94 protein-coding genes, 1 tRNA gene and 2 pseudogenes (1 of these 97 cut by a window edge) are annotated in these 99,552 nt (G+C 40.4%); 47 read left to right on the top strand and 50 right to left on the bottom strand.

Going from position 1 to position 99,552, the window contains the following annotated elements:
* Nucleotides 1-91 precede the first annotated feature (91 nt).
* The 3 genes from H6G08_RS10625 to H6G08_RS10615 all read right to left on the bottom strand — a co-directional run bounded on the left by H6G08_RS10625 (nucleotide 92) and on the right by H6G08_RS10615 (nucleotide 3,410).
* Nucleotides 92-403: a papain fold toxin domain-containing protein gene (locus H6G08_RS10625; protein ID WP_190541451.1), complete on the bottom strand. Its 312-nt coding sequence runs from the start codon at nucleotides 401-403 to the stop codon at nucleotides 92-94.
* Between the two features lie 196 nt (nucleotides 404-599).
* A complete protein-coding gene (locus H6G08_RS10620; protein WP_199322473.1) occupies nucleotides 600-2,642 on the bottom strand; it encodes an eCIS core domain-containing protein in 2,043 nt (680 codons plus the stop codon).
* Nucleotides 2,643-2,921: 279 nt separating this feature from the next.
* Nucleotides 2,922-3,410, bottom strand: a complete 489-nt coding sequence (locus H6G08_RS10615) for a hypothetical protein (RefSeq protein WP_190541449.1) — start codon at nucleotides 3,408-3,410, stop codon at nucleotides 2,922-2,924.
* A 222-nt stretch (nucleotides 3,411-3,632) separates the two neighbouring features.
* On the opposite strand from H6G08_RS10615, the gene H6G08_RS10610 reads away from it, so the two are divergent.
* Complete coding sequence (locus tag H6G08_RS10610; RefSeq protein WP_190541447.1) at nucleotides 3,633-3,845, top strand: helix-turn-helix domain-containing protein; 213 nt, start codon at nucleotides 3,633-3,635, stop codon at nucleotides 3,843-3,845.
* A 23-nt stretch (nucleotides 3,846-3,868) separates the two neighbouring features.
* Here H6G08_RS10610 and H6G08_RS10605 read toward each other — a convergent pair whose 3' ends face one another.
* The 3 genes from H6G08_RS10605 to H6G08_RS10595 form a co-directional block, all read right to left on the bottom strand.
* Nucleotides 3,869-4,321 (bottom strand): type II toxin-antitoxin system VapC family toxin, encoded by a 453-nt coding sequence (locus tag H6G08_RS10605; RefSeq protein ID WP_190541445.1) that lies wholly within the window; start codon nucleotides 4,319-4,321, stop codon nucleotides 3,869-3,871.
* The gene (locus H6G08_RS10600; protein ID WP_190541443.1) at nucleotides 4,318-4,584 is read right to left on the bottom strand and encodes a FitA-like ribbon-helix-helix domain-containing protein; all 267 of its coding nucleotides are present in this window, start codon (nucleotides 4,582-4,584) and stop codon (nucleotides 4,318-4,320) included. Before H6G08_RS10600 ends, H6G08_RS10605 begins: the two co-directional genes overlap by 4 nt.
* A 68-nt stretch (nucleotides 4,585-4,652) precedes the next feature.
* Nucleotides 4,653-5,684, bottom strand: a complete 1,032-nt coding sequence (locus H6G08_RS10595) for a serine/threonine-protein kinase (protein ID WP_190541441.1) — start codon at nucleotides 5,682-5,684, stop codon at nucleotides 4,653-4,655.
* A 261-nt stretch (nucleotides 5,685-5,945) separates the two neighbouring features.
* Here H6G08_RS10595 and H6G08_RS10590 point away from each other — a divergent pair, with 261 nt between their 5' ends.
* From H6G08_RS10590 to H6G08_RS38515, 3 genes are all read left to right on the top strand, one after another.
* On the top strand, nucleotides 5,946-7,352 hold the full coding sequence (locus H6G08_RS10590) for a hypothetical protein (RefSeq protein ID WP_190541439.1): 1,407 nt from the start codon (nucleotides 5,946-5,948) through the stop codon (nucleotides 7,350-7,352).
* A 25-nt stretch (nucleotides 7,353-7,377) separates the two neighbouring features.
* Entirely contained in the window at nucleotides 7,378-8,091 is a 714-nt protein-coding gene (locus H6G08_RS10585) for a flagellar motor protein (protein ID WP_190541437.1), read from the top strand.
* A 208-nt stretch (nucleotides 8,092-8,299) separates the two neighbouring features.
* Nucleotides 8,300-11,293: an RNA-directed DNA polymerase gene (locus tag H6G08_RS38515; protein WP_190541435.1), complete on the top strand. Its 2,994-nt coding sequence runs from the start codon at nucleotides 8,300-8,302 to the stop codon at nucleotides 11,291-11,293.
* Nucleotides 11,294-11,385: 92 nt separating this feature from the next.
* Here the strand turns inward: H6G08_RS38515 and H6G08_RS10575 are convergent.
* Nucleotides 11,386-11,472 (bottom strand) — tRNA-Ser (locus tag H6G08_RS10575).
* A gap of 88 nt (nucleotides 11,473-11,560) precedes the next feature.
* Entirely contained in the window at nucleotides 11,561-12,490 is a 930-nt protein-coding gene (locus H6G08_RS10570; RefSeq protein WP_190541470.1) for a TIGR04168 family protein, read from the bottom strand.
* 525 nt (nucleotides 12,491-13,015) lie between these two features.
* Between H6G08_RS10570 and nadA the strand changes: the two genes are divergently transcribed.
* Nucleotides 13,016-13,990 carry a quinolinate synthase NadA gene (gene nadA / locus H6G08_RS10565; RefSeq protein WP_190541433.1) on the top strand — a complete coding sequence of 325 codons (975 nt, stop codon included), beginning with the start codon at nucleotides 13,016-13,018 and terminating at the stop codon, nucleotides 13,988-13,990.
* Nucleotides 13,991-14,409: 419 nt separating this feature from the next.
* Nucleotides 14,410-15,099 (top strand): SAM-dependent methyltransferase, encoded by a 690-nt coding sequence (locus H6G08_RS10560; protein ID WP_190541431.1) that lies wholly within the window; start codon nucleotides 14,410-14,412, stop codon nucleotides 15,097-15,099.
* Between the two features lie 183 nt (nucleotides 15,100-15,282).
* On the opposite strand, the gene H6G08_RS10555 is transcribed toward H6G08_RS10560, so the two are convergent.
* From H6G08_RS10555 to H6G08_RS10540, 4 genes and pseudogenes are all read right to left on the bottom strand, one after another.
* A complete protein-coding gene (locus H6G08_RS10555; RefSeq protein ID WP_313941759.1) occupies nucleotides 15,283-16,494 on the bottom strand; it encodes a hypothetical protein in 1,212 nt (403 codons plus the stop codon).
* A gap of 442 nt (nucleotides 16,495-16,936) precedes the next feature.
* The gene (locus H6G08_RS10550) at nucleotides 16,937-18,007 is read right to left on the bottom strand and encodes an LOG family protein (protein ID WP_190541429.1); all 1,071 of its coding nucleotides are present in this window, start codon (nucleotides 18,005-18,007) and stop codon (nucleotides 16,937-16,939) included.
* A gap of 683 nt (nucleotides 18,008-18,690) precedes the next feature.
* A pseudogene (trxA, locus tag H6G08_RS10545) lies at nucleotides 18,691-19,050 on the bottom strand (thioredoxin); the annotation flags it as partial.
* A gap of 368 nt (nucleotides 19,051-19,418) precedes the next feature.
* Nucleotides 19,419-20,582 (bottom strand): GuaB3 family IMP dehydrogenase-related protein, encoded by a 1,164-nt coding sequence (locus H6G08_RS10540; RefSeq protein WP_190541425.1) that lies wholly within the window; start codon nucleotides 20,580-20,582, stop codon nucleotides 19,419-19,421.
* 423 nt (nucleotides 20,583-21,005) lie between these two features.
* Here H6G08_RS10540 and H6G08_RS10535 point away from each other — a divergent pair, with 423 nt between their 5' ends.
* From H6G08_RS10535 to H6G08_RS10515, 6 genes are all read left to right on the top strand, one after another.
* Nucleotides 21,006-21,281, top strand: coding sequence for a BrnT family toxin (locus H6G08_RS10535; RefSeq protein WP_190541423.1), 276 nt, complete (start codon nucleotides 21,006-21,008; stop codon nucleotides 21,279-21,281).
* Nucleotides 21,265-21,510, top strand: coding sequence for a hypothetical protein (locus H6G08_RS10530; protein ID WP_190541421.1), 246 nt, complete (start codon nucleotides 21,265-21,267; stop codon nucleotides 21,508-21,510). The genes H6G08_RS10535 and H6G08_RS10530 overlap by 17 nt, the downstream gene beginning before the upstream one ends.
* A gap of 141 nt (nucleotides 21,511-21,651) precedes the next feature.
* Nucleotides 21,652-24,072, top strand: coding sequence for an endonuclease MutS2 (locus tag H6G08_RS10525; RefSeq protein WP_190541468.1), 2,421 nt, complete (start codon nucleotides 21,652-21,654; stop codon nucleotides 24,070-24,072).
* 141 nt (nucleotides 24,073-24,213) lie between these two features.
* Nucleotides 24,214-24,336, top strand: a complete 123-nt coding sequence (locus tag H6G08_RS38115; protein WP_277877813.1) for a hypothetical protein — start codon at nucleotides 24,214-24,216, stop codon at nucleotides 24,334-24,336.
* 84 nt (nucleotides 24,337-24,420) lie between these two features.
* Complete coding sequence (locus tag H6G08_RS10520; RefSeq protein ID WP_096644885.1) at nucleotides 24,421-25,026, top strand: DUF3038 domain-containing protein; 606 nt, start codon at nucleotides 24,421-24,423, stop codon at nucleotides 25,024-25,026.
* A gap of 73 nt (nucleotides 25,027-25,099) precedes the next feature.
* Nucleotides 25,100-26,737 (top strand): DUF4335 domain-containing protein, encoded by a 1,638-nt coding sequence (locus H6G08_RS10515; RefSeq protein ID WP_190541419.1) that lies wholly within the window; start codon nucleotides 25,100-25,102, stop codon nucleotides 26,735-26,737.
* A gap of 642 nt (nucleotides 26,738-27,379) precedes the next feature.
* On the opposite strand, the gene H6G08_RS10510 is transcribed toward H6G08_RS10515, so the two are convergent.
* From H6G08_RS10510 to H6G08_RS10480, 7 genes are all read right to left on the bottom strand, one after another.
* A complete protein-coding gene (locus H6G08_RS10510; RefSeq protein WP_190541417.1) occupies nucleotides 27,380-27,841 on the bottom strand; it encodes a ferredoxin in 462 nt (153 codons plus the stop codon).
* The gene (locus H6G08_RS10505; protein WP_190541415.1) at nucleotides 27,841-28,227 is read right to left on the bottom strand and encodes a DUF1257 domain-containing protein; all 387 of its coding nucleotides are present in this window, start codon (nucleotides 28,225-28,227) and stop codon (nucleotides 27,841-27,843) included. Before H6G08_RS10505 ends, H6G08_RS10510 begins: the two co-directional genes overlap by 1 nt.
* 39 nt (nucleotides 28,228-28,266) lie before the next feature.
* Nucleotides 28,267-28,476, bottom strand: coding sequence for a DUF2997 domain-containing protein (locus tag H6G08_RS10500; protein WP_096644982.1), 210 nt, complete (start codon nucleotides 28,474-28,476; stop codon nucleotides 28,267-28,269).
* Between the two features lie 503 nt (nucleotides 28,477-28,979).
* Nucleotides 28,980-29,447, bottom strand: a complete 468-nt coding sequence (locus tag H6G08_RS10495) for a GNAT family N-acetyltransferase (RefSeq protein WP_190541413.1) — start codon at nucleotides 29,445-29,447, stop codon at nucleotides 28,980-28,982.
* 51 nt (nucleotides 29,448-29,498) lie between these two features.
* On the bottom strand, nucleotides 29,499-29,774 hold the full coding sequence (locus H6G08_RS10490) for a GIY-YIG nuclease family protein (protein WP_277877812.1): 276 nt from the start codon (nucleotides 29,772-29,774) through the stop codon (nucleotides 29,499-29,501).
* A gap of 221 nt (nucleotides 29,775-29,995) precedes the next feature.
* Nucleotides 29,996-30,469 carry a TspO/MBR family protein gene (locus H6G08_RS10485; RefSeq protein ID WP_190541410.1) on the bottom strand — a complete coding sequence of 158 codons (474 nt, stop codon included), beginning with the start codon at nucleotides 30,467-30,469 and terminating at the stop codon, nucleotides 29,996-29,998.
* Between the two features lie 220 nt (nucleotides 30,470-30,689).
* Nucleotides 30,690-31,973 (bottom strand): ankyrin repeat domain-containing protein, encoded by a 1,284-nt coding sequence (locus H6G08_RS10480; RefSeq protein ID WP_190541408.1) that lies wholly within the window; start codon nucleotides 31,971-31,973, stop codon nucleotides 30,690-30,692.
* 344 nt (nucleotides 31,974-32,317) lie between these two features.
* Here H6G08_RS10480 and H6G08_RS10475 point away from each other — a divergent pair, with 344 nt between their 5' ends.
* On the top strand, nucleotides 32,318-32,788 hold the full coding sequence (locus tag H6G08_RS10475; protein WP_190541405.1) for a DUF4079 domain-containing protein: 471 nt from the start codon (nucleotides 32,318-32,320) through the stop codon (nucleotides 32,786-32,788).
* 80 nt (nucleotides 32,789-32,868) lie between these two features.
* On the opposite strand, the gene H6G08_RS10470 is transcribed toward H6G08_RS10475, so the two are convergent.
* The gene (locus tag H6G08_RS10470; protein WP_190541401.1) at nucleotides 32,869-33,546 is read right to left on the bottom strand and encodes a DUF1997 domain-containing protein; all 678 of its coding nucleotides are present in this window, start codon (nucleotides 33,544-33,546) and stop codon (nucleotides 32,869-32,871) included.
* A gap of 178 nt (nucleotides 33,547-33,724) precedes the next feature.
* On the opposite strand from H6G08_RS10470, the gene H6G08_RS10465 reads away from it, so the two are divergent.
* Nucleotides 33,725-34,384 (top strand): SDR family oxidoreductase, encoded by a 660-nt coding sequence (locus H6G08_RS10465; RefSeq protein WP_096644994.1) that lies wholly within the window; start codon nucleotides 33,725-33,727, stop codon nucleotides 34,382-34,384.
* 173 nt (nucleotides 34,385-34,557) lie between these two features.
* A pseudogene (locus H6G08_RS10460) lies at nucleotides 34,558-35,232 on the top strand (glycoside hydrolase family 24 protein); the annotation flags it as partial.
* A gap of 289 nt (nucleotides 35,233-35,521) precedes the next feature.
* On the opposite strand, the gene H6G08_RS10455 reads toward H6G08_RS10460, so the two are convergent.
* From H6G08_RS10455 to H6G08_RS10435, 5 genes are all read right to left on the bottom strand, one after another.
* Nucleotides 35,522-36,355 (bottom strand): SDR family NAD(P)-dependent oxidoreductase, encoded by an 834-nt coding sequence (locus H6G08_RS10455; RefSeq protein WP_190541396.1) that lies wholly within the window; start codon nucleotides 36,353-36,355, stop codon nucleotides 35,522-35,524.
* 221 nt (nucleotides 36,356-36,576) lie between these two features.
* Nucleotides 36,577-36,777, bottom strand: coding sequence for a hypothetical protein (locus H6G08_RS10450; RefSeq protein ID WP_190541394.1), 201 nt, complete (start codon nucleotides 36,775-36,777; stop codon nucleotides 36,577-36,579).
* A gap of 565 nt (nucleotides 36,778-37,342) precedes the next feature.
* Nucleotides 37,343-40,507, bottom strand: a complete 3,165-nt coding sequence (locus H6G08_RS10445) for a PAS domain S-box protein (RefSeq protein WP_190541391.1) — start codon at nucleotides 40,505-40,507, stop codon at nucleotides 37,343-37,345.
* Between the two features lie 9 nt (nucleotides 40,508-40,516).
* A complete protein-coding gene (locus H6G08_RS10440) occupies nucleotides 40,517-41,560 on the bottom strand; it encodes a BMP family protein (protein WP_190541388.1) in 1,044 nt (347 codons plus the stop codon).
* Nucleotides 41,561-41,850: 290 nt separating this feature from the next.
* Nucleotides 41,851-42,462 carry a class I SAM-dependent methyltransferase gene (locus tag H6G08_RS10435; protein ID WP_190541386.1) on the bottom strand — a complete coding sequence of 204 codons (612 nt, stop codon included), beginning with the start codon at nucleotides 42,460-42,462 and terminating at the stop codon, nucleotides 41,851-41,853.
* Between the two features lie 209 nt (nucleotides 42,463-42,671).
* Here H6G08_RS10435 and H6G08_RS10430 point away from each other — a divergent pair, with 209 nt between their 5' ends.
* Nucleotides 42,672-43,208, top strand: coding sequence for a GNAT family N-acetyltransferase (locus H6G08_RS10430; RefSeq protein WP_190541383.1), 537 nt, complete (start codon nucleotides 42,672-42,674; stop codon nucleotides 43,206-43,208).
* A gap of 81 nt (nucleotides 43,209-43,289) precedes the next feature.
* On the opposite strand, the gene H6G08_RS10425 is transcribed toward H6G08_RS10430, so the two are convergent.
* The 4 genes from H6G08_RS10425 to H6G08_RS10410 all read right to left on the bottom strand — a co-directional run bounded on the left by H6G08_RS10425 (nucleotide 43,290) and on the right by H6G08_RS10410 (nucleotide 47,179).
* Entirely contained in the window at nucleotides 43,290-44,528 is a 1,239-nt protein-coding gene (locus H6G08_RS10425; RefSeq protein WP_190541380.1) for a DUF8738 domain-containing protein, read from the bottom strand.
* Nucleotides 44,529-44,788: 260 nt separating this feature from the next.
* On the bottom strand, nucleotides 44,789-45,529 hold the full coding sequence (locus tag H6G08_RS10420; RefSeq protein ID WP_190541377.1) for a phycobilisome rod-core linker polypeptide: 741 nt from the start codon (nucleotides 45,527-45,529) through the stop codon (nucleotides 44,789-44,791).
* 464 nt (nucleotides 45,530-45,993) lie between these two features.
* The gene (locus H6G08_RS10415) at nucleotides 45,994-46,593 is read right to left on the bottom strand and encodes a hypothetical protein (RefSeq protein WP_199322472.1); all 600 of its coding nucleotides are present in this window, start codon (nucleotides 46,591-46,593) and stop codon (nucleotides 45,994-45,996) included.
* Complete coding sequence (locus tag H6G08_RS10410) at nucleotides 46,550-47,179, bottom strand: phycobiliprotein lyase (RefSeq protein WP_190541374.1); 630 nt, start codon at nucleotides 47,177-47,179, stop codon at nucleotides 46,550-46,552. The genes H6G08_RS10415 and H6G08_RS10410 overlap by 44 nt, the downstream gene beginning before the upstream one ends.
* A gap of 266 nt (nucleotides 47,180-47,445) precedes the next feature.
* On the opposite strand from H6G08_RS10410, the gene H6G08_RS10405 reads away from it, so the two are divergent.
* Nucleotides 47,446-47,613, top strand: coding sequence for an NblA/ycf18 family protein (locus H6G08_RS10405; RefSeq protein ID WP_096647804.1), 168 nt, complete (start codon nucleotides 47,446-47,448; stop codon nucleotides 47,611-47,613).
* 264 nt (nucleotides 47,614-47,877) lie between these two features.
* Nucleotides 47,878-48,036, top strand: a complete 159-nt coding sequence (locus tag H6G08_RS10400; protein ID WP_521165942.1) for a DUF8639 family protein — start codon at nucleotides 47,878-47,880, stop codon at nucleotides 48,034-48,036.
* A 175-nt stretch (nucleotides 48,037-48,211) separates the two neighbouring features.
* Here the strand turns inward: H6G08_RS10400 and H6G08_RS10395 are convergent, their stop codons facing one another.
* On the bottom strand, nucleotides 48,212-48,559 hold the full coding sequence (locus H6G08_RS10395) for a winged helix-turn-helix transcriptional regulator (protein WP_190541367.1): 348 nt from the start codon (nucleotides 48,557-48,559) through the stop codon (nucleotides 48,212-48,214).
* A gap of 87 nt (nucleotides 48,560-48,646) precedes the next feature.
* Between H6G08_RS10395 and H6G08_RS10390 the strand changes: the two genes are divergently transcribed.
* Nucleotides 48,647-49,138 carry a cupin domain-containing protein gene (locus H6G08_RS10390; protein ID WP_242046118.1) on the top strand — a complete coding sequence of 164 codons (492 nt, stop codon included), beginning with the start codon at nucleotides 48,647-48,649 and terminating at the stop codon, nucleotides 49,136-49,138.
* A gap of 9 nt (nucleotides 49,139-49,147) precedes the next feature.
* Here H6G08_RS10390 and H6G08_RS10385 read toward each other — a convergent pair whose 3' ends face one another.
* The 4 genes from H6G08_RS10385 to H6G08_RS10370 all read right to left on the bottom strand — a co-directional run bounded on the left by H6G08_RS10385 (nucleotide 49,148) and on the right by H6G08_RS10370 (nucleotide 52,279).
* A complete protein-coding gene (locus H6G08_RS10385) occupies nucleotides 49,148-49,537 on the bottom strand; it encodes a nuclear transport factor 2 family protein (RefSeq protein ID WP_190541364.1) in 390 nt (129 codons plus the stop codon).
* 139 nt (nucleotides 49,538-49,676) lie between these two features.
* On the bottom strand, nucleotides 49,677-50,297 hold the full coding sequence (gene mreD / locus H6G08_RS10380) for a rod shape-determining protein MreD (RefSeq protein WP_190541360.1): 621 nt from the start codon (nucleotides 50,295-50,297) through the stop codon (nucleotides 49,677-49,679).
* Nucleotides 50,298-50,321: 24 nt separating this feature from the next.
* Nucleotides 50,322-51,140 carry a rod shape-determining protein MreC gene (gene mreC / locus H6G08_RS10375; RefSeq protein WP_190541357.1) on the bottom strand — a complete coding sequence of 273 codons (819 nt, stop codon included), beginning with the start codon at nucleotides 51,138-51,140 and terminating at the stop codon, nucleotides 50,322-50,324.
* A gap of 131 nt (nucleotides 51,141-51,271) precedes the next feature.
* On the bottom strand, nucleotides 51,272-52,279 hold the full coding sequence (locus H6G08_RS10370; RefSeq protein ID WP_096645016.1) for a rod shape-determining protein: 1,008 nt from the start codon (nucleotides 52,277-52,279) through the stop codon (nucleotides 51,272-51,274).
* 368 nt (nucleotides 52,280-52,647) lie between these two features.
* Between H6G08_RS10370 and H6G08_RS10365 the strand changes: the two genes are divergently transcribed.
* On the top strand, nucleotides 52,648-53,010 hold the full coding sequence (locus H6G08_RS10365; RefSeq protein ID WP_096645017.1) for a single-stranded DNA-binding protein: 363 nt from the start codon (nucleotides 52,648-52,650) through the stop codon (nucleotides 53,008-53,010).
* 93 nt (nucleotides 53,011-53,103) lie between these two features.
* Here H6G08_RS10365 and H6G08_RS10360 read toward each other — a convergent pair whose 3' ends face one another.
* The gene (locus H6G08_RS10360; RefSeq protein ID WP_190541354.1) at nucleotides 53,104-53,853 is read right to left on the bottom strand and encodes an SIMPL domain-containing protein; all 750 of its coding nucleotides are present in this window, start codon (nucleotides 53,851-53,853) and stop codon (nucleotides 53,104-53,106) included.
* Nucleotides 53,854-53,950: 97 nt separating this feature from the next.
* Nucleotides 53,951-54,079 (bottom strand): hypothetical protein, encoded by a 129-nt coding sequence (locus tag H6G08_RS38110; protein ID WP_277877811.1) that lies wholly within the window; start codon nucleotides 54,077-54,079, stop codon nucleotides 53,951-53,953.
* A gap of 185 nt (nucleotides 54,080-54,264) precedes the next feature.
* Here H6G08_RS38110 and H6G08_RS10355 point away from each other — a divergent pair, with 185 nt between their 5' ends.
* From H6G08_RS10355 to murI, 5 genes are all read left to right on the top strand, one after another.
* Entirely contained in the window at nucleotides 54,265-55,707 is a 1,443-nt protein-coding gene (locus tag H6G08_RS10355; protein WP_190541351.1) for a cation:proton antiporter, read from the top strand.
* A 604-nt stretch (nucleotides 55,708-56,311) separates the two neighbouring features.
* Nucleotides 56,312-58,153 (top strand): N-acetylmuramoyl-L-alanine amidase, encoded by a 1,842-nt coding sequence (locus tag H6G08_RS10350; protein ID WP_190541348.1) that lies wholly within the window; start codon nucleotides 56,312-56,314, stop codon nucleotides 58,151-58,153.
* A gap of 719 nt (nucleotides 58,154-58,872) precedes the next feature.
* Entirely contained in the window at nucleotides 58,873-60,810 is a 1,938-nt protein-coding gene (locus H6G08_RS10345) for an N-acetylmuramoyl-L-alanine amidase (RefSeq protein ID WP_190541345.1), read from the top strand.
* A gap of 176 nt (nucleotides 60,811-60,986) precedes the next feature.
* Entirely contained in the window at nucleotides 60,987-62,210 is a 1,224-nt protein-coding gene (locus H6G08_RS10340; RefSeq protein WP_190541342.1) for an RNA-guided endonuclease InsQ/TnpB family protein, read from the top strand.
* Nucleotides 62,211-62,299: 89 nt separating this feature from the next.
* Complete coding sequence (gene murI / locus H6G08_RS10335) at nucleotides 62,300-63,163, top strand: glutamate racemase (protein WP_190541339.1); 864 nt, start codon at nucleotides 62,300-62,302, stop codon at nucleotides 63,161-63,163.
* A gap of 93 nt (nucleotides 63,164-63,256) precedes the next feature.
* Here the strand turns inward: murI and H6G08_RS10330 are convergent, their stop codons facing one another.
* A complete protein-coding gene (locus tag H6G08_RS10330) occupies nucleotides 63,257-63,454 on the bottom strand; it encodes a hypothetical protein (protein ID WP_190541335.1) in 198 nt (65 codons plus the stop codon).
* A gap of 1,126 nt (nucleotides 63,455-64,580) precedes the next feature.
* On the opposite strand from H6G08_RS10330, the gene sds reads away from it, so the two are divergent.
* Nucleotides 64,581-65,552 (top strand): solanesyl diphosphate synthase, encoded by a 972-nt coding sequence (gene sds / locus H6G08_RS10325; protein WP_190541332.1) that lies wholly within the window; start codon nucleotides 64,581-64,583, stop codon nucleotides 65,550-65,552.
* A 151-nt stretch (nucleotides 65,553-65,703) separates the two neighbouring features.
* On the opposite strand, the gene H6G08_RS10320 is transcribed toward sds, so the two are convergent.
* The gene (locus tag H6G08_RS10320; protein ID WP_190541328.1) at nucleotides 65,704-66,177 is read right to left on the bottom strand and encodes a hypothetical protein; all 474 of its coding nucleotides are present in this window, start codon (nucleotides 66,175-66,177) and stop codon (nucleotides 65,704-65,706) included.
* A 205-nt stretch (nucleotides 66,178-66,382) separates the two neighbouring features.
* Between H6G08_RS10320 and hetZ the strand changes: the two genes are divergently transcribed.
* From hetZ to H6G08_RS10305, 3 genes are all read left to right on the top strand, one after another.
* Nucleotides 66,383-67,573, top strand: a complete 1,191-nt coding sequence (hetZ, locus tag H6G08_RS10315) for a heterocyst differentiation protein HetZ (protein WP_096645028.1) — start codon at nucleotides 66,383-66,385, stop codon at nucleotides 67,571-67,573.
* On the top strand, nucleotides 67,566-68,546 hold the full coding sequence (locus H6G08_RS10310) for a PatU (protein WP_190541326.1): 981 nt from the start codon (nucleotides 67,566-67,568) through the stop codon (nucleotides 68,544-68,546). The genes hetZ and H6G08_RS10310 overlap by 8 nt, the downstream gene beginning before the upstream one ends.
* Before the next feature lie 318 nt (nucleotides 68,547-68,864).
* Nucleotides 68,865-71,192, top strand: coding sequence for a transglutaminase TgpA family protein (locus tag H6G08_RS10305; protein WP_190541324.1), 2,328 nt, complete (start codon nucleotides 68,865-68,867; stop codon nucleotides 71,190-71,192).
* 712 nt (nucleotides 71,193-71,904) lie between these two features.
* Here H6G08_RS10305 and H6G08_RS10295 read toward each other — a convergent pair.
* Nucleotides 71,905-72,372 (bottom strand): hypothetical protein, encoded by a 468-nt coding sequence (locus H6G08_RS10295; RefSeq protein WP_199322470.1) that lies wholly within the window; start codon nucleotides 72,370-72,372, stop codon nucleotides 71,905-71,907.
* Between the two features lie 571 nt (nucleotides 72,373-72,943).
* Complete coding sequence (locus H6G08_RS10290) at nucleotides 72,944-73,114, bottom strand: hypothetical protein (protein ID WP_190541476.1); 171 nt, start codon at nucleotides 73,112-73,114, stop codon at nucleotides 72,944-72,946.
* Between H6G08_RS10290 and H6G08_RS10285 the strand changes: the two genes are divergently transcribed.
* From H6G08_RS10285 to H6G08_RS10270, 4 genes are all read left to right on the top strand, one after another.
* Nucleotides 73,056-73,310, top strand: a complete 255-nt coding sequence (locus tag H6G08_RS10285) for an SWEET family sugar transporter (protein WP_190541319.1) — start codon at nucleotides 73,056-73,058, stop codon at nucleotides 73,308-73,310. The two genes, H6G08_RS10290 and H6G08_RS10285, sit on opposite strands and share 59 nt — an antisense overlap.
* Nucleotides 73,311-73,496: 186 nt before the next feature.
* Nucleotides 73,497-75,143 (top strand): B12-binding domain-containing radical SAM protein, encoded by a 1,647-nt coding sequence (locus tag H6G08_RS10280; protein ID WP_190541316.1) that lies wholly within the window; start codon nucleotides 73,497-73,499, stop codon nucleotides 75,141-75,143.
* A gap of 11 nt (nucleotides 75,144-75,154) precedes the next feature.
* On the top strand, nucleotides 75,155-75,343 hold the full coding sequence (locus H6G08_RS10275; RefSeq protein WP_190541313.1) for a CPXCG motif-containing cysteine-rich protein: 189 nt from the start codon (nucleotides 75,155-75,157) through the stop codon (nucleotides 75,341-75,343).
* A gap of 146 nt (nucleotides 75,344-75,489) precedes the next feature.
* A complete protein-coding gene (locus tag H6G08_RS10270) occupies nucleotides 75,490-75,954 on the top strand; it encodes an SRPBCC family protein (protein WP_190541310.1) in 465 nt (154 codons plus the stop codon).
* A 147-nt stretch (nucleotides 75,955-76,101) separates the two neighbouring features.
* On the opposite strand, the gene menH is transcribed toward H6G08_RS10270, so the two are convergent.
* Nucleotides 76,102-76,911 (bottom strand): 2-succinyl-6-hydroxy-2,4-cyclohexadiene-1-carboxylate synthase, encoded by an 810-nt coding sequence (gene menH, locus H6G08_RS10265; protein ID WP_190541307.1) that lies wholly within the window; start codon nucleotides 76,909-76,911, stop codon nucleotides 76,102-76,104.
* Between the two features lie 87 nt (nucleotides 76,912-76,998).
* Complete coding sequence (locus tag H6G08_RS10260; protein ID WP_190541304.1) at nucleotides 76,999-77,394, bottom strand: metal-sensing transcriptional repressor; 396 nt, start codon at nucleotides 77,392-77,394, stop codon at nucleotides 76,999-77,001.
* Between the two features lie 426 nt (nucleotides 77,395-77,820).
* On the opposite strand from H6G08_RS10260, the gene H6G08_RS10255 reads away from it, so the two are divergent.
* Together H6G08_RS10255 and H6G08_RS10250 are read left to right on the top strand one after the other, a co-directional pair.
* Entirely contained in the window at nucleotides 77,821-79,035 is a 1,215-nt protein-coding gene (locus H6G08_RS10255; protein ID WP_190541301.1) for an HhoA/HhoB/HtrA family serine endopeptidase, read from the top strand.
* Between the two features lie 269 nt (nucleotides 79,036-79,304).
* Nucleotides 79,305-79,499 carry a hypothetical protein gene (locus tag H6G08_RS10250; RefSeq protein ID WP_190541298.1) on the top strand — a complete coding sequence of 65 codons (195 nt, stop codon included), beginning with the start codon at nucleotides 79,305-79,307 and terminating at the stop codon, nucleotides 79,497-79,499.
* Between the two features lie 3 nt (nucleotides 79,500-79,502).
* Here the strand turns inward: H6G08_RS10250 and H6G08_RS10245 are convergent, their stop codons facing one another.
* The gene (locus H6G08_RS10245; RefSeq protein WP_190541295.1) at nucleotides 79,503-80,435 is read right to left on the bottom strand and encodes an ion channel; all 933 of its coding nucleotides are present in this window, start codon (nucleotides 80,433-80,435) and stop codon (nucleotides 79,503-79,505) included.
* Nucleotides 80,436-80,488: 53 nt separating this feature from the next.
* Between H6G08_RS10245 and H6G08_RS10240 the strand changes: the two genes are divergently transcribed.
* Nucleotides 80,489-81,667, top strand: coding sequence for an MFS transporter (locus H6G08_RS10240; protein ID WP_190541293.1), 1,179 nt, complete (start codon nucleotides 80,489-80,491; stop codon nucleotides 81,665-81,667).
* 83 nt (nucleotides 81,668-81,750) lie between these two features.
* Here H6G08_RS10240 and H6G08_RS10235 read toward each other — a convergent pair whose 3' ends face one another.
* The 3 genes from H6G08_RS10235 to H6G08_RS10225 all read right to left on the bottom strand — a co-directional run bounded on the left by H6G08_RS10235 (nucleotide 81,751) and on the right by H6G08_RS10225 (nucleotide 85,134).
* Nucleotides 81,751-82,665 carry a YsnF/AvaK domain-containing protein gene (locus H6G08_RS10235; RefSeq protein WP_190541290.1) on the bottom strand — a complete coding sequence of 305 codons (915 nt, stop codon included), beginning with the start codon at nucleotides 82,663-82,665 and terminating at the stop codon, nucleotides 81,751-81,753.
* Nucleotides 82,666-82,867: 202 nt separating this feature from the next.
* Nucleotides 82,868-83,752, bottom strand: coding sequence for a DUF2382 domain-containing protein (locus H6G08_RS10230; protein WP_190541287.1), 885 nt, complete (start codon nucleotides 83,750-83,752; stop codon nucleotides 82,868-82,870).
* Nucleotides 83,753-84,297: 545 nt separating this feature from the next.
* On the bottom strand, nucleotides 84,298-85,134 hold the full coding sequence (locus H6G08_RS10225) for a DUF2382 domain-containing protein (protein ID WP_190541284.1): 837 nt from the start codon (nucleotides 85,132-85,134) through the stop codon (nucleotides 84,298-84,300).
* Between the two features lie 364 nt (nucleotides 85,135-85,498).
* On the opposite strand from H6G08_RS10225, the gene H6G08_RS10220 reads away from it, so the two are divergent.
* Both H6G08_RS10220 and H6G08_RS10215 read left to right on the top strand, forming a co-directional pair.
* Nucleotides 85,499-85,699 (top strand): hypothetical protein, encoded by a 201-nt coding sequence (locus H6G08_RS10220; protein WP_190541280.1) that lies wholly within the window; start codon nucleotides 85,499-85,501, stop codon nucleotides 85,697-85,699.
* Between the two features lie 110 nt (nucleotides 85,700-85,809).
* A complete protein-coding gene (locus H6G08_RS10215; RefSeq protein WP_190541277.1) occupies nucleotides 85,810-86,007 on the top strand; it encodes a hypothetical protein in 198 nt (65 codons plus the stop codon).
* A 539-nt stretch (nucleotides 86,008-86,546) separates the two neighbouring features.
* On the opposite strand, the gene H6G08_RS10210 is transcribed toward H6G08_RS10215, so the two are convergent.
* Both H6G08_RS10210 and uvsE read right to left on the bottom strand, forming a co-directional pair.
* Nucleotides 86,547-88,145, bottom strand: a complete 1,599-nt coding sequence (locus H6G08_RS10210; RefSeq protein WP_190541274.1) for an Hsp70 family protein — start codon at nucleotides 88,143-88,145, stop codon at nucleotides 86,547-86,549.
* Between the two features lie 70 nt (nucleotides 88,146-88,215).
* Nucleotides 88,216-89,169 (bottom strand): UV DNA damage repair endonuclease UvsE, encoded by a 954-nt coding sequence (gene uvsE / locus H6G08_RS10205; RefSeq protein WP_190541460.1) that lies wholly within the window; start codon nucleotides 89,167-89,169, stop codon nucleotides 88,216-88,218.
* A gap of 647 nt (nucleotides 89,170-89,816) precedes the next feature.
* On the opposite strand from uvsE, the gene H6G08_RS10200 reads away from it, so the two are divergent.
* From H6G08_RS10200 to H6G08_RS10190, 3 genes are all read left to right on the top strand, one after another.
* The gene (locus H6G08_RS10200; protein WP_190541271.1) at nucleotides 89,817-90,035 is read left to right on the top strand and encodes a hypothetical protein; all 219 of its coding nucleotides are present in this window, start codon (nucleotides 89,817-89,819) and stop codon (nucleotides 90,033-90,035) included.
* A gap of 508 nt (nucleotides 90,036-90,543) precedes the next feature.
* Nucleotides 90,544-91,938: a hypothetical protein gene (locus tag H6G08_RS10195; RefSeq protein ID WP_190541267.1), complete on the top strand. Its 1,395-nt coding sequence runs from the start codon at nucleotides 90,544-90,546 to the stop codon at nucleotides 91,936-91,938.
* A gap of 112 nt (nucleotides 91,939-92,050) precedes the next feature.
* Nucleotides 92,051-93,289 (top strand): hypothetical protein, encoded by a 1,239-nt coding sequence (locus H6G08_RS10190; RefSeq protein ID WP_190541265.1) that lies wholly within the window; start codon nucleotides 92,051-92,053, stop codon nucleotides 93,287-93,289.
* A 168-nt stretch (nucleotides 93,290-93,457) separates the two neighbouring features.
* Here H6G08_RS10190 and rsmG read toward each other — a convergent pair whose 3' ends face one another.
* A complete protein-coding gene (gene rsmG, locus H6G08_RS10185) occupies nucleotides 93,458-94,189 on the bottom strand; it encodes a 16S rRNA (guanine(527)-N(7))-methyltransferase RsmG (RefSeq protein ID WP_190541262.1) in 732 nt (243 codons plus the stop codon).
* A 74-nt stretch (nucleotides 94,190-94,263) separates the two neighbouring features.
* Complete coding sequence (locus H6G08_RS10180) at nucleotides 94,264-94,938, bottom strand: ABC transporter ATP-binding protein (RefSeq protein WP_190541258.1); 675 nt, start codon at nucleotides 94,936-94,938, stop codon at nucleotides 94,264-94,266.
* A 583-nt stretch (nucleotides 94,939-95,521) separates the two neighbouring features.
* On the opposite strand from H6G08_RS10180, the gene H6G08_RS10175 reads away from it, so the two are divergent.
* The 6 genes from H6G08_RS10175 to H6G08_RS10150 all read left to right on the top strand — a co-directional run.
* Nucleotides 95,522-96,454, top strand: coding sequence for a Sll0314/Alr1548 family TPR repeat-containing protein (locus tag H6G08_RS10175; protein WP_190541255.1), 933 nt, complete (start codon nucleotides 95,522-95,524; stop codon nucleotides 96,452-96,454).
* A gap of 143 nt (nucleotides 96,455-96,597) precedes the next feature.
* Entirely contained in the window at nucleotides 96,598-97,050 is a 453-nt protein-coding gene (locus H6G08_RS10170) for a DUF3531 family protein (RefSeq protein ID WP_190541252.1), read from the top strand.
* A 17-nt stretch (nucleotides 97,051-97,067) separates the two neighbouring features.
* Nucleotides 97,068-97,499 (top strand): NUDIX hydrolase, encoded by a 432-nt coding sequence (locus H6G08_RS10165; protein WP_190541249.1) that lies wholly within the window; start codon nucleotides 97,068-97,070, stop codon nucleotides 97,497-97,499.
* Between the two features lie 713 nt (nucleotides 97,500-98,212).
* Nucleotides 98,213-98,545 carry a Mo-dependent nitrogenase C-terminal domain-containing protein gene (locus H6G08_RS10160; protein ID WP_190541246.1) on the top strand — a complete coding sequence of 111 codons (333 nt, stop codon included), beginning with the start codon at nucleotides 98,213-98,215 and terminating at the stop codon, nucleotides 98,543-98,545.
* Between the two features lie 18 nt (nucleotides 98,546-98,563).
* A complete protein-coding gene (locus H6G08_RS10155) occupies nucleotides 98,564-98,836 on the top strand; it encodes a cupin domain-containing protein (protein WP_190541243.1) in 273 nt (90 codons plus the stop codon).
* Nucleotides 98,837-99,250: 414 nt separating this feature from the next.
* Nucleotides 99,251-99,552: the 5' end (the start) of a creatininase family protein gene (locus tag H6G08_RS10150; RefSeq protein ID WP_190541240.1), read on the top strand. 445 nt of this gene lie beyond the right edge of the window; 302 of the gene's 747 nt are visible here — the first part of the coding sequence; the start codon lies at nucleotides 99,251-99,253; its stop codon lies beyond the right edge, outside the window.

The following is a 99,552-nucleotide window of genomic DNA, read 5'->3' as shown; positions in this document are numbered from 1 at the left end:
AAGGGTGGGGCTAGAAATACGAAGCCTGCCTTCGCAGGCTATCAAACTTTTAGCCTGCGAAGGCAGGCTTTGTTGGTATAGCAATACCCTTCTAGGGTATTGCGTCAAAATTGGGATGCTCCCTTTTTCCATAGACTTCAACACCGTAGTGAACACCATTTTCAGTAATGCTTTCAAAGCAACCCTGTTGTTCAAGGCGATCGCTCAGGATAAAATCTTCATGGTCGTATCGGGTAGAAATTCGCCAAAGTTTTCCCGGTACTCCACGTTGTTTTAGCCATTTTTTGAGGGTGCTGGCACATTCTTGACAGTGAAGTAGGGGAAATCGGATAACAATATTGCCGATGGTTTCGTAAAGTTCTGCGATCGCTGCATCGTCTACAGGTTCTGTCAGGTAAAGCACCTCCTGAACAAAAAGTTGGTTTTATTGTAGCGTCTGTGCGATTTATGAGCGATCGCCTTGTTTACAAAAACACTTCGGGGCGATCGCATTTTTGGTGATTATGGAGAGAGCGATCAAATTACAAGATCTGCGATCGCACTACAATAACAAAGCTCGCCCAAGCACAGCTAACGCACTGCCGCTACGACGCATCATGTCATGTTGATCCCAAGTTCATAAACTTATCAAACACGCCATCCTTCGCATGATGTTGACGTTCCACATGCATAGCTTCAAACAACGTTATTACCTGCTGCTGGTATGCCTGTGGTGTTATAGCTGACTCAGGTAAGTCGAGTGCACATGAATTTGCAATATCAGTAAACACATCCGCCGTATCCACCACGTTGACTTTCCCGTCGTTGTTAGCAACGGACTGTAACAAATCGGTTGTAACCCCTATAATCAAATCCCATGCCGTTTGAAAGTCTTTCCATGCAGGAAATGTCGGTTTCGCCTTGTCATTCATGACACGAAATACATTTTGTAAGTCAACATTTCCGTATGTGTCTGCCATATTCACAATGGAATCCGAGATGCCAAACATAGTGCTTTGAATAAAGCCTATTGCACTATTCGTCCCACCTTTACCTACCCAAAGGTTATGCAAATTATTGTGAAGAATATTGTAACTGTTATTTCGTGCGTCATGTTCCGAATCAGACGATTGCCCGCCCCATCGTTCATTGAAATCATTGATATCATTAAGCGGACTCGTGCTCATCGCCGCCGCCTGACCCAATGTATGCGAGGGGATCACATGTCGGCGATGCTCTTCTTCTCCCACAAGCAAATCCTGTTGCACCCGGGTTGTGAACTTAGCTCGTCCCAACGGGTTGGTCGTCCAATGGCTATTTGCTCCCCTGCGTCTGGTGCTTCCGACCTGCGTCAATTGCTGTCCGTAAGACTCAACAACATATTGCAAAAACGCCGAATCAGAATCAAAGATGTGGTTGCGCTCGTCGGTCACCATGCCTTTTATTTTTTCCATGACATCATCGGGTGCTCGTTTCCCAAACATCATCTCTAGAGATCGACCCAATCGAAACTTTAAACGTCGTCCACCCCGTTCGCTCTCATACTTGTCCGATCCTATGGTTACTTTGCACTGAACAATCGTGCCTGGTGTCGAAGAAGTTGCAGTGGAGAAGCTCATCTTCTGTTGCTGGATGGTTGCTTTTATACTTGGCTCTGCTCTATACAAATGTAGCGTTGTATCCTTTTGCAACTGCGATCGCATCACTGCCCCACCATTCTGCTGTACCACATGAGTCAACTCATGGGCAATCAACTCCTGCCCCCCGCGACTCCCTGGGTTATATTCCCCCTGCCGAAAGAACACATCCTGCCCCGTTGTAAACGCTTTCGCCTGAACCGAGCGATTCAACTGGTCAGCTTGAGCATCCGTATGCACCTTCACCCCACTAAAATCCGCCCCCATAGCCTGCCCCATTGACTGTTGCAGACCCGCATCTAAAGGCTGTCCATTTCCCCTGGCAGTATTAATGGTTGATTCCAAATTTGTTGAAGCTTCGCCGCCTCCCTGGGCACCCCGTCTTTGTAAGATTGACTTAGCTTGTAATTCTTCATCTTCAGGCATCGCTTCTAACTGTACCTGGGTTGGTAAAGGCGATCGCTGGAGGACAGAAATACTCGGTTTCGTCTCTAGTTCTTCGTCTGGTTCTTCCTGACGCTGTACCGACTGTCCTTGAGTTGACTGTGCCGCAGATGGTGTATTTATCTGTTGTACTACCTGGGATGCTACCCGATCTGCTTCCTGCTCATACTTGTCTCCAGGCTCCCCAATCGTCAATTTTGCCTGGAAAGGTGGTAGATGAGGCTGTATCGGTGCTGATACTTGTTTATCTGGAGCATGAATGGGAATATTCGCAAAGTTGTGACCTAAGTGCGATCGCTTTTCCCATCTCTGCACCCAGAAGTCATCCATCTTGGCTTGCAAAAGGCCTAATCTTTCTTGTTCTTCAGGAGCGATCGCGCCATACTTTTCCTTAAGTTGCAGTCCAAAGGCTTCCTGCTTGTCTTGGTTGAAAGCTTCGTTCTCTATTTCTTCCTGTGTAGGAGGTTTTTGGGAATTCTGTTTTGCTTGGATATTATTCGGGCGCAAAGCTAACTGCGAAATACTTCCTTCCTGAGTTGCGGGTTTCCTGGAAGAGGATTTGTGGATTTTTTCATGCTTCATAATAACGCCTTGTTTGGGCTACTTGGCGACTTATGTCTTGTGTAATAATCCCGTCATCTTGGTACTGGTCGCCATAAATATTGATTATACATACAGTATTATATTTAACTGTTAATTATTTTTGCGTATCAGAAATTAAAACTGAATTATCAGCTAGGCCATCGCCTGGGTTAACAACGCTATCACAGCATGAATAGAGATAATCCTATCCATTAACAATTTCATTACATAACTGCAAATATTTTTTATCAATTACTCCTGTCCAAAGCTTTAGGTGTTTTAGCTCCGCAAAAGCAATTTTTCTTGTTGATAGCGATTTCTCAATTCTGCTAACTTTTCTGCATTAAAAGCAAATTGAATCGACTCAACTAGTTCTAGCCAACGATGTAACATAGCCTCTGATTGTGCTTGACAGAATTCATCAATAAAAAATTCTCCCCACCAATGAGGCGCTTGCTTGTGGCGATGGGGTTCATGTTGCTTGCGCCAGCGTCTACGCCATTTTGCAACATCGCTTTGCGTCGGTGCTTTTACACCCAAAATCGGCGGAAAATCAGCATAGCTCACAAATTTACTCACGCCTTTACCATGAACGTAAATTATGTAGCGCCAACATTCGACTGTATATATATCTTCACGATTAATTTGGAATCTTAAACAAATAGCTTCTTCGGTAACAAATCGCGCTAACGGATGAACGATCGCTGATTTATGAACAATTTTTGATTCACGGATGACAAGCGCTTTGGGCTTGAGGGATGATAACATAAGACTAAATTTCTGTTTAAAAAGAATGGGATTTCTGCTTAAAGGGAATGCCTTCTGTTTAAAGGAAATGCGTACTGTTCTCACACAGAACATCTCTGTAAACAGAATGTACGCGATCAACTTCAACACAATCGCCCTTTAGTTTTCCAGGCCAGAGGGCGATTGTTATTATTTAAGCTATAATTATTAAACGACTCATATAAGTCATTTGTCAAGTAAATTATGGGAATGGTTCGGTTAAAGATTAGAGAATTTGCTGCGGAGAGGGGTTGGACGCTGAAAGAGGTATCTGACCGTTCTGGTGTGGTGTATAGTACTCTCAGAACCTACGCGCGATCGCCTGGACTGGCAACTGTAGATTTTACCGCAATCCAGAAGTTAGCACGCACTTTTGACGTAATGATTGAGGAATTAGTTGAGGTCGTGCAGGAATAATTGATGCTGAAATAAGCCTAATATTAAGGTAAGGGTGGTACATCAAAATCATTAAACAAGCAAATATCGAAAGATGAAGTACTTAATGCTCTGACTAGTTTACCGTCGAGAGTCAGCAAAGTAGCACCTACTTGTTGTGAAAGCGCAACATAAGAAGCATCATAGGCTGAAATGCCATAATTTAAAGCAATAGTAACTGCATCTGCCATCAATTCGGCTGTGGAGACAACATGTAACGGGAAAGCTTTAAGAGTAGCTAAATCTGCTTGTACCTCACTAGCAGTATACATCTTAGCACGGACGTATTTCCACAAAGCGTTGGCACACTCGATGTAAAATAGGTCTGGGATATAGATTTCAGTCTGTGGATTAGCGAGATGTCCAAAAAGTTGATTAATTTTAGCAGTTAGTGGGTCAGCAATAAAATACTTGATGCACACACTAGTATCTACCACACATCTGAGAGTATTTGTCATCTATCGCGATCTTCTCGAATCAGTTCAGTACTATCAGGTAATCCAAAGTCTGCTGGATTTAAGCGACGACGACTACTACTTTCCTCTAAAAGTTTTAGGACGTTTTTTCGTCTTTCTTCTTCTGTTTGCTGTGTCTTTGTTTCCAAAGCATTCTGTAATATTGTAATGACTTGATCGTCAATTGAGCGATGTTCAGCTTGAGCTAACTCTTGCAATCGTTCATATAAATCATCGGGTATATGTAGAAGATTTAGAGTAGCCATTGTTCTACCTCACAAAGGGATTTATCAGTAATAATAGCATGATTTAATTTAGCAGCGTATTGCTGTATCTAAACATCAGAAATTAAAGTTGTTTCTAGTAATAAAGCTTGTTGTCTCTTCGGCTGAGTATTTCTTGTTCCTGGTAGTAATCCAGCCGCATACAGAATTGCTCCGATCGATAACACACCCATGATTGTATAAAGAATCATATTACTTGTGGATTCATTGCTTGTTTGATATATATTAATCGATGGTGCGATCGCTTGTGTTGGTACTAAGTTTGTTACAGATTGATTTGGATTTAAATCTCGTTTTATCTCGATAACTGTTTGATATCTAGTACTAAATTCATAGCGAACCATTTTTGATAATATATTTGCTAACCAATCGCTAACTTCTGCTTTATCTCTCCAGACAATTTCTCCGTAAATATCCAAGGTTAAAGCTTGAGGTTCTAAACCTGTGAGTGCTTCAATTGCTGTCATTCCTAGCGCGTAAATATCACTATTAAATCGGGGATATCCTCGCATTTGTTCTATTGGTGCATAGCCTTGGGTATATATTTGTGTTCCTGGTTTTTGTAGCTGAGTATTTTGAGCAATAAATTCTTTGACAGCACCAAAGTCAATTAAAAATAAATTATCGTCTTTATCTATAATTATATTATCTGGCTTAATATCTCGATGAATAATATTATTTTCATGGACAAATTCGAGAATATTAATTACTTTATGTATCATTTCGATAACTTCAGACTCTGCGAGATTTTGCCGAGATTGGATTTTTTCAGTTAAAGTATTTCCCTGGATATATTGTTGAATTAAATAGAATTCTTGATTTTCTTCTACATATTCAAAGAAACTCGGTATATTCGGATGTCCGTTTAATTTTTGCAGAATATTTACTTCTCGTTGAAAGAGATTTTTAGCTGTAGTAACCGCACTTGGTTTAGTACTAGAAAACGTAAAATGCTTAACTGCATAATGCATTCCAGATTGTAACAAGTCATTCGCTAGGTAAGTTTTGCTAAAACCACCTTCCCCAAGTAATGCAACAATCTCATAACGTCCACCGATAATTTTAGATATCCCTGTATTCATCTGACAGTACCCTAGCAGAGATTGTCCCTAAGTAATTTCATGAAAAAAATACTTACTTTGTCTGCCGCATCAGCAAATATATTTCACTACTGCACCCTAACTATCTATAGTTAGCATGGCTAAAAGTCTACTGATACAAGCATTGAGTCAAGTATGTAACATATTTTATACTACAAAATACATGTTATGATGAATTTTACACACTGAGAAGTTTTATTACATATAGGTCATCTACTAATATACTTTTAAAGTTGCTAAATTATGAATCAACTTTCAATTCGCTCTGGTGTATTAATAATTGGTGCAGTTTTATTATTACTTTACTTAATTAAGCCTTCATCTATACCTTGGTTTCCTTATTTAATAGTTTTGGGTTTTGTGACTTTAACTATTAAATCTACGATTGATGGTGTCAGACTGAAGAAAAATTTACTTCAACAAGTAGATACAATCGAACAAAAAATTCAGGCTGAATTAGTCCAGAAAGTTCAAGGTATTAGCAAATACCAATTAGAGAAAATTAATAAAGTAGCTTTAATAGAAAAAAGATGTAGTGAAAACCCAGAATTAAAAATTTGGGAAAGACATAAGCGTTCCTATCAGTTACTTCCTAACTCTCTTTTAGCTCTCGGTTTACTAGGGACATTCTTGGGAATTACAATGAATTTATTCTTAATCGGTAGAAATACTGGCGGCGAACTGCAATTACAACAAGCCTTACCAGATATTATCGGTTCAATGGCGATCGCATTTGTGAGTAGTCTTGCAGCTTTAGCAGGAAGCGTGTTTTTGACGAAATTTCATCCGACTTATGATTTAGATTTAGAGAAAGATAAACTGCTGATTTCTTTAGAAGATTACCTAGATAACGATTTTTTGTTATCGCAAAATCAGCCAACTGTAGTAGAAAAAATAGAAGTTTTAATCAAGTCTATCGATAAATATTCCCAAAGCTTAAATAGTTTTATCACCACTTTACCAAAAAGCACTCAAGATTTTCAAAATGCTGTGACAGCAGCATCAAATACACTTAATACATCTGCGAATAACTTCCAAGCTGTAGCGAATCAATCTTCGCAGTCGATGCAAACAGGCGCTAATGTTTTAAGTAGTGCAACTAACAACTTAGCAAAGTTAACTAACACTTTCTCCGATATCACAAATTCTCTACGTAAATCGACTAATTCTTTTGATAACGCCATAGATAAATTACAAGACTATGCAGATAATCTAGAAGCTATTGGTCAGACTTTGGTTAATAATTCTTTACAAATCCAAAACTTAATTCAAACTAATCAACAAAACCTCACGCAAGTAAGCGATCGCCTGGTGCAAAATGCCAATACACTGTCAACAAGCAGCCAATTTTTCAACACTAATGTATCCCAACTAACAACATCTTTAACGCACCACACTGGCGAAGTTGGTACACACAATAATCGCTTGCAAAGTTTGGTAGGAGTTATTGAAAATACTACACAAGCTTCTCAGACGAATACAACGCAATTAGTCTCAGCATTAAATCAAAATGCATCGCTATTAAATAATCAAATTAATCAATTACAAAAAATTACTGAAAAATTTGAGCAAAATAATCAAGCTATGCAGCATATTCAAACTAATATGACTAATTTAGTAACTGCATTAGCAAGATTACAACAATCTTGAGTTAAACCTCAAGGGAGAACATAATATGCCAAGAAGAACAAGAACTGTACCGATGAATGATACTTTTAGTATCTGGACTTCTTTTACTGATTTAATGTCTAATGCTTTTATGATTATGACGTTGCTGCTATTATTAGTAATAGCCAGAAATTCAAAAAATAATGATGCCCAGATAGGAACTGGTGCTGATGAAAAGCCAACAATTATTGAACTACCATCGGCAAAATATGAATTTCCTTCGGGTAGCGCAGTATTACCACGTAATTTAAAAACCGATATCGGTCAAAATGGCATAATTTTAAAAGAAATTGAAAATAATATTAAGCAAATTGAAAATAGTAATAAAAAAGTTGATGTTATTGAAGTTATTGGTCATACAGATGGTGAAGAAGTTGGTTATTTAAAATGTAGTAATCAAAACGGTGGGAATTTAGATACAAAATTAGAAGAAGTTGCTACTCGTAATCGCGATGTTTCGATTTTATGTCCAGGTTCTAATGCTGATTTAGGCTTAATGAGAGCCTTAGCAGTAGTTAAAGAACTGCAAAATGTGCAACGTCAACAAAAATCAGGACTTTTCAAGCAGCTAAAATTTCGAGCCTATTCTGCGGCGCAATTGCTATTACCAGATGATAGAGGATTTGCGCCACCAGACAGAAGCGATAATCCCAAGCGTCGGCGGATTGAAATTCGCTTCGCTCAGTTGGGACAGTATAAGACTATAGGTAATAAACGCTAATACTGATGATTTCGTGCAAAAATTCTAAATCTTGGGAGAGAAAGTGGCGATCGCTTTCATTACACACGTAACATGAAAAACGGCAATTCGGAATATAAAAAAACCGAAAATATCAAGAATATCTTGAAGTGAGTAATATTATGCGTATAATCACTCCCTTAAGTTATTATTTATTAAATTCTTAGTTAAAAATTGAATCATTAGTAGAGTGCAACATTATCTATCATTTCATCCTTACATTGCAAGTGCATATACTGCTGTACATGATTGGCTAGAAACAAAGTCAGAGGCAGATGGGTATAAAAAGATTCATTTTAAAGATATTACTCGTTCCTTGAGTCAAAATACTCTCAAAAGTGCAGCAGCTCAGTATTATGCCTTGTTTCCAGCGCACTATTTCAAACTTACCCATACCTTAAGAGAGATTATTGGCTTAGAACAGTTATTAGAATGGATAAAATATAACCCACATATTTGCCTTATTGATGTTGGATGTGGCGCAGGTGCAGCTTCTGTTTCCTTTATAGAAACAATCCTTTACCTACAGGAAATAGGTAATTTCAATCATTCACCAAATATTTTTTGTTTAGGTGTAGATATTAATCCCGGGGCTGTTGCTTTGTACAGTCAATTGATGGAACAAGTCAAGGCTAAGGTTGTTTCATCAAAAATCAACTTGGAGTATGAAATAGTACCTTATGGTATACCAGATGCTATGTCTAGAGTGATTAGACGTTGCAAGCAAAAGTGTGATTATTGGCAACAACCTTGTCTAGCCCATGTTTTGATCATGCAGGTTAATGTAGTGTCTCTACTGAGTAGCAATCATGAAGATTGCAAGCAACTCTACAGCAATCTTAAGGCTCTAGGCGTTAGCTCAGATGTTTTAGTGGATGATTATGAGGAGTTTGGGCATGTAGAGGCACTCGCATACAAACAATTATTTGAAGAAGTGCCAATAGATCATATGCATGTGATTACAATTGGCACTGACTATTCCTTACTTCAAAACCGTGTTAGAGAGATGGGAAATGCTTTAAAAAACGTTTTCAGTCGTAGCCTCCACACTGTAAAGCAAATAGGTGAAGGTACTTATAGAGTTGACTATGCAAATCCTGATAGTAGCTATTGGATAGAAAAGCATCAGCAACAATATTATTATTCAGAATTTCATGTTGATATCAGCACTATCAATAGTGCTGGATTAAAATCTGACCAAGACTGGATTGATGTTACAAGCTTAGAAAATCTTAAACTGGCTTGGGTAAGGGCACGTCATAACTTCTTTACAGAATCGCTATTCGATGAGATAGAAATTCGTCTATTTGAGAAAAATCTGGATGCAAACCTAAATAGGCTACAACAGCAATTAATTGCCTACACTGAGGATGTAGCCCATACTCATGAGCAGATATCATACAAATTTATAAAACAACATTCATCTGGTCGTTTAAAAATATTATCGCGGATGGAAGAAGAAATATTATCAGTAGCAATTATTCAGAAACTAGGAGATAAAGCAGATAGTTTGCAAAGTAGTAATGCTTATCGTCTAGCTCGAAGAAATGGAAACCAAGAAACAGAATATTTATATGAACCTTGGTTCAATGCATATTATGATAGTTTTCTTGCTGAGGCTCGTAGGAGTGCAGAAAAGCATGAAAATGCTTTGGTTCTAAAGGTTGATATTAAATCTTATTATACAAAAATTATACAAGACCATCTAATTGAGTTAGCGATGGATGAATTACGTACTGAAAGTGAACGTATTAGATGGTTGCTACGAATATTACTTTCACAAAAGTTAGATGAACATGAAATTGGTCGAGGTATAACTCAAGGGGGTAGTGCTTCAGGATTCTATGCAAATATTTATTTAACATCTATTGATGCTAAATTTAGAGCAAATAATGCATGGGATGTTGAGTATCATCGTTATCTAGATGACATTATTTTAATTATTCCTAATCCACAATATTTTCAGAATGTCTTAGATACTCTTCAAGAAGAGTTATTCAAACTTGGTCTGAGTTTAAATGAGGAAAAAACTCAGATATATGAAGTTACTGAATTTATTCAACAAACTCAAGATGATAATGTTTTAAACAAAATTAATACGAAATTTAATAATTTAATGACTCATGTATGGGTTATGAATGAGCAGTATAGAACTGAATTTAGAAACTATTATGATTCAGATGAAAAGTGGTGGTACTTTTTAGAGCAATATCGAATTTGTTTAGAAAGTATTGGTATCTATATCACTGCACCTGAACTAAGCCGAAAAATATATAAGTATATCTTCAAACACAAGCGCGAAGTAAACCTTGAATCTTGTTTAGTTTTAACAAGCCTACCAGATAACAGTACTCCAGAAAATATTCACTACTGGAGGTTGATGTTTAATTCTCTTAACCTAGATTGGACAGAGACAAAATATAACTTACATTTGCAACTAGTAGATTTATTTTATGAAGTTCAAGAGCAATTAAAATATTTGAGTGATATTAATCCAGAAAGAGAAATAGCAGAAAGACGAATACGTTTTGTAATTAACAAGTTAATTTATTTAGGATTTGCATCAATCAGCAGAGAACTTATTAAAATTTTATGTGATTATCCTTGGCTGATTCGCAAACCTTTACCAATCGTAGAAAGTTTAGCACGTCAGGGGCATAGATCTGAAGTGATGAAGTTGTTAGAATATTATACTAACTGCACAGCACCAACTGCTGAATATATGCGCTCTATTACTCTGCGTGCAATACGCTTCTTGCCTAGTATTGACGCACATGATTGGAATACACTAGTTTATTTTGCCACAAAAAGTAATTCTACTGTAGAAAAAATTATGGCAACGGAGACTTGGTTGTACCTCATTAATTATTTCCCTAATTTAATCACTCAACTTGTACAAGAACAGCACATAAGTTCTGTAGTAAAAGCTTTAAATAGCAACCCAGCACCTGTTAATAGATTAAAGAAAAACTATTTGTTAATACTAGGACAATATAAGCGAGAAGATATTATTTATGAAGTGTTAGAAAATGAGACTGACTATATACTTGATGAAGCAAGTAATATGGCATTAGAAGGTGGGTTAGAAAATTTATTTCAACAAGAGGAACCTTCAATTATTCGCCATAAATACTATAGTGGCAAACGCCAGTCTAGTTGGAATAGTGAAAATAATGGATACTAAAAATTAACACGATTGTTATTTAAGGCTATTTGTAAATAAGCTCAAAAGTCTTAACTAACAATCGCACAATGTTTAAATCACCAATTTTCCAACGGAGAGGGGGAGATTCGAACTCCCGGAACCCTTGCGGGTTCATCTGATTTCAAGTCAGACGCAATCGACCACTCTGCCACCTCTCCAGTAAACTGTCTAGCATTTTGTGTATCTGCTATGCACAGGCTTTCATAGATTAGCACAAAAGCTGACAGATAATACTATATCTCACATCTACGCAGATTGCACTACTGGACGCGATCGCTCGTAAAAAATTTCCTCGGACACTATCTGGTAATCGTCGCCTACCCAAACTAGGGAGGCTTGGGACACCACACCCGCCTCTAGGGTAACTAAAGAGAAATTACGCCGCTTTTTGCCTTGAATTTCCACTATCCTGGGTACGCTAGCCGCATTTAAGTAAATTGTTCCTTCTGGACTTTTTAGCAAAGGCTTGCGTAACTCCTTTTTCGTGTGCCGCAGATTATGGTGCATGTGTCCAAATGTCACCAGAGGAATGGTTTTACCAGCGTTGAGAGTCTGGGAAATTGCTTCGCCCAAATCTGGATCGCCAAAATCGCCGCCAAGCGGGAGCCAGTCCTTACCACAGGGATCTTCGGGGCGATCGCCTAAGCCACTAGGCCCGTTGTGTCCCAGAAAAATAATCGTATCGTATGCCGCACTTTTGACCGCAGCCACAATTTTATTTGCTGATTCTTCCAAATCCGTTACACCGTAACGTTCTTTGCAGATGTCAGCATATCTCCATTCTGGCCCGCCCCAACTAAAAGGACGACCGCCAACTACAGTTAAATTCCATTGGGGAAAATCCAACTTACCATAACCGACATGGGCGGAACCTAATAAATCGAGCTGTTCTTGAACCCAGTCTTCCTTGGTGCGGTCGTAGGGACATTTTTTCCGTCCCCATTCTGTGGCAGTGTACCATGCATCGTGGTTGCCCATTACAGCAGCTTTGGGAATATCAATAGAAGCGATCGCTCTCACCACTTCCACCGACTCATTACCAAAATCCCCCACAAACAGCACTAAGTCCACACCCAAATGCTTGAGTGCAATTCCATCGTCATCTTCCCATTGGTCGTGAACGTCGCCAACTACAGCTATTTTCAGGTTTGTTGATTTTGTTATCTCACTGGTCATGCCACTGTCCTTGCTGTCTACTTTTAGGATAGGCAACTCAGCAGGATTTGCACACATATTGGGGCATGGGGCATGGGGCATTGGGCATTGGTAGTTTGTTGACTATGCCCCTAGTTATTAAATTAAGCTAAAAGCCTTGGAAAATCCAGTTTCTTGCCTCTTGCTAAAAATCAGCATAGGCAGAACGTGGAATAAGAGTTGTATTTTCAGTTTAGGGACTTCCAAATAAAAAAATATTCCAATCATTAACTTACCAAACCCGCAACTCGTAGGGGCGGGGTAACCCCGCCCCTACAATTTGGCATAATTTATTTTTTGGAGTTCCCTTACACCAATGCCCTATCCCCTATGCCCCATGCCCAAAGCGGCGGAGCGACTATCTCTGTTTCCCCAAGCAAAGATAAAGTTCTCCGCCGCTTCCATAAAGCTTCTAGGATTTTTGGTGAAAACCACTATATTTTTTGGTAAAAACTACTATAATTAATCCACAGCACAAATACTTGCAACCTTAAGTAACCCCTAACTGTGTTTAAAACTGCACTTGTCGATCGAGAAACAACCCATCCGGGTGTACTACCACTGGATTTATTTGCGGCGATTGAAAGCCTCAAAAAAGAACTCAACGCAGTGATATTAGCCCATTACTATCAAGAGCCAGATATCCAGGATATTGCAGATTTTATTGGGGATTCATTACAACTAGCTAAAGCCGCAGCTAATACCAATGCAGATGCGATCGTTTTTGCTGGCGTTCACTTCATGGCAGAAACAGCAAAAATACTCAATCCTGATAAATTGGTACTGCTACCAGACTTGAATGCTGGTTGTTCTTTAGCCGATAGTTGTCCGGCGGAAGCCTTTGCAGCCTTTAAAGCTGCCCATCCCGATCACCTAGTGGTTTCTTATATTAATTGCTCTGCGGATATTAAAGCCATGAGCGATATTATCTGCACCAGTTCCAATGCTGTGAAAATTGTCCAGCAAATCCCGAAAGATCAGCCGATTATTTTTGCTCCCGATCGCAATTTGGGACGGTACGTCATGGAGCAAACCGGACGAGATATGCTGCTATGGGATGGTAGCTGCATTGTCCATGAAACCTTCTCGGAAAAGAAAATAGTCCAGTTAAAAATAGCCCATCCCGAAGCAGAAGCGATCGCTCACCCAGAATGCGAAACTAGCATTTTGCGCCACGCCAACTATATTGGCTCTACAGCAGCTTTACTCACCTATTGTCAAAACAGCGCTGCACAGGAATTTATCGTAGCTACAGAGCCAGGTATCATTCACCAAATGCAAAAACTGGCTCCTCAAAAGCGGTTTATTCCTGCGCCACCAATGAATAATTGCAATTGCAATGAATGTCCGTTTATGCGGTTAAATACTTTAGAAAAAGTGTATTGGGCGATGAAAAATCGTACTCCGGAAATCACCATGTCTGAAGATATTAGATTAGCGGCTTTGCGTCCAATGCAACGGATGTTAGAGATGAGTGTTTAGGTAAATTCATCAATTAAGTTTTCATATTATGTAGAGACATAATTCTCTTGTGTCTCTACATACAGCATATTTGCAGTAAATAAGGTACGCGCTTCGGGGCATGGCAGTGCCAGTGCCCCTACAATAAACGATAATCTGTACCTCACTAACTGGCAATCTGCTGTATTTTTTTGCTTTGAAATAGTTGGATTATAAGCATCAGTCTTGTGTTTATACCAATTTGAAAAAAGAATGCGACAGTAGGGGCATGGCAATGCCATGCCCTCCAAAATATATGGATAAACTTTGGCGAGAATATAGGTTCTGAAGTCAAATGTAGTGTGTTTTGTCTCACAGAGTAACGCACCAACAACAATTCAACCTGCCATACCAAAGAGCGATAATACAAGCTACAGGCTGGTAATTTATGGTAAGTATCTATGAAATTAGATAATGTTGTCCCTTGGGGTAGAACTCTTGAAGAGTACAAGCTGATGTTTGCTTTATCAGATGCAGATCTGAATAAATCGATTCTTGGGTGTGGTGATGGCCCTGCAAGCTTCAATGCTGAAATGACAGAACTCGGATATTCAGTTGTTTCGATTGATCCTATCTATGAATTTGCTGCTCAACAAATCAAACAACGAGTTCAAGAAACTTATGAGTCAGTAATAACACAAGTTAAACAAAATTCAAATAACTACATTTGGAAGAACTTTCGCAATGCAGATGAACTTGGTTATGCTCGTTTGGCTGCAATGGAGAAATTTTTATCGGACTATGAAACTGGTAGAAAAGAAGGGCGCTACTTACCCCTATCTTTACCACATCTAGAACTAGCCAACAATCAATTTGAGTTATGTGTGTGTTCCCATTTACTCTTTCTTTATTCTGAGCAACTATCGTTAGATTTTCACCTTGCATCTATTGATTCTCTCTTGAAAATCTCTCCAGAGGTGCGGATTTTTCCCTTGTTGAAACTTAATTGTGAAATATCACCCTATCTTAAGCCAGTGATTCAAAGGTTTTCCAATCAAGGATTTGATGTTCAGGTTCAGCCTGTTGCTTACGAATTTCAAAAAGGGGGTAACCAGATGTTAATTATTAGAAAAAAAATTAAGGTGCGTTAGCCTACGGCATAACACACCCTACGAAAATTGATATTTTTCATCGCAATTTTTTTTACTTTATTTATCTAGCCACAGCAATCTCAAATTAATTATTAACTCCATATTTTCTCTGCGCCTCTGCGTCCTCTGCGGTGCAATTTTAAAAGATGGGGAGGTAAATTTCCCCATCTTGAGATAATTCCATTACTGACCTTTTTGCGCTTTCGATTGAGCCGCCTCACTAAATTGCTGGTATAACTTAACACGGCTTTGCGCTTCTGGATAACGGCTATGGCTGGATGATACCTGACTCATGAAATCCGAAGCTTGTTGCCATTGTGCAGCTAAAGCTGACCATTGTTCGGGAGTTGTCGCTGTTTTCCCAGATGCAGAAGCTTGATTAGCAATCCGCACTGCGACTGCAAATGGATCGTCTGCGGGAATGGTAACAGTTTTGCTGACATTTGGATTTGCTGCTGGTGCTGCTTTTTTATTCGCTATGTTTTGAGAAGCATCTGCATATTTTTTATATAGCTGAACGCGGGTTTGTGCTTCTTGAAAGCGACTGTGGCTAGGTGACACCTGATTCATTAAATTAGAAGCTTCTCGCCACTTACTAGCTAATTCTGAATGCTGCTGTGAAGTTGTGGCTGTTTTCCCCAATGCAGAAGCTTGATTTGCAATCCGCACTGCGTCTTTGAAGGGGTCTTTTGCAGAAAGAGTAGTATTTTTGGGATTGGAAACAGTTGCGCCTTGGAGTTTAACAGATGAGGGTTGAGAAGTTTGTGCAGAAATAGAGCTTTCCTGTTTTCCTTCTAACCAACTGTAAGCACCCCAAACTAGCAACAGCAGTGGTAAGCATAAGCCAGAGACTTTTAATACCTCAATTGGCAAAGAGCGCTTTGGTATATTTTTACTCAAAAATCTATTTTGGCTTCTGCGGCGATGTCTTCTTTTAAAGATGACAAATCGCAAAGAATTTGGCTTCGGTAAGCTGACTTGAGCTAGTTCACTCTTAGTCTCTTTGAGGTTTTGAAAATCATTAATTAGTTGCTGAATTAGACCTGGTTGTGGTAATGTAATTTCCTCTGACCAAAGCAATTGACCATCGCGATCGCGATAAATTTCCGTCAACCAAAGTAATTGTTGTTCCCTGACAATCCGACTATTAATATTCACCCGGCGAATATTACGCGGTGCAATAGACTCAAGAATTTGCCGAATTTTTTGCACTACAGTAGATTGTTCTAGTTGATCGACTGTTTGAGCCTCACACAGCAGTTGTAAGACCCCATCTGAGAAAATAGCTCTGGTTCGCACGCCAGAAGCAACTAGTTTTTCGTTCAATATTTGAATGATCGCCGCAACGCTACCTTGGTGTGCTTGCCAAGCGATATCGTTTATTCGATCTGCCATTTTTAATTTAGTGATAAATTTTCCACCCTGATTTGTTAAGGAACTCATTTAATTTATTTAGGCTAGTATGTTTATGCAAAACATCGCCTTATTTTTGATTTTATGAGTAAAGCTACAAGGTTGACACATAAAATCTTTAAAATAAGGTCGAATTTCTATCTTTAGGCAGAAGGCTGAATCTGCACCAGTTAGTTTAGTCCTCATTTTAGGTAATTGTCCACCTGTTGATGATGAAATATTACCTGTTTTAGGACATCTATTTGCTGCTTATCATACAGCTAAAAATTGATTTCTGGCTTGTTCTTAGGGTACGTAATTATACTAATTTTTTATGTAGATAAATATAGATAAAACTAAAAATTATCCGCATCAATACTGATAATTTTTGGTACTATTCATGTACTAGTTAAATTTAAAGGGTGGTAAACCCACCCCCTCTGCTTTACTTACGTTCTGGATGACCTGTTTCTTCGACTGTATGCACGCCCATTTGGTTAATTGCAGCAATCATCTGATATAAGCGTCCCAAATCCCGTTGATTGAAATAGAGAACAAGACGAGGTAATCCTAATGTTTCATCCTGTCCTTCTTGGGATAACGCCTGACTTTTCTCGATTTTATCTTTCACGAGAATATCGCTAAAGTCAGCATTGAGTTTTTCTACTTCCGCTTCCGATAGATCTGTTGTCAGACGAATGACCAAGCGATCGCCTACATAGCGGCTAGAGTGATAAACCTGGTAAAATCTGGTAATTGCCTCGCAAGCTACATCTACACTATCTGTAATCGTGTAAAGACTAGGATCTTCAGGACTGACAAGACCTTTTTGTACTAGCTGTTCATCGATATATTCACTCCAAGAACGCCAGTAATCGCCGCCAGGACGATCTATTAACACAAGAGGAACAGGGCCAAATTTACCTGTTTGGCTTAATGTCATGCATTCAAAAGCTTCGTCTTGGGTGCCAAAACCGCCAGGAAATAAGGCTACAGCATCGCTTTCTTTTAATAGAAATAATTTGCGCGTGAAAAAATATTTAAAGTGAATCAGCTTAGAATCGCCTTCAATAAAAGGATTCGCTTGCTGCTCAAAAGGTAATTGAATATTTAAGCCAAAGGAATTTTCTCGTCCTGCACCTTCATGGCCTGCTTGCATAATACCGCCGCCACCGCCGGTCATGACCATAAATCCCAGCTTGGTAACAGCCTGCGCAAACTGCATAGCCATGTGATACTCTGGGGTTTCTGGCGCTAGGCGAGCCGAACCAAAAATAGTTACTTTACGGATGTGTCGGTAGGCATAAAAGAGTTGAAAACCCCGTTCCATGTCTGCTAAAGCAGCCGACAATATTTTCCAATCCAGACGCTCAATATCACTATCAGCTAGACGCACTATGGTAGCCAGTGCCTGTTTGATGAGTTGCTGATTTTTTAACGTCGGTAACCGATCGATTAATTCAGCGATGTCCGCTTGGAGAGACTCTAATGTATCAAACGACGCAGATGAAGCCATGATAACCGCTGCCACAATGGTACTATATTTTATCTAATTTTGGAGCGCTATGTATCAACTGTTGCCAGGTTTGTTGATGAATAACAGTTTTGATATACCGCACTAAAAAGCACCTGTGGTTAAGGATTAACCAAGGCGCTAGTAACGCTTCTCTATGAGATGCTTGGCGATCGCTAAAATCAAAATTCCTCTGGGCAAATTTTGATTGTAGAAATCTCGCCAGGGACTTTCAGCAAAATAAACAATTAAAAAGCTGGTTAAGTAGCTTTATGAACTGCGTACACCAGAATACATAAAAAATTCATTAATCTCCCTCGATCTCCTGCTTTTTTAACCTTTCTTAGCCCCTAACCTAAGCGCTCCTATTTTCCAGCTAGTCAATCATGAGAAAATCTCACAACCAAATATGAAAATCTCTCTTTCCTAGCTCCTAGCCTCTAACTACTAGCCCTTATTTCCAAGCTAGGTAGGCGTTTCATCTCTTTTCAATGCTAGCTAGGCGATCGCAAAAGGCATTAATGTTTCCGCTAGTTCTGCTCAGGATAGGTTCAAAAACAGCAATAATTACGTTAAACAGTTTGATAGAGACGCGAAATTTCGCGCCTCGCAAACTTGTTTACAAAAATTGACCTAAAAATTAGAACCAAGGGAAAAATCAACAGGATTTTACTACCAATTGAGATTCAAGAGGAGGGACGAAGATACTTTTCCAATGTGCTAGCTAATGTACTTTTAGGCACGGCACCAACGACCATATCAACTTTTTGCCCCTCTTTAAAAATCATTAATGTGGGAATGCTGCGGATGCCATACTGACTAGCAACATTAGGATTTTCGTCAGTGTTGACTTTAACGACTTTTATCTGACCTTTGTACTGCTCGGCGATTTCATCCACTACAGGAGCTACCATCCTGCATGGGCCACACCAAGGTGCCCAAAAATCAACTAAAACAGGTACTTCACTGTCGAGTACTTCTTGCTTAAACGTAGAATCTGTGACTTGTGCGGCTGCTGACATGCCTAAAAACCTTTGCCAATTATATTTCTGAGTTTCGTGAAAATTCTACCATAGCAAAAACAGCTGCTTAAAAGCGAAGGATGTACATTTGCAAAGAAGCTATGGAATTTTATTTATAAAAACATAAGGAACCGCCCGAACATAGTCCGGGCGGAGTGTGGTGTGAGGAGTGAACGGAAACATGCGTCTCCGCTATCTCTATTGTAGGCGACATATGTAATTTTTCCAGTAATTGTTTAAAATGCTGGAAAAATTTCCTGAAGGATTTGGATATTAAGTTTGGACTTTTTTAAGAATTAAGAGTCAAGAGTCAAGAGTCAATGGTCAATGGTCAATGGTTGTTTGTCAACAGTGATTTTTTCCATATCCCTAGTCCCTAGCCCCTAGTCCCTTTATTTGCCCATACCTAGTTGTTGGGCTTTTTGGTAGACTTTGCCTTCAGTCAGTAAAGAAGGAGCAATCACAACTTCAACTTGTTGCATTTCTTTGATATTTTTGGCTCCTAAGGTGCCCATACTGGTTTTTAAGGCTCCTAAAAGATTATGAGTACCATCATCTAATCCGGCAGGGCCGATGAGAATTTGCTCTAGAGTACCAGTAGTAGCAACGCGAATCCGGGTACCACGAGGTAAGACAGGGCTAGGAGTAGCCATTCCCCAATGATAACCCCGTCCTGGAGCTTCGGCGGCTCTAGCGAAGGGAGAACCAATCATTACACCATCAGCACCGCAAGCAATGCATTTGCAAATGTCTCCGCCAGTGATTAAACCACCATCTGCAATTACAGGAATGTAGTTACCAGTTTCTTGATAGTAATCATCCCTTGCGGCGGCACAATCGGCGATCGCAGTTGCTTGAGGTACGCCTACACCCAACACGCCACGGGAGGTACAAGCCGCACCAGGGCCAATTCCTACCAGTACGCCAGCCGCTCCGGCTTTTAATAGATTTAATGTCACTTCGTAAGTTACACAATTGCCCAAAATTACGGGAATAGGCATTTTTTGGCAGAATTCTGCCAAATCTAAGGGCGCAATCGACTCTGGTGAGAGGTGTGCTGTAGAAACTACTGTAGCTTGTACAAAAAATAAATCGGCTCCAGCTTTGGCTACTACTTCGCCATATTTACTGGCTCCAGCTGGCGTAGCACTGACTGCTGCTATCCCACCTTGTTGCTTAATTTCCTGAATACGCTTTTCTATTAATTCCGGCTTTACTGGTTCAGCATATAGTTCTTGCATCAGGTGGACAAATTCATCTTTGCCCACAGCCGCAATTTTATCTAAAATCGGATCTGGGTCAGCATAGCGAGTTTGGATACCTTCTAAATTGAGAACTCCTAATGCTCCTAGTTGGGATAACTTTACAGCCATCCGCACATCTACTACACCATCCATCGCACTAGCAATGATGGGAATTTCCCGCTCAATGTTACCAATCTGCCACCTGGTATCTGCCAAACTCGGATCGAGTGTTCTATTACCAGGTACTAGTGCAATCTCATCAATTCCGTAAGCTCTCCGAGCTGTTTTGCCCCGCCCAAGTTGAATGTCCACGCTGTAACTTTTCCCAAATCTTTGTTTAAGCTAGGGTATCAAATTGTGGGCGAAGTTGGTGCAATTTTTTTTCAAGTTACTGTCACTATCCACAGGGACAAATATCACGGAAATTTGTTAATTAGTTTCTGTGCGATCGCTGTTGCAGTTGACTGTTAAGGCTGCTAATTAGAAAATAATTAGCTTGATGTGCCAGTTGTTACCAATAAAGCTGCTATTTTAGCAGTGAAGGATGAAAATAGGGCATTGGGGAGCCAGTGCATTGCGCGGGTTTCCCGCGTTGAAGCAACTGGCGTCATTGGGCATTGGGCATTATTCGTGTTCTTGACTTTTCAATGATGAGAAATGGCTTTGTCTAGGTTAATTTTCCGAAAAATATAATTTTTACCTTGAGGATATAGCTGAAAGTGGTAAGTATTCTACATGGAATTTGAATGGAACCCAAACAAAGCAGCGCTCAATGTTGAGAAGCATGGTGTTTCCTTTCAGGAAGCTGCAACCGTATTTAACGATCCACTATCTGTAACTTTTCCCGATCCGGCTCATTCCATAGGAGAAAATCGTTACATTATCATTGGTATGTCTCGATATAGAGAACTTTTAGTAGTTGCACATACTGATAGAGACGAAAAGGTACGAATTATCAGCGCCCGAAAAGCTACCCGACAGGAGAGGAAGTTTTATGAAGAAGGAAGTTGAGAACGAGATGGAAGACGAGTTAAGTCCTGAGTACGACTTTACCCAAATGACAGGAGGTATTAAGGGTAAGTATGTTGAGCGATATCGTACAGGAACAAACTTAGTGCTTTTAGATCCTGATGTTGCTCAAGCTTTTCCTAATGATGAAGCAGTTAATGAAGCATTAAGATTATTGATGCAAGTTGCCCAACGTCAGCAGATAAACACTACGATGCCGCAAACAGAATAAAAGCTGCTGGTAGCCGTTCTAGCTCTTTAGCCCTTGATATCTTCTACTAAAAATATTTTTTCTATTGCCAATAACTGCAACAAGGTTCAGCTTTAAAGTAGCCAGAATTGTTACCATAGATTGAGATTAGATAATGAAGCCTTGATCCAAGCTGAAACCTTAGAACTATTAGAATGGAATCGCCTCTGCCAGCATCTTGCGACTTTTGCGGCAACTAAGTTAGGGGCGATCGCGTCGCGTCAGCTAAAAATTCCCGACTCTCAGGCGGAAAGTACGCAGTTGTTGGAGCAAACAAAGGAAGTTTACCAACTAGAAAGCCGTCTCTCGCCCAGTTTATCGTTTGAGGGAATTCAAGATATTGGGGATTCTCTGGAACGTGCAGAACTGCAGGGAATTTTAGCAGGAGATGAACTGTTAGCGATCGCTACTACACTAGCTGGCAGTAGGAATTTACGGCGGATAATTGACAACCAAGAAGATTTACCTATCTTGACGGAGTTGGTTGCCGATTTACGCACTTATCCCGAACTTGAGCAGGAAATTCACCGTTGTATCGACGAACGGGGACAGGTAACCGATCGCGCTAGCCAAAAATTAGGGGAAATTCGCACGGACTTGCGGAGATTACGCAGTCAAATTACTCAAAAGCTGCAAAATATTTTACAAGCAAAATCTAGCGCCGTCCAAGAACAATTAATTACCCAAAGAGGCGATCGCTATGTCATCCCGGTAAAAGCGACACACAAAGACGTTATCCCCGGTATTGTCCACGATACCTCTACCAGTGGCGCTACCCTGTATGTGGAACCGAACAGCATCGTCCCTGTAGGTAACCAATTACGCCAAGCCATTAGAAGAGAGCAAACAGAAGAAGAAGTCATCCGTCGCGCTTTAACAGAACAAGTAGCCGCAGTTAAACCAGATTTAGAAAGGTTATTAGCAATTGTGACTACCTTGGATCTGGCTACAGCTAGGGCGCGTTACAGTTTTTGGTTAGGTGCGAATCCTCCCAGATTTATTAGCTGGGAACAGCAAGAAAGTATTACCTTACGCCAACTGCGTCACCCGTTGTTAGTGTGGCAGCATCAACACGAGCAAAGCTCACCAGTAGTGCCCGTAGATTTGCTGATTAATCCGATAATTCGGGTAGTGACGATTACCGGGCCAAATACTGGTGGTAAGACTGTTACCTTAAAAACTTTAGCTTTGGCAGCCTTAATGGCGAAAGTGGGTTTATTTATTCCCGCCCGCGAACCTGTGGAAATACCCTGGTTTGACCAAGTATTAGCCGATATAGGCGATGAACAATCATTACAGCAAAGTTTATCAACCTTTTCCGGTCATATTCGCCGGATTAGCCGGATTTTAGATGCTTTAGGAAGCGTGGAACCAGGGACTGCGGACAAAGAAGAATCATCAATGCCCCATGCCCAATCTCTAGTATTACTAGATGAAGTAGGTGCAGGAACCGATCCAGCAGAAGGTAGTGCTTTAGCGATCGCCCTTTTGCAGCATTTAGCTAACCACGCCCGATTGACAGTAGCTACAACTCACTTTGGCGAGCTAAAAGCGCTGAAATACGAAGATGAGCGCTTTGAAAACGCCTCAGTCGAATTTGACGAAAGTACCCTATCGCCAACTTATCGCTTGTTGTGGGGCATTCCTGGACGTTCTAATGCCTTGACAATTGCTCGGCGCTTAGGTTTAAAACTAGAAGTTGTCGAACAGGCGAAAACTCACCTGGGAGGAGCAACCGACGAAGTTAACCAAGTAATTGCTGGGTTAGAAGCGCAACGCCGCCGCCAAGAAACCAAAGCAGCCGAAGCTCAAAAATTGTTGCAGCAAGCAGAACGGTTATATAAGGAAGTATCCAGCAAAGCTGCCAATTTAGAAGAAAGGGAACGGACATTAAAAGCTTCTCAAGAAGCAGCAGTACAACAAGCGATCGCCCAAGCTAAAGGTGAAATTGCCCAAGTCATCCGGCGGTTGCAGCAAGGTACACCCACCGCCCAAGATGCCCAGCAAGCAACTAACGCCCTCAATCAAATAGCGCAGAAATTCCAGCCAGCAGCGCCAGCCAAACCCAAAGCGGGATTTATGCCCAAAGTAGGCGATCGCATCCGGCTGTCTCAGTTTGGGCAAACAGCAGAAGTATTAGTTGCTCCTGATGAGGATGGAGAATTGACCGTGCGTTTTGGCATCATGAAAATGACAGTCAAACTAGAAGACGTAGAATCTTTAGATGGTCAAAAAGCTGAAGCAACTGTCAAATCTAAACCAGCACCCGCACCAGTTACCCCAGCCGCACCGCCAGCTTTAGCAATTCGGACTTCTAAAAATACAGTAGATTTGCGCGGAAAACGGGTACCTGACGCTGAATTATTGTTAGATAAGGCAATTTCCGAAGCAATAGGCCCGATATGGATTATTCACGGACACGGTACAGGGAAACTACGGCAAGGCGTGCATACCTATTTACAACAGCACCCCAGAGTCAGCAAATACGAAGCAGCAGAACAAGTAGATGGTGGTAGCGGTGTTACCGTTGCCTATGTGGAGTAGGAGGACAAAAAGGCAGAGGAAGCAGAGGAAGCAGGGGAGCCAGTGCGTTGTGCGGGTAACCCGCGTTGTAGCACCTGGCGTGTGCAGAGGAGGAAAATTATACAGATACTCTCCTTCTTGTCACTATTCGCCCAATGCCCAATGCCCAATGCCCAATGCCCCATAATATACTTCTACTTTGTAGAAAATAAATTTTCCTTTAGAGTAAGACAGAGATACAAGCTGATTACCACAGTGAGAAAGCAAGCTAAAGCTTCTGACTAAGATAGCTAGAGGAAACTAACCTAAATGCTTAAGAGTCTGTTTCAAAATGGGTAACAGCAACCGTCCCTATTAGCCCGATCACCTATGCTAAAAGTTATGCACTCGGCCACTAATTCAGCCACTCCAAATTCCCAGTGGGAGGATTTAATTAAACTCCCAGCCCCGAACACGGTTCAGTGGGACAACATTAAAACCCAATTGGACTTAGTGCTGTTGGCGCTCGAAACATTGACTGGCATTGGTTCCGAGGCGATGCTCTCGGCCGCAATCGAGCTGAATTTGGAGTCAAGAGTGCCGGATCGCGTGGCTTTGTGGCGATTGCGCCAGTCAAATCCGCTACGCAAAGGACAAGGAGGACGCAAAAAACTTGATGTAGAAGAAGCGCGATCGCTAGTTCTCATCATTTGCTACCTTGCCAAACAGCACCAAGAATTAATTCGTCGTGCTGTTGGTTTATTAGAACAAATGGCGGAAAATCACCAGGAACCTCACCAAACCGCTTTACTTGGCGATTATATTGATGCTTTTTGCAACACTTACCAAGAGCGAATGGAAGAGGACGATAAAATCTCCACTGATTTACTCACCCATTTAGCACTCAAGCTGCTGGTAGATTTACTGTTTTACAGCGCCCCCGGTGGGCATCGCCGTTTGTGGTTAGCACTTATAGATCGTTCCACGCAATTTTAGATTTTCGATTTTAGATTGCTCCTCCAAAATCCCAAATCCAAAATCACCAATCATCTCCTTCGCAGTTTCTGCCATGCCTCTATCAAATTCTGTCATTCGTCGCTACACACCCCCCACTTGTACGCTAGAAGTCTTCGCGCAAGACTCAGCTTTGTCTCGGTGGATGGGCAAAACTGTCCTCAAGCAGTTAAGCTTTGAGTTGCGTTTTGACGATCCGCGACTGCCAGAAGAAAGCAGATTCCCAATTCGGGGCGATCGCGATCAACTTGAAGCTTTATGTGATGCTGTCACTAGTTACGTGCAGCAATTTCTGCACCAATCTCCAGAAAGTTTTTGGCTCAGTTTTACCGGGCCGCAAGATTCTAGTAAAGTAGCTGATAATTCACAATTATCAGATTTTGCCGCTTCTTCTGTCCCAGCTACTACTAAATCAATCAAATCTTTTCCTACTTATCTACCACAAACAAAAATATATTTAGAGCCAAGTAGCTATTTAACTCACAATCTGTTCCTTGGTTCCCTGGCTAATCAGACATCCGGGCCAGTAATACAGCTTAGTTTGCTGCAACTATTTGATTTAGCAACTGCTTTAGATGAATACTCAGCAGATATCATGGCGTTGCCAACTCTCGAAAATACTCGGAGTTCAACTGTGCGTTTCCCTACTTGGGCACCCGCAGCAGCAGTATTAGTATTAGGTGTAGGTTTATTACCTATTACCTGGCAATATGTGAATAATGCCAAGCCAAAACAGCAAGTTGCCACAAAAACTACTACAGATTCATCAGAACTCGCTCTGCAACCCTCGCCATCATCCCTCAATCCAGAAGCTAGCCTTTTACCCCCAGACAATTTACCACCAGTACCGCCCATAGGTTCTACTCAACCATTACCTGTAGTACCTACCGCATTGCCAACAGCGCCTAGTTCTACCCTTACCAATCCATCAGCCACATTACCGAATTCTAGCTTCCCGACCGCTCAAACAACAGCTAATTCCAAATTACCTAAAAGCAATCAACCATCTGCGGCTTCTAGTGTATTTGGCATACCCGAACCAACTAGCCCAACTCTGACGGCGAATTCCCCCTTTAAAGCCTCTACTGGCGGACAGCAAATCGCCATTCAACCAAATCCCACAGCCAACCGTCCAGGTACAACTAACCCAGCAGAACTAGCTCTACCTAAAAGGCGAGAATTACCACCCAGCTTAACTGCTAACAGAGGCAGCGTTAACCCAAATGTTGTCACAACAGCGCCACCACTTCCCACCATCCCCAATGAAACTGCAAGTTCCACCAAGGTTGATGGAGATTATAATCCTGCATCTACTACCTCTACAGTCACAACTGGTAGCTCCTTAGCTGAGAGATTGCGGAATCAACGCCAAACAGTCTCATCTAACCAGCCAGCCAGCGATAGCACATTATTTGATACACCTCAGATATCAGAAGCTAGACAATATCTTCAAAAACGCTGGCAACCACCTTCTGGATTGCGACAAACCCTAGAGTATAGTTTGATGGTAAATGTTGACGGTACCATTGAACGCATTTTTCCTTTAAATAAAGCAGCCAGAGAATTTGTGGAAAACACTGGAATGCCTAATATCGGAGCACCTTTTGTTTCAGCTAATAAAGCTGGGCAAAATATGCGAATGCGAGCTGTACTTACTCCTGATGGTAAAGTTCAAATTTTCCCAGAAAACTAATAATTTAGGGAAAGTCTAATTTCATTGAGAAAATCAGTTTTTCTTAGTAGAAGTTTGAGCAATTGCGGTAAATTGCTTTACCATTTAGCTATTTCTTACAGTTAACTAAAGTGGTTTGAAATTTTCCGTAGACTCAACTTTTACTTCGGGAATAACTAGTTAATACCAATTCAAAATTAAAAATTCAAAAATAAAACATCGTTATTCAAAGGCAGGCGGCAAAGGGCAGAAGGCAGAAGGAAAGAAACTTTTTTCATCTATTCTTGTGTACTCAGTTCATGACGGCTAATATATTCCTTGTCCTCCTTGTCTCACCTTCCCTTGTCCTTTTTGTGCATATAGAGCAGATTGCTAGTTGGTGAAGTACAAATTATATCGTTGATTGTAGGGGCACTGGCACTGCCATGCCCCGAAGCGCGTACCTCATGTACCTGAAATCTGCTGTATCAAGGGTTGGGATTCGATATAATTAATACAAATAAAATGGGCTGGGAAAACCAGCCCTTAATTTTTCAATTGCATTTGATATTTTAAAAATTTGGAATTCTTAATTGAATTCTAGAAGATTGGCGGATAAATAAACAGATTTAAGTTTCCCAGTAATTGATGCCGAATCCTTAATTATGCATGAGGAATTCTCATTTAATAACGGGATTTTTTGATTTTTGATTTTTGCTTTTTACGCCGCCGTTCTGTAGAAGCAACAGCATGTTCTACTGGATAACCGACAACAGGAATTACCTGATATTTGCGTTCTTCTTCTAATTTTTTGATTTCGGTGTAATCCACCCAGTGAATGCAATCTACTGGACAAGTATCTATTGCTTCTTGAATAACTTCTTCTGCGTCTCCATCCTGACGAACTACACGCGATCGCCCATAATCTGGTTCAATGTAAAAAGTATTACGGGCAACATGAGCGCAGTGCTTACAACCAATACAGGTGATTTCGTCAACATAAACACCCTTTTGACGCAGCATTCCGCCTAATTCTGGTTCTAAACCAGAGCGTTCGGGCGCATCTCTTAAAAAACCGCCTAACTCTGGTTCTAAACCGGTGCGGTTGTCTTCTTGTCCTTCCGGTGACGGCAGAAAGTCATCCATTACGCACTCCAGCGTTGTACTACCAGGCGAATTGAACCATCTTCTTGTTGTTTTTGTTCCGCAACTTGAAAGCCAACACGAGCGGTTTCTTTGACCACTGTTTGATAAGCATAACGCTGAGTTACTTGGCGCAAAAATCCATCAACAGAAAGATTTTGTTGCCAATATTGCAAGTCAGCCACCAATTCATATTCTTGGCCATTCCATCTAAAGCCGATATCGTAGCCATTTTCTTGCTCAATGGAAATTTCCGCAGGATGAGTTTGACCGCGATAGCCACGTACCTCACGGGGGCCTGGTTTCCAGTCTATACCTAATTCAGTTAAAGCATCTTTTAAAGATTCGAGGTTACGGATTTGAGTTTTAATTTGGCTAAAATGTGACATGGTGGTGGTGAATTAACGACACTAAACTATTTTGAACAATTACCAATCACTCAAAGCGGTTTGCGTATTAGCCACACCGGCTTGCTGTACCATAGTGGCAAAAAACTCAGAGGTTGGCTCATTAGTAAGTACCTGTCCCAGCTGCTCTTCTATAGCGGCTGTGACTTCAGCACAAGAAGCACCTATAATGCCAGTGACTTTCTCTTGTACCCGACCATCTGGATAGATTATGAACTCTAATGTCTCCATGCTCTTGGCCAACCACGATTAGTACGCTTGAATTGTACTGCTTTAGTAGAGGGCTATTTATATAGCCGTCGGAACATTTTTACTTTAGATACAAAGTTGCCATTTGTTAACTAATGTTCCATCTCTCAAAATATATATCTCAGAAAATTTACAAAAATTATTAATTTTGCAAGTCTGTACATTGGTCTTTAGTAAGTTTCTCTTAACCTAATCCATAAGTCAAGCTGAGAATTTAGCTTGTCAGGGGTGGAAAAAAAGCCCTAAACAGAGGCTCTAGCGGTAGTATAGTCTGCTGGCGGATTTATAAAAATATAAGATTTATTGAAAATGTTTATCATTATCATTAAATTGTTACTAAGTATGGGGTATGGGGGTTTTAAGTGGTGAGAGCGATCGCATTTTCTCCACTAGGAAGTTTATGTATTAATACAGATAATGCAAGTATGAATAATTAATTAACTAACACTTAGTAAGAAGCTATAATTTTGAGGAAAAGCGATCGCCTACGGAGTCCAGATTAAAAAACAGCGATTACCTTTGTGTTCGGTAATTTTTGCACCTAACCGATGATAAAAACTTAAACCGCGACTGTTGCGTGCATCAGCATTCCAAGCAATATGAGTACAATCGTTTTGCTTGGCTATTTCCGCAAGACGACTCATCAAAGCTGCTCCGGCTCCTTGGCTTCTCATGTTATCATCCACATATAAATCATCTAGCCAAATACTCGGTTGTCCTGCAAATGACGAGTATCTAAATCCGTATAAAGCAAATCCAACTTCGCGTTGTGAAATCTCTGCGAATAAAACGTAAGCAAAGGGAATTGCACCAAAAAGCGTTTTGTGGATTTTGTCTTCTGAAACTTGCAAAACACCAGAAAAAGCGCCAATACTGCGGTCAAATTCGGCTTTCTTTTGAATGAATGAGAAAATCAGCGAAACATCTTCAGGGGTAGCGGTTCTGACTTTCATCGATTAACTGTCAAGCTGCTTAAGGATTAGTTTTCTAATAGTTTAACTCTTTCACTGATTGTATTCAGGATTAATTATATTTTTCCAGTTATCGGCTTTCTTATTCATCAGTGAGGAGTCATTAACAGTCACTTCCAAGATTCCAGAAATGAAAGCTTCTTGTCCATACTGCTGATAGTCATCAATGAATTGTTTGTGTCTGTAACCAAATGTACCTCTTTGAAGTTCTAGCATGTTGGCTTCAAAACGATACTCAAGATTTTCACTATAGCCGATATATCTACGCCCGTTAATTTTATTAGTCATTATATAGATACCGCTTGTCATGGCTAAATTTTATATTTTTTTCAAATCCTTAATTTAGCCATTATAGGCGGTGTAAAATATATATCTCAACCGTGATTATAATGATGTGAAAGGCTGGTTGATTTGTCACGCGATCGCATGATGAGCCTCATGCCAATTTAAATAGGATTTCTGGCACATTAATATATTCTAAAAGGCATGGCAGTGCCATGCCCCTACAATCTGTCGCATTGTTTCAGGATTTACGCATCTTCAGGATTTAGCTGTCTTAACTCATCGGTTGTGTATGTCCCGATAGGACTCCATACTAAATAAGGAACCAGTAATAGCGCTGCTAGCCAAGAAATTGGGAAAACAAAAACCGCCAAAACCACGCTGAAAATTAAACCTGCTAGTCCAATCTTTTCCCCTACATCTAGACTACGTAACCGCAACATTAGAGGTATATAAGCCACGGTAATTATCTCTAATAATAGGTACAAACCCATTAGCAACCAAGTAATTGCACTTCCTGGATTTTTTTGCCAGACAATATTAGCTGAAGCTGCACCGCAAACAAAAATTATTGTCCAAATTAGGGGAATTAATGGCTCAAAAATTAGCCATTGGGGACGGCTTAACAATGCAAACCATTTAACATCACGAGGGGTGATGAAGAAACTACCAAGTGCAATAAAAAATGTGACAGCCCCAATTACTATCCAAGATTCAACCATGCTGTTCACCTCTCTATGCTTGTAAATTTTGACAAGCTTACATACACTGCAAGTTTGGCAATTGCAGATAGAGGTTAAATCAGTCGCGGGTGGGAATGTTCACATCTATAGATGGGAACAGGGAACAGGGAATAGGGAATAGGGAATAAGAAACAGCCTTTTAAGCTTGTAATCAACCATCCAAAATCCAAAATCCAAAATCTAAAATCTAAAATTTAGATTACTCTTGCGCTCCTACTTTTTGCAGACTCCGCACGATAGTTCTAAATCCATTAAAGTCAGCAATCATTAAAGCAGTATAACCACCGCGATTTTTTAAATTGACATCAGCCCCAGCTTCAATTAATGCTTGTACTGACTGCTGGAAACCGCCTGAAGCCGCCCACATTAATGCTGTAGCCCCAGCTGAGTCTTGAAAATTCATATTCGCGCCTTTGGCTATTAATAGTCGCAAAATTGCTGGATGATTCCTTTGTGCTGCTTTTAACAAAGCGGTTTTTCCGTCTTCTGCGGGGATGTTAGGATCGGCACCGTTATCTAATAATACTTTTACTGTCTGGCTGTGTCCTTGGAATGCAGCTAGGGTTAAAGGTATCTCACCCAAATTTTTGTCATGAATGTCTCCACCGTGGCGTATAAGTACTTCTACGATTTGGCTGTGTCCTTGTAACGCAGCTAACAGCATGGGTGTATCGCCCAAGTTATTTTTAAAATGTACATTTGCGCCTCGATTTAGCAAGGCTTGCGCTATATCTAAATAGCCTTCCACAGATGCAATATGTAAAGCTGTTTCGCCATCACTATCTTGGCGATTGATATCAATGTCTTTATCTAATAAAGCGGTAACAATTTCTACATTACCTGCGGCGACTGCGGCTGATAGTGCAGTTCCACCATCTTGATTTTCTGCGTTGACATCAACCCCAGCTGCTATAAGTGTGTTCACAACTGCTAGATGTCCCAAGTCTACGGCGATTGTTAACAGTGTTTCACCTTCTGCATCTTGGGTATTGACATCTGCGCCATTTTGGATAAATGCTTCAACAACGGCTGCATGTCCCTGCTTGACTGCTAGCTTTAAAGCTGTGTCATCATCTTTATCTGTGATGTTAACTTGGGCACCAGCAGCTAGTAAAACTTTGACTATATCGACATAACCTTTAAGTGCGGCTGCCATTAAAGCTGTACTACCATCTTCATTGGTAGCATTGACATCTGCGCCTCTAGATATCAAAAGCTTGACAATATCTAGCTGTTTAGCAGTAGCAGCTAGCATTAAAGCTGTCAATCGGTAACGTTTTCTCGGTAGGTTAATATTCGCCCCAGCATCTAGGAGCGATCGCACAATTTCCGTGTAACCTAAATTAGCAGCGAACATTAACGCTGTCGTTCCATCGCGATCGCACGAGTCTACATTTACACCAGCAGTCAATAGCGCATTCAGCCGCTTGATATCACCGCTTTTAGCCGCCGCAAGCAGCAACATATCATTGTTTTCTGTCATCGAGAAATTCCGCACAGACGGTTATTGTTGATCTAGCCTCACAATTCAGTCTGAAATTGTTTATCCACTTTTGCAAGAGACTCCACCAACTAATTCACAATCAACAACAAAACCATCTTCCCTCATCTCTAGCCCCTAGTCCCTAGCCCCTAGTACATTACGGCGTAGATGAATATACCATTCCAAATCAGAGAAACGCTTACTATGTCTTAATTTTGAATTTTGAATTTTGAATTTTGAATTCCGCCTTGCGGTACTAGTCTCTTTTCAACCTTATACCGCGAATCTAAAGAAATAGAGTTATGCTAATTTTTATGAAGATTTAATAATCGGGCGATTAACCTATGGATTTGGCACTTTCTCAATCTACCAAGTATTGGCTGAACTTCTTTCACCCACTGCTGATGTGGTTATTACTTGCGGTATCAATTTATGCTGCTTATTTAGGGCTACAAGTACAGCGTACTAGAAATGCGTCGAGCGACCAAAAGAAAGAACTAATTAAAGGTAGGTATAACATTAGACATTACCAAATTGGCTCTATACTTTTGGGTCTAATGGTAGCGGGTTCGGTTGGTGGTATGGCCGTAACCTACATTAATAATGGCAAATTGTTTGTTGGCCCTCACCTATTGGCAGGTTTAGGGATGACTACCCTGATTGCTTTTTCTGCTGCTCTATCTCCTTATATGCAAAAAGGAGCAAATTGGGCAAGAATGACACATATTTTATTAAATTTTACTCTTTTAGGACTATTTGCTTGGCAAGCAGTCACTGGGGTACAAATTGTGCAAAGAATTCTCACAAATGCATAGTTAGTCATTAGTCAATGGTCATTAGTCAATAGATTGTGGATTATGCACTATTGACTGTTGACTGTTGACTGTTGACTGTATTACCGCTTTTTCTTAGAAGCAGAAAAGGGAATTCCTAAAGATTGATGAAAATCTTCTTGGACTTTGCGAGTTAAGCGCCGAGAAACTTGACGGACGATTTGGTTAAGTAAGCGATCGCCTGTAGATTGAATTAAAGACTTGGGTAATCGCTGAATAAACCGGGGAAAGTGAAGATCTACAGTTAAATCCAATTCCCACTCGACTCTTGTTAACTCAGCAAATTTACCGGGAACCTCAGCCAAATTTTCGACTAATTTCATTGATGCTCGATAATCTACGTCGTAACCGGGTGCTTGGTAATCAGGTATGGGGATAGTACGAATACGGTAAATTCCTTCATCGGCTGGTAATAATTCCAAACCGATTTTCGGTTCAACTTCATAGCCAAAAGAACCAAAACGGCCAATTATTAAAGCATAACCATTTTCTCCCAGAGGTTGCACCTTCATGGGTTCGGCGCAGCGTGCAAACCATGAAGCATGAGTATTCAAATACTCAGCAACTATAGCTGCTGGTGCAGACATTTCCATATAATCGCTGTAGCAACCATAAAATTTAGTTGGCGTTGCTATAGATACTCCTGTGAGTGCGTCCTCAGCTTCTGTGAGATGAGACGCCACAGGTAAAACTGTTTCTGTTATTTCTAATGATTGATATTCGCCGTTTTTTGAAAGCATAAATGCGTTCCTGTATCCTTTGGCGTTGGTCTATATTAATCGTTCCCAGCTGGGGTGGGTCATATCGCACTAAGATCCTATTTTGATGGAATCCTCATGAATCTGTCATGGACTTCGTAGAATCACTACAATAAAGAACTGAACAATTACATATTAGTTTCCCAGGATAGCGTTTATCATGAAAGCATTTGTAGCAGGGGCCACAGGTGAAACAGGTCGCCGCATCGTACAAGAACTGATAGCACGCAATATACCTGTCCGTGCTTTAGTCAGAGATACTGAAAAAGCTCAAGGGATTTTACCTGCTGAGGTAGATTTGGTAGTGGGTGATGTCTTAAATCCTCAAACCCTGACGGCGGCTTTAGGTGATAGTACAGTTGTGCTGTGCGCCACTGGTGCAAAACCCAGTTTTGATTTTACAGGGCCTTACAAGGTAGATTTTGAAGGCACAAAAAATTTAGTAGATGCGGCTAAAGCCAAGGAAATAGAGCATTTTGTCTTGGTGACTTCTTTGTGTACTTCTTTGTTGTTCCATCCCTTAAATTTGTTTTGGCTAATTTTGGTATGGAAAAAACAAGCTGAGGAGTACTTGCAAAAAAGTGGTTTAACTTATACCATTGTGCGGCCAGGTGGGTTGAAGAATGAAGATAACTCCAACCCAATAGTGATGCAGGGTGCTGATACGTTGTTCGATGGTAGCATTCCTCGGCAGAAAGTTGCCCAAGTTTGCGTGGAAGCACTATTTGAACCAGGCGCGAGAAATAAAATTACCGAGATTATCTCTAAAGCTGATGCGCTAGCTAAAAGTTTTGGTGAATTATTTGCTAACGTCGCCTGATCTGACTATAGATTGCTCAATCTTGCGTTAACATGGATGGGTTTAACCTGTCTGGACAAAATTCACGCCTTTGGAGAAAGTTATCAGTTGTCAAGTTCACACAAAATGCAGCAATGCTGCGGTGAATCTTGACGAAAATATCGCCTTGACTATTGTTGTTAGCTAACAAGCAAATATTAAGGAGTCAAACTCTGAAAAATTTTAAATTTAAGGGTGTTGAAAAACTAATTGGCCCGATAGCTGCACTTCTCGGCTTTGTATACTTATTTCAATGGTATATCAATGGGGAATTGCGATCGCCTGGCGATCCTATCTTTGAAGCTAAACAACCACCCCTGGTGATGAAAGGCGGCGATCCTTATATCCGCGCCTTAATGCGAACGATTTCCGCCAGCGAAGCTAACAGTAACCGTCCCTATTCTCTACTTTATGGCGGCCAGCAGGTACGCGACCTCAGCCGTCATCCAGAAATTTGTGTGACTATTGTTACTGGCCCGAATAAGGGTAATTGCTCCACTGCTGCAGGAAGATACCAAATCATCAATACAACTTGGTATCAAATTGCACCCCGCTATCACCCAAAACCGATGAATTTTATGTTTTGGGTGGCTTATAGTTTTGAAGCCGAGTATCAAGATGTGGTGGTTTACCGTTGGTTAATTGACTCTAAAGTTTGGGGAGTTGATATTACCCAACTGCTGTATCAAGGTAAGTTAAAGGATGTCTTAAAGCGTTTATCACCTACTTGGACAAGTCTTGGCTATGGGATAGAAACCAATTCTATTAGTAGTTCTTTACCGCGAATTTATCAGAAACTTTTGAAGGAGGAATTACAAGCAGCGAATCAATCTATATCACCCAATAATACTTTCAATCCCAGTCCCGCTCCCATACCTCAACGAACCTCTCCAGGAAATCAAAATCAAACAATTCCTCCCCATAGAGGTAGTAGCGGCTCATTAGAATTGAGATTGAATCATCTCTAGTTTCAACTAAGTAAATCGATTACATACAACTATGTGGGAGCAACGCAAATTAGCTGAAACCCCTTACTAATGACAAATGACTAATGACAAATGACTAATGACAGCCATCACTAGTATTTTCATTGCTACGCCCTCATCAATTTGTTATTGTCTATTTAGTTTTTGCTGAAAAATCTTGATTTTTTAATGTTTTCTGAGAAATCCACTTGATAAAGCCAGGAAATAAGCGGTAAATAGTTTGGGAAAAATTTGCAGAACCAACTAGGATTTCTGATTTTTTATTCTCAACTGCATCCCATATAGCATTAGCTACGTCCTCAGGCTTTTCAACTACAGGATTTTTGATAACATTCTCCAGTTGTTCGCGACGCTGATTTAAGTCTTGCAGATCCTTACCGCGAAAAATTGCCTTATCTAAAAAACTACTTTTAATTAGATTAGGATAAATACCACAAACATCTATATTTTTTGGTTTTAATTCTGCTTGTAGTGCTTCCGTGAATCCAGTCACAGCAAATTTACTCGTACAGTAAGGAACTAAATAAGCAGTAGGTACTTTACCGCCAATAGAACTAACATTAACTATTGTTCCCTTACCTCGCTCCAAAAAATGAGGTAAAAGAGCATTAATTGTATGAATATAACCCCATAAATTAGTATCTATTACCTGATGCCAATCGCCAAGAGAAAACTGCTCAACAGGCCCAGATGCAAAGATGCCTGCATTGTTAACTAAAACATCAATATAGCTATAATGACTCAATGCAGTTTCAATTAGGTTGCTTACCTGAGATGGATTGGTAACATCGCAAGTGATAGTAAATGGTGTTGAATAACCTAAATTTTTGATTTCTTGTGCAGTATTTTCTAGGTTATCAGCATTTCGAGATGTTAAGACTAGCTGATATCCTTGACGCGCAAATAACAACGCGGTTGCTTTACCAATACCTTGGGAAGCACCTGTAATTAGAACAGTAGGAGCCATAATCTAAGTAAAAAGGTTGGCGATTTTTCATGACTGTATACAAATTAAGTTTGCACGAAAATTTTCCAAAAACCTTCTGACTATGGCTAGATGTTCGGAAATTTAAACTCGCGATGTTTGATTACGCAATGCTAGCAAAGACTGACGGAGATAAAAAATGTTATTTTGAAGAGAAAATTGTCAGGTTTATCTTAAATTGTAAAGTACGAGAGATAGATATATTAATCAACAACTTTAATTAGTCCGCTTTGCAAAGCATTAAAAACTCGACTAATTTGCGATTTTTCTTGTTCGTTTAAATCTTCTTTAGATAGCAGTGTGGACATCAACAGACGCTGATCCTGGCGTGTAATTCTGCGAATAGCAAAGATGTGATCTAAAACAGTTTCTAACTGCATTGGGTTTGAGGTGGTGGTTAGCATATTTTTAAATAAGATTTTTGGATTGCTATAATTAACTGTTGTTAAAATAACAAGGTTTTACAAAGTTTGACATTAGTGTCTATACGGAATCACTACTATAATGTCAAGTTAAGATATATTAATTCAGTGCGATCTAGATCACAAATTTTGGGATATATTTACTCTCGCTAAACCTCGGTATTTCAGTATTTATAGTTGAGCCTGGCAATAGTTTTGCAGATTCGTTGTTGGTAGATAGACTCTGGGATGTTGTATTTCCGTCGCTAATCTCTTAAAAGCAGCTTGCGATCGCAATTATTATCATCATACCCAGCATCGGCTCAACAAGTAATAACAGTATTTTTCCTGAAGTCTGTAGTTATAAAATAAACAGCAATGTCAATATTGCATCAGTATTAAAAGTTATGACTATATACAGTAAATAACGCAATCATCCTGCTGACTACTTTGAGAAAGCATTGTAAATGCAACACTTTACAGAATTCAGTTTTTACGCGCCTATATCGAGTATATTCGATTTAAATGCGTAAAAGCACAACAATGCGAAAAATATCCAGCAAATCCCCTAAGTTTTTTCCCCACAAGGTAGGGTAAACCAAAAGGTTGCACCTTTACCAGGACTACTTTTAACGCCAATTTCTCCGCCATGTGCGCTGATGATTTGGCGACACAAGTATAATCCTAAACCAATACCGGTAGAACGGGCGCGATCGCCTCTAGCATAGCGTTCAAATATTTGCTTGCATTGTTCTTCACTCATCCCCATACCATTATCTTCTACTAAACAAGAAATTATTTCCCCTTCTAAACTGGCTTTTAAATTAATTTCCAAACCAGGAGGATTATGATTTACAGCATTACTAATTAAGTTTTCAAATACGCGCCTTAGTTGTAACGGATCTGCAATCACAACAGGTAAATCAGAGAATATTAAATTGTTTATAGTTGCTTGATGTTTTGTTAATAATGATGCTAGATCTTCGGTAATAGATGTTACTAATTCGGCAATTTTTATCGGCTCGCAATTAAGGTTTATTCCTTTACTTTCTGATATATGAGCTTCTAATAAAGAGTTAATTAAATTCAGTTGACGTTCACCACTCTCAATCATTCTCTCTAAAATCTTCCGCGGTAAAGAGATACTTTCAACAGGTAATTGTTGCCAATGTTTGAGTAACATCAACGTTCCTGTAATGGGAGTGCGTAAGTCATGAGATACAGCATGTAAAAACTCATCTTGACGTTTATACAAATCTTGTAATTCCAGCATTTTTTGCTGTAGTTGAGCAGTTCTGGCTTCTACTTTACGTTCTAAAGTTACATTAAGTGTCTGAATTTCTTGAAACAGCTTTGCTTGTTGAATTGCAATTGCTACTTGTGTAGCTAATTGCTGTAATAAATCTATTTCTACTTGCTGCCAATGACGTACTGAAGAACATTGATGTGCAACTAACATACCAAAAAATTCATCACCCACCATAATTGGCACTGCTAAAGAAGATTTTACTTGATATTTATCAAAGTAATAGACATACTTAGATGAAATTTGGGATTGGCTAATGTCATCAATTTGTTGTAAATTACCTTGAAAAAACAAATTTATAAATTCTTTAATACCATCATTATTTGGAGAAAATAAATCCACCACCGAATCCCTATTTGTCTCTAAAGATTCAGCGAATATTCTCCAGTTTGAATTATCATTAAAGTTACTAATAAATACTCTATCCGCTTGGAGAAATTGCCGCACTTCTGTAACTGTGGTGTGCAGAATTTCTTCTAAATTCAGACTACGGAGAATTTTTAAAGCAATTTCGGCAATCAATCGCTCGCGTTCGGCAATAATTTTTAATTGAATTTCTGCTTTGCGGCGCTCGGTAATATCGATTCCTAACCCAAAGAGAAAATTAAGTTCCCCATTTTCTTTAAAAATTGATTTACCGCGCCAATCAACAAGTAATTTATTTTGATTTTTGGTTAATACATAATTTTCTTGAATAGCTAATAATTTCTGTGTATTTATTGAATGAAAAAGTTCTGCGAGCATTTCTTGCTGCTCTAGGGGGATAAAATTTTCCAGATAACTCATCCCTACAACTTCTTCAAGATTGTAACCCAGAGCATCAAGCATTACTTGATTCATCATTCTCACTGTGCCATCGGGATTAATAGCGACAAAGTAAGCTGGAGTAGTTTGTACAATTGTCGTATTAAAATCTCTCTCTTGACATAATTCAATTTCCGCTATCTTGCGTTCTGTAATATCTAAACCCGTACCAATTACATAACTGATTTCCCCAGCATAATCTAATAAAGTAGTTGTTGACCAAGCAATTAATCGTCTTGTTCCATCCTTGGTTAATAAATATCTTTCCGATGTTTGCGGTAATTGTAATTTTTTGAGACTCTGAAAATCAGATTTAACTATTTCTAATTCTTCAGTCACGGCAAAGATATCCCAATATATTTTACCTGCTACTTCAGCAAAAGTATATTGAGTAATTTGCTCAAAAGCACGATTAAAGCGAACAATTTCCCCTTGGTGATTTACTACTATGACTAAAGCGCCAACTGTATCGAGAACAGCAGAAACAAAGTTACGTTCTTGGCTTAAATCCTGAATTAGTTCTCGTAACTGCAAAGTCATTTGATTAAATGTACTGGCTAAGACTCCCATTTCATTACGTTGAAAGACTTTGATTTGGATATCTAAATCACCTTGACTAATTTTGGCTGCTGCTGTTGTTAATCGTTGTAAAGGTAAAACAATTTGTCTTTGCAAGTAAATACCTACTCCTACAGTTACTGCTGTGGCGATGAAAACAGAAGCACCCATAAATATCAGCATCTGGCGAATGGGAGCATAAGCTTCATCTATAGGAAGTTCGACGACTACTTGCCATCTTAAGCTAGTAATTGGTGCTATAGCACCGATGACTTCTACACCTTTTAAACCGGGATATTTAGCTAAACATTTGTCTGCATTTGATTTATGTAATCGCAAAATCAATATTTGCTCGGATAAATCTCGATATTTTAAATTTTCTAAAAATTCGGCTTTGGCAGCGATTAAATAATTACGATTATCAATCACATAAGCATAACCAGTTTTACCAACATGAGTTTGATAGATAAAAAATCTGAGAAACTTCAGATTAATCCGCGCTATTAATACACCATTAACTTCATCTTGGTTGTTCCGAATTGGTACGGCTAATGTTACCATTGGTAACTTGGTAACCGCATCTATTTCTACTGGACTGACAAAATCTTCTTGATATTTAAGAGCGTATAAACTCCAAGGTGTTTGCGCAATATTATTGAGGTTGAATTGTCCATAAGGGGAAACTATAGAGGTAACTTTACCTTGACTATCTAAAATTGCTACTGCTTCATAGGCGTTATGATGACGAGTCAAAGCTGTCAGAAATTTTTGTTGAATTTCTGGCGATAAATCAGTTAAACCTTGGACTCTTGCTAAATAGCTAAGTTTGCGTTGTAAGTCATCTAAATAAGCATTAATTTTTGCTGCTGTTGCTTGAGAAACTTCTTGTTGTGCAACTTCTACTTGTTGCATTTGAGCTTTAAAGCTGAGATAGGTTAATGTCCCAGATACTAGTAACAGAACTATAAATACAAGCAACACTAAACCATATCGTAATTTGTTGGTGATAGAACATAATCCAGATCCTACTGAATGTGAGGTATGAGTAGGTTGGTATTTTTTCATCACTACTCCTTAAGGAAAAATATCAATTTTGCCAGTGATAATATCTTGCTTAATAGATTTCACCAGTTCTGTTTGTTTAGGAGTTAATGAACTATTAAATGAGGTTAATTCTTGAGAACCCTCTAAAAATCCAAACTTATATTGCTTTCCTTCCCAACGTCCTTGCTGTGCTAGAGTTGCTCCTTCTAATAATAATTGGGGTACTTGTTGTACTACACGAGCAATAATATTATTTGCAGCTAATTGATATTTATCCTCATCACCAACAATCGCATACATCCAAGTAATCACCCCTACTGATTTATGGCTAGCAGCCGCTTGAATCGCGCCAAGATTACCAAAATCTGCATCTGTAACTAAAATATCTACTCCCTGAGCAATTTGCGCTTGAGCAATGCTTTTAGCGGTATCTGGATCTCGCCAACTATTTACCCAGTTAATCGAAACATTAATATTAGGGTTGGTTTTCTTAATACCACGCTCTAATAATATTGCTTGTTCTTTAGTAATTAATAAAGGTTCCCCACCAATAAAAGCAACTTTATGAGTTTGAGTTTTTAAAGCAGCAATTACTCCGGCTAAATAGCCAACTTCATTACTGCGAAATGCTAAGGCTCCTAAATTGCTATTATTACCGCCATAACTACCAACAATGGCAAATTTACTTCGAGGAAATTCTTTGGCAACGATTTCCGATGCTTTTACATAGTTACCACCATGAATAATAATAAAATCAAATTCTTTTTGCGCGTATTGGCGGATAATTGCTTCTGCATTATTTGTGGTGACGTTAGCAGTGTAAGCTATTTCTGCGCCCAGTTGCTTTTGAATTAACTTTAATCCTGTATAGCCTGATTGATTCCAACTTTCATCGTCGATTGGGCCTGGTAAAATAATTGCTACTTTAAATGCACCTGCTGTAGTATTTTTAAATATAGATTCAGGTCTATGCTTGACGTAATAACAAGCGGTAAGCAGTAATGTAAGCAATACTCCCATAACTTTTACGGGAGAAATTTGTCTCTGTACATACATTACTGCCAGCGATCGCATAAATATATAGTTTGGATATACTTTAGTTTGACTAAATCTCAGTCAGCTACTCTAATCAAGGGATATTAGGTGCGATCGCACACACTTAGATGAGCTGCACCTAATCCACAAAGTGTGGTAAAAATTATCTTTCTAGATATTTACTGAAATCAAACTTATCATTAAATTGGTTCTGTCCGATCGTCAATAAATATGAATAATTTCTTAAAAAATTTGAATATAATTGTGGGGACGCAAAATATTACGCCCCTAATTGTATAATTTATAGCTGAAATCTTGCTACTTAATTGCTACTTAAAGGCAACACCTTTATATAAATATCCTGAGATTTTGGGTATTTTGGGAATATAAAATTGCTCAACCGTCAAATTAGCAAACTGTGCTGCAACTAACTGTCTGATATTGCGGTTGATGTTGCAACCGTCACCAATGACTTGACTGAGGGGGTTCAAGCGATGTTGCCAAACTTGAATATTTGCTTCATCACTTAATCCATGTTCTAGAAAAAAGTACCTTCCACCTGGTTTGAGAACTCGATAAATTTCGTGAATCGCTTGAGAAACGTTGGCAATACTACATAAACAAAATGTACTGACGACACTATCAAAAGTGTTATCAGCCATTGGTAAATTCTCGCTATTGAGAACTCGATTATCGACTTGAATATGAGAAGATTGAATACGTTTTTGCGCTAACTTATTGATTCCAGCATTTGCATCGACTGTAATTAGCTTTTGTAGATGTTCTGGGTAGTAAGATAGGTTGACTCCAGAACCAAAGCCAATTTCTAGCACTTCTCCGGTGACATTTGCTAAAATTTCCCGACGATATGCAGACAATGTAGGACTAGACATAGCTGCATCTATAAGTCGCGGAGCGATAAACTGTGAATAGAAACCCATTGACTATACCTTTATTAAAGCGATCGCAATTCACCACAGTGTTAGTTTTATCTACTGCTGCTGCGCGGTGCTACATCCACAAGAATCACCCAATCAGGTGAATCGCTTGGACGAAGTATTTTTATATGCCATAGTCTTACTGTAACAATAAGCAACTTAAGCTGCTTATTGGGTTTATAGTTAAACTCGATTTTATTTAATATATAAATATGCAAATTGAAAGTAAGCGTCTACTGTTAGTACCCATCTCACCTACATATAGAGAAATTATATTTCAGGAATTTACACCAGAAGTCACTGAGTATACCTATGCAGTTCCTTCAGCAGATATTGCCCAAACCGATAAATTTATTAAGCAATCAATTCAAGAGATAGAAAATGGTACTGAATTAATATTAGTAATTTTGCTCAAAGAAACAAAAGAATTTATCGGTTGTGCTGGCTTACATGCTATCAATACAAATACTCCTGAATTAGGAATATGGACGAAAAAATCTGCACATGGCAATTATTATGGCAGAGAAGCAATTTCGGCGCTTAAAGCATGGGCAGAAGAAAATTTAGATTATGAATATTTGCGTTATCCAGTAGATAAACGTAATATCTCTAGTCGGAAAATTCCTGAATCTTTGGGGGGAGTAATTGCTACAGAATATGACAAAATTAATTTAGGTGGCAAGCGTTTACATACAGTTGAATATTGGCTTTATAAAGCGATAAAATCTAGCTCAAATATTGATTGTTGAGGTGAGTATAGCTGTTGACTGTTGACTGTTGACTGTTGACTGTTGACTGTTGACTGTTGACTGTTGACTATATTTGCAACTTCAACGCGGATTAGCTACTGGTGGCGGAAACCAAGGATTACTACCATTAAATCGCACATCTCGGTCTAAACGACTGTGGAAGGTATACAAAATTGGGGAATTCTCACCCTGTCCCATCAAATTAATAGTCCAACCAGGAACAGAAATTTTTTCACAAGCTGGTTTATTAATTGTTACACCTAAACAAGTATCATTCCAAGTTATTTGTTCAGCCCAATGAAAATTAAAACTATCAGCAGGTTTACCAGATTGTGCAACCGCCATTTTAATTGCTTCATTCACAAGAGAACGCGGTATACTTTTAGGCGCATCAAATTGAAATCCGTTTTGCAAAGCAAAATATACCCACTGCTGTTTTGGCGATGAAACTTCCACCTTCCAACCAAAGATATTTTCGATATTAGGAACTGCTCCCTGTATTGGCATAGATGGGCTATCGTTGCCAGAGCTTCCCCATTTTACCGCTTGAACTCGCTCAACTTTCCAGCGCGATCGCGAAATTTGGGAACGTTTCTCTGCATCAGCTAAAATATCTGCAATTGTTTTCTCAGGTATATTCCCCACACTAGCAACTATATCTAATTCAAATCTATTCCCATTTAAATCGCTACGATATACCCATTTTGGTGGTTCCTTCGAGTTTGGTTTATCGCTTTTGAGCGTAATCAACCATCCAGGGGTTTTTGTCGAATTACAGCGCTCATATATCTTAGGAAAGTCTAAGCAATTGTTTTTCCATTCTTTTGGCTCAACAGATGTGACTCTTATCTTACCTACTGGTGGTTCGCTGAGTAATGTAGCATTGCTGATGACTTTTTGTCGTACATCTTTAGGTAAGCTTTCTAAACCATTAACCCGAAAATTATTGCGCAAAATCTTTGGTGGTACAGCATGATATAACCACCGATGTTTACCACCGATAACGCTGACAGTCCAACCTCTCAAAGCAATTTCTTGACATTTCTCATTAGCTGCTGGCAGATTCAAGCAAGAATCAAATGTCTGATTTTCTATTTTCACAACCCGGACATTGCCAAGTTTTAAATTTAAGCGTTTCGCCATATCTTGACGAATATTTAAACTCACACTACTGGGGATAGTTGATGATTGAGATACAGATTGTGATTGAGATAATTTACCAGGAGAATCAGCTAAAATATATTGATGTGTAAAAGTAATGGCTAGCGTCAATCCACCTACTATTGAAGCAATAGAACAAATAGTAGCTTTGGTTTTCATAACAAATATAAATAAGTTTAGGTGTGTAATGGCTATGACGAAAAATACACAAATTTAGTTGCCCTCTTCAATCAGAAGTTGCAGCACATGAATATATTTTAGAGGTTATGGCATTGCCATGACCGTACTATCTGTCGCATTCTTTTTTAAAATTTGGATAAATAATTAAAAGTTTGTAGTGAGGACTTTAGTCCGATTCAAAACTAAAGTCCTCACTACAAATTCAGCAAGATTATTGTCGTCAAATACTAGCGAATTGCTTAGTAGGGGAAAAGTTGGGGGAATAAACCAAATAAGGTGAGTAAAGATAGAGCCAGGATCAAAGATGCTCCAGAACCTATGGTTAATAAAACCAAATCTCTGTTAGGACTGCGTAAGAAGGTTTGTAAAGTCAATCTTTGAACAGGCTTATATCCGACGGTTACAAGTGGTAACTTATCGCGATAATCAGCACCATAACGCGCCATTCTCTCAAAAGGTAATTCGCCTTGAGAACGCTGGGGTAAAACCCGCCGGCGTTGGTAAGGAACTGTATTATCGCCAAAGTTTTCCAGATATTCGTCGCTGTTGAGCAACTCTTGAACAAAGCCGACTATTCCTTTAGTCGCCAGCACAATAGAAAAAGCGAGTTTTTCGCGATCGCTATAAATTCTCCGTCCTAAAACCCGTTGTACACAGAGTTCGACAAAACGGTAATTATTGTTAGCATCGTAATTCAACCGCCGAAACGAATCAGATAAAACTAATCCGCGAATAAACTCTTTAACTGTAATTTGTCCTGCTTTCAGTTGAGATTCTAGGAAGATTTGACGATTGCTAGACAGCATCTGCTGTTCGTGGAAAATTTGGCGATAAGCTGCCAAAATCAAAACATCCATTTCTGTAGCTGACAGCAGGTTATCTGTTGTGTAAATTCTGGGCTGTTCGTCACCAGGGATCTCAAAGCCAGTAACACGCTGGTTTTGAGATGAGGGAGCATACTCCAACAAAGGAATTGACATGATAAATACCTCTATGCTGTAAGCTGACATGCAAAATTCCGGCTTTGGTGAGTCGAGTTAGTCGCACCCAACCGCCACAGCTTCTAATTCGCAGTCATTTAACTGCTATCCAGATTCGGAATCTCAAAATACAGAATAAGCCTGTGTCAGAAATTCACCTTTCAAATTGCGGGAGAAAGCAGTATTTCTTAACAATCCAGAATAATTGGTAATTTGTGGTTCATAATTCGTAATTAATCTGGAATGCTACAAACAGTCTGACTTTTATCAACTGAAGCGCTACTGTTAAGGGAACTCCAAAAAATAAATTATTCCGTTCAAGTCTTTGACTGTTGACCGTTGACTGTTAACTGTGAACAGTCTGTAGGGGCGGGTTTTGTGAGATATTCACGCTCCTAACAGATATGTCGGTTAAACCCGCCCGTACAAAAATAGCAATGGAATATTTTTTTACTTGGAAGTCCCTAATAACTAACTGCTGATTCTCCCCGCCAAAAAGCTAGGGGATTCTGAGTGGGGCGGTAATCAGGATAAAATCGCAGCTGAGATTCCTGAATAGATTCAGGGGGCGCAATCCCCAATCCCAAGCAGAGGTGAGAGAGCGATCGCGCATATTTTTCGTGGTGTCCTGGGGAACCCGCATGAGCATGGGCATATTCATGGACAACTAAGAGCAGCCAGTCAGCTGGTATTACTCTTCCCACATCAATTAGGATGGTAATCGGATTTGTTTGCAGATTGCACAAGCCATCAAGACCAAAAGACTGCGCAATTGGCGCTGCAAAGATTTGAATCGCAGGTTGTTCCCAAGGATGAAAACAATCGTGGCAAGCCTGAAGATAGTTTTCGAGTTTTGCGTTCACCGCTTCAATATGCTCGCCAATCCACATGCACAGAGGTTTGCGGTTTTCCATATCAAAAACCACATCAATCATCTCTGCATCGAGAGCTAGACTCCTCACTCCATAAAGATAATCTAGCCCTCGCGTAAATGGATCGGTACTGGTGGTGATGATTAATTTACCAACCAAAGAGTGAGAAGTATTCTGTGGATTCGGTCGCATTGCTTATCTGTTCGGGGTTCTGGTTTGAGAGATCAGCCTCATCGGAATTAGAGGTATCTGAAACATCTCCTACTCGGAACTCTGTACAGAAGGTAGCGGTGCTAAAACCACCAAATCTTTTGACTGTACTGGTACGCATCCGGATGCTAGGGCTAACAAACCAGAATCTCTCAATGGAACTCATGGTTTCGTACTCGGTGATCAGAACTAAAGCGTCCTCATCATCCATTTCATAACGCCCAGCTATAGGAACGATTTCCGCATAACCCCGTTCCCGCAACAGCGAACCTTGACGGGGGTTATCGGCATCAGGAATCAGCGAGAAGACAGTCGAACCTTCATGGTTTTCATCTTCCCGATCCCAGCCCATTGCACCGTGCCAAGATACAAAAGCACCACCGATAGCCAATTTGGGGTCAACTTGATGAAGTTCGCAAATTTCAATCACTTTTGGATGATCGGCTCCCAGCGCTTCAACCAAGATATTAGATTCCCCAGCTTCAGAACGCTTAAAGGCTAAGTGGTGAGTCGTGCGCTGCGATCGCCACTTACCTGTACTTAGTTGAAAAAACTCCATTGCATCCATAAATCAAACGCTAACTCCAAACAACAAGTTGAGCAACCCAATCATAGTTAATTATAAAACTGCTAGAGCCATCCTGAGTTAGAGATTTTGGGCATGGGGCATGGGGCATTGACAATTGTACAGACGCGATTCATCGCGTCTCTGACCAATTCGTTTATTCGCTAACGTCTAAAACTACCCACTTGTCAAGACCATGTAACTTTTGTTAACTTAATTTGCAGCAGAATAATCAAACTCATATTTCGACACACCAGAGAGTCAAACCTATGGATATGCCGATAGACCTTAACTTAGAACAGAAATTCAACCTCAAAGTTTACGAAGAACAGATTAAAGCATTAAGCCAGGAAGAATCACAAAAATTGCTTTTAGAAGTATTACGGCAGTTAATGGTCAAAGACAATATGATTAAGCATCTTCTCAAGCAGTCTTAAGTAGCTCGGCGAAATCAAAGATAACTGGCTGAGGCTGTCATTTGTCCTTAGTCATTTGTGAGCCACTGCGTTGGACGGGTTCCCCGGCTTGAAGCAAGTGGCGTCATTGGTAAAGATTTCCAGCTTACTTAATACAACAATTAATTAATTCGTAGCTCATTCTCTGCGTACCTCTGCGCCTACTTTTGCACCCTTTTGCGTTGAAAATTCCCCCCGCAATCAGCCAGGATTTTATGCAAAGCTGTACTTAGTTAACTAACCTCGATAACCGTGAGCCTTCAAACCGATAAAGACAAACCACAAACAAGCACCACCGCCAATCTCGTACCCGAAACCGAAAAAATTCTTTGTCCCCATTGTTTGCGTACAGCGACAAATGGCATTAAATGTAAGGGAATTTGTGTGGCTGACAGTGACTATTGATTCATCGGTCAATAGGATTTTCTGAACCTAGCGCTTTTCATCGTGCCTTTAAACGCTGGACAAAACAAACACTCCGGAGTTACCGAGAAAAACAGCGATCGCGCTTTCCAATTTCTTCATAATATCTGCGATCGCTCGCCAAAATTTGTGAAAACTTTATTCTCCCCCTCTGCTGCTAACCCTGCTCATCATCAGGAATCTTGGTATCCGGAATATGCTTCAGTCCCCAAGCAATCATGGTTTTCAGTACAGGACGAAGGCTTTTTCCTCGCTCGGTTAATTGATAGTTCATCCGCCGAGGATGGTTGCTGTATGGTTGTTTCTCTATTAAACCGGCTTCTTCCAGAAATTTTAGGCGATTTGTCAAAATATTAGTAGAAATACCTTCAGGAGACTCCAAAAACTCGTCAAATCGTTGTTTTTTAAAGAATAGCATGTCTCTAATAATTAGCAGCGTCCAGCGATCGCCTATTAAATCCAGCGAACAAGCAATTGGGCAAGGTGAACGGTGAGCTTGAGACATTGCTAAAACTATATTTACTACTTACTTGCATTTTACAAGTAAGTTTTGCTATATTAGCTTGCAAATTGCAAGTTAAAAGTTAAAAAAATGAAAGAGACAACAATGACCCAAGTTCCACCAACTGCTAGAACTGGCGAAAACTTTGCTGTGACTGATTTAGGATTATTTTCGCAATTACGGCAATTTACTTTTGAAACACCAAAAATCCCCATCAAAGCAGAGGGTAAGGTATTTCTCAAGCAGATTCTCGCTCTCACTAGTGCGGAAATTTCGGTCAATAACCTCGCACCCAACAAATCAGTGCTTTTTTATCACAAGCATCGCTTAAATGAAGAAATTTACATCTTTATTCGCGGGGAAGGCGAGTTTCAAGTTGATGATTTTGTCTTTCCACTGGGAGAAGGAACTGTTGTGCGAGTAGATCCGGAAGGCGAGAGATGTCTGCGAAATACCTCAGATACAGAGGATTTATGCTGGATTGTGATTCAATCACGAGTAGGTTCTTTTGAAGACCACACCATTGAAGATGGCTTTGGTGTAAGTAAAAAAGTTACTTGGCTTGGTAAGCAGCAGATTTAACTATAGCGCTTAATCTATTTCGCCAAAATACTCGCGGATACCAGTTATTTTGTCATCTTGAATATCGAAGGAAATAACATTATTTCCTGTAAACGGCTGATTGCGAATAGTTCCCTGAGTTTCAAACTCAACTATCACACTAGTATCATTACTGATAATATTTTTGGGTGGACTAAAAATTAGGCGATCGCCCCTTTCTGCACGCGCCTGGAATCTGGCAATTAGCTGCTGCTTATCCTCATAACCAAAAGGTGTATTTCGCTGCTGACCAACCGGTAGCCAGAATATCACCTCATCTGCCAGCATCTCAATAAAGGGTTGAAAATTCCCTGTTGCCCATCCTTGAGCCAGGTAGTCAAATGCTTGCTGGGCAATCTGCTGAATTTTGATCCCCTCCATAAGCCTTCCTGATTAACAATTCAAAATTCAAAATTCAAAATTCAAAAATAAGTATTAACAACTTATACCAGTTCTTTTTGAATATACATAAAAATAGCCCGCTTCTGCAGGCTTTGTTTTGTCCTTGAATCAGGCAATTTCAAGATTGCTCAAATAACTTCATTTCTTGCCACCAACGATTAAGCGGATAATAAACTACAGGTGCCCACAAACTGCTGAGAATGGCAGAAGCTAGGGCAACACGCTGATAATATGTCCAAATATATTCAGCTTTGCGATCGCCTGCCCAAGTCAATTCCAAACCAAAAATAGTCTCGCAGATAAACGCCATTGCAAACACAATTAAAGCGATGGAAATAAAGTCTTCCTCAATGAAACGCTGCTTTTGCAGCAAACTCGTCAACATGCCCACAATCCCCAGAGATAAAGCATGGGTAGGGTGAGGCGAGGTCATAGCGTCTTGAAGTAAGCCCATAACTATACCTGCTAATAACCCAGACCATACAGGGCGTTTTACACTCCAAGCTACCACCCAAATTAACAACCAATTAGGCCCGATCCCCAATAACTCCATCCCTGGTAAGCGAGTCGGCAACATTAACAAACATAACAACACAGATCCAACTGTCACCCCCCAATCCACAAACTGACGAGTACGCGGATGCCAACGCGCGATCGGCGGGATTTGAATTCGCGATTTTCTCCGCGCAGGTGATTTTGATTTTTTTGGGCGGCGACCAGTCAATACAGGGATCTTCATGGTGTTACAAGACTTGGGGGGAATTTAATTCGACTTTTGCGGTTGTGGGTTAGTTGGCGGTTGGGAATTTTCTGTTTCTGGAATCGGTTCTTCTGGTTTGGGGTAGACAGCTACCCAATCTAACGACCTAATTGGCGGGAAAAGTTCTACTTTGGCAATTGATGCAGGCAGTTTCTTTAAATCTAGAGACTTAATTCTTCCTACAGCTACACCAGAAGGATACCTTTGACTGTAGGTTGATGTAGAGACAAAATCACCCACCTTAACATTGGGAACTTTTTCATAAAATTCCAACACAGCCTCAGCTGAAGAATCGCCGCGCAAAACGCCTTTAGCCGATGTCCGGCTAATTGTTACACCCACTTGACTCTTGAGATCGCTGATCAGTAACACCCGGCTAGTATTAGGCGTAACAGTTTCTACTAAACCGACTAAGCCACCTTCTGCTTTGACAATAAAGCCTTCTTGAATTCCCGAATTACTACCCCGATCTAGGGTAATTTGCTGCCACCAATGATCGGCGCTACGTCCTAATACCCGCGCGGGAATTGGGCGTGATGCCACTGGTTCTTTGGTGACATAACCCAACAAGTTTTGTAACTTTTTGTTTTGGCTTTCTAAATCTACGATTCGCGCTTGCAACTCTAATGAACGGGCATCTCTGAGGCGTTCTTCAGGGGTTGGCCCGGCTTGTAACATTTGTGCTGGACGAGTAATTACTTGGTACATCTCCAGGAGTAAAGCACCTTGGGTTTCCCGTAATACCCAAGCGCTACCTAATGCCAAAGCAACTAATCCTAGTTGTAAACTTTTGCGATCCCACCAACGACGTAGTAACACCATCTATCCATACCTTAATTTTTATATGTTTATATAATTTGAGAAATTTTCAGTTTTATTTAGTTGTATCTATATAAAACCCAATATCAGATATTGAATTCTCAATATTTTGAATTCAATATCTGATATTTTTGCTACATATTCCGAGAACGACCGCTAAATACCCGTTCCAGTTGCTTGAAGTTTTCCAAAACACGACCTGTTCCCAAAACCACACAACATAAAGGATCGGCAGCGATATGTGTGACGATACCTGTCTCATGACTAATCAGCGTATCTATGCCTTTGAGTAAAGCACCACCACCAGCCAGCATAATACCCCGGTCAATAATATCTGCTGCTAGTTCGGGAGGTGTCCGTTCTAATGTGCGTTTCACCGCTTCAATAATTACTGATAGCGGTTCAAGCATACTTTCACGAATTTCCGGGCCTTTAATTGTCACAGTACGTGGTAGACCAGAAAGTAAATGTAAGCCCCGGACTTCCATCATGGAATCATTATCGTCATTGGTGGGATAGGCAGAACCAATGCGAATTTTGATGTCCTCAGCAGTCCGTTCCCCAATTACTAAGTTATGAACCTTTTTCATATATTGCAGAATTGCTTCTGTGAGTTCATCGCCTGCAATTCTGACTGACTCGCTCAGTACTGTACCCTGGAGACTGAGTACTGCAACTTCTGTAGTACCACCACCAATATCGATGATCATGTTACCAGTTGGTTCGGCTACTGGTAGTCCTGCACCAATAGCTGCAGCGACTGGTTCATCAATTAAATAAACTTCTCTGGCTCCAGCTTGGGAAGCTGCATCCATGACAGCTCTTCTTTCTACCCCTGTGACACCACTGGGAATACCAATGACAATTCGTGGTAGAATCAATGACCTACCTTCATTAACACGTTGAATAAAACTCTTTAACATCAGCTCGGCTGTGTCAAAGTCAGCGATTACCCCATCCCGCAAAGGACGAAGAGCAACCACATTTCCTGGTGTCCTACCGAGCATTTTTTTAGCATCTTCACCCACAGCTAGTGCAATCTTTTCGTTTTGATCGATAGCTACTACCGAAGGTTCTTGGAGTACAATACCTTTACCTGATACATAAACGAGGGTATTAGCAGTACCGAGGTCGATACCCATATCCCACGATGAGCGAAAGTTCCTGAAAAGACCCACGCGTCCTACGCCCCCTATTTGCGATACTTGATGACTACGACGGTTAGAGTTAATCGTGCTGGATTCTATTACGTTTTTGATCCTTAGTCCAGTAAAGATAGATATTTTTTTGGATATTTTTTGAGAATCTTCACTGGCTGTCAGCCTAATATTTTTCGATCTTCTTTGAGTTCAACAATATATCCGTATAGTTTTCTACTTTATCCCTAGTATTTTGTATCATTTTTCGATACAACTTTATTGCTAAATCTTTAACATATTTTCAATAGTTTCACAATTCGCTATGATGGAATTCAAGATAAATAAGTACGTATGTACTGAAAGGTGAAACCATGAGTATTAATATTGTCACCCTTGTTGGTCGTGTAGGCGGCGATCCAGATATTAAATATTTTGAGTCAGGTAGTGTGAAGTGTAGATTGACACTAGCAGTAAATCGGCGATCGCGAAATCGAGATGAGCCTGATTGGTTCACCTTAGAATTATGGGATAAAACAGCAGAAATTGCGGGTAATTATGTACGCAAAGGTAGCTTAATTGGCATTAAAGGCTCCCTCAAGTTTGACACATGGAGCGATCGCCAAACCGGAGCCAGCCGTTCTATGCCCGTCATTCGAGTAGACCAGCTAGAATTATTAGGTTCCAAGCGCGATAATGAAGGGGGCGGAGGAGATTTTTCGCCAGAAAATTTCTAAATATTTTAGTCAACAGTCAACAGTCAACAGTCAACAGTCAACAGTCTCATGCTATTGACTATTGACTATTGACTATTGACTTTGGACTATTGACTAATAACTAATTTGCAAAGTTACCGATGCTTCTACTTGCTGTTCGCCGCCAATGATGGGGGTAGAGACATCTGCACTATTAGCTTTGAAAGCTTCAGAACGCATTAATACAGGTGAAGGTGGTGGGGCGCTAGCACCGTTGATTTGAATACTTACCACTTCCTTAGAATTCAAACCTAAGCTACTAAACACAGCTTGAGCTTGAGCTTGGGCATCTTGGGTGGCTTCTTTAAGTGCTTGCTTTTGAGCAGTTGCGATCGCTTCATCAGTAGCAACAAAACTAATACCATTAATTTGTGTTGCTCCAGCCTTTACCGCATCGTCTAATAATGTACCCGCTTTATCTGTAGCAATCCGAAAACTGACAATATTGCTAGCCGCATAGCCAGTAATTCGCTGCACATTATTCGTATAACTATAAACTGGATTCAAGCGGATACCTGTAGTTTGCAACTTTTCTACATTCCGACTCTTAAGTAAAGCTACCACTGCTGCTGACCGACGGGCGGCTTCTTCTTGTACCTCTTGGGCTGTTTTACCTTGAATTTCTACACCCAAACTGACTAAAGATAAAGTAGTCGGAATTGATTCCATACCCCTACCGCTAACAGTCAGTGTGCGCCATAATTTTTCCTTTTCTTGTGCCAATCCAGGCTGCATAAAAGTTACACAGACAAGCATTGCTAAAGGTAAAGTTTGCCAAAATTTGCCAATACGAAATTGGGAACCGGATAAAGCGGCTCTAGACATAAGATGTACACTCCTCGGAATAATTAATTAGAGATGTTGGTCATGGTATATCTAAGCAATTGTCATTGAACGGTCAACTGTTAATAGTTAACCGCCATCAAGAGATTTGCACAATTCTCCCGAATTGACACCAATTGAATAGATACGATTTGTGTATTCCTACTGTGACATTGCTCAAGTCAAAAATTGGGATGGTTACATTTTTGGAAACTAAAAAATTGGGCATGGGGCATGGGGCATTGGGCATAGGTTATTAGGTGGGAAATATCTGCATTTAGCTTGGCAATGTCTGATGCGGTTGACAAATAACACCAATTAATATCTCAATTTCATGCCAATTTAGCGAAAATCTGCAAAAAGTTACTTTCGATAAAAGGGTAAAAATTAAAGAGAAGGATTATTACAGAACCAATGCAGCTTTTAAATGCAGTCAACTACTCTTTTCCTCTGCTGGCAAGCACAACAGAAACAGCAGATAGCTCAATGGTAGTCGCAGCAGTACTATTGAGCTTAGTAGTCATCTACCTCGCTAGCAAAGTTGGTGGGGAGTTATCCAATCGAGTTGGTTTACCGCCTGTTTTAGGCGAACTCGTTGGTGGTGTAATCGTTGGTATTTCTGTCTTACACCTTTTGGTATTTCCTGAAGCTGGTACAGATAGTTCTAGTTCGTTAATTATTTCTTTCTTGCAAAGCACTGCTGGATTAAGCCCACAAGCGGCTGATAGCGTGTTTACAGCGCAATCAGAGGTAATTTCGGTTTTAGCAGAATTGGGCGTGATCATCCTGCTATTTGAAATTGGCTTGGAGTCCAACTTAAAAGATTTAATGGCAGTTGGTATCCAAGCTACTATTGTGGCGATAGTAGGGGTAGTAGCACCCTTTGCTGCAGGTACTGTTGGATTAATGACTTTGTTTGGTGTGGGTGCTGTACCAGCAATTTTTGCTGGGGCGGCTTTAACAGCTACGAGTATTGGTATTACTTCCAAGGTACTTTCAGAAATTGGTCGTCTCAATTCTAAAGAAGGACAGATTATTCTTGGTGCGGCGGTAATTGATGACGTACTGGGAATTATTGTGTTAGCAGTGGTGGCGAGTTTAGCGAAAGATGGTGAAGTAGATGTAACTAAAGTCATTTATCTCATTATCTGTGCCACTGCTTTTTTACTGGGTGCGATCCTACTGGGTAATTTTTTTAACAAGTCTTTTGTCGCCATTGTCGATCGCCTCAAAACCAGAGGTGAATTGATTATCCCAGCATTTATCTTTGCCTTTGTGATGGCATATCTGGCGGCTGTGATTCAATTAGAAGCAATTCTCGGTGCTTTTGCGGCTGGTTTGGTTTTGGAAGAAACAGATAAGCGCAAAGAACTGCAAAAGCAAGTGATTCCTGTCGCTGATATGTTAGTCCCCATTTTCTTTGTTGTCGTTGGGGCAAAAACAGATTTAAGCGTATTAAACCCAGCCATTCCTAGCAATCGTGAAGGTTTGGTGATGGCAACTTTCCTGATTTTAGTCGCCATTATCGGTAAAGTGATTACGGGCTTAACGGTGTTTGGTCAACCACAAATCAACAGGTTGGCAATTGGTGTGGGGATGATTCCCAGGGGTGAAGTCGGATTAGTATTTGCTGGTGTTGGTGCGGCTAGTGGCGTCCTCTCTAAACCGCTAGGTGCAGCAATTATCATGATGGTAATCTTGACAACCTTTTTAGCGCCTCCCTTGTTACGGTTTGTCTTTCCAGACACAGACACAGCAACAGACTCAGAAAAACTAATTTTAGATGGTGCTGCGCCATCTTTAACTATAGAAAAACCTGCGTTGCTGGAGTCAGAAACTGATTTACGTGAAAGTTAACGATCTGCCTTGGGTAGAAACCCCCTGTTGATTTTACCTGAAGGTAGATTAAGACTGAGTTCTGAATCATTCTTGCTCAGAACTCAGTTACTAATTGCGATCGCTAATAGGTTGGTTGTTGAGCATTCTGTGTCAGTATTCTCCGAAGTATCTAGGGATTTAGCGGCGATACTAGGAAACTTCTCACTCGCTGACGCCGTCCCCTAAGATTGTCAATTTTAGTTTTTTATGATGACAATCAACCTTCGGAATGCGATCGGTTTCCAGGTTGTTCCGATTTTCTCTCGCCACTTCCGTTAAGTTTCGCGCAATTAGGGATTACCCAGCACCCGCCTGAAAAATTCAGTTTTTTCTTGCCTGAACCAAGAGAATATATTCATGGCGTTTCCTGACAACTGACGATTGTACAGACAAGGGTTATCGCGTCTCTAACAAATGACAAGAGAAGCGCAATAAACGTGTAAACTTATACATTGTTATCTATGTTGTGCTTGTGGCGCTCAAGTTTCATCAGGCAACAACAGCTAAATTTTGGTGGTGAAAGTGTGACAATTTGCCAATATCTTGAAATATTGACTATTCCCATGAATGCGAATTAGGAGAAATGGCTGTAAAACTACACTGGTTACTACCTAGTACTTTGGGGACTATCTGCTTGCTATCGTCACCAACCTTAGCAGCAAGGCTAGAATCTTGGCGTTTTGATAGCGACCAAAATCAACTAGAAATTAATACGGCTGGTGGTGTCCAGCCAAAAGCACAACTAATCTTCAATCCCACTCGTTTGGTGATTGATTTACCACAAACTGTATTTGGGCGTCCCCAGGTAACCCAAACAGTAGGTGGGGCGATTCGGTCGATTCGTGTGGGTCAATTTGACTCCGAAACAACCCGCATAGTAATTGAAATCACTCCTGGTTATACCATAGACCCCCAGAAGGTAAAATTTACGGGTATTAGCGCTAGTCGCTGGCTAGTGCAATTACCTAGATTAGAAGTAGTTAAATCACCTACGCCCAATAATAATGTTTACAACGCTGTGACAACCGATCCGGGTAATAGACCTAGACCGGAATTTTCTCCAGTTGTCAACACTGCTACTGGGATAACTCAAATTGAGAACTTACGAGTGACAGGTGATGGGTTTTTCATTCGCACTAGCGGTGGTAACCCAAAAATTCAAGTTAATCGCACAAGCGATCGCCAAGCAATTAATATCGACATCTCCGGCGCAGCTTTATCTCCCAAACTAGAGCAGCGGGATGTCTTAATTAACCGCTATGGTGTCAATCGCATTACCTTTAGCCAATTGCAATCACAACCGCCTGTGGTACGCATGACCATGCGGGTAGACAGTAATAGTCCTGATTGGCGAGCAAGCGGCAGCAGCGTGGGCGGGTTTGTGGTTCTGCCCAATAAGGGTATAGTAAGATTACCGGAAAATAATCAACCTCCAGTAAATTCTAATACCGATTCTCAGGCAACAATTCAAGCCATCGAACTCGGTGGCGATGGTAGCCAACTGTTGATTCGCGCCGATCAGCCTCTATCAGCCACATCTGGGTGGGATAGAACCAGTGGTCTGTTTCGTATCACCATTAATAATGCCAAATTATCTCCTAGAGTCACCGGGCCGACATTAAATGCTAATAGCCCAGTGTTACGGGTGAGAGTGCAACCCCAGGAATCGAATACTGTAGTTGTTCTAATTCAACCTGCTGCGGGAGTGCGAATTGGCGAACTCAACCAAAATAACGGGTTTTTGGCACTGCAATTACAGCGTTCTTCCCAAGTGAGACCGCCTATAGGGTTACCACCCTTACCATCACCTGGGAACACATTACCAGATCCCAGCATTCCTAATCCGCCACCCGCACCTCAGCCAGGCTCCCGTCCCCCAAACATTGGACGAGCTGTAGTGGTTATTGACCCAGGTCACGGTGGTAAAGACCCAGGAGCAATTGGGATTGGTGGAGTGCGAGAGAAGGATATTATCCTACCCATTGGTAGAAGAGTAGCAGAAATCTTGCAACAAAATGGCGTGCAAGTGATTATGACAAGAAACTCTGACTATTTTGTCAGCCTACCAGGGCGGGTAGAAATGGCAGAGAGAGCCAACGCCAGTGTATTTGTGAGTATTCATGCTAACTCAGTAGGATTGGGGCGTCCTGAAGTTAGTGGTTTAGAAACCTACTACTACGACAACGGTTTAGGTTTAGCTCGCGCGGTTCATAACAGCATTCTCCAAAGCGTGAATGTCCGAGATCGCAGAGTCAGACGAGCCAGATTTTATGTGCTGAGAAAAAGTTCTATGCCCTCGATTTTGGTAGAAACCGGCTATTTAACGGGTCGGGAAGATGTTGCCAATTTAAAAACTTCAAGTTATCAAAATCAAATGGCAGAAGCGATCGCTCGCGGTATTCTCCAGTACTTACGACAAAGATAAGAAAATAAGTAGTAACTTTTGGGTAATTTCACTTAAAGGTTACTTATTTTCTCTCACATCAGGGTCATCCAATCATCAGTAAATTACTCAATAAAATGTCAATAGTCATTTGTCATTTGTCATTTGTGAGAGACGCGATAACCCTTGTCTGTACCATTAATTGTCTTTATTCTTCCTTCCCTTGTCTTCCTTGTCTTCCTTCCCCTTCCCCTTCTCAATGCCCAATGCCCAATGCCCAATGCCCCTAAACATTATTGCTGCAAAAAAAAATTATAAAATACCGCCTCTATTTCCCAGGAAATTAATCTCTTATGTACTGCTAGGCACACCTATTCATAAATATTTTTCTCAATATTGAAAGAGTAGCTGTCACCAACCTGAAAAGCCTATTTGATAATAGTTCTATTTTTACAATCGGTGCATTAACTACTAACAATCAAAACAAATTAACAGCAATTTTGGATTGATTACATCAGCTTAACTTTAGTTATCTTTTTTCTGGTGTACCTTGACAATTTCTTGGCTAAAAATTAGCAATGCTAGCAGCATGGCAGAATTACAAAGATATGTTACAATGCTTCGCCATTAGCTGTGTCTTTAATCCCAGCGAGAAATGTTTTGCTGCATTCCATCTCTAGTGTGGGCGGTGACGGTGTGAGGAACAAACGACATTTTAATAGCCGAAAGGCTCCCATAAATACGAATTAGGAGAAAAAATTGTGAAATTACACTGGTTACTACCCGGTACTTTTGGAACTATCCTCATATTGTCGTCGCCAGTTTTTGCAGCGAGACTAGAATCTTGGCGTTTTGACGCTAATCAAAATGTATTAGAAATCAACACTGCAGGTGGGGTACAACCTAAAGCACAGCTGATCTTCAACCCCACTCGCTTGGTAATTGATTTACCACAAACTGTATTTGGGCGTCCCCAAGTCACTCAGCCTGTAGGTGGTGCGATTCAGTCCGTGCGTGTCGGTCAATTTGACCCAGAAACCACCCGCATTGTGGTCGAACTGGCTCCCGGTTATACCATAGACCCGGAACAGGTAAAATTTACAGGTCTTAGCGCCAGCCGTTGGACAGTAAAATTACCTAACCCCAAACCTGAGCAGGTAGCAGTCTTAGCTGACGCTAACAGGCCGCAACCAGACTCATCAGGGGTGGTAGTTCCTTCTAATACATCGCCAATCCCACCAACTAATCCATCAACTAATGTTTATAACAACGTAGTTAAAACCGGGCCAATTACCCCTATCAATGACCGCACCGCAGTTAACACAGCTACTGGGGCGACGCAAATTGAGAACTTACGGGTGACTGGTGATGGATTTTTCATCCGCACTAGCGGCGATACCCCGAAAATTCAAGTCAATCGCACAAGCGATCGCAAAGCCATTAATGTTGATATTACAGGCGCTTCTTTATCCCCACAACTAGAGCAGCGCGATGTCTTGATTAACCGCTATGGTGTCAATCGGATTATTTTTAGCCAATTACCATCGCAACCCCCAGTAGTACGTATGACCATGCGGGTAGACAGCAATAGCCCCGATTGGCGCGCTATTAGCAGTACTATGGGCGGTTTTGTGCTTTTACCCAACAGTGGTGTGGTGCGATTACCAGGAAATAATAATCCAGCACCTGTAAATTCTAATACCGACTCTCCAGCCACAATTCAAGCCATCGAACTCGGTGGAAATGGGACTCAACTATTGATTCGTGCTGACCAACAGTTATCAGCTACAGGTGGATGGGATAGAACGAGTGGTCTATTTCGCATCACCATTAACAATGCTAAATTGTCTCCCAGAGTCACCGGGCCTGCCTTAGACGCTAATAGCCCCATTCTGAGGGTGAGAGTCCAACCCCAAGAAGCGAATACTGTAGTTGTTTACGTTCAACCAGCAGCTGGGGTACAAATTGGCGAACTCAACCAAGTTGGTAGTCAGCTGATAGCTCTACAATTACAACGATCTCGTTCAGTCACAGCGCCTAGAACTCCCCCTGTAGTTTTACCGCCACTACCACTACCAAATCAAGGACAATTACCAGACCCCGTCACAGATAATCCGCCAACTGTATCCCAGCCAGTCCCCAGCCCAACAGTACCCAGAGGTAAATTATTAGTAGTAATTGATCCTGGACATGGCGGTAAAGACTCCGGCGCACCCGGTTTAGGTGGGTTGTTAGAAAAAGATGTAGTTTTACCGATTGGAATTCAAGTTGCGAGAATTTTAGAACGCAATGGCGTACAAGTCGTCCTCACCAGAGATGCTGACTTTTTTGTCGAACTTCAGGGAAGGGTAGATATAGCCGAGCGAGTCAATGCGACTGCGTTTGTCAGCATTCACGCCAATTCTGTAGATAAACGCTCTGATGTCAATGGTCTAGAAGTATATTATTACGACAGTGGTTATGCTTTAGCCGAAACAGTCCGCAATTCAATTCTGAATAATATTAGTACCATCAAAGACCGAGGAACCCGTAAAGCCAGATTTTACGTCCTCAGAAAAAGCTCTATGCCCTCAATTTTGGTAGAAACTGGCTATATGACTGGTCGAGAAGACAATCCGAGATTAGGTAATCCAGCATACCAAAGTCGCATGGCTGAAGCGATCGCCAATGGTATTCTCAGGTACCTCAAACGGATATAACTGGACGAGAGAAGAGAATAACTGTATTGGCGGGTTTACGGATATTCTCTCTCACCAATGACCAATGACCAAAAAAATGGGATACAAGCCCCGTCCTGACTTCGACAGGCTCAGTAACCATCTAGGACTGCTTGATGTTATTATAGTATTTGATACCAACTATTCCAGTATCAAACGTGTTTATCTACGAGTTTAAAGTCAATCCAAAGCTACAACAAACAACCGCTATTGATGAAGCAATTAGGACATCTCAGTTTATCCGAAATAAAGTGCTGCGTTATTGGATGGATAATCGTGGTGTTGGGAAGACAGAAATGTTTAGATATAACACGTTGTTAAGGAAGGAATTTAAGTTTGTGGAGGACTTAAACTCTCATGCTTGTCAAACTGCTGTTGAGCGAGTTTTAAAAGCAGTTAACCGCTTTTACGATAACTGCAAGAAGCAAATTCCAGGCAAAAAGGGGTATCCCAAGTTCAAGAAAAATACTCGCTCTGTTGAATATAAAGTCTCTGGATGGAAACTGTCAGAAAATAGGAAGCATATTACTTTCACGGATAAAAAAAGAATAGGAACTCTGAAGCTGATAGGGACTAGAGACTTAAACTTTTATCAACTAGAGCAAATCAAGCGAGTCAGGATTGTACGCCGTGCCGATGGGTATTATGTGCAATTCTCGGTGCAATTAGACCCCAGGGATACTGTTAAGCCAATAACTCCCAGTCAAAAAGCAGTGGGTATTGATGTGGGTATCAAGTATTTCCTGGCAGATAGCCAAGGCAACACTGAACCCAACCCGCAGTTTTACCGCCAAGGAGAAAAACAGTTAAGCCGTCTCAATCGGAGAAGCTCTAAGAAATACAAAAAAGGCAATCTACCCTTCGACTCCGCTCAGGGCAGGCAGTCTCAGAATTATCACAAAGCTAGGCAGCGATATGCCCGTAAACATTTAAGGGTAAGTAGGCAGCGAGAAGAGTTTGTCAAGAGAGTGGCACTCCGCTTAATCAAGTCTAACGACTTAGTAGCCTATGAAGATTTAAATGTTAAAGGCATGGTGAAAAATCGACATCTGGCTAAGTCGATAAGTGATGCAGGATGGTCAAAGTTTCGCTCTTGGCTAGATTATTTTGGTTATAAATACGGGAAGATAACCATTGCTGTTGCTCCCCATAATAGTAGCCAAAATTGTTCTAACTGTGGTGACAAGGTGCAGAAGTCTCTATCAACTAGAACTCATATTTGTCATCATTGTGGATTTGTTGAGGATAGGGACATTAATGCTGCTATCAATATCTTGCACAAGGGACTAAGTACCGTGGGGCACACGGGAGCTTATAAGCTTGGGGAGTTTGATCCTCTAGCTTCGTTGGAGCAATCCTGCGAAGGTAAGATTGAACTGTGAACCAAGAATCCCCGCCCTTATAGGGCGGCGGAGTGTCAACCACTAAATCCTGTATCTTAGTTCAAAAAACCTCAACCCAATATTTGCCCGTGTATTCATCTTCCATTTTTGAAGGTAATCTGAATAATTTTTCTGGACAAGAACCCCAACGCGCGCCTATCGGTATCTTTGATAGCGGCGTTGGTGGTTTGACAGTATTAAGACAATTTTATCGGCAACTTCCTAACGAATCTGTTATTTATTTTGGCGATACTGCTCGATTGCCCTATGGCATTCGTTCTCAAGCAGAAATTTTACAGTATGTCCGCGAAATTTTGACCTGGATGCAACAGCAACAGGTCAAAATGGTGATTATGGCTTGTAATACTAGTTCTGCTTTAGCCTTAGATATCGTTCGCGAGGAATTTGACTTACCCATTCTGGGTGTGATTCTCCCCGGTGCAAAAGCGGCGGTAGAACAAGGTAAGCGGATTGGGGTGATTGCTACTCCAGCCACAGCTAAGAGTAATGCCTATAAGCAAGCCATACTGGAAATCGATCCTCATGTTCAAGTTTGGCAGGTAGGTTGTCCCGAATTTGTGCCTTTAATTGAACAAAACCGGATTCATGACCCCTATACTATGGAAGTAGCACGCTCTTACCTAGAGCCGTTACTCCAGCAGCAAATCGATACATTAGTTTACGGCTGTACCCATTATCCCCACCTAGCACCTGTACTGCGATCGCTTCTCCCGGCTCATGTTAAACTCGTCGATCCGGCGGTGAATGTAGTCGCTGCTTGCGCCCAAGATTTAGACATTCTCGGTTTAAGAAATACCCATCCGCCATTACCCACTCGCTTTGCTGTTAGCGGTTGCGGTCAGCAGTTTGCTCAATCAGGATTGCAGTGGTTAGGCTATACTCCCCTTGTGGAAGAAGTTTGCTTCACCGACGCTAAAGTCTCCCATCTATAACAAGACTTTTTGGGATAACCAACCATAAATCAAGAGTCAACAGTCAGTTAAGTCTTGACTGTTGACTCTTGCGTATTGAATATTCATCATTGACTATTGACTATTAACAGCCTCACTCACCTTTGGTGCTACTGATAGCTCTTGTTCGTGTTTTCCTTTATGGGAAAAAGAAATATTTGTAGTCTCAGTATTTTTACCTGTACGCTTTGCTAATGCTAACAGTAGGTAGACAGTGAACAAATATCCAGCAGCTAACATAAAAATCATCATAGGCATGTTTCCGTACATCATTGTTCTACCAGCACCTTTATCTAACGAATATGCAATTTCATAACCTCAGCAAAATCTTTGCCAAACAAGCTAATTGTTGTTGGCTGTGATTTGCTATGCTAGACTACGCCGTAGAGTGACAACGCTCGACGGCTAACGGATTTATTATGGAAATTATTGGCGCAGACTATACATTTCAGAGCAAGCTAAATTGCCAAATAGCAATCCCTTGCTGCGCTCCTCAGCATTCTACCTAGTCCGCGTTTGGCTGCGAATACACAATTTAGAAAAGCAACGCCAACGCTCAATGTCAAGACAAAACGAGCATTTCCCCGAAGGGTAGCGCCTAGCTCTTACCAAAAAGTTTCGCAGGTCGCCAGTATAAATTCAGGAATTACTTCCTAGATTTCACCGCGACTATGTATTGACTCACAACTGCTGTATGCTAAATTACCTATCGGCAATTTAACTTTGGCGGGTGAATATCTGAAAAATTTAAAATCCCTAGATCTTAGCGTAACACAAGGTTCCTGACTTTTAAGCCATCTTCGCAGCTAAATTTGAAATTTTCTCAAGGACTTAACTGAACTCGCAAAAATTAGTCACCCTGAGATAAATACTTAGTAATTAATCTGTTAAATGACTAAAAATTATACATAACTTTTATGGTGACAAAAGTTACATAGTATAGTTTATGGAAATTGATATTTTGTAGCTAAAACCTTTCTCCAAAGCTAAGAACTCAATGAAACTAAAGATTCATAGCTGGCTACAAACAATACATTTAATATACTTAATTATCATTACCTAAGTATTTTCCCTGATAATTGTTAACTAGAGTCAGCAAATGAATGCCAATGAGCTAGCAAATACAACTTTATGAGTAAAAATACTTAAACAATTTTAATTTAAATAATTAGATTATTTTCAGTAGCTTACAATACATTTTAATTATAAAAATAGTTAATCAAGTATGACATAAAAAATATCATTTTTGTCAAAATCTCTGGAAAAGCCTCAAGCCTTGAGGTATGGGCTTGAGAGATTGAGGGATTCCCCGATTGAGACGTTGCGCTGAACCTGGGTTATCTTAAAATGAGTATAGGATATGTAAACTTTCTTAATCTAAGCCAGAGTCCGCCCATCCATGACCCCAGCCACCTCCCTGTTTACCCCTGTGGAAGCAGACCTGCGAATACTAGCAGATAATCTCAAACAGCTAGTTGGAAATCGCCACCCCATACTTTATGCAGCAGCCGAACATTTATTTGGAGCTGGGGGAAAGCGTATTAGACCAGCGATCGTTCTGCTGATAGCGCGAGCCACTATGCTAGAACAAGACATTACCCCGCGTCACCGAAGGTTAGCGGAGATTACAGAAATGATCCACACCGCCAGCTTGGTGCATGACGATGTAGTGGACGAATCTCAGATGCGTCGCGGCGTGCCAACCGTTCATAGCTTGTTTGGTAACCGAATTGCCGTATTAGCCGGAGATTTTCTGTTTGCTCAATCTTCTTGGTATTTGGCAAACTTGGACAACTTGGAAGTGGTAAAATTACTCTCTGAAGTAATTATGGATTTGGCTGCCGGAGAAATCCAGCAGGGACTAAATCGCTTTGATGCGAATACTTCCATTGAGACTTATCTCAACAAAAGCTATTACAAAACTGCCTCATTAATCGCCAATAGTTCTAAAGCAGCTGGGTTACTGAGCGAAGTCTCCCCAGAAGATGCCCAGCATTTGTATAACTATGGACGCAATCTGGGTTTAGCATTCCAGATTGTCGATGATATTTTAGATTTCACTAGTTCTACAGATACATTGGGTAAACCAGCCGGATCTGACTTGAAAAGTGGTAATCTCACCGCCCCAGTTTTATTTGCCTTAAAGGAAAAACCATATTTAGAAGTGCTGATTGAACGGGAATTTGCCCAAGAAGGCGATTTAGAACAAGCACTTTTATTAATTCAAGAAAGTCAAGGCATCCAAAAGGCGCGAGAATTAGCCGCCCACCATGCCAAACTAGCAACAGAGCATATGACCGTTCTCCCCCACTCAGAACCGCGTCAAGCCTTAATTAACATGGCTGACTATGTTTTAAGTCGGCTGTATTAGGGACTAGGGGCTAGGGAACAAACAATTCAAAATTCAAAATTCAAAATTCAAAATTAAGAATTAAGAATTATATTTGACTTTTGCCCAATGCCCAATGCCCCATACCCAATGCCCAATGCCCCATACCCAATGCCCCATGCCCAATGCCCCATTACGCAATGTCAGGGGGAAGTTGATTTGGCGATCGCTTTTTTTGTAAATGTTTCTGAATTTGCTTTTGTAAGTCAGCGCGTGACACCTCGACGGCATTTTTAGTTGTGCCAGGAGTCTCAAAAAAAACTATACTGTCTACTGGTTCTAATGCCATTAGTTGGAACAAAATATGAGTCACAGGAATAGCAATTGCTGTTATCTGCGCCTCAATTCCAGCATTAGCGGTAGCTGTGGCATCCTGTAAGCTAGGAAAAGCGTAAACCACCCGCTTTGCTAATTTACGGTTTGCTCGATTGCTCAATGTAGTTAAAACCCACTCTGAATCCAAACTTTGGAGAATATAATACTGAGGGTGACGTAACTGATGAGCGATCGCCTGCAAAACAGGGGCAATTGCTGCCACAATTTGTGGTGTCATAACATCTTGGGGTGCATTATCAATCAACAATTGAATTTGTGCGTCTATATCCATATAACTTGTCCACGGCTCCTGGGTAATGGCTATAACATCAAAACCAAGTGTGAATAATCCCACTCAAAATGGGAATAATAAACATAGTCCACATCCTGAATGCAGGATCGTATGCGTTTAGCTTATACGCAAAATTCATCCAGCCAACACCCACGGTCGTACAGGTTGTGTTTAAGTATGTTAGGGTCTTTTAAAAACAGAGACTATGAATTCAGCCGCAACCGCAACTATTCAGGGAGAGAATTCTATCGGCGTGGAGGTGATATTTCAACTCCTATTTAAGGAGCTTCAGCAATCAACCAAAGCTTCGGAACAAAATTGCCACGATGTGGCAACACGTATTGCTGCCGAAGTCTACCGGATTTGCCAAGAAAGCAAACGCATCCAAGCATCCGGTTCTGTGGAAAACTCAGCCATGACTTTAGCCAAACATCGGCTACAGCAGTGTTTGAGATATTATCAGCTGGGTTCCAATCGGGGTAGGGTAGAACTACATAGCACCTTAAGCGCGATTATCTACCGTTATATCAATCCTCCCCAGAGGCAATTGAGTTATCAAGGGCGGTTGACGATCATTGAAGATTTCCTGCAAGGTTTTTATTTGGAAGCCTTAAATGCTTTCCGTCGGGAAAATCAACTGCCAATGGCCTATCGCCCCCAATCTCTGCTGGAATTGGCAGAATATATGGCATTTACGGAACGCTATGGTAAGCGGCGCATTCCCTTGCCTGGGCGTCAGCAGCAGCTGATTATCCTGCGAGCGCAAACTTTCTCGCAACAACAACCTCCAGAAACGACTGTAGATATTGAACAAGCGGCAGAAGGTAGTGCTAACGAACCTGATGGTTCTTGGGAAGAGCCAGCCGTACAACAATTGCGTTCGGCAATGGCTACGCAAGCAGAACCAGAGCCAGAAGAAGACACCTTGCGCTCTGTCGTGATTACAGAATTATTAAATTATTTAGAACAGCGCCAACAAACCGATTGTGCTGATTACTTTACTCTGCGCTTACAAGATCTTTCCGCACAGGAAATTGAGTCAATTTTAGGTTTAACCCCTCGTCAGAGGGATTACTTACAACAGAGGTTTAAATATCATTTAATTCGGTTTGCCTTGTTGCATCGTTGGGAACTAGTCCATGAATGGTTGGAAGCTTCCTTACCGACGAATTTAGGCTTAACCCCGCAACAGTGGCAAGCTTATACAGCAGAACTAGACGATAAACAGCGATCGCTACTAGATCTAAAGCAACAAGGACAACCTGATGAAAAAATCGCTAAAACTTTAGGTTTGTCTATGGCACAATTACAAAAACGATGGTTCAAAATTCTTGAACAAGCTTGGGAAATTCGTAACTCTTTAGTGTCCGGATCGGGTGCATCTACTCATGAATAGTGACTCAGAATCCTTTCATCACCAATTACTATCTTGGGTGTTGGCAGATACTGCCACCACCTTTGAGTCGTCCTCGGTAGATCGTCAGGAAATTGACGGGGTAGACAACCCTCTCAAACAAGCTACCACCTCAACTAGTGGTGAGCTAGAGTCGGGAGTAAAACCCCAAACCTTTCAACTGGGAGAAATTCCTACTGTGCAAGAACGTTTTCAAGCTGTCCTCAAACGTCGTTTACAACTCCAAATTCAGAATCAGCCGCCTTTATTTCCTTGGGAAACCCAATTACTAGACTATCCCGATTACGCCGACGAGCAATCGCTAGTATTAGTTCCCGCCTGGGGATGGGTGGCGCAACAGTCTAAATTGAATTTACCAATCGCTCTGCCGGAAAGCATTTTCCGTCAATTGCTGGAAAAGTGTCAAGTTTTGTTGACATCTTCCTTGCCCTTGGGAGCCAAATTAGTCCAAGTAGTAGAGGACTTATTCCCTAACGAGGGTCAAGCTTTAAATGACATAGCTGGATTGGTGCTGAGAAGCAATGTTCGCTCTCCCGAAACCTTGGAGACTATGCCCGATCTTCAGAGCGATTATGCCAATTTAAAACAACGTCAACAAATGGCGTTATCCCTAATAGCAGCTAAACAACTGTTAGATAATTTGACAATACCAGTTTCCCTGGCTAATCCAGTGGTGGAAAGAGAATGGCTGACTAGTGCAGGTGTGCTGCAACTCAAAGTAGAGTATCAGTCTCAGGGACAAACAGGCAAGCTCCGCGTCGCAGGTAAGTTACCCACCCAAGGAGTGTTCACCCTCAAAGGACAAGGTACCAGAGCAGTTGGTCAATCGGCTAATTCAGGCAACCTGAGTGTAGAATTACACTGCCAGCAATTCAATCAAACTTATACCTTAGAAGTGGATTTCCCAGAAATTGAACAACAGCCCCTGGTGTTTTTAATTACCCCAACAACATAGACCGCAATATCAGCACATCATCACTGCTAGCACTATATATTGAGAAACGCCGATAGATAATTAATGATTTCCTGGTTTTGAAACTTATCTTTTTTTTTCGACAAGCGGTATTGAGGAAGCCTACGCAAATATATATTGATTGGTAGAACCTAGCACAAGACAAGTAGATTCCCGTAGGCATATTGTTAATTGGTTACTATGCTCCTCAGGGAATTCCCCTTCGCTAAAGGCGTTTCCATAGAGTAGGGTAGGGTAGTTGGTTTCCATCTCCAACCTAGTTTCCTTCGCCTCTACATCATCGCTGTGCTTGTACTTTAAATGTTTAACTTATCCAGGATCAATCAGTTTTGGCGTCTACCTGTAGCAGATGACTACCGGCGACAAAATCAGCAGGGTTCGCCGCTTTTAGCAGTGGAAGATTCAATTTCCCTACGAGTGCTAGTGCTAGCGTTAGTAATTATGGGAATTGTGGCGACAGATATTGCAGGCGAGACTCAATTTAGTCTGTGGGCGATACCTGTAAGTTTCATGGGTGCAATTTGGAGTTACCGCAGTCGCCGCGATCGCAATACTAGTGTGAAATTTTGCATTGCCATTGGCATGTTAGTTGCACTGGGTGCTTTTTTTGGTCGCTTGATAGGGGAATTAAATGATACCAGACTGAGTTTGGCAGAATTATTAATTCAACTGCAAATCCTTCACAGCTTTGATACGCCCCGCCGTAAGGATTTGGGCTATTCAATTGTCATTGGCTTAATTTTACTAGGGGTGGCGGCAACCCTGAGCCAAACTTTAGCATTTGCGCCTGTGCTACTGTTATTTTTGGCGATCGCGCTGCCAACTTTAGTATTAGACTACCGATCCAGGCTGGGCTTGGAGAAGTTAAACTTTAAACGACAAAAGGTAAAAGGGAAACAATTGTCTTCTCTTTTACCTTTTTATTGTTTATTATTTGCTATTATTGTCGCCTTAGGCTTGGCAATTTTTGCTGTGATGCCAAGATTACCGGGCTATCAATTACGCACCTTTCCTGTGAGTTCTAATATTAACGTTCAAGGGGAATTTACAGGACGTAGTATTATTAATCCTGGTTATGTGCGTCAAGGGAATAATCAAGGTGAAGGTGGTAGCGGTACGGCTAATGGCCAAGGTAGTAATGGCGAACCAGGAACTGTAGATAATAATTTTTATTATGGCTTTAATAGCCAGATGAATCAAAACCTGCGGGGAGCAATGAAACCCAAGGTGGTGATGCGAGTGCGATCGCAAGCTGCGGGTTTTTGGCGAGTCTTGGCATTTGACCAGTATACAGGTAAAGGCTGGAAAATTTCTCGCAATGATGATGTTACCACTCTGAGGCGATCGCCTTGGAATGCGCAAATCAATCTCAACACCCCGGTAATTGCTGGTAACGGTCAAGAAATAGTACAAACTTATACAGTAGTAGCAGATTTACCAAATTTAATTCCGGCGCTGTCTTATCCCAAGGAACTTTACTTTCCCACACCGATGATCGCTGTGGATCAAGAGAATGGCTTGCGCGCGCCTGTACAATTATCAGAAGGATTCACTTATACAGTAGTTTCTGAAGTACCATATCGCGATCGCACTGCTTTAGGACAAGCTTCGACTAAATATCCCCAGTCAATTCAAAAATACTATCTGCAAATCCCGCCAAAGATTGCCGATAAGGTGAGACAACGCACCGAAGAAATCCTCGCTAACTACAATCGAGAACGGGTAGCCAAGTCATTAAAAAGCCTAGATTCACCTTATGAAAAAGCTTTGTATTTGGCGCAATATTTAAAACAAAACTACTTTACCCCAGAAAATCCCTTAGATTTGCCTTATTTGAGTGATAATGAAGATTTGGTAGAAGCTTTTTTATTCAAACATAAAGGCGGTTACCCAGATCATTATTCCACAGTACTCACAGTCATGCTGCGTTCCATCGGGATTCCGGCGCGGTTAGTAGCGGGATTCAGCCCCGGAGAGTTTAATCCTTTCACGGGGATGTATGTGGTAAAGAACACAGATGCCTATGCCATGACCGAAGTATACTTCCCTAAATATGGGTGGTTTGCCTTCGATCCGATTCCCAATCATCCCTTAATACCCCCTTCCATTGAAGATGTCGAGACATTTGGCGTTTTGCGTCAATTTTGGCAATGGGTAGCCGGTTGGGTTCCCTCACCGATTCGCGGTTGGTTTGATTATCTCTTGGGTACAATTTTGAGAGAGATTTTTAGAGCGATCGCTTGGTTTTTTGCTTTATTCTCTCAAGGTTGGCTAGGTGTATTAACTGGCTTAATTCTGTCAACTACCACAGCTTTCTTTTGTTGGTTAGGTTGGGAACAGTGGCGCGAGTGGATGAACCGTCGCTGGTTGAAAAAACTCTCGCCAATGGAAAGCTTATATCAACAAATGCTGCAATGGACAGCTAAAAAAGGTTTAGGCAAACATCCAGCACAAACACCGCTAGAATACGCCAGAGTAGCTTATCAGCATCATTCACCAGCCAATGCGGAAATCATAGATGAAATCTGCCAAGCCTATGTTAGCTGGCGTTATGGGGGCTACAGTCCTAATATGCAGCAATTAAGAGAGAAATGGCGAAACTTCCAAGCTGCTACTAATACAAAATAATCAATAAGTTTTGCGGCTATTTGAAATAATTCGGGTAAGGGAAAAGTAATTTTTCCCTTATTTTTTTGTTTGATATGCAACTTTAAAAATAGTTTCTAATAGGAATTTGAAAAAAGAATGCGACAGATTGTAGGGGCAAGGCAATGCCCATTGGTGTCAACTTAACGCGAAACCCTTATCCTAACTGGCTCCCATGCTCTGCGTGGGAGCGATGATCTGTGGGCTGCTGCCTCAATTTATTCAGAAGACGAGGCGGAGCCTCGCAATACGCATTTCCAGCCGGAGGCTGGAAACGAGATAGAGAAAAGTTTTGAGCTTAAGTTGACACAGGTGGGCATTGCCTTGCCCTCTAGAATATATTGATGTGTCGTAAATTCTTTTGAAAGATATCAATATTCAAAAGGAGAATATTGGTTTGAAGAAGCAATCAAACGAGGGGCTGATCCTAGAGATATGGATTCGGAAATCAGGCGAGTAGTCAAAAATACTAAAGATGAGAATAAGCGTCAAGAAGTAGTAAATTATCTACTCAAAAAAGATCCAAAACGCTATTATTGGGCAAAGTTTTATCTTAAAAATGTGAAAGCTATTAGGTAGGTGAGGTTTGTCGAATTTACGTAGTTTTAACAATAGAAACATAAAAATTATGGAGTGGTAATTGTGGTAATTTCTACTCCCTATATCTAGATACTATTTTTGCACGAGAAGGACTTTAAAAAGCGACATATTTAGCTGTACCAACCAAAGGGGTAACTGTGTATGTCTGTCTCTGTCCTTGATTAAAGGCTGGTATAGTTGAAAAAAGGTTCACAGTTGTGATACCTTTGGTTTCTACTTTGGCTTGCTTGCTTGTCCCTAAGTTAACAGCAGGTAAAAGCAAGCTAAATGTTACAGAAGCAGTATCTACAGTTTTAGCAATAGTCACTGTTACCAGTGTACCAATTTCTGTTTCTGTAGTTCGGATTTGGTCTCCAGAAAAGTTTAATGTTTGTTTTCTGTCTCGATAGTTTAGATAAGGCTTACCAACCAAGCTACCTTTTGAATAAATTACCTTGATCAGTGGACTTTGCAGTTCATACAAGTTTGGTGTTATTGTTTCTTGGACTGGAGATGACATTACAGGTACGGTTGTTAATGTCAGACCCAATGTTAATAATGAGGCTAAATATTTTGTTTGCATGTTTCAAACAAGAATTGTGGACTGAACAAAAATATGCTCCTGATGACCGAAAATAAGATATATGCAGGCTCTGGAAAAGCATCTAAGAGTAGGTGATTTTGAGCCAGTTTAATTTATTGATGAAAAAAGGAAAGAATATTGGAAGCAAGGGCGGAAGCAAGTTTTATGGAACCATGTACAAAATTTGCACAGGTAGATGGTTCGCACCTTGTTTAAAGCTGCTAAATTTGATCTATGGAAGACAATTTCCTAAGATACAATTCTCCAAGAAATGCCAAACATCTAGATTGATGTTTAATCTCTGGGCTGCACTCAGTTGTAAAATGCTGTAGTTAATCTTTGGTTAAGATAACAATGCTGGTTGATGTCACATAGATTTGTAGATATTAGAGGCATGATTTATCAGGATACCACCACTGGCGGAAAAATACCCAGAGCAAATGATACAAAACATGAATAATCGCGACTATATAGTGGATTTTCGCTAAAAAAGAGAACTCGTAATGGAAAAGTGACAAAAATTATGTTTCCACCTAGAAAAATTCATATATAAATTAATTCAATAATTTAGCTAGCTGCGTAGCAAATTTTGCTGAAATAAGTAATATTTATAGAGTGGCGTGAAATAGCGATCGCTTAACAAGCTACAACAAATCATCACAATATTTTCAAGGGTAGCATTAATGGATTTTGTGACATTCTTAGGATTAGTGGCTGCTTCTATAACTACGGTTTCATTCATACCACAATTGATGAAAATATGGCAGACTAAATCTGCGAAAGATGTCTCATTTATTATGTTAATTTGTTTTAATACGGGTATATTTTTATGGTTGATATATGGAATTATTCTCCAACAATTGCCGATTATTTTGGCTAATGCTGTGACATTGTTTTTTAATTTGATAATTCTCTGGCTTAAAATTAAATATAGATGAGGTTAGGAGATAGGTGCAGTTTTGGGCAAAGTCGTGGGGAGTTGAGGGGGGGGGAAATTTAAACGCAGAGGGACGCAAAGGTATACGCAGAGGTACGCGGGGGAATTTATGAAATACTATATAAGGGTGAGGAATTAAGGGATAGGAATGATCGATAAAGAATAAATAACAAAGAACAAATAACAAATGACTATTGATAAATTTTCGGCTGAACGTCTCTTATTTAATCCCGCTACTCCCAATACCGATGCTATTCCGCTCATTTTCGCCTTTCCTAATGAGTATAGTGTGGGAATTACTAGCTTGGGATATCAGGTAGTATGGGCAAATTTGGCGATGCGTGATGATGTACAAGTTAGTCGCTTGTTTACTGATATTCACGAACAACTTCCGAGAAATTCGGAAATTGTGGGATTTTCGATTTCTTGGGAATTAGATTATGTCAATATTTTAAATTTACTGGAATTTTTAGAAGTTCCGATTCGCGCATCTTTGCGAGAAGATAAGCATCCACTAGTTTTTGGTGGGGGGCCAGTTTTGACTGCAAATCCTGAACCTTTTGCAGATTTTTTTGATGTGATTTTATTAGGTGATGGGGAAAATCTGCTAGGAGATTTTATCGCAGCTTACAAGGAAGTCAGACAAGCTTCTCGCCAAACTCAGCTTCAAGCACTTGCGCAAGTACCAGGGATTTATGTTCCGAGTTTGTATGCGGTGGAATATCACAGCCAAGATGGTGCGGTAAAGTCAATTAATCCCATATCTGGGGAAATTCCCGCTATAGTACAAAAGCAAACTTATCGGGGAAATATTCTCTCAGCTTCAACTGTGGTGACAGAAAAAGCTGCATGGGAAAATATTTATATGGTGGAAGTGGTACGCAGTTGTCCAGAAATGTGCCGCTTTTGTTTAGCGAGTTATCTTACTTTACCATTTAGAACTGCGAGTTTGGAAGGTTCGTTAATTCCAGCCATTGAGAGAGGTTTACAAGTTACCAAGCGGTTAGGTTTATTAGGGGCTTCTGTGACTCAGCACCCAGAGTTTGAGACGTTGCTGGATTATATCAGTCAACCTGAATATGATGATGTGCGGTTAAGTATTGCTTCAGTACGTACCAATACAGTTACCGTGCAGTTAGCGCAAACTTTAGCCAAACGAGACACGCGATCGCTTACCATTGCTGTAGAAAGTGGTTCGGAAAAATTACGCCGCATCATCAACAAAAAGTTGCATAACGACGAAATCATTCAAGCCGCAATCAACGCTAAAGCTGGTGGTTTGACGAGTTTGAAACTCTACGGGATGGTAGGAATACCGGGTGAGGAAGCGGAAGATTTAGAACAAACTGTATCTATGATGCGCAATGTTAAAAAAGCTGCGCCAGGATTGCGGTTAACACTAGGATGTAGCACCTTTGTACCCAAATCCCATACCCCTTTTCAATGGTTTGGCGTCAATAAACAATCAGAGAAGCGGTTGCAGATGTTACAAAAACAGCTAAAACCCCAGGGTATAGAATTTCGCCCGGAAAGCTATAATTGGTCTATTATCCAAGCTTTGTTATCGAGAGGCGATCGCAGACTCTCCCACTTACTAGAACTTACCCGTGACTTTGGCGATTCTTTAGGCAGTTACAAACGCGCTTTTAAGCAGCTAAAAGGACAAATTCCCGACTTAGATTTTTATGTCCATGCCAATTGGTCAACCGAGCAAATTTTACCTTGGAATCACTTGCAAGGGCCGCTACCACAGTCTACACTACTGAAACACTTGGCTGAAGCTAAAAGCTATTTTGACTCATCGCCAAAAGAACTTCAGCCATTAAATTCCTAGCTTACAGATTAATGCAAACAACATCTGAGTATTACTGCGCTTATTGCGGTGAACCAAACTTAACCTTTGTAGATTTTAGCGCTGGCGGACAACAATCTTATGTAGAAGATTGTCAAGTTTGCTGTAACCCAAATATTTTGTATGTGCGAATTGATGAAGATACTTTGGATATTGAAATTGACAGCGAACCCGAAGCTTAACAATTCGTAAATACTTAATAGCAACTACACCAATTATCAAGTTGTGACTTAATATAACGTTGGGATGCTATCAGTTTGTAATTACGAATTATGAATTACGAATTACGAATTAGTAATTATTTGTTGAATTTTAGGTTTCTGTTTCCATGCTGCACTTTAAACATACCTCTGTGATTAATGCACCACCAGACGTAGTGTGGAGATTTCACGAAAGAACAGATATTTTACAAATGCTAACTCCACCTTGGCAACCAGTACAAGTTGTGCGTCGAGAAGGAGGACTAGAGATAGGTGCTATTACAGAATTTCGTCTTTTTCTCGGACCTTTACCCTTGACTTGGTTAGCGCGTCATACTCAATGTGAAAAAAATCACCTATTTGTTGATGAACAAATATCAGGGCCTTTTGAAAGTTGGATACACAGACATGAATTTGTCGATGAAAATGGTAAAACTCGGTTAACTGATGACATTTCTTTTGCTATGCCTGGTGGACAAGGATTAGAATTATTCAGTGGTTGGTTAGTTCAAGCACAACTCGAAGCAATGTTTCGCTATCGTCATTATGTAACAAAAAGAGAGTGCGAAAATATTTCTAATCATCCGCGTTGAGTTGTGGATTTTTTCACGAGGTTGTCATTTGTCATTTGTCATTGGTTATTTGTTATACCAATTTGCATAAATAATAGGATATATTGTAGGGGCACTGGCACTGCCATGCCCTCTAGAATATATTAGATATTGAGAAAATATTGCAATTTATCCTAAAAACATTTTCACATTTTTGACAAATTCGCTGGTATTTTCAAAATGAATATTATGTCCAGAGTTGGGAATTATTCTCAAATCAGCAGATGGACAAATTGCAGCCATTTTTTGATTGATATCGATAAATTTTTTATCTAAATCCCCAACGAGTAACAGCAAAGGATTTTGAAGATTATTCAGTTTATCCCACAAAGAAGGTTGATATCCAGTACCCATAAAGCGTAGAGATTTATCCAATTCTAAAGGATAATTTTGCAAGCGACTTTCGAGCATTAATTCATATTTAGGATGATTTTTGATATCACCAAAGATTGGTTGACTATACCAATTTGCTAAAAACTCTGCAAAATCCTCTGGTTCCAAACTTCTGATTAACTTTCTACCAATTTGATAATCTTGTTGAATGCGTGCTAATCTTTCTGCTTCTGTTGGTAATCCGGGACAAGCAGATTCTAATACAATTTTAGAAAAACGTTCGGGGAAATTTAAGGTGAGATATAAAGCTAATCTTCCACCCATTGAATAACCAACTAAAAAGCAAGTCTTAATTTGTAATTCATCTAATAAATTAATTAAAGCTTGAGCAGTGTATGGCATTGTATAGCATTCATCACTACCCAACACTTGAGTTTGACCATGTCCAGGCAGGTCAATGGTTAAATAAGAATACTCACCAGATAAAAGTGCGATCGCTTCATCAAATTCATCAATTTTACCCATAAAGCCATGTAAAAACAAAATTACTGGCTGATTGGCGTTCTTAATTAAAGAGTAGTTAAATTGATAGTTCGCTAAAGACATTTTTTATGCATACTCAATAACCCTGATAAGTATAAATTACCAGAGATGTAGTATAAATGTGTGATTTTGAAAATATACCAATATTTTCTAAGGCAAAAACCGATCTAAAGCTGCTTTGAGTTGTTCAATTTCCGTATCAATATTACCTTCTTTTGCAGCTCTGGCAATACACTCAGTTAGATGTTCATCTAAGACAATTCGCGCTACCCGATCCAATGCACCTCTGACTGCGGCGATTTGCAATAACACATCAGGACAAGGGCTATTCTGCTGTACCATTGTCTTAATCCCGCGAATGTGTCCTTCTATACGCGATAACCGATTCACAATCCGCCGTAAAGACTCTTCGCTATGAACGTGAGGATGAGTTGAGTCTTCATGTTCAGAATGAAGATGTTCGCTATCTGCGCTGTGATGGTGGGAATGTTCCCCTGGTTGGGAGGTAGTCAAGGATTTTTTCGGTGATTTGTTTAATCCATTCATGGGTTATGAGAATGTTGGTCTAACTAAGATACTAGCCTAGAAGGGAAGGGAGAATGGGGAGATGGGGGACAAGGGAGACAAGGGAAAAAATAGCAACTAACAATTGTACAGACGCGATTAATCGCGTCTCTGACCAATGACTAATATTAATTGTGGCGTGAAATCCGAACCTGGCTATGGGGAATGTCCATAATAGCTTTTGAGCTAAATATACAATTAATTTGATTATGGGTAGTTGCTGCTACGTCCAATTTAAGAATTGAGAATTAGGTGTTGGCACAAAGACAAGAGATAAGAATATATCTATTACCTATTCTCTAGTCCCTAGCCTCTAGCCCCTAGTCCCTCATAAATTCTGTAAAAATAAGTTTAAATAGATTTGTCACGACTAAGTAACAAATACGCTTCTAGATTTAGGTTGTGATTATGAGATTTGCCAAACTCCGCCTGTCTATACGTCAACTAAGTTCCTATGTTTTAGCCATATTTCTAGGAGTTGTCTTAAGTTTTAGTACTCTGCGAGTATTACCTTCGGAAGCTGAACCAGCACCAAAGCCGACAACAGAAAATCCACGAGAATTATTGGCGCAACGTCAATCACCAGCTACAGCAGCGATTGGTAGCAGCAGCTTTGTCACAGCAGCTGTCAATCGTGTGGGGCCAGCAGTAGTAAGGATTGATACAGAGCGCACTATTACTCGTCGCAACGATCCGTTTTTTGAAGACCCCTTTTTCCGCCAATTTTTCGGTGATAGTTTCCCTCAACAACCATCTAGAGAGCAATTGCGCGGTCTTGGATCTGGTTTTATTCTTGACAAGAGTGGCTTAGTACTTACGAATGCTCACGTAGTTGATAAAGCCGATCGCGTGACGGTGAGACTTAAAGATGGTCGCACCTTTGATGGTAAAGTTCAAGGTATTGATGAAGTTACAGATTTGGCGGTAGTTAAGATTAATGCTGGAAACGATTTACCAGTTGCGCCTTTAGGTTCTTCTAGTAATGTACAAGTGGGAGATTGGGCGATCGCAGTTGGTAATCCTTTAGGTTTTGATAATACCGTTACCTTGGGGATTGTCAGCACCCTCAAGCGTTCTAGCGCTCAAGTAGGGATTACAGATAAACGCTTAGAATTTATTCAAACTGACGCCGCTATTAACCCTGGTAACTCTGGCGGGCCTTTATTAAATGGCGCAGGTGAGGTAATTGGGATTAACACCGCTATTCGTGCTGATGCGATGGGGATTGGATTTGCGATTCCTATTGATAAAGCCAAAGCGATCGCCGCACAACTGCAACGCGATGGTAAAGTTGCTCACCCCTATTTAGGCGTGCAAATGGTAAGTTTAACATCAGAGCTAGCCAAACAAAACAATACAGACCCTAACTCATCCATTCAACTTCCGGAAGTTAACGGAGTTTTGGTGATGCGAGTTATACCCAACTCTCCGGCTGCGTCTGCGGGTATCCGTCGCGGTGATGTAATTGTGCAAATTGATGGACAAGCCGTTTCCACTGCGGAACAGTTGCAAAATGTGGTGGAAAATAGCCGCCTCGGTCAAGTTTTGCAGGTGAAAGTACAACGAGGTAATCAAACACAACAGCTATCAGTCCGCACTGCTGAATTACAAAACGCTTCCTAATTAGGCTGAAGCTTATAATATCCTTTAAAACTCCCCTGTTGAGCAAATAGGGGAGTTTTAATATTTTGATTTTTTTTCGTCGTAACTTGTGAAGCAGGCGATAATAAATATAGAAATCAAATTATCGTACATTTAAGGCTCTAAGACTCCTTTGTCTTATGCTAGGCGAATTACTGAGGGTCTAAATCCCCGACTGAAAATGTCTTTAATTTTGAATTCTGAATTTTGAATTTTGAATTTTGAATTTTGAATTTTGAATTGTTAATTCTATGTCCTCTACACCATGCCCTAGTTGTGTAGTTGCCCTCAATCAACAACAGGAACAAAACATCTCTCATCACAAGCAATGTCAAGATATTGCCGATAAGCACAGCAAAACTGTAGGCAAAAATTGTACTGTGGTTGAAAATGGTCGGGTTGTGGTTAAACCATTACCAGAAGTAAATACTGAGACGGCTGATTAAAATTTAACTTTCTTCCTCTAACGCATCGAGAGCTAAGATATCGTGGAACCCTTCGTAATCAATATAGCGATGTCCGTCTTCTGTATCGTGCATAATATTCACAAACTCGTAATTCCAGAGAATTTGACTAGCGCTGTAGGTATGACGGGCATAAACAACCTGTGCTACTGTTTCATCAATACCACTGAGAGAAATCACCACAGAGGTATGTGTTTTCGCTAGGTTTTCTGGTGTCATCCCATACAAAGGGCTACATTCATCAATGGTATGTATTGCTAACCAAGTTAATGCAAAGCTGGGTGATTGATTCCGTCGCAGCTTGAGATCGTAAATTCGGCGGATTTTGTGTCCTTCAGCTGTGACTTCATCGCGCATTAGGTAAGCGCGCATCTGTGCTTCTATAATTTGGTTGCGCCGTTGATTGGCTGTACGGAACATGAAAGTTGGTTCGCCTTCATGGGGTGTAATCACGGCGACACGGCTAAAAACTACGCGCGCTGTAGGACGAGAGAATCGTGCAAAGGCTAATCCTGTCATGAGAGCAATACCCATCAATCCAGCGATCGCTTCAATGGTAACAATTGTATTAGCATACAGTGTTTTTGGATACATCGCCCCGTAGCCAATCGAGGCTAGCGTCTGCACGCTGAAAAAGAATACATCTACAAAAGAACCAGGTCGAGCATTTTCAATACAGTCTCCGCCTGCTAAATAAGCTACAGCAAATATGGCATTAATCGCCAAATATGCCACTGCAATTAGCAACAAAAAGCCCGTCCAAGGAATTGTCAACAAAAGATGATACGGGTCGCGCCAGTAAGAATACCAAGCACCCAAGCCTACAATATTAAATTGTCCGTCCCGAATTTTGATGTATACTCGCTGAAGTCGATGTGAATCTTGTTTGCGAAATAGTTTCTGCAATCGAAATTTCATTGGAAGAGACCACAAGAATTAACTAATTACAACCAGGTGCTAATCTATCGTTTATGAATCGATATTTTTGGATTACTGCTTTAATCGCCTTTATTAATTCCCTCAGTTTTACGATTTTAATTCCTATTATCTATCTCTATGGCAAACAATTTGAATTAAGTGATTTGCAAACTAGTTTATTATTTTCGATTTATTCTATCTCACAGTTTTTTGCAACTCCAGTCATTGGTAAACTCTCCGATCGCTTTGGCAGAAAGCCGTTATTGATTATTAGTTTAGCGGGAACTGCGATCGCTAATATCATCGCTGGTACAGCGCCAACAGCCGCGATTCTCTTTTTCGGGCGCTTTCTCGATGGGATTACAGGCGGGAATGTTTCGGTAGCTCAAGCGATTATTTCTGATATCACTACGCCTGAGAATCGTGCTAAAGGTTTTGGGATTTATGGCGCAGCTTTAGGGCTAGGCTTTGTTTTAGGGCCTGCTACCAGTTTATTAGCGCAGCAGATTTCTTTAGGTGCTGGGTTTGTGGTTTCTGGTTTAGTGGCATTTGTCGCTTTGATAATGACAATTTTCTTATTACCAGAAACTCTCAAAAATAAGGCAGAAAAAGCCCATAATATTTTTGATATTGGTTTAGGTAATTTAATTAAAGGTCTGTTTATGCCCAAAATCAATATTTTATTAATTACTAACTTTTTTATTGGCACTACTTTTACTATTTTTACCTACGCTTTTCAACCATATTTTTTGAAAGTGTTAGGGCAAAATAGTCAAACTTTGACGCTGATGTTTCTCTGGTTTGGCTTAGTGGGTGTGATAATGCAGACTTGGGGCGTATCAATTCTCACGCGCAAATTTAATTTAGCCAAAATATTATTTTTGGGTTTATTTATCCGCAGTCTATCGTTTATTTTAATGCCTGTTTGGCAAAATCTGATTTATTTTGTTGCCGTCTGCGCCCTATTTTCTCTGTTTAATTCTCTGGTTCAGCCAATGGTAAATGCACTCATTTCTTTGAATGCTGAACCTCAACAACAGGGAACGGCTTTAGGATTGAATGCTTCTTATTTAAGCATTGCCAATGGTGTGGGGCCTGTAATTGCAGCGATGCTCGTTAACCAATCAAACCCGATCACCTATGGCTATCCTTTATATTTAGCGGGAATGCTGACATTTTTAGTTTTGTTTTTAGCGATCGCTACTCAGCAAATATATACACCAAAAAATTAGGGCGAGCAATGCTCACCCTATAACTAGCTGACTTGAAAAAATTGTTGACGGTTGACTGTTGACGGTTGACTGAGAAATCCGGACTAGGCTTGTGGCGCTTTATCTTGAGAACAGCGATCGAACCATTCTTGGTATTTTTGGCGGTATTCCTCGTTGTCAACCACAATTGAGACTCGTACCTGCTGACAACCGGGTTGCTTTTCGAGAGCGATCGCATTTAAAAGCAAGCTAGCAATTTTCGCTGAACTAAACAAGCCGTTAACAGTTAAACCATTATTTAAACCATTATCTAAATTGTTAATTTCTGGTATTTGTTCTTGAGCCAAATCAATACCAGCTATTTCCTCTCCGCCTAAATCAATTTCTGCTAGCTGTGTAGTTTCTTCTCCCACTTGTTCAACAATTAATTTCTCACGGCGCACGGGGACTTGTACCATCCGCGTTTCAATTTCTTTGCGGACAATGACATCGCCAATTTTACGTTTGCTACTGTTAACTACTAATCTTTCTTCTAATAATTTAATAATCTCTTGTTCTTGAATCTCCGAGTTATTCGTAGTCGCTAAATTTTGTTCTCGATTACTATTTATAGCTGTGTTATGAGCCACTTGTCCATTAAAGCCATCTGACATGATCTGCCCACCTTGTGTAATGCTAGCGAAATTTTCTGGGAGATTTTCTATTTCTGATTTTTCTAAATCCACAAAAATTGATTGAGTAGGACTGTCAATCCTCTGAATTCTTTTGCTGCGTAATTTTAACGAATTATATCTATCTGTTAATTCTTGACTGTTAGCTACTCTTTGAGAGATAACTAAGTTGAGGCGATTCTCAGCATCTAAAGTTAAATCTTTGACTTCGCCTATGAGTTTACCATTTTTATCTAGTACGGCGAAATTTTTTACTTTACTACTCAAATTATTTAGCAGTTTATTAACCCGTTGTTTCAGATTGACTGAATTGATTAGTTCCGGTTTATTTAGTAGAGTTTGGCTCATGATGTGGCAAATTTATTTTACTAATTTTTGGATAATTTAATTCAAGAAAATGATTTTTATAATTTACACAAATAAGGTTATATGTAAGGTGAGCAATACCTACCATATTGATATTTCGGTAGATGAATACCCACCCTAATACTCAACATTTTGTTAACAGTTAACAGTCAACGGTCAACAGTCAACAATCGATATATGTTGATTAACGTTCTTCAATTGGTAGACCACCAGTAGTATCTACATCTAATTCTTCGCGGCGAACAGTTGCTTGAGCTTCAGAAGTTTCTTGCTCGACAACTTTTGTTACTCTTACTTCTTCGCGAACAACTGCTTCTTTACGAATGTCAGGAGTTTCTTCATAAATTTCTACGCGAGCTACTTCACCTTCGCGGAAATTAGCTTCCCCAGGAGCAGCACGATGACCTGCGTCTGTGGGGGTGACGCGCTCAATCACTACACGTTCTCTTTCTAAAGGTACTTCTACCCTTGCGGTTTCAGTTTCTACACGTTTACCAATTGCTACTTCACCAGCTTTTTGACGTTTTTTATTAGCAATTAGTCTTTCTTCGTACAATTTCAAAGTTTGATTATCGCGCTCATTGATGTTGTACAAAGCAGGTTCATGAGAGTAATTGTAGGTATCGCGATTGTAATTAGGTTGATAACCTGTATCTAAAGACGCAGAAGCATCTAAAGGTTGTGATGTATCAACAGCAGATGTTGTATCTACGGGACTACGATATACACCACGTACCCGTTCTTCATAATCGTAATCAACACCGGAGCGTTCGTTGAATTCTGGTAAATCTTCAGCTTGTTGTCTGGTCATACCAATTGCATAAACGCGGTCAACATTATAGTCAATCCGCGCGCGTCCAATGGGTAGCAATACTTTTTTGCCAAAAATCCAGAAGCCTAAGTCAACAACTAGATAACGAAAATGTCCTTCATCATCTACTAAAACGTCGCTGACTGTACCAATTTTTTCATCTCTACCTTCTGCATATACACCAAGACCTTTAATATCGTCGCCTTGGAAAGTATCGTGATAGTTGGGGTCAAAATCTTGTAATTTGTAAAGAGCCATTCTATTTCTCCTTTAAGTTTTTACTTTTCATTCGCTATTATCTAAATTAATTTGATGTGATTTTTTATTCCTCTTTCCCTCGACTGAATTACATAGAATCTTCAGATATATTTGTTTAAGAGTTTTCTTGATGTCTAAAGGCTAATTATTTAGTAGTGGACTGACACAACTAAAATAGTGCATTAGATGTAGGTTGGGTTGAGGCTTTGCGAAACCCAACATGAATTTCAGAAACTCAACATAGATGCTGGTGTTGGGTTTCCTTACGTCAACCCAACCTACTTTTTTTGCAACATTTTAGCCTTGCCACGCCAGTAGGGTGTGTTATGCCGTAGGCTAACGCACCTGAATTTTTTAATTTTTTGTTGGTGCCTTGCGCTGCGCGACAACACACCCTACGAGTAATTAAAGATTTAGTTATTGTTAGGTAATGAATTAACTTGATTGCAATAGTTAATAGTGCAGGTAAAAACAATAATCTAGTTTACCTGCACTATTGAAATGACAATTTCTGGTAGATGCACTAAGACAAAATGAGAATTGAATTAAATAGCTCTATCTCTAGGCTTATTTGTTTCGTTGACATCAAGATTTCCGGAAGCATCAATGTCTAATTCTTCGCGGCGAATTGTTTCTTGTGCTTCTACTGTGTTACTATCTACTACTTTTGTGACTCGAACTTCTTCGCGGACAAAAGTTTCTTTACGAATATCGGGTGTTTCTTCGTAAACTTCTATGCGTGCTACTTCTCCTTCTTGGAAGTCTACATTTTGGCTATCTACTACGGTTTCGGAGGTGGGATTTACTCTTTCAATGACGACGCGCTCTTTTTGTAAGGGTACAGAAACTTGTGCGGTTTCTGTTTCTATGCGCTTACCAACGGAAACTTCACCTGCTTTGACGCGATTTTTATTTGCTATTAATCGTTCTTCGTATAGTTTAAAGGTTTGTTGATCCTGGGCGTTTAATTCATATAATTCAGGTGCAACGTAATTTGATGTTTCCTGTGTGTTAGCTAGTTGGCTGTTGGGTGAACGATAAACATTACGAACATTTTTTTCGTAATCTTCGTTAACAACAAGGTTTTCGCGATATTCAGGTAAACGTGTCACCTGTTCTTTGCTCAATCCATCAACATAAACTCGGTTTTCAGCATAATGAATATGTGCTAAACCGATAGGTAGTAATATTTTCTTGTTACCACTATCCCAACTGGTGTCAATTACCAGATAACGGAAGCGTCCATTGTCGTCAACTAAGGCATCAGCAACAGAACCTACTCTCACACCACCTTCAGTATAGAGTTCTAAGGCTTTAACGTCTTCACCACCAAAAACTTCGCGGTAGTTAGGCTCAAAATCTTCGAGTTTATGTAGAGGCATAAATTTTATAAAAGTAGCTGCAAATATCTATACATAACTATAGAAATTAGGTAATTTCTTTGCCTCTGGCTGGCGACTGAATTTATTGGTTAGATTTGTGGTGTTTACTTCATCCTGAAGCACTAAAAAGTAGAACGATAGAGCTATATATCTGGGATGCTTAATTTATGTATAACTATAGTTATATATAAATATATTTTATTAATTAACAGTATTTCTGGAGGATGAGAGACGGGAGCATCCCACTTTTTTAATCAATACCCTAGAAGGGTATTGCTACACAAACAAAGCCTGCCTCCGCAGGCTTCGTCTTTATAGCCCCAGGCTTCCAGCCTGCGGGCGTTTTAAAAACTTGGATGCACCCATGAGAGACTTTAGCAGAAAGTGGCAAGATGAAAATAGTGTAAAGATTTTTATCAACTTTATAACTGTAATTTTTAAATCAACTGGCTGTGGATTGTTTGGTAAATGGAATACAAATTTAGCTTTATATAAATCAAATGGGGATAAGAGTATAAGAAGAAATGATGAAATAATATTGGCTTGTTTGCGAAAAATTAAATAAGAGTTGTGTAGACTACCAAAGTTATGATGATTTATTTCCAGTTTTTGATTTAATTAATAGTTGGTTTAGAGTAAAGATAAAACCTCACTCATCAAAATGGCAAAGTTTGTATGTGGAAAACTGTGTTGTTTACGCTCATCTTCATGATTGCGTCGGTGCTGCTGATTGCGGAAGCGACTTTGGCGACGCCTTGGTTGGAAGGTAATTCCTGGTTAGCTGAGAATGCTGTAAATACAGTTTCGCCGGAGGTAACGCGATCGCTTGAATTACCTCTAGTACAAGTTGAAGCATCTTTAAGCGATAACTAAGAATACATCTTTCCTACCCCCTTTGTAATCTAGATGCGGGGGTAAGCCGTGGCGATGAAGTAGTTGTAAATCAACCAGATGTATGTGGAGTGGATGTACCTAATCGCTTCTAGGGTTGATCAATTTCCAAATTTTCACATCATCTGGTTGCAGATTAGCAATAAGGGAATGGGCGGTTAATGGGCGGGGAATGGGGGCGAATGGGCGGGGAAACCCCGCCCCTACAGGGTGTATTTGTTACATTGTTGTTTTTAGGCGTTACATTAACAATGTAAGGCGATGCATTAACAATGTAAGGCGTTACATTAACAATGTAAGGCGATGCATTAACAATGTAAGGCGTTACATTAACAATGTAAGGCGATGCATTAACAATGTAAGGCGTTACATTAACAATGTAAGGCGATGCATTAACAATGTAAGGCGTTACATTAACAATGTAAGGTGTTACATTAACAATGTAAGGTGATGCGTAGACATCGCAAAGGAAACCCCCAAACATCAGTTCACAGTCAACCGTCAACCGTCAACCGTCAACCTTAACTCAATTGAGCGACAAGTTGATTTTCTAATACGGTGTCGTTGGTTAATAAGTCTTCAACGGTGATCCGCAGAAAGCGTTGTTCGTCAACTTGAAATTGAATTTTAATGCGATCGCTTCCGGGAAATCCTGGGGGTGATAGTTGGGCGATGCTTCGCGCACCTTCTTTATCGTTCAAGGGTTTGACGCTAGTTGCGCCAGTATCGAGACGCCGGGTAATTAAGCGATCGCCATCGAAATAAACTTCTGTACCGCCTGTTTCTGCACCTAATTCGCCCATGATTAACTCGATGCTGGGCTGATTTTCTAAGGATGCGCCTAAAACTAATTCTACTGGTTGGCTCATGGGATAAGCTTGTCCGGCTTTAATAATCGGATGCCAACTGTGGCGTTGATTGCGTCTATCCCAGTAGCGCACGCCATAGCTATGATAAAGAAAGTCTTTGATTTCGATTCCCTGGGTAATTTGTAATGCACCTTGGGCGATCGCTTCAAAGGGACGTTCGCAGCGAATTTTCTCGGTGTCAAAATATTGTTTTACCCATGTCTGCACCGCAGGTAACTGCACTGTACCGCCAACTAACAACACGGCGTTAATATCAGCCAGTTCAATTCCCTGTCTTCTCGCTTGCTGTAACAGACTCGTCATCGACTCATCAAGTCTGTCAAAAAATGCATGTTCTCTGAGAATAGTTTCTAAAGTCTCGCGATTAAGTTCGAGTTCGTAACTTTCAAAACTTTCATCGTCAAAATACACTTCACTGGCTTGGGTTTGCGTTGACAGTTGAATTTTGACTCGTTCTGCTAGTCTGGTAGTTAAAGGACTTACGGCTAAATCTTGCGTTTTGGCGAAATAATCGACAATCCAAGTATCAATATCCGTTCCGCCTAAATTTTGTCCGGCTTTTGCAAGTACGCGGGCGGTTTTGACTTTTTGCTTGGAATCTTCCGCTAAGGATTTATTACCCCACTTCAATAAAAATCCCACTGGCTTAGTATTAGCTTGGGCGCTACGATCCAACCTTACCAAAGATAAATCTAAAGTACCGCCGCCAAAATCAATGACTAAGAGAATGTCTTTATCGCCTAAACCATAACCTAAAGCTGCGGCTGTCGGTTCATCGATCATCCGCACTTGTTCTACAGGAAGGGCTTGACAAACTTGCCCTAACCAGTGACGGTAAGTTTCAAAACTATCTACAGGTACGGTTAAAACTAGAGAATCTAAACCGCCTTGTAAAGGTGCTAATTCTGCAATTACCTGATTGAGAAACCAGTTACCGACTTTTTCAAAGGTGACGATTTCTCCGTCTAATTCCGGTAAGAAACCTTGAATATCTGCACCAATACCACGTTTAAAACTGCGGAAAAAACGCGATTCGCCTTTTAAGTCAAAACCGCGATCGCGTACTTGTTGCCCTACTAATACTTTACCTTGGCTGGCGTCTTCCACATACACCAAGCTGGGAATTAAGGGCGGATTGAGACTTTGTTGTATTGATAAACCAGGGAGACTAAGGGTTTCTGGCTGCTGGGTGACTGGGTTCCAACGAGCAATGACTGTGTTGCTAGTACCAAAATCGATTGCGATCGCCATATTTTATATATTATTACTTCGCGCCAAGACCAGGACAATTCCCGGTGAAACTGTCCTGTGAACAAACTACTCATTTGAGATTATTCTCTATTAGCCACCATGAGCGCAAATTCGCGATCGCTGCTTCTTTGTGTTTGGCTTCTACTTCGATCCAAGGTGCTTGATAATAAACAGTAGGCATAGCGGATATCATATCGCTGTGCTTTCTATCTCTAAAAGCTGTTTCACCGTTGGAAATATGGACTAATTGCCAATCTGGATTTTCCCAGGTTTCTCTAGCAGCGTAAAACATCTCCGCCACGCTAGGATCGTCGTAACTATCGAGATTTTCGTGACAAACATGATGATGCGCATCAAAAACCATTGGTACGCCAGCTTGCTGACAAACTGTTAAAATCTCCCTAGCGCTGTAGGCGTATTCGTCATTTTCAAAGGTAAGGCGGCTTTTAATGGCTTCTGGTAATTCCGAGATTACCTTTACCAGTTGTTCTATCCGTTGCGATTTACCGCCATGAATATTCATCAACGAAAAAGGCGATCGCGGTAAGTTTAATAAATCTAACGTGCGGGCATGTCGTTCTAAAATTTTGATACTGGTTTGTAAGACTTGCGGTGAATCAGAACTCAGCACCACAAATTGATCGGGATGCAGCACCATGCGAATATTTAAAGATTGTGCGCGATCGCCAATTTTGCCTAAATCAGCGCTCATTTCTTCTAAAATCTGCGCGCCAATTTCATCTTCCATATCGCTAAGAGGAAACAACGCCGAAGACATGCGATACAAACGGATATTATTACTCTCGCAAAAAGATAATGCATCATGCAAGCGCTGCAAATTATTTTGATACAGTTCTCTCAGCGCGTTTTTTTGTTCTTCCTTTGTCAGTTTTAAATAGCGCGTGCGCGTCATCGTCCGAAACCGCACTTGTTTATCAAAGGTAATGCAAACCAGCCCTAACTCTGGTACAAAACCTTGTGCTTGGGAAAAATGCGGTAAATTTTGGTACTGGATTGCAGTCATTGATGTCATTGCTCAAATCTTGGCGCTTCTTTGATTTAACTAAGTTCTGTCTTCAGGCGCTCAGTATCTAAAGACAGAACTCTGGAATTTGAGAGATGAAGACAGCAAGCAACAGCTATTTATATCTCAATACCTTTCAGTTAGCGTCAAAAACTTGAAACCGCGTAGGTTGGGGAGCCACTGCGTTGGACGGGTTTCCCGGCTTGAAGCAAGTGGCGTTTGAGGAACGAAACCCAACATTTTCGGCGATTTGTTGGGTTTCACTTCGTTCAACCCAACCTACATTTATCTGAAATTTGAGAGATGAAGATAGTACACAACAGCTATCTATATTTTGTGTACTTGCTGCATCGTTAATTTTTTCTCTGACACATCTATCTGTTGAGGCATGTTTTATCAAGAAATTTAAATTTTTATATAGCTATTGTATAGATATTGTAATAATTTTACACCCTTCCAGCCTTGACAAGCCTGACGACTCAAGTATTTACCCCATTTCCGCCATAAAAACGCCATGAGGAGGAATGTCAAAGATTGGATATGTATCTTTTGACAGTTTAGTCAATAGCCTGAAATATTTATTAATATAAATATAGATTCACCGTTCAGGTGAAACCACAAATTCTTCACCAACGGAGTAGAAGAACATGGAAGAGCAAAAGACATCAGACTCTAAAGATGCTCTAGGATACTTTAAGAATGGAATTTGGCTATTTGGCCTTTCATCTTGGGTATTTGGAATTACCGATCGCAGTATTGCATCCTTTGCGGATGGTTATTTATCAGCTTTAGATTTAACGCAACTATTTACAGCTGCGACATTTTTTGTAGCTTGGCTATTTTTAAAGCCAGTATCTAAAGCTTGATTGTCTAATTAGTAATTCTGTAGCACTTCAGTGCTTGAGAAAAGGTAGAACTGAATATTATTGGCTGATTTACACAAAAATCACAAGGTGCGTTATGTGAGAGAGAACACTTTTTACCATCATCGGTATGTCAATCAAAGATGGCGGTTAGGGCGAATAAACAACAAGCAAATACAGTTATATTTATCAATATAGGGGTAATTCTCAAAGGTTGTAGAATTACCCCTATTTTTAATTGAATTATTTATATAAATTCTTTGCTGAGATGCAGGTAATTTGAATATATGAACCGCCAAGACGCCAAGTACGCCAAGGAAATACAAATTAAGTCAATGTAGGGTGTGTTGTCGCGCAGCGCAACGCACCGACGCACCATCAAGATTAAAGTACGTACCCTCAGCAATAACAAACCCTACCACATCCCTTATCGTATATAAATCGTCACATTTAGTAGAAACTTTTACCCAAATACATCTGTCTGGTGATATAAAGTATCCAAATACTATCAATGAATCCTTCTGCTCAAGGTATCCCCGGATTACCCGATTTAACGCATCCCCAAGAGCTGATACAATTTGGTACGCAAGCCCTTAAAGGTTCGCTCTTAATTGTATTTTTAGTCATAGCCTTAGGAATAGCGATCGCGCTTATCAGTTTCTCCTTACGCCGACATCCCACAGCACAAACAGTTTTCTTCAATGAATGGGCGATTAATTACGCACAAATTCTCAAGGGACTACAGCATTTAGCCTTAATTATCATATTGTTAATTCCCGGATTTTTTCTCTGTTCCACATTAAGCAATCGTTACCATCATTGGGAACAAGCCAGAGTTGCACAAGTTGCAGAAACAGTTGCTGGCGATAAACTAGAACAAACAGCGCCACAAATACGCTACGTAGTCAAAGAACCATACAGTTATACAACTACAGTTAAAGATAAAATAGTTAAAGTTAACGATACGCAACAAGTAAATCGCTATTTAACATTAGCTGGATCGCAAATTCAAGTAAAGCTAAATCAAGATGTAGATGTTAAAGGACGCAGTTCTATTTATAAAGTAGATTACACTGCGGAATATAAAGTAAATAATCCACTCACAGATATTAATAGCTTTTTCTTTGAAGCACCACCGCCCAATGGTTACTCATTACTAGCTAGATATAAAGTAGAGCGAGACGGAACGCAATTACCACAAAAAAATCCTGGCGATTATGGTTTTCCCTTTCGTTTAGAACCTGGTGCAGAAACAACCTTAAAAGTTACCTATCAAGCCCAAGGGGGGCCGCGTTGGGTTTATAATGCTTCTGGACAGTTACTATCTAAATTTCGCTTAACTACAATTGCCGACTTTAGCCCAGTTGATTTTGCTAGTGGTATTGCCCCTAATAATAAAAAAACAGAAAAAGGTAGCACTGCATTTACTTGGATATTTGATGATAATGTATCTGTAAAAAATCCCTTTGGCGTATTTACCAACACTGAACCAGTTCGCAATACAGGGATTATCCCGCGTTTATTATTGTTAGCACCAGCCGTATTTATCTGGTGGATTATCTTACTTTATTTATCGCTACCAATGAGCTTAAAAAATGTAGCGATCGCCGCCGGAATATTCTTTGCTTGTATATTGACTCTCACCTATTTAGGACGCTTAATTAGTCCTGTGTTAGTTTGGACAATGATTTCCCTCATCTTACTCAGCTTAATGTGGGGATTGGGAGGAAACCGTCGTGCTTCTCTAGCTGCGATCCTATGTACAATTGCTGGATCTGTCATACCAGTATTGGGATTATTAGTACCATATAGCGGACTGACACTCAGCCTAGCTGGGCTACTTTCAGCCGTTTGGCTAGCAGTCAGACATTGGTATAGTTGGCAAACTGTAACAACAGAGCATTGACAAGTATCTGTTAAATAAATAACATTCGGCTATCGCTGTAATTTTCATAAATTAGTAGTCAGGATTAAATTACTGGCTACTAATTTATCTATTCTTTATGTAAAAAAATAAAATGTTTGCCAGAATTCGCCGTTTATTCAATCAAATATTTCGTAAATCAAGAACAATCAATAACCAACCGCTAAATACAGTCAGTTTGATTGTCATTATCTTGATTGATATTTTTATCTTAGTTAATGTTTTCACAGGTTTAGATGATATCAGTAGATGGCATCTCAGCCCCGCTCAAACTTACCCATGTTATTCAGAATGGCAAAATTACCGCACGAAAACTAATCAAAGTAAAGACTATGAAATTATTCGTGCAGCATTACCATCCAATTTAAATCAGCCGAGTTTTCAGCAAACATATCAACAAGCTGAAACCGGACATTTAGGTAAAGTATCTCCGACTTGCTTACAGTACGCTGATGTCAAAGATAAAGTTAAAAATGCTGCCAATCAGCAAATTATTAAAACTATCGATGGACAGCAAAATAAAATCAGTAATCTAGAGCAGAAAAATCGTAACATTCGCGCTCAATATGACTCGACGCTATTAGATAAAATTGCCGGACAGTCTCCTTCACAATCAATTAATCAAATATCTGCGGAAAAAGCCAAACAGAATTTAGATGAAAATAACCGCCAAATTGCAACGCTGAAATCTGAAATTACTAATCTCAAAAATCAATTATTAGCGAAAGCAGAGAGTGTTAGTTATCTAGCTTTCCTCAAAGATGAAAATAAATTTGCTGAAGTTGAAAAAGGCTACAAACAAGCAGCATTTTGGTATCCTAGCATTCAACTAAGTTTCCAATCTTTCTTTTTACTGCCACTAATTCTGATTGCGTTCTTAGTTCACAGCTATGCACAACGCCGTCGATATGGATTGATTGCTTTAATTAGCTGGCATTTATTAATTATCTTTTTTATTCCCCTAATTCTCAAGATATTTGAATTTCTGCAAGTAGGTGCATTATTTACATTCCTGTTTGATGTCATTAACGCGATTTTTGGCGGCTTATTATTCCTCATCAGTTACATTTACATCTTGTTGATTCCCTTGGTGGGATTTCTCATCATCAAGTTCTTTCAGCAATTTGTTTTCAACCCCAAATTACAAGCAGCCAATCGAGTCCAAAACTCGCGCTGTATCAACTGCGCTAAAAAAATTCGCCGAAGCGATCGCCATTGTCCCCACTGCGGTTATTATCAATATATGGAGTGCCCAAATTGTCACGAGTTGACCTACAAACATTTACCACATTGTAAACATTGCGGTCACGTGCAAGATTTAAGTAATTTGTAATTCTTTCGTCTACCCGAATTAACGCCCGCAGGAACCAGTAGCCTGGGGCTAACATTACGAAGCCCACGCAGGTGGGCTTTGTTCAATTAGCCGCACCCTTGTAGGGTGACGGCGGAATTTCGGGATCAGCGAGGGATATTACCCCTTTGTATTGAATTTTGAAATATTCTAAAGCGGCTTTTGCGTAGGTACGCCAACAGCGCGAGGGAAAATAGCAGGGGTGGCGGCTATTTTCCGCAAGTACACACAATGGCGAATGCTTTGACTCAAAGGCGTGGTAAATTGCGCGATCGCTTCTACCTTACCACCCAACTGAGCCACTGCTTTTTTTAAAGCTGCAGTTTCTTCCTCAGTCCAATTACCACGATAAATCACCGCTAAACCACCGCGCTTCAGCAATGGTAAAGTATATTCCGCACAAGCAGATGGCGATCCGACAGCACGAATTACAGCCACATCATAACTTTGGCGATGCTGAATTTCCTGGCCGATTTCTTCGACTCTCCCCACCAGAGTTTTGGCATTATCTAAAGCCAGTTCAGTCAAGACTTTGTCAATAAAATTAATCTTCTTCCGCGTCGAATCTAATAGTGTAACTTGCCAATTAGGCGATGCGATCGCTATGGGAATTCCCGGAAACCCTGCACCTGTACCAATATCAATTACAGATGCACCCTCATCAAGAGACGAAATAAATTGCTGTTCTAAAACAATTCCCCGCAGCGAATCCCATAAATGCTTTTCCCAAAACTCCTGCGATTCAGTAATGCGAGTTAAATTTAACTGACGATTCCCTTCGAGAATTAATTCATAAAGCTGCTGAAATTTTAATTGCTGCTGCGCGCTAGGTTGCCAATTTAGAGTTTCTTGCCAGATTTCTAGGAAATTGTCATTTGTCATTTGTCATTGGTCATTTGTCATTGGTCATTAGTTAACAGTCAACTGTCAACAGTCAACTGTCAACAGTCAACCAATTACACCGCAGGTTGTGGTTCTTGCACTTTCGCCTTCAATACCATCGGATCGACTGATTTTAATTCACCATGATTCAGCGTCCAACAACAATCTGCGATCGCTAACATATCCCCCGCATCATGGGTGACTACTAACAAAGTCCAATCTTGTTTTAGTTTCGCTAATAAGTTTACCAACTGACGACGCATTGACCAATCCAAGCCGGCTGTCGGTTCATCGAGTAACAGTAAATTTGGCTGGCGAATTAACTGCACCGCCAAAGCTAAACGTCGCTGTTGTCCCCCACTCAAGGCATGAGGTTGTGTAGATAGCGATAAATGCTCTAATCCTACCTCACTCAGCGCATCTCTCACTCGCTCTGAGCCTAATTCGGGATGCCCTAAGCGTAATTCTTCTAAAATCGAACCACCACAGAAATGTCGTTCGGGAAACTGAAAGACTAACCCCGCCAATTGTTGCAACTGTTCAGCAATCAATTCTTGTTCGCGCCAAAAGACTGCGCCAGAAGTAGGTTCAGCTAATCCAGATAAAATTTCTAATAAAGTACTTTTACCAGAACCACTAGGCCCAATAATCAAACCTAGCTGTTGCGGTGCTAATTCTAAGTTAATTGTTTTCAGAATCGCTTTTGGGCAGGCTGTGGGATGATAAACCAGATTTCTAAGATAGAGCATTTGTTAAAATTACCAAAGAGTTGCCGAATATACTGAATCAACTAGGCTTAACTACAACAAGAGCATTCAGGAAATTCTCAAAAATTCCGCAAAAATTTATAAGTCTAACCTGCTTTCCAACCTTAATCTAACAGCTAGAATCCTTGATTGAAACCGGCGAGACACTTAATCCTTTGATGAGTGGAAAAGCACAGCACCCCAACGCTTTAAGCTTTGAGCTTTAAACTTTAGGCTTGAATAATTCATTCCCCATGCCCAATGCCCCATGCCCAATGCCCAACTTTTACATTGTGCCAGACTTACGCCCAAGCAATGGTTACAAGCGATAGGGAACCTGTAACAATTACCAAAGTCGATGTCTGTAGGCAATTTTGACTAAAAAAGGCAGTCTTGATGAAACAATTTTCATCGCCATGTATGAAAGGAGATCAAGGAAGATAAGGGAGAAATCAATCTTTCAAGCTAGCCATCAAGGAAAAAATTACACAACCAAGCATGAAAATCTCTCTTAAGAGTCAACAGTCAACAGTCAACAGTCAACAGTCAACAGTCAACGCTATTTGCAATTATTCTGAGGGTGACAATGACTAAATGGTTTTCGGCTCCTCAATCAATTATGCTGGCGAGAATCACCAGCCTAGCTCAAGCAACTTTCAGCGCCGCGATCGCATTTCATCTGGCAATGAATCCGGCTTTTGCTGGCGATCCCTTCCGCGATAATAACCCTCGCGCCATTGGTGACAAAACAGAAGCAGCTTTTAGAGCAGTTTTTCAAAAAGGTAACTATCCTGAAGCGGAAAATTACCTCAAACAAGCCCTAGCCAGCGAACCTAACGAACCCTTAGCCTATGCTATGCGGGCATCTTTAGCTTATACCAATAACGATGTAGCTACATTAGCTACATACAGCACCAAAACCCTGGAAGCTGGACAAAAATTAATTGCCACCGATCCATTACGCGGTAATTTATACACAGCCGTTGGCACTTTTTTAGAGGGAGCAGTAATTATTACCCGTGAAGGTGCAGGTGGTGCAGCTCAAGCTTTAGGTAAGCTGCGACAAGTCTATCAATATTTAGATAAAGCCGAAGCCATTTCCGCCAACGATCCAGAATTGAACCTCATTAAAGGCTATATGGATTTACTTCTAGCAGTAAATCTCCCATTTACTAACCCAGACGAAGCCATTCAACGCCTAGAAAAAAATGCTGCACCCCAGTATTTAGTAGATCGGGGTATCGCCATTGCTTACCGTGACTTAAAAAATTACTCCCAAGCCTTAGATTATGCTAACCGGGCGGTAAAAGCCACAGCAGATAATCCAGAGGTATATTATCTAAAAGCGCAAATTCTCCACGAACAAGGGAGACAACAAAACAGTCGCCAACTACTCCAAGATGCGATCGCCAATTTTGACATAGCCTTAAGCAAAAAATCCCAACTCCCCGCCGATTTAGTCAAACAAATCCAATCCGAACGCAGCCGCGCTAACGATACCCTCAAAAGTTTGGGTTAGTCATTTGTCAGTTGTCATTTGTCATTTGTTCCCCTTATCCTCCTTGTCCCCCTTCCCTAGCCCCTAGCCCCTAGCTCCTAGTCCCTACCCCATGCCCCTCACCTGCTATGCTTATTTTCAGATGATGGAGATATATACCAAAAATGCACATTCAGTTTCGCGAATTTAATCCTTTTGATGTTTGGATTTGGCTAAGATTCACCACTATTCCCTCAGCGAGGGAAAGACAATATGTAGAAGAAGTGTTCAATTCCTGGTTTTACCTGGGTAAATTAGGCGCATTTAACGCCGAAAATCTTCAGGTACAGGAAACCGGGTTAGAAATCAGCTACATGAATTATGACTCCCAAGGTTATGACAAAAGCTTACTGGCGCTAATGCATAACATGGGTGAATTTGAGTATGAAGGTGAGTGGGCGCGTTGCTGGTTTGATTTGGGAACTAGTGATGCGATCGCAATAGATATCTTAATTAACGCCCTCACCCAGCTTAGTGAAGAATATGTGACTATTGAAGCGTTGTATATTGGCGGTGAAAACGAAGATTGGCCCGTCGAAGATAGTGATAGCCGGGCTTACTCTATCTACGATAATTAGTTAATTAAGAGACTAAAATGGGCAAATCAGGGGAAATCAGGGTATTAGCCTTAGGATTGATTCGAGATAGCCAACGTATCTTTGTCTCCGAAGGCTACGACCCTGTAACGCAATCTACATTTTATCGCGCGTTGGGAGGCGGTGTGGACTTTGGCGAGTCTAGCATTTTAGCCTTACAACGAGAATTCCAAGAAGAAATTCAAGCAGAATTAACTAATATTCGCTATTTAGGTTGTTTAGAAAATATTTTTATCTTCAACGGTAGACAAGGACATGAAATCATTCAACTTTATGAATGCGATTTTGTTGACCCTAAATTTTATCAGTTAGATAGTTTAATCTTCTCTGAATCAGAAAACCATCAACATCGCGCAATCTGGATTAACATTGAGCGCTTTACATCAGGCGAATTAAGACTAGTTCCCGCAGAATTTTTCAATTATTTATAGATTAGTCTGCAGTCACACCTCAACTAGCTGCACGATCCCCGACTGATTCAAAAAGCTGGGGATCTGCTACTTTGCATCTTGTGATTTTCATCTCCGTATACACTGAGAAAATATCACTCCAAAAGATACAAACTAATGGTTACAAAAATGTACTTTTTGAACCGAATACCCTTACCTAATTCCAAGTATTATATGAGCTTATATGAGCGCGAACTGAGCAAATAGACTTTTACTAGTACCCCAGATAAATTTTATATTAAGTTTTGTAATAAAAATAACAAATAACCAGATATTTGCCCCCTAAGAACTGATGAATTATCTAGCCTAATCCCCAGGAAATCTGGCTAGAGTAAGAGGAAAACATCGCTTGTACAAATATAAGTCCATCTCAGGATACTATGCATTTTCTTAACTAGGGATTTAGACTTAATATATAAGTTTGGTATGAGGAATATAAGTAATCAATAACTTTAAACTATACCAGCTTTATAATTTCTTTGTTATTTTGTATTTAACTGGACAGTTCTCCAGTGAATGGTGCGTTTAAATAATGATTAGTTGCACTATTTGCTAGCAGCTATCTCGCCAAGTAGCTGGTTGTACTTGCAGTATTTCTATTGCCAAGGACAATATCAAATTACCTAGTTAGAACTTCTAGCTACAATTTCTCTTGCTTATTGGTTCATCTACAACAAAAAAAGTGACTCAGAAATATGATTAAAACAACTAATCAACCTATTATTTTCTCCGCCTTTATTAGCCCCATTAGCAACGCGGAACAACCAAAATTTGATTTATTGCAACCACTACGCCAATGGTTGGATAATCTAGAAATTCAAAACCCAAAATTAGCCAAATTGATTGCTAAACTAATTCCGGCTCAATGTCCCTTTGAGCGTGATGTTGTCGTATTTGGTCGCAAAATTGCCCACATTCCCCCCATGTGCAAGCTCAATCCCCTATACGATCAATTTGTTGGCTTGCGTTTTCGCGCTCTATGCTATTTAGTAGATAAATGTGGAGAAGATATCCAATCTTATTGCTAAAACTAGATAGATAGCCGCATGGAAATTAAAATTGAGCATCAACCAAGTCAAGAACGCCTTCAACAGTTGGGAGTAGCGAACTGGGGTATATGGGAAAAAGAAGTGTCCAAATTCCCTTGGACTTATGATACTCAAGAAACTTGCTACTTCTTGACAGGTGATGTCATTGTGACACCTGATAACGGACAGCCAGTGCAAATGGGTAAAGGAGATTTAGTCACCTTTCCAGCTGGAATGTCCTGTACCTGGGAAATCATCAGCGATGTCAAAAAGCATTATTACTTTGACTAAACAAAAAATATACTACTAGTACCGCAAGCCGGAATTCAAAATTAAGACACAGTAAGCATTTCGCTAATTTTGAAAGGCATGTTTATTTACGCCGTGATGTACTAGCCTTCATCTCCTCACAGATTGAGAACCCACATCTTCTTATCCTAAATACACCATTTCATTAATTTATAGCAACGCCAGAGAAACACTCAGCGTAACTTTGCGCAAACCTCCGCGTGACTCTGCGTTTAAAAAAATTCCCCACTTATACCAAGCAGTACTTAAAATTCATCAATTCTCATTTAAATGATCATCTCCACCTCCCACTCAGGGAGTTCATAATCATGTTAGTGGAAGGCTAATTATTCATGATGCTACTTAGTAGAAAAATGTTTCTTTCCACAGCAATTTTGATGAGGACGTTAATTAAAAATGCTACTACATTTAAGTACCTGGCCTGAAGTTGAAACTTATCTGTTGCAGTCTACAGGTATTATTCTGCCGATAGGTTCCACAGAACAACATGGCCCCACTGGATTAATTGGTACAGATGCTATTTGTGCAGAAGCGATCGCCCGTGGTGTGGGTGAAGCCACTCAAGCAATGGTAGGGCCTACAATCAATGTTGGTATGGCACTACATCACACCGCTTTCCCTGGTACTATAAGTCTGCGTCCCACTACTTTAATTCAAGTAGTACGAGACTATATCACTTGTTTGAGTAAAGCAGGTTT

The sequence above is a fragment of the Calothrix anomala FACHB-343 genome (assembly GCF_014696435.1).
GTDB classification, from domain to species: Bacteria; Cyanobacteriota; Cyanobacteriia; order Cyanobacteriales; family Nostocaceae; genus Aulosira; species Aulosira anomala_A.
This window is presented reverse-complemented; position numbering and strand designations above follow the sequence as displayed.

Excerpts from the sequence above, each read along its gene's own strand:
- H6G08_RS10620 (WP_199322473.1), bottom strand. The coding sequence starts at position 2,642 with ATGAAGCATGAAAAAATCCACAAATCCTCTTCCAGGAAACCCGCAACT.
- H6G08_RS10615 (WP_190541449.1), bottom strand. The coding sequence starts at position 3,410 with ATGTTATCATCCCTCAAGCCCAAAGCGCTTGTCATCCGTGAATCAAAA.
- H6G08_RS10610 (WP_190541447.1), top strand. The coding sequence starts at position 3,633 with ATGGGAATGGTTCGGTTAAAGATTAGAGAATTTGCTGCGGAGAGGGGT.
- H6G08_RS10605 (WP_190541445.1), bottom strand. The coding sequence starts at position 4,321 with ATGACAAATACTCTCAGATGTGTGGTAGATACTAGTGTGTGCATCAAG.
- H6G08_RS10600 (WP_190541443.1), bottom strand. The coding sequence starts at position 4,584 with ATGGCTACTCTAAATCTTCTACATATACCCGATGATTTATATGAACGA.
- H6G08_RS10595 (WP_190541441.1), bottom strand. The coding sequence starts at position 5,684 with ATGAATACAGGGATATCTAAAATTATCGGTGGACGTTATGAGATTGTT.
- H6G08_RS10590 (WP_190541439.1), top strand. The coding sequence starts at position 5,946 with ATGAATCAACTTTCAATTCGCTCTGGTGTATTAATAATTGGTGCAGTT.
- H6G08_RS10585 (WP_190541437.1), top strand. The coding sequence starts at position 7,378 with ATGCCAAGAAGAACAAGAACTGTACCGATGAATGATACTTTTAGTATC.
- H6G08_RS10570 (WP_190541470.1), bottom strand. The coding sequence starts at position 12,490 with ATGACCAGTGAGATAACAAAATCAACAAACCTGAAAATAGCTGTAGTT.
- H6G08_RS10560 (WP_190541431.1), top strand. The coding sequence starts at position 14,410 with ATGAAATTAGATAATGTTGTCCCTTGGGGTAGAACTCTTGAAGAGTAC.
- H6G08_RS10555 (WP_313941759.1), bottom strand. The coding sequence starts at position 16,494 with ATGGCAGATCGAATAAACGATATCGCTTGGCAAGCACACCAAGGTAGC.
- H6G08_RS10550 (WP_190541429.1), bottom strand. The coding sequence starts at position 18,007 with ATGGCTTCATCTGCGTCGTTTGATACATTAGAGTCTCTCCAAGCGGAC.
- H6G08_RS10535 (WP_190541423.1), top strand. The coding sequence starts at position 21,006 with ATGGAATTTGAATGGAACCCAAACAAAGCAGCGCTCAATGTTGAGAAG.
- H6G08_RS10530 (WP_190541421.1), top strand. The coding sequence starts at position 21,265 with ATGAAGAAGGAAGTTGAGAACGAGATGGAAGACGAGTTAAGTCCTGAG.
- H6G08_RS38115 (WP_277877813.1), top strand. The coding sequence starts at position 24,214 with ATGCCCAATGCCCAATGCCCCATAATATACTTCTACTTTGTAGAAAAT.
- H6G08_RS10520 (WP_096644885.1), top strand. The coding sequence starts at position 24,421 with ATGCTAAAAGTTATGCACTCGGCCACTAATTCAGCCACTCCAAATTCC.
- H6G08_RS10515 (WP_190541419.1), top strand. The coding sequence starts at position 25,100 with ATGCCTCTATCAAATTCTGTCATTCGTCGCTACACACCCCCCACTTGT.
- H6G08_RS10510 (WP_190541417.1), bottom strand. The coding sequence starts at position 27,841 with ATGGATGACTTTCTGCCGTCACCGGAAGGACAAGAAGACAACCGCACC.
- H6G08_RS10505 (WP_190541415.1), bottom strand. The coding sequence starts at position 28,227 with ATGTCACATTTTAGCCAAATTAAAACTCAAATCCGTAACCTCGAATCT.
- H6G08_RS10500 (WP_096644982.1), bottom strand. The coding sequence starts at position 28,476 with ATGGAGACATTAGAGTTCATAATCTATCCAGATGGTCGGGTACAAGAG.
- H6G08_RS10495 (WP_190541413.1), bottom strand. The coding sequence starts at position 29,447 with ATGAAAGTCAGAACCGCTACCCCTGAAGATGTTTCGCTGATTTTCTCA.
- H6G08_RS10490 (WP_277877812.1), bottom strand. The coding sequence starts at position 29,774 with ATGACAAGCGGTATCTATATAATGACTAATAAAATTAACGGGCGTAGA.
- H6G08_RS10485 (WP_190541410.1), bottom strand. The coding sequence starts at position 30,469 with ATGGTTGAATCTTGGATAGTAATTGGGGCTGTCACATTTTTTATTGCA.
- H6G08_RS10480 (WP_190541408.1), bottom strand. The coding sequence starts at position 31,973 with ATGACAGAAAACAATGATATGTTGCTGCTTGCGGCGGCTAAAAGCGGT.
- H6G08_RS10475 (WP_190541405.1), top strand. The coding sequence starts at position 32,318 with ATGGATTTGGCACTTTCTCAATCTACCAAGTATTGGCTGAACTTCTTT.
- H6G08_RS10470 (WP_190541401.1), bottom strand. The coding sequence starts at position 33,546 with ATGCTTTCAAAAAACGGCGAATATCAATCATTAGAAATAACAGAAACA.
- H6G08_RS10465 (WP_096644994.1), top strand. The coding sequence starts at position 33,725 with ATGAAAGCATTTGTAGCAGGGGCCACAGGTGAAACAGGTCGCCGCATC.
- H6G08_RS10455 (WP_190541396.1), bottom strand. The coding sequence starts at position 36,355 with ATGGCTCCTACTGTTCTAATTACAGGTGCTTCCCAAGGTATTGGTAAA.
- H6G08_RS10450 (WP_190541394.1), bottom strand. The coding sequence starts at position 36,777 with ATGCTAACCACCACCTCAAACCCAATGCAGTTAGAAACTGTTTTAGAT.
- H6G08_RS10445 (WP_190541391.1), bottom strand. The coding sequence starts at position 40,507 with ATGAAAAAATACCAACCTACTCATACCTCACATTCAGTAGGATCTGGA.
- H6G08_RS10440 (WP_190541388.1), bottom strand. The coding sequence starts at position 41,560 with ATGCGATCGCTGGCAGTAATGTATGTACAGAGACAAATTTCTCCCGTA.
- H6G08_RS10435 (WP_190541386.1), bottom strand. The coding sequence starts at position 42,462 with ATGGGTTTCTATTCACAGTTTATCGCTCCGCGACTTATAGATGCAGCT.
- H6G08_RS10430 (WP_190541383.1), top strand. The coding sequence starts at position 42,672 with ATGCAAATTGAAAGTAAGCGTCTACTGTTAGTACCCATCTCACCTACA.
- H6G08_RS10425 (WP_190541380.1), bottom strand. The coding sequence starts at position 44,528 with ATGAAAACCAAAGCTACTATTTGTTCTATTGCTTCAATAGTAGGTGGA.
- H6G08_RS10420 (WP_190541377.1), bottom strand. The coding sequence starts at position 45,529 with ATGTCAATTCCTTTGTTGGAGTATGCTCCCTCATCTCAAAACCAGCGT.
- H6G08_RS10415 (WP_199322472.1), bottom strand. The coding sequence starts at position 46,593 with ATGCGACCGAATCCACAGAATACTTCTCACTCTTTGGTTGGTAAATTA.
- H6G08_RS10410 (WP_190541374.1), bottom strand. The coding sequence starts at position 47,179 with ATGGATGCAATGGAGTTTTTTCAACTAAGTACAGGTAAGTGGCGATCG.
- H6G08_RS10405 (WP_096647804.1), top strand. The coding sequence starts at position 47,446 with ATGGATATGCCGATAGACCTTAACTTAGAACAGAAATTCAACCTCAAA.
- H6G08_RS10395 (WP_190541367.1), bottom strand. The coding sequence starts at position 48,559 with ATGTCTCAAGCTCACCGTTCACCTTGCCCAATTGCTTGTTCGCTGGAT.
- H6G08_RS10390 (WP_242046118.1), top strand. The coding sequence starts at position 48,647 with ATGAAAGAGACAACAATGACCCAAGTTCCACCAACTGCTAGAACTGGC.
- H6G08_RS10385 (WP_190541364.1), bottom strand. The coding sequence starts at position 49,537 with ATGGAGGGGATCAAAATTCAGCAGATTGCCCAGCAAGCATTTGACTAC.
- mreD (WP_190541360.1), bottom strand. The coding sequence starts at position 50,297 with ATGAAGATCCCTGTATTGACTGGTCGCCGCCCAAAAAAATCAAAATCA.
- mreC (WP_190541357.1), bottom strand. The coding sequence starts at position 51,140 with ATGGTGTTACTACGTCGTTGGTGGGATCGCAAAAGTTTACAACTAGGA.
- H6G08_RS10370 (WP_096645016.1), bottom strand. The coding sequence starts at position 52,279 with ATGGGTATCGACCTCGGTACTGCTAATACCCTCGTTTATGTATCAGGT.
- H6G08_RS10365 (WP_096645017.1), top strand. The coding sequence starts at position 52,648 with ATGAGTATTAATATTGTCACCCTTGTTGGTCGTGTAGGCGGCGATCCA.
- H6G08_RS10360 (WP_190541354.1), bottom strand. The coding sequence starts at position 53,853 with ATGTCTAGAGCCGCTTTATCCGGTTCCCAATTTCGTATTGGCAAATTT.
- H6G08_RS38110 (WP_277877811.1), bottom strand. The coding sequence starts at position 54,079 with ATGCCCAATTTTTTAGTTTCCAAAAATGTAACCATCCCAATTTTTGAC.
- H6G08_RS10355 (WP_190541351.1), top strand. The coding sequence starts at position 54,265 with ATGCAGCTTTTAAATGCAGTCAACTACTCTTTTCCTCTGCTGGCAAGC.
- H6G08_RS10350 (WP_190541348.1), top strand. The coding sequence starts at position 56,312 with ATGGCTGTAAAACTACACTGGTTACTACCTAGTACTTTGGGGACTATC.
- H6G08_RS10330 (WP_190541335.1), bottom strand. The coding sequence starts at position 63,454 with ATGATGTACGGAAACATGCCTATGATGATTTTTATGTTAGCTGCTGGA.
- sds (WP_190541332.1), top strand. The coding sequence starts at position 64,581 with ATGACCCCAGCCACCTCCCTGTTTACCCCTGTGGAAGCAGACCTGCGA.
- H6G08_RS10320 (WP_190541328.1), bottom strand. The coding sequence starts at position 66,177 with ATGGATATAGACGCACAAATTCAATTGTTGATTGATAATGCACCCCAA.
- hetZ (WP_096645028.1), top strand. The coding sequence starts at position 66,383 with ATGAATTCAGCCGCAACCGCAACTATTCAGGGAGAGAATTCTATCGGC.
- H6G08_RS10310 (WP_190541326.1), top strand. The coding sequence starts at position 67,566 with ATGAATAGTGACTCAGAATCCTTTCATCACCAATTACTATCTTGGGTG.
- H6G08_RS10305 (WP_190541324.1), top strand. The coding sequence starts at position 68,865 with ATGTTTAACTTATCCAGGATCAATCAGTTTTGGCGTCTACCTGTAGCA.
- H6G08_RS10295 (WP_199322470.1), bottom strand. The coding sequence starts at position 72,372 with ATGCAAACAAAATATTTAGCCTCATTATTAACATTGGGTCTGACATTA.
- H6G08_RS10285 (WP_190541319.1), top strand. The coding sequence starts at position 73,056 with ATGGATTTTGTGACATTCTTAGGATTAGTGGCTGCTTCTATAACTACG.
- H6G08_RS10290 (WP_190541476.1), bottom strand. The coding sequence starts at position 73,114 with ATGAATGAAACCGTAGTTATAGAAGCAGCCACTAATCCTAAGAATGTC.
- H6G08_RS10280 (WP_190541316.1), top strand. The coding sequence starts at position 73,497 with ATGACTATTGATAAATTTTCGGCTGAACGTCTCTTATTTAATCCCGCT.
- H6G08_RS10275 (WP_190541313.1), top strand. The coding sequence starts at position 75,155 with ATGCAAACAACATCTGAGTATTACTGCGCTTATTGCGGTGAACCAAAC.
- H6G08_RS10270 (WP_190541310.1), top strand. The coding sequence starts at position 75,490 with ATGCTGCACTTTAAACATACCTCTGTGATTAATGCACCACCAGACGTA.
- menH (WP_190541307.1), bottom strand. The coding sequence starts at position 76,911 with ATGTCTTTAGCGAACTATCAATTTAACTACTCTTTAATTAAGAACGCC.
- H6G08_RS10260 (WP_190541304.1), bottom strand. The coding sequence starts at position 77,394 with ATGAATGGATTAAACAAATCACCGAAAAAATCCTTGACTACCTCCCAA.
- H6G08_RS10255 (WP_190541301.1), top strand. The coding sequence starts at position 77,821 with ATGAGATTTGCCAAACTCCGCCTGTCTATACGTCAACTAAGTTCCTAT.
- H6G08_RS10250 (WP_190541298.1), top strand. The coding sequence starts at position 79,305 with ATGTCCTCTACACCATGCCCTAGTTGTGTAGTTGCCCTCAATCAACAA.
- H6G08_RS10245 (WP_190541295.1), bottom strand. The coding sequence starts at position 80,435 with ATGAAATTTCGATTGCAGAAACTATTTCGCAAACAAGATTCACATCGA.
- H6G08_RS10240 (WP_190541293.1), top strand. The coding sequence starts at position 80,489 with ATGAATCGATATTTTTGGATTACTGCTTTAATCGCCTTTATTAATTCC.
- H6G08_RS10235 (WP_190541290.1), bottom strand. The coding sequence starts at position 82,665 with ATGAGCCAAACTCTACTAAATAAACCGGAACTAATCAATTCAGTCAAT.
- H6G08_RS10230 (WP_190541287.1), bottom strand. The coding sequence starts at position 83,752 with ATGGCTCTTTACAAATTACAAGATTTTGACCCCAACTATCACGATACT.
- H6G08_RS10225 (WP_190541284.1), bottom strand. The coding sequence starts at position 85,134 with ATGCCTCTACATAAACTCGAAGATTTTGAGCCTAACTACCGCGAAGTT.
- H6G08_RS10220 (WP_190541280.1), top strand. The coding sequence starts at position 85,499 with ATGAGAGACTTTAGCAGAAAGTGGCAAGATGAAAATAGTGTAAAGATT.
- H6G08_RS10215 (WP_190541277.1), top strand. The coding sequence starts at position 85,810 with ATGTGGAAAACTGTGTTGTTTACGCTCATCTTCATGATTGCGTCGGTG.
- H6G08_RS10210 (WP_190541274.1), bottom strand. The coding sequence starts at position 88,145 with ATGGCGATCGCAATCGATTTTGGTACTAGCAACACAGTCATTGCTCGT.
- uvsE (WP_190541460.1), bottom strand. The coding sequence starts at position 89,169 with ATGACTGCAATCCAGTACCAAAATTTACCGCATTTTTCCCAAGCACAA.
- H6G08_RS10200 (WP_190541271.1), top strand. The coding sequence starts at position 89,817 with ATGGAAGAGCAAAAGACATCAGACTCTAAAGATGCTCTAGGATACTTT.
- H6G08_RS10195 (WP_190541267.1), top strand. The coding sequence starts at position 90,544 with ATGAATCCTTCTGCTCAAGGTATCCCCGGATTACCCGATTTAACGCAT.
- H6G08_RS10190 (WP_190541265.1), top strand. The coding sequence starts at position 92,051 with ATGTTTGCCAGAATTCGCCGTTTATTCAATCAAATATTTCGTAAATCA.
- rsmG (WP_190541262.1), bottom strand. The coding sequence starts at position 94,189 with ATGACAAATGACAATTTCCTAGAAATCTGGCAAGAAACTCTAAATTGG.
- H6G08_RS10180 (WP_190541258.1), bottom strand. The coding sequence starts at position 94,938 with ATGCTCTATCTTAGAAATCTGGTTTATCATCCCACAGCCTGCCCAAAA.
- H6G08_RS10175 (WP_190541255.1), top strand. The coding sequence starts at position 95,522 with ATGACTAAATGGTTTTCGGCTCCTCAATCAATTATGCTGGCGAGAATC.
- H6G08_RS10170 (WP_190541252.1), top strand. The coding sequence starts at position 96,598 with ATGCACATTCAGTTTCGCGAATTTAATCCTTTTGATGTTTGGATTTGG.
- H6G08_RS10165 (WP_190541249.1), top strand. The coding sequence starts at position 97,068 with ATGGGCAAATCAGGGGAAATCAGGGTATTAGCCTTAGGATTGATTCGA.
- H6G08_RS10160 (WP_190541246.1), top strand. The coding sequence starts at position 98,213 with ATGATTAAAACAACTAATCAACCTATTATTTTCTCCGCCTTTATTAGC.
- H6G08_RS10155 (WP_190541243.1), top strand. The coding sequence starts at position 98,564 with ATGGAAATTAAAATTGAGCATCAACCAAGTCAAGAACGCCTTCAACAG.